The 115,343-nt window shown below is 65.4% G+C and carries 110 protein-coding genes (1 of these 110 running past the window's edge); 42 read left to right on the top strand and 68 right to left on the bottom strand.

Annotated elements, in window-relative coordinates; translation table 11 throughout:
- Positions 1–33: 33 nt before the first annotated feature.
- From ABW18_RS15160 to ABW18_RS15210, 12 genes are all read right to left on the bottom strand, one after another.
- A complete protein-coding gene (locus ABW18_RS15160; protein WP_049699838.1) occupies positions 34–1,197 on the bottom strand; it encodes a zinc-binding dehydrogenase in 1,164 nt (387 codons plus the stop codon).
- Between the two features lie 147 nt (positions 1,198–1,344).
- Complete coding sequence (locus tag ABW18_RS15165) at positions 1,345–1,647, bottom strand: hypothetical protein (protein ID WP_049699839.1); 303 nt, start codon at positions 1,645–1,647, stop codon at positions 1,345–1,347.
- A 2-nt stretch (positions 1,648–1,649) separates the two neighbouring features.
- A complete protein-coding gene (locus ABW18_RS15170; RefSeq protein ID WP_049700076.1) occupies positions 1,650–2,078 on the bottom strand; it encodes a DUF6325 family protein in 429 nt (142 codons plus the stop codon).
- Positions 2,079–2,111: 33 nt separating this feature from the next.
- Positions 2,112–3,284: a lysophospholipid acyltransferase family protein gene (locus ABW18_RS15175; RefSeq protein WP_049699840.1), complete on the bottom strand. Its 1,173-nt coding sequence runs from the start codon at positions 3,282–3,284 to the stop codon at positions 2,112–2,114.
- Between the two features lie 214 nt (positions 3,285–3,498).
- On the bottom strand, positions 3,499–4,563 hold the full coding sequence (locus tag ABW18_RS15180) for an NAD-dependent epimerase/dehydratase family protein (protein ID WP_049699841.1): 1,065 nt from the start codon (positions 4,561–4,563) through the stop codon (positions 3,499–3,501).
- Between the two features lie 122 nt (positions 4,564–4,685).
- Positions 4,686–4,787 (bottom strand): 30S ribosomal protein bS22, encoded by a 102-nt coding sequence (locus ABW18_RS22495; protein ID WP_003402602.1) that lies wholly within the window; start codon positions 4,785–4,787, stop codon positions 4,686–4,688.
- A 241-nt stretch (positions 4,788–5,028) separates the two neighbouring features.
- A complete protein-coding gene (locus ABW18_RS15185; protein ID WP_005204681.1) occupies positions 5,029–5,259 on the bottom strand; it encodes a helix-turn-helix domain-containing protein in 231 nt (76 codons plus the stop codon).
- 221 nt (positions 5,260–5,480) lie between these two features.
- Positions 5,481–6,317, bottom strand: a complete 837-nt coding sequence (gene proC / locus ABW18_RS15190; RefSeq protein WP_049699842.1) for a pyrroline-5-carboxylate reductase — start codon at positions 6,315–6,317, stop codon at positions 5,481–5,483.
- 67 nt (positions 6,318–6,384) lie between these two features.
- A complete protein-coding gene (locus tag ABW18_RS15195) occupies positions 6,385–7,236 on the bottom strand; it encodes a thioesterase family protein (RefSeq protein WP_049699843.1) in 852 nt (283 codons plus the stop codon).
- Entirely contained in the window at positions 7,233–8,129 is an 897-nt protein-coding gene (locus ABW18_RS15200) for a sugar phosphate isomerase/epimerase family protein (RefSeq protein ID WP_049699844.1), read from the bottom strand. Before ABW18_RS15200 ends, ABW18_RS15195 begins: the two co-directional genes overlap by 4 nt.
- A 7-nt stretch (positions 8,130–8,136) precedes the next feature.
- Complete coding sequence (locus ABW18_RS15205; RefSeq protein WP_049699845.1) at positions 8,137–9,864, bottom strand: hypothetical protein; 1,728 nt, start codon at positions 9,862–9,864, stop codon at positions 8,137–8,139.
- A 27-nt stretch (positions 9,865–9,891) separates the two neighbouring features.
- Positions 9,892–10,908, bottom strand: a complete 1,017-nt coding sequence (locus ABW18_RS15210; RefSeq protein ID WP_049699846.1) for a Ppx/GppA family phosphatase — start codon at positions 10,906–10,908, stop codon at positions 9,892–9,894.
- A gap of 127 nt (positions 10,909–11,035) precedes the next feature.
- On the opposite strand from ABW18_RS15210, the gene ABW18_RS15215 reads away from it, so the two are divergent.
- Positions 11,036–11,860 carry a DUF3109 family protein gene (locus ABW18_RS15215; protein ID WP_416259124.1) on the top strand — a complete coding sequence of 275 codons (825 nt, stop codon included), beginning with the start codon at positions 11,036–11,038 and terminating at the stop codon, positions 11,858–11,860.
- A 39-nt stretch (positions 11,861–11,899) separates the two neighbouring features.
- A complete protein-coding gene (locus ABW18_RS15220; RefSeq protein WP_049699847.1) occupies positions 11,900–13,060 on the top strand; it encodes a GGDEF domain-containing protein in 1,161 nt (386 codons plus the stop codon).
- On the opposite strand, the gene ABW18_RS15225 is transcribed toward ABW18_RS15220, so the two are convergent.
- The 7 genes from ABW18_RS15225 to mshA form a co-directional block, all read right to left on the bottom strand.
- The gene (locus tag ABW18_RS15225; protein WP_049699848.1) at positions 13,042–13,728 is read right to left on the bottom strand and encodes a response regulator transcription factor; all 687 of its coding nucleotides are present in this window, start codon (positions 13,726–13,728) and stop codon (positions 13,042–13,044) included. The genes ABW18_RS15220 and ABW18_RS15225 overlap by 19 nt on opposite strands.
- On the bottom strand, positions 13,725–15,212 hold the full coding sequence (locus ABW18_RS15230; RefSeq protein WP_049699849.1) for a sensor histidine kinase: 1,488 nt from the start codon (positions 15,210–15,212) through the stop codon (positions 13,725–13,727). Before ABW18_RS15230 ends, ABW18_RS15225 begins: the two co-directional genes overlap by 4 nt.
- Before the next feature lie 109 nt (positions 15,213–15,321).
- Positions 15,322–15,660, bottom strand: coding sequence for a GNAT family N-acetyltransferase (locus ABW18_RS15235; RefSeq protein ID WP_049699850.1), 339 nt, complete (start codon positions 15,658–15,660; stop codon positions 15,322–15,324).
- 54 nt (positions 15,661–15,714) lie between these two features.
- On the bottom strand, positions 15,715–16,461 hold the full coding sequence (locus tag ABW18_RS15240) for a phosphoglyceromutase (protein ID WP_049699851.1): 747 nt from the start codon (positions 16,459–16,461) through the stop codon (positions 15,715–15,717).
- Between the two features lie 136 nt (positions 16,462–16,597).
- Positions 16,598–18,205, bottom strand: a complete 1,608-nt coding sequence (locus ABW18_RS15245; RefSeq protein ID WP_049699852.1) for an AMP-binding protein — start codon at positions 18,203–18,205, stop codon at positions 16,598–16,600.
- Between the two features lie 95 nt (positions 18,206–18,300).
- On the bottom strand, positions 18,301–18,909 hold the full coding sequence (locus tag ABW18_RS15250; RefSeq protein WP_049699853.1) for a type III secretion system chaperone family protein: 609 nt from the start codon (positions 18,907–18,909) through the stop codon (positions 18,301–18,303).
- Between the two features lie 42 nt (positions 18,910–18,951).
- Entirely contained in the window at positions 18,952–20,289 is a 1,338-nt protein-coding gene (mshA, locus tag ABW18_RS15255; protein WP_049699854.1) for a D-inositol-3-phosphate glycosyltransferase, read from the bottom strand.
- Positions 20,290–20,437: 148 nt separating this feature from the next.
- Between mshA and ABW18_RS15260 the strand changes: the two genes are divergently transcribed.
- The 5 genes from ABW18_RS15260 to ABW18_RS15280 all read left to right on the top strand — a co-directional run bounded on the left by ABW18_RS15260 (position 20,438) and on the right by ABW18_RS15280 (position 25,118).
- Positions 20,438–21,766 carry a cytochrome P450 gene (locus ABW18_RS15260; RefSeq protein ID WP_049699855.1) on the top strand — a complete coding sequence of 443 codons (1,329 nt, stop codon included), beginning with the start codon at positions 20,438–20,440 and terminating at the stop codon, positions 21,764–21,766.
- Positions 21,763–22,392: a TetR/AcrR family transcriptional regulator gene (locus ABW18_RS15265; protein WP_235434407.1), complete on the top strand. Its 630-nt coding sequence runs from the start codon at positions 21,763–21,765 to the stop codon at positions 22,390–22,392. The genes ABW18_RS15260 and ABW18_RS15265 overlap by 4 nt, the downstream gene beginning before the upstream one ends.
- A gap of 79 nt (positions 22,393–22,471) precedes the next feature.
- Positions 22,472–23,389, top strand: coding sequence for a metal ABC transporter solute-binding protein, Zn/Mn family (locus tag ABW18_RS15270; RefSeq protein WP_049699856.1), 918 nt, complete (start codon positions 22,472–22,474; stop codon positions 23,387–23,389).
- Positions 23,386–24,198 (top strand): metal ABC transporter ATP-binding protein, encoded by an 813-nt coding sequence (locus ABW18_RS15275; RefSeq protein ID WP_049699857.1) that lies wholly within the window; start codon positions 23,386–23,388, stop codon positions 24,196–24,198. The genes ABW18_RS15270 and ABW18_RS15275 overlap by 4 nt, the downstream gene beginning before the upstream one ends.
- A complete protein-coding gene (locus ABW18_RS15280) occupies positions 24,195–25,118 on the top strand; it encodes a metal ABC transporter permease (protein ID WP_049699858.1) in 924 nt (307 codons plus the stop codon). Before ABW18_RS15275 ends, ABW18_RS15280 begins: the two co-directional genes overlap by 4 nt.
- Positions 25,119–25,377: 259 nt before the next feature.
- On the opposite strand, the gene ABW18_RS15285 is transcribed toward ABW18_RS15280, so the two are convergent.
- Positions 25,378–25,926: a DUF2599 domain-containing protein gene (locus tag ABW18_RS15285; RefSeq protein ID WP_420841305.1), complete on the bottom strand. Its 549-nt coding sequence runs from the start codon at positions 25,924–25,926 to the stop codon at positions 25,378–25,380.
- 36 nt (positions 25,927–25,962) lie between these two features.
- Between ABW18_RS15285 and ABW18_RS15290 the strand changes: the two genes are divergently transcribed.
- Entirely contained in the window at positions 25,963–27,093 is a 1,131-nt protein-coding gene (locus tag ABW18_RS15290) for a beta-mannosidase (protein ID WP_053117493.1), read from the top strand.
- Between the two features lie 8 nt (positions 27,094–27,101).
- Here ABW18_RS15290 and ABW18_RS15295 read toward each other — a convergent pair whose 3' ends face one another.
- From ABW18_RS15295 to ABW18_RS15310, 4 genes are read right to left on the bottom strand one after another with little or no spacing between them, the layout of a single operon-like run.
- Positions 27,102–28,778 (bottom strand): ArnT family glycosyltransferase, encoded by a 1,677-nt coding sequence (locus tag ABW18_RS15295; RefSeq protein WP_049699860.1) that lies wholly within the window; start codon positions 28,776–28,778, stop codon positions 27,102–27,104.
- Positions 28,775–30,370 carry a glycosyltransferase gene (locus tag ABW18_RS15300; RefSeq protein WP_049699861.1) on the bottom strand — a complete coding sequence of 532 codons (1,596 nt, stop codon included), beginning with the start codon at positions 30,368–30,370 and terminating at the stop codon, positions 28,775–28,777. The genes ABW18_RS15295 and ABW18_RS15300 overlap by 4 nt, the downstream gene beginning before the upstream one ends.
- Complete coding sequence (locus tag ABW18_RS15305; protein ID WP_049699862.1) at positions 30,367–31,905, bottom strand: hypothetical protein; 1,539 nt, start codon at positions 31,903–31,905, stop codon at positions 30,367–30,369. Before ABW18_RS15305 ends, ABW18_RS15300 begins: the two co-directional genes overlap by 4 nt.
- A complete protein-coding gene (locus ABW18_RS15310) occupies positions 31,902–33,827 on the bottom strand; it encodes a hypothetical protein (protein ID WP_049699863.1) in 1,926 nt (641 codons plus the stop codon). Before ABW18_RS15310 ends, ABW18_RS15305 begins: the two co-directional genes overlap by 4 nt.
- A gap of 283 nt (positions 33,828–34,110) precedes the next feature.
- Between ABW18_RS15310 and ABW18_RS15315 the strand changes: the two genes are divergently transcribed.
- On the top strand, positions 34,111–34,935 hold the full coding sequence (locus ABW18_RS15315; protein ID WP_049699864.1) for an alpha/beta fold hydrolase: 825 nt from the start codon (positions 34,111–34,113) through the stop codon (positions 34,933–34,935).
- Here the strand turns inward: ABW18_RS15315 and ABW18_RS15320 are convergent.
- From ABW18_RS15320 to ABW18_RS15345, 6 genes are all read right to left on the bottom strand, one after another.
- Complete coding sequence (locus ABW18_RS15320) at positions 34,906–36,501, bottom strand: carboxylesterase/lipase family protein (protein WP_049699865.1); 1,596 nt, start codon at positions 36,499–36,501, stop codon at positions 34,906–34,908. The genes ABW18_RS15315 and ABW18_RS15320 overlap by 30 nt on opposite strands.
- A gap of 67 nt (positions 36,502–36,568) precedes the next feature.
- The gene (rlmB, locus tag ABW18_RS15325; RefSeq protein WP_049699866.1) at positions 36,569–37,522 is read right to left on the bottom strand and encodes a 23S rRNA (guanosine(2251)-2'-O)-methyltransferase RlmB; all 954 of its coding nucleotides are present in this window, start codon (positions 37,520–37,522) and stop codon (positions 36,569–36,571) included.
- 27 nt (positions 37,523–37,549) lie between these two features.
- Positions 37,550–38,938, bottom strand: coding sequence for a cysteine--tRNA ligase (gene cysS / locus ABW18_RS15330; RefSeq protein WP_049699867.1), 1,389 nt, complete (start codon positions 38,936–38,938; stop codon positions 37,550–37,552).
- Positions 38,939–38,949: 11 nt separating this feature from the next.
- Positions 38,950–39,435, bottom strand: coding sequence for a 2-C-methyl-D-erythritol 2,4-cyclodiphosphate synthase (gene ispF, locus ABW18_RS15335; protein ID WP_049699868.1), 486 nt, complete (start codon positions 39,433–39,435; stop codon positions 38,950–38,952).
- 64 nt (positions 39,436–39,499) lie between these two features.
- Positions 39,500–40,195 (bottom strand): 2-C-methyl-D-erythritol 4-phosphate cytidylyltransferase, encoded by a 696-nt coding sequence (ispD, locus tag ABW18_RS15340; protein WP_049699869.1) that lies wholly within the window; start codon positions 40,193–40,195, stop codon positions 39,500–39,502.
- 22 nt (positions 40,196–40,217) lie between these two features.
- A complete protein-coding gene (locus ABW18_RS15345) occupies positions 40,218–40,706 on the bottom strand; it encodes a CarD family transcriptional regulator (protein ID WP_049699870.1) in 489 nt (162 codons plus the stop codon).
- Between the two features lie 428 nt (positions 40,707–41,134).
- On the opposite strand from ABW18_RS15345, the gene ABW18_RS15350 reads away from it, so the two are divergent.
- The gene (locus ABW18_RS15350) at positions 41,135–41,767 is read left to right on the top strand and encodes a copper chaperone PCu(A)C domain-containing protein (protein ID WP_049699871.1); all 633 of its coding nucleotides are present in this window, start codon (positions 41,135–41,137) and stop codon (positions 41,765–41,767) included.
- 168 nt (positions 41,768–41,935) lie between these two features.
- Positions 41,936–43,315 (top strand): DNA repair protein RadA, encoded by a 1,380-nt coding sequence (gene radA, locus ABW18_RS15355; RefSeq protein WP_049699872.1) that lies wholly within the window; start codon positions 41,936–41,938, stop codon positions 43,313–43,315.
- A gap of 3 nt (positions 43,316–43,318) precedes the next feature.
- On the opposite strand, the gene ABW18_RS15360 is transcribed toward radA, so the two are convergent.
- Positions 43,319–43,867: a PaaI family thioesterase gene (locus ABW18_RS15360; protein WP_049699873.1), complete on the bottom strand. Its 549-nt coding sequence runs from the start codon at positions 43,865–43,867 to the stop codon at positions 43,319–43,321.
- A gap of 65 nt (positions 43,868–43,932) precedes the next feature.
- Here ABW18_RS15360 and disA point away from each other — a divergent pair, with 65 nt between their 5' ends.
- Positions 43,933–45,033, top strand: a complete 1,101-nt coding sequence (disA, locus tag ABW18_RS15365; RefSeq protein WP_049699874.1) for a DNA integrity scanning diadenylate cyclase DisA — start codon at positions 43,933–43,935, stop codon at positions 45,031–45,033.
- Positions 45,034–45,097: 64 nt separating this feature from the next.
- Positions 45,098–46,171, top strand: a complete 1,074-nt coding sequence (locus tag ABW18_RS15370; protein ID WP_235434408.1) for a DNA polymerase III subunit beta family protein — start codon at positions 45,098–45,100, stop codon at positions 46,169–46,171.
- A 37-nt stretch (positions 46,172–46,208) separates the two neighbouring features.
- Here the strand turns inward: ABW18_RS15370 and ABW18_RS15375 are convergent, their stop codons facing one another.
- A complete protein-coding gene (locus ABW18_RS15375; protein WP_049699875.1) occupies positions 46,209–46,958 on the bottom strand; it encodes a hypothetical protein in 750 nt (249 codons plus the stop codon).
- A 130-nt stretch (positions 46,959–47,088) separates the two neighbouring features.
- The gene (locus ABW18_RS15380; RefSeq protein ID WP_049699876.1) at positions 47,089–47,790 is read right to left on the bottom strand and encodes a carbonic anhydrase; all 702 of its coding nucleotides are present in this window, start codon (positions 47,788–47,790) and stop codon (positions 47,089–47,091) included.
- Between ABW18_RS15380 and ABW18_RS15385 the strand changes: the two genes are divergently transcribed.
- On the top strand, positions 47,789–48,682 hold the full coding sequence (locus ABW18_RS15385) for an HhH-GPD family protein (protein WP_049699877.1): 894 nt from the start codon (positions 47,789–47,791) through the stop codon (positions 48,680–48,682). The genes ABW18_RS15380 and ABW18_RS15385 overlap by 2 nt on opposite strands.
- A 102-nt stretch (positions 48,683–48,784) precedes the next feature.
- On the top strand, positions 48,785–49,912 hold the full coding sequence (locus ABW18_RS15390; protein ID WP_049699878.1) for a DUF2189 domain-containing protein: 1,128 nt from the start codon (positions 48,785–48,787) through the stop codon (positions 49,910–49,912).
- 4 nt (positions 49,913–49,916) lie between these two features.
- Here the strand turns inward: ABW18_RS15390 and ABW18_RS15395 are convergent, their stop codons facing one another.
- Positions 49,917–50,747, bottom strand: coding sequence for an alpha/beta fold hydrolase (locus tag ABW18_RS15395; protein ID WP_049700081.1), 831 nt, complete (start codon positions 50,745–50,747; stop codon positions 49,917–49,919).
- Between the two features lie 65 nt (positions 50,748–50,812).
- On the opposite strand from ABW18_RS15395, the gene ABW18_RS15400 reads away from it, so the two are divergent.
- The 3 genes from ABW18_RS15400 (at position 50,813) to ABW18_RS15410 (ending at position 53,433) form a co-directional block, all read left to right on the top strand.
- Positions 50,813–51,121 (top strand): antibiotic biosynthesis monooxygenase family protein, encoded by a 309-nt coding sequence (locus ABW18_RS15400; protein WP_049699879.1) that lies wholly within the window; start codon positions 50,813–50,815, stop codon positions 51,119–51,121.
- Positions 51,122–51,182: 61 nt separating this feature from the next.
- Positions 51,183–51,788: an LON peptidase substrate-binding domain-containing protein gene (locus ABW18_RS15405; protein ID WP_049700082.1), complete on the top strand. Its 606-nt coding sequence runs from the start codon at positions 51,183–51,185 to the stop codon at positions 51,786–51,788.
- Between the two features lie 151 nt (positions 51,789–51,939).
- Entirely contained in the window at positions 51,940–53,433 is a 1,494-nt protein-coding gene (locus ABW18_RS15410) for an aldehyde dehydrogenase (RefSeq protein WP_049699880.1), read from the top strand.
- Between the two features lie 20 nt (positions 53,434–53,453).
- Here the strand turns inward: ABW18_RS15410 and ABW18_RS15415 are convergent, their stop codons facing one another.
- The 14 genes from ABW18_RS15415 to ABW18_RS15480 form a co-directional block, all read right to left on the bottom strand.
- The gene (locus tag ABW18_RS15415) at positions 53,454–54,224 is read right to left on the bottom strand and encodes a glucose 1-dehydrogenase (RefSeq protein ID WP_049699881.1); all 771 of its coding nucleotides are present in this window, start codon (positions 54,222–54,224) and stop codon (positions 53,454–53,456) included.
- Positions 54,225–54,274: 50 nt separating this feature from the next.
- Positions 54,275–55,045, bottom strand: coding sequence for an SDR family NAD(P)-dependent oxidoreductase (locus ABW18_RS15420; RefSeq protein ID WP_049699882.1), 771 nt, complete (start codon positions 55,043–55,045; stop codon positions 54,275–54,277).
- A 266-nt stretch (positions 55,046–55,311) separates the two neighbouring features.
- Positions 55,312–56,001 (bottom strand): hypothetical protein, encoded by a 690-nt coding sequence (locus ABW18_RS15425; RefSeq protein WP_152930105.1) that lies wholly within the window; start codon positions 55,999–56,001, stop codon positions 55,312–55,314.
- The gene (locus ABW18_RS15430; RefSeq protein WP_200903274.1) at positions 56,001–56,801 is read right to left on the bottom strand and encodes a hypothetical protein; all 801 of its coding nucleotides are present in this window, start codon (positions 56,799–56,801) and stop codon (positions 56,001–56,003) included. Before ABW18_RS15430 ends, ABW18_RS15425 begins: the two co-directional genes overlap by 1 nt.
- Before the next feature lie 8 nt (positions 56,802–56,809).
- Positions 56,810–58,246, bottom strand: coding sequence for an MCE family protein (locus tag ABW18_RS15435; protein ID WP_049699885.1), 1,437 nt, complete (start codon positions 58,244–58,246; stop codon positions 56,810–56,812).
- A complete protein-coding gene (locus tag ABW18_RS15440) occupies positions 58,243–59,556 on the bottom strand; it encodes an MlaD family protein (protein WP_049699886.1) in 1,314 nt (437 codons plus the stop codon). Before ABW18_RS15440 ends, ABW18_RS15435 begins: the two co-directional genes overlap by 4 nt.
- A complete protein-coding gene (locus tag ABW18_RS15445) occupies positions 59,556–60,830 on the bottom strand; it encodes an MCE family protein (RefSeq protein WP_049699887.1) in 1,275 nt (424 codons plus the stop codon). Before ABW18_RS15445 ends, ABW18_RS15440 begins: the two co-directional genes overlap by 1 nt.
- A 1-nt stretch (position 60,831) precedes the next feature.
- A complete protein-coding gene (locus ABW18_RS15450; RefSeq protein WP_049700083.1) occupies positions 60,832–61,983 on the bottom strand; it encodes an MCE family protein in 1,152 nt (383 codons plus the stop codon).
- A complete protein-coding gene (locus ABW18_RS15455) occupies positions 61,980–63,047 on the bottom strand; it encodes an MCE family protein (protein ID WP_049699888.1) in 1,068 nt (355 codons plus the stop codon). The genes ABW18_RS15450 and ABW18_RS15455 overlap by 4 nt, the downstream gene beginning before the upstream one ends.
- A complete protein-coding gene (locus ABW18_RS15460) occupies positions 63,040–64,218 on the bottom strand; it encodes an MCE family protein (RefSeq protein WP_049699889.1) in 1,179 nt (392 codons plus the stop codon). The genes ABW18_RS15455 and ABW18_RS15460 overlap by 8 nt, the downstream gene beginning before the upstream one ends.
- 4 nt (positions 64,219–64,222) lie before the next feature.
- Positions 64,223–65,074: an MlaE family ABC transporter permease gene (locus tag ABW18_RS15465; protein ID WP_005204760.1), complete on the bottom strand. Its 852-nt coding sequence runs from the start codon at positions 65,072–65,074 to the stop codon at positions 64,223–64,225.
- Positions 65,075–65,077: 3 nt separating this feature from the next.
- Entirely contained in the window at positions 65,078–65,842 is a 765-nt protein-coding gene (locus ABW18_RS15470) for an MlaE family ABC transporter permease (RefSeq protein WP_005204758.1), read from the bottom strand.
- A 60-nt stretch (positions 65,843–65,902) separates the two neighbouring features.
- Positions 65,903–66,793 carry a 3-oxoacyl-ACP reductase gene (locus tag ABW18_RS15475; protein WP_049699890.1) on the bottom strand — a complete coding sequence of 297 codons (891 nt, stop codon included), beginning with the start codon at positions 66,791–66,793 and terminating at the stop codon, positions 65,903–65,905.
- An 85-nt stretch (positions 66,794–66,878) separates the two neighbouring features.
- Positions 66,879–67,067: a ferredoxin gene (locus ABW18_RS15480; RefSeq protein WP_005204755.1), complete on the bottom strand. Its 189-nt coding sequence runs from the start codon at positions 67,065–67,067 to the stop codon at positions 66,879–66,881.
- A 107-nt stretch (positions 67,068–67,174) separates the two neighbouring features.
- Between ABW18_RS15480 and ABW18_RS15485 the strand changes: the two genes are divergently transcribed.
- From ABW18_RS15485 to ABW18_RS15500, 4 genes are all read left to right on the top strand, one after another.
- Positions 67,175–68,377 carry an acyl-CoA dehydrogenase family protein gene (locus ABW18_RS15485; RefSeq protein ID WP_049699891.1) on the top strand — a complete coding sequence of 401 codons (1,203 nt, stop codon included), beginning with the start codon at positions 67,175–67,177 and terminating at the stop codon, positions 68,375–68,377.
- Positions 68,378–68,671: 294 nt separating this feature from the next.
- Positions 68,672–69,829 carry an acyl-CoA dehydrogenase family protein gene (locus ABW18_RS15490; RefSeq protein ID WP_049699892.1) on the top strand — a complete coding sequence of 386 codons (1,158 nt, stop codon included), beginning with the start codon at positions 68,672–68,674 and terminating at the stop codon, positions 69,827–69,829.
- A 13-nt stretch (positions 69,830–69,842) separates the two neighbouring features.
- Positions 69,843–71,339: a long-chain-fatty-acid--CoA ligase gene (locus ABW18_RS15495; RefSeq protein ID WP_049699893.1), complete on the top strand. Its 1,497-nt coding sequence runs from the start codon at positions 69,843–69,845 to the stop codon at positions 71,337–71,339.
- A 365-nt stretch (positions 71,340–71,704) separates the two neighbouring features.
- Positions 71,705–72,697, top strand: coding sequence for a hypothetical protein (locus ABW18_RS15500; RefSeq protein ID WP_049699894.1), 993 nt, complete (start codon positions 71,705–71,707; stop codon positions 72,695–72,697).
- A 222-nt stretch (positions 72,698–72,919) separates the two neighbouring features.
- Here the strand turns inward: ABW18_RS15500 and ABW18_RS15505 are convergent, their stop codons facing one another.
- Together ABW18_RS15505 and ABW18_RS15510 are read right to left on the bottom strand one after the other, a co-directional pair.
- Positions 72,920–74,050, bottom strand: coding sequence for an NAD(P)H-dependent flavin oxidoreductase (locus tag ABW18_RS15505; RefSeq protein ID WP_049700084.1), 1,131 nt, complete (start codon positions 74,048–74,050; stop codon positions 72,920–72,922).
- Between the two features lie 19 nt (positions 74,051–74,069).
- Positions 74,070–75,716 (bottom strand): acyl-CoA synthetase, encoded by a 1,647-nt coding sequence (locus tag ABW18_RS15510; protein ID WP_049699895.1) that lies wholly within the window; start codon positions 75,714–75,716, stop codon positions 74,070–74,072.
- Between the two features lie 77 nt (positions 75,717–75,793).
- On the opposite strand from ABW18_RS15510, the gene ABW18_RS15515 reads away from it, so the two are divergent.
- Together ABW18_RS15515 and ABW18_RS15520 are read left to right on the top strand one after the other, a co-directional pair.
- Positions 75,794–76,576, top strand: a complete 783-nt coding sequence (locus ABW18_RS15515; protein ID WP_005204741.1) for a crotonase/enoyl-CoA hydratase family protein — start codon at positions 75,794–75,796, stop codon at positions 76,574–76,576.
- 66 nt (positions 76,577–76,642) lie between these two features.
- A complete protein-coding gene (locus ABW18_RS15520) occupies positions 76,643–78,094 on the top strand; it encodes a cytochrome P450 (RefSeq protein ID WP_049699896.1) in 1,452 nt (483 codons plus the stop codon).
- A 7-nt stretch (positions 78,095–78,101) separates the two neighbouring features.
- On the opposite strand, the gene ABW18_RS15525 is transcribed toward ABW18_RS15520, so the two are convergent.
- Positions 78,102–79,139: an LLM class F420-dependent oxidoreductase gene (locus tag ABW18_RS15525; protein WP_049699897.1), complete on the bottom strand. Its 1,038-nt coding sequence runs from the start codon at positions 79,137–79,139 to the stop codon at positions 78,102–78,104.
- Between the two features lie 140 nt (positions 79,140–79,279).
- Here ABW18_RS15525 and ABW18_RS15530 point away from each other — a divergent pair, with 140 nt between their 5' ends.
- From ABW18_RS15530 to ABW18_RS15540, 3 genes are read left to right on the top strand one after another with little or no spacing between them, the layout of a single operon-like run.
- Positions 79,280–80,260 (top strand): Zn-ribbon domain-containing OB-fold protein, encoded by a 981-nt coding sequence (locus tag ABW18_RS15530; RefSeq protein ID WP_049700085.1) that lies wholly within the window; start codon positions 79,280–79,282, stop codon positions 80,258–80,260.
- A gap of 29 nt (positions 80,261–80,289) precedes the next feature.
- Entirely contained in the window at positions 80,290–81,369 is a 1,080-nt protein-coding gene (locus tag ABW18_RS15535) for a thiolase domain-containing protein (protein ID WP_049699898.1), read from the top strand.
- Complete coding sequence (locus tag ABW18_RS15540) at positions 81,369–82,547, top strand: thiolase domain-containing protein (protein WP_049699899.1); 1,179 nt, start codon at positions 81,369–81,371, stop codon at positions 82,545–82,547. Before ABW18_RS15535 ends, ABW18_RS15540 begins: the two co-directional genes overlap by 1 nt.
- Positions 82,548–82,667: 120 nt before the next feature.
- Here the strand turns inward: ABW18_RS15540 and ABW18_RS15545 are convergent, their stop codons facing one another.
- The 3 genes from ABW18_RS15545 to ABW18_RS15555 form a co-directional block, all read right to left on the bottom strand.
- Complete coding sequence (locus ABW18_RS15545) at positions 82,668–83,618, bottom strand: hypothetical protein (protein WP_049699900.1); 951 nt, start codon at positions 83,616–83,618, stop codon at positions 82,668–82,670.
- Between the two features lie 133 nt (positions 83,619–83,751).
- Positions 83,752–84,213, bottom strand: coding sequence for a nuclear transport factor 2 family protein (locus ABW18_RS15550; RefSeq protein WP_049699901.1), 462 nt, complete (start codon positions 84,211–84,213; stop codon positions 83,752–83,754).
- 3 nt (positions 84,214–84,216) lie between these two features.
- Positions 84,217–85,509, bottom strand: coding sequence for a cytochrome P450 (locus ABW18_RS15555; RefSeq protein WP_049699902.1), 1,293 nt, complete (start codon positions 85,507–85,509; stop codon positions 84,217–84,219).
- A gap of 250 nt (positions 85,510–85,759) precedes the next feature.
- Between ABW18_RS15555 and ABW18_RS15560 the strand changes: the two genes are divergently transcribed.
- Together ABW18_RS15560 and ABW18_RS15565 are read left to right on the top strand one after the other, a co-directional pair.
- Entirely contained in the window at positions 85,760–86,923 is a 1,164-nt protein-coding gene (locus tag ABW18_RS15560; RefSeq protein WP_049699903.1) for a steroid 3-ketoacyl-CoA thiolase, read from the top strand.
- Between the two features lie 17 nt (positions 86,924–86,940).
- Complete coding sequence (locus ABW18_RS15565; protein WP_049699904.1) at positions 86,941–87,420, top strand: nitroreductase family deazaflavin-dependent oxidoreductase; 480 nt, start codon at positions 86,941–86,943, stop codon at positions 87,418–87,420.
- Position 87,421: 1 nt separating this feature from the next.
- On the opposite strand, the gene ABW18_RS15570 is transcribed toward ABW18_RS15565, so the two are convergent.
- Positions 87,422–88,051: a TetR/AcrR family transcriptional regulator gene (locus ABW18_RS15570; protein ID WP_049699905.1), complete on the bottom strand. Its 630-nt coding sequence runs from the start codon at positions 88,049–88,051 to the stop codon at positions 87,422–87,424.
- Between the two features lie 137 nt (positions 88,052–88,188).
- On the opposite strand from ABW18_RS15570, the gene ABW18_RS15575 reads away from it, so the two are divergent.
- A complete protein-coding gene (locus ABW18_RS15575; protein WP_049699906.1) occupies positions 88,189–89,460 on the top strand; it encodes a cytochrome P450 in 1,272 nt (423 codons plus the stop codon).
- A 97-nt stretch (positions 89,461–89,557) separates the two neighbouring features.
- Positions 89,558–90,370, top strand: a complete 813-nt coding sequence (locus ABW18_RS15580) for a glycosyltransferase family 2 protein (protein WP_049699907.1) — start codon at positions 89,558–89,560, stop codon at positions 90,368–90,370.
- Here ABW18_RS15580 and ABW18_RS15585 read toward each other — a convergent pair.
- From ABW18_RS15585 to ABW18_RS15600, 4 genes are all read right to left on the bottom strand, one after another.
- Positions 90,322–91,686, bottom strand: a complete 1,365-nt coding sequence (locus tag ABW18_RS15585; protein WP_049699908.1) for a condensation protein — start codon at positions 91,684–91,686, stop codon at positions 90,322–90,324. The genes ABW18_RS15580 and ABW18_RS15585 overlap by 49 nt on opposite strands.
- Positions 91,683–93,140, bottom strand: coding sequence for a condensation domain-containing protein (locus ABW18_RS15590; RefSeq protein ID WP_049699909.1), 1,458 nt, complete (start codon positions 93,138–93,140; stop codon positions 91,683–91,685). Before ABW18_RS15590 ends, ABW18_RS15585 begins: the two co-directional genes overlap by 4 nt.
- Positions 93,137–94,612, bottom strand: coding sequence for a condensation domain-containing protein (locus ABW18_RS15595; RefSeq protein ID WP_049699910.1), 1,476 nt, complete (start codon positions 94,610–94,612; stop codon positions 93,137–93,139). The genes ABW18_RS15590 and ABW18_RS15595 overlap by 4 nt, the downstream gene beginning before the upstream one ends.
- 89 nt (positions 94,613–94,701) lie before the next feature.
- Positions 94,702–95,526 carry an alpha/beta hydrolase gene (locus ABW18_RS15600; protein WP_414652019.1) on the bottom strand — a complete coding sequence of 275 codons (825 nt, stop codon included), beginning with the start codon at positions 95,524–95,526 and terminating at the stop codon, positions 94,702–94,704.
- Positions 95,527–95,947: 421 nt separating this feature from the next.
- Between ABW18_RS15600 and ABW18_RS15605 the strand changes: the two genes are divergently transcribed.
- The 4 genes from ABW18_RS15605 (at position 95,948) to ABW18_RS15620 (ending at position 100,474) form a co-directional block, all read left to right on the top strand.
- On the top strand, positions 95,948–96,904 hold the full coding sequence (locus ABW18_RS15605; protein WP_082937838.1) for an ATP-binding cassette domain-containing protein: 957 nt from the start codon (positions 95,948–95,950) through the stop codon (positions 96,902–96,904).
- On the top strand, positions 96,901–97,773 hold the full coding sequence (locus tag ABW18_RS15610; protein WP_082937839.1) for an ABC transporter permease: 873 nt from the start codon (positions 96,901–96,903) through the stop codon (positions 97,771–97,773). Before ABW18_RS15605 ends, ABW18_RS15610 begins: the two co-directional genes overlap by 4 nt.
- 290 nt (positions 97,774–98,063) lie before the next feature.
- Positions 98,064–99,173 (top strand): hypothetical protein, encoded by a 1,110-nt coding sequence (locus tag ABW18_RS15615; protein ID WP_152930106.1) that lies wholly within the window; start codon positions 98,064–98,066, stop codon positions 99,171–99,173.
- Positions 99,164–100,474: a glycosyltransferase gene (locus ABW18_RS15620; protein ID WP_083444423.1), complete on the top strand. Its 1,311-nt coding sequence runs from the start codon at positions 99,164–99,166 to the stop codon at positions 100,472–100,474. The genes ABW18_RS15615 and ABW18_RS15620 overlap by 10 nt, the downstream gene beginning before the upstream one ends.
- On the opposite strand, the gene fadD8 is transcribed toward ABW18_RS15620, so the two are convergent.
- The gene (gene fadD8 / locus ABW18_RS15625; protein WP_049699912.1) at positions 100,437–102,074 is read right to left on the bottom strand and encodes a fatty-acid--CoA ligase FadD8; all 1,638 of its coding nucleotides are present in this window, start codon (positions 102,072–102,074) and stop codon (positions 100,437–100,439) included. The two genes, ABW18_RS15620 and fadD8, sit on opposite strands and share 38 nt — an antisense overlap.
- Before the next feature lie 150 nt (positions 102,075–102,224).
- Here fadD8 and ABW18_RS15630 point away from each other — a divergent pair, with 150 nt between their 5' ends.
- Complete coding sequence (locus ABW18_RS15630) at positions 102,225–102,881, top strand: GNAT family N-acetyltransferase (protein WP_049699913.1); 657 nt, start codon at positions 102,225–102,227, stop codon at positions 102,879–102,881.
- Between the two features lie 75 nt (positions 102,882–102,956).
- On the opposite strand, the gene ABW18_RS15635 is transcribed toward ABW18_RS15630, so the two are convergent.
- From ABW18_RS15635 to ABW18_RS15645, 3 genes are read right to left on the bottom strand one after another with little or no spacing between them, the layout of a single operon-like run.
- A complete protein-coding gene (locus tag ABW18_RS15635) occupies positions 102,957–103,352 on the bottom strand; it encodes a DUF8021 domain-containing protein (protein WP_049699914.1) in 396 nt (131 codons plus the stop codon).
- Complete coding sequence (locus tag ABW18_RS15640) at positions 103,349–104,257, bottom strand: SDR family oxidoreductase (protein WP_200903275.1); 909 nt, start codon at positions 104,255–104,257, stop codon at positions 103,349–103,351. The genes ABW18_RS15635 and ABW18_RS15640 overlap by 4 nt, the downstream gene beginning before the upstream one ends.
- 49 nt (positions 104,258–104,306) lie before the next feature.
- Positions 104,307–105,116 carry an SDR family oxidoreductase gene (locus ABW18_RS15645; protein ID WP_049699915.1) on the bottom strand — a complete coding sequence of 270 codons (810 nt, stop codon included), beginning with the start codon at positions 105,114–105,116 and terminating at the stop codon, positions 104,307–104,309.
- 127 nt (positions 105,117–105,243) lie between these two features.
- Here ABW18_RS15645 and ABW18_RS15650 point away from each other — a divergent pair, with 127 nt between their 5' ends.
- From ABW18_RS15650 to ABW18_RS15665, 4 genes are read left to right on the top strand one after another with little or no spacing between them, the layout of a single operon-like run.
- The gene (locus ABW18_RS15650; protein WP_049699916.1) at positions 105,244–106,014 is read left to right on the top strand and encodes an enoyl-CoA hydratase family protein; all 771 of its coding nucleotides are present in this window, start codon (positions 105,244–105,246) and stop codon (positions 106,012–106,014) included.
- A 1-nt stretch (position 106,015) separates the two neighbouring features.
- Complete coding sequence (locus ABW18_RS15655) at positions 106,016–106,966, top strand: CoA transferase subunit A (RefSeq protein ID WP_083444424.1); 951 nt, start codon at positions 106,016–106,018, stop codon at positions 106,964–106,966.
- Positions 106,963–107,742: a CoA-transferase subunit beta gene (locus tag ABW18_RS15660; RefSeq protein ID WP_049699917.1), complete on the top strand. Its 780-nt coding sequence runs from the start codon at positions 106,963–106,965 to the stop codon at positions 107,740–107,742. Before ABW18_RS15655 ends, ABW18_RS15660 begins: the two co-directional genes overlap by 4 nt.
- Positions 107,739–108,830, top strand: a complete 1,092-nt coding sequence (locus ABW18_RS15665) for an NAD(P)H-dependent flavin oxidoreductase (RefSeq protein WP_049699918.1) — start codon at positions 107,739–107,741, stop codon at positions 108,828–108,830. The genes ABW18_RS15660 and ABW18_RS15665 overlap by 4 nt, the downstream gene beginning before the upstream one ends.
- A gap of 25 nt (positions 108,831–108,855) precedes the next feature.
- On the opposite strand, the gene ABW18_RS15670 is transcribed toward ABW18_RS15665, so the two are convergent.
- The 5 genes from ABW18_RS15670 to ABW18_RS15690 all read right to left on the bottom strand — a co-directional run bounded on the left by ABW18_RS15670 (position 108,856) and on the right by ABW18_RS15690 (position 114,532).
- On the bottom strand, positions 108,856–109,773 hold the full coding sequence (locus ABW18_RS15670; protein ID WP_049699919.1) for a TAXI family TRAP transporter solute-binding subunit: 918 nt from the start codon (positions 109,771–109,773) through the stop codon (positions 108,856–108,858).
- Positions 109,770–111,242 (bottom strand): sensor histidine kinase, encoded by a 1,473-nt coding sequence (locus ABW18_RS15675; RefSeq protein ID WP_083444425.1) that lies wholly within the window; start codon positions 111,240–111,242, stop codon positions 109,770–109,772. Before ABW18_RS15675 ends, ABW18_RS15670 begins: the two co-directional genes overlap by 4 nt.
- On the bottom strand, positions 111,235–111,912 hold the full coding sequence (locus tag ABW18_RS15680; protein WP_049700093.1) for a response regulator transcription factor: 678 nt from the start codon (positions 111,910–111,912) through the stop codon (positions 111,235–111,237). Before ABW18_RS15680 ends, ABW18_RS15675 begins: the two co-directional genes overlap by 8 nt.
- 61 nt (positions 111,913–111,973) lie before the next feature.
- The gene (locus ABW18_RS15685) at positions 111,974–113,446 is read right to left on the bottom strand and encodes an MFS transporter (RefSeq protein WP_235434409.1); all 1,473 of its coding nucleotides are present in this window, start codon (positions 113,444–113,446) and stop codon (positions 111,974–111,976) included.
- Between the two features lie 168 nt (positions 113,447–113,614).
- Entirely contained in the window at positions 113,615–114,532 is a 918-nt protein-coding gene (locus ABW18_RS15690; protein WP_049699920.1) for a LysR substrate-binding domain-containing protein, read from the bottom strand.
- Between the two features lie 164 nt (positions 114,533–114,696).
- Between ABW18_RS15690 and ABW18_RS15695 the strand changes: the two genes are divergently transcribed.
- Positions 114,697–115,305, top strand: a complete 609-nt coding sequence (locus ABW18_RS15695) for a phosphonopyruvate decarboxylase (protein ID WP_235434410.1) — start codon at positions 114,697–114,699, stop codon at positions 115,303–115,305.
- 1 nt (position 115,306) lies between these two features.
- Positions 115,307–115,343: the beginning of a thiamine pyrophosphate-dependent enzyme gene (locus ABW18_RS15700; protein WP_049699921.1), read on the top strand. It continues 575 nt past the right edge of the window; only the first 37 of its 612 coding nucleotides appear in the window; it begins with the start codon at positions 115,307–115,309; its stop codon lies beyond the right edge, outside the window.

A 115,343-nucleotide genomic window follows, 5' to 3' on the forward strand; every position in this document is an offset into this window, starting at 1 on the left:
AAACCTCCCGCCGGCCTGCCGGCCCCGCCGGCCTCAGAGCCCCGCGACGGGGCTCGACGGGTCGATGAGCACCTTCGCGTGGTGCTCCGCGCCGCCGAGGATCTCGAAAACGTCTGCGACTGCGTCGAATCCGATGATGCCGGTGACCAGTGGCGTCACGTCGACCTTGCCGTCGGCGATGAGGTGCAGCGCGGTGCGGAACTCGGCGGGGTCGTAGTAGATCACAAAGCGCAGGTCGAGTTCTTTGTTGATCGCCATCGCGGGTCGGAAGCGGTCGGACTCCATGCACACGCCGACCACGACGATGCGCGTCCGCAGCGGCACGCCCGACACGATGTTCTCGATCATTCCCGGCACGCCGACGCACTCGAACACGACCGGCCCCTTCGGGGTGGCGCCGACCTTGTCGCCGAGTTCGATTGCCTTCCACCACGGCAGGCCGTAGATGCGGCGCAGGATGTGCATGGCGTCGAACGCGGTGCCGAGCAATTGCCCTGTGCGCGTGAGGTATTCGCCCTTCTTGGCGGCGATGTCCCACGGGGAGTCGACAGTCGGGTCGACGACGATGTCGGCGCCGCAGCGTCGGGCAAGATCTCGACGACCCGCCGACAGGTCGGAGGCGATGACGGTCTTGACGCCCTTGGCCTTGAGAACCAGGATCACCGACAGCCCAATAGGTCCGCAGCCCACCACGACCGCGACGTCGCGCTTGCTCACGTCACCGCGGTTGACCGCGTGCACGGCAACCGACAGCGGTTCGGTCAGGGCGGCGTGGTCGAGTGGCACGCCGTCGGGCACGGGCATCGTCATGTCCTCGGAGACGACGACGTACTCGGCGTAGGCACCGGGGGCGTCGGCGCTGAGTCCGACGAGGTGCTCGGTCTCGCCGTGCTTGATGATCGGTAGTGCGGCGACCAGGGTTCCCGGCGCCCACTTCTTGCGGCACTTGGGGCCGTACTCGGCGATCTCGCCGATGAATTCGTGGCCCATCACGACGTGATCTGTCGAGCGCATGAAGCGGTCGTAGCCGACCTCGGCGGTGACATCGGCGGTGTCGTCACCGTGCGTGCGCGCGTGCAGATCAGAGCCGCAGATCCCGGTGCGCCGCACCTTCAACAACACCTGACCTGGACCTGGCTGCGGCTTCTCGATCTCCTCGACACTCAGCTTGCCCTCGTGACACACCACTGCCCGCATCGGCTTCCTCTCGTGCGATGTTCCAACACTCGTTGTAACGTTCTACCGCACAATACGCCGACGCTGTGACGCGGCTCCCTGCCCTGGGTCCGGCCAAGCGAGAACAAGTCCGGACGGGACAAGCCCGTCGCAGCCGCCAGAGCCTCGTCAGGAGAAGATGCGCGACGAGATCTCGGCGAACTCGGTATCGGTGACGACGCCCGCCGACCGCAGCGACGTGAGCGCATTCATGAGTTGCGACTTCGGATCTGCGGCAACCGGCTGAGCGGCCGGCGCAGCAACAGGCTGGGCAACCGGCTGTGGGGCAACAGGCTGCGCAACCGGCTGCTGCGCGGCGTGCGCCTGCTGCGATGCTGCCTGCGCGGCCCACCTGTCCTGTTGCCGACGCTGCACCCGGCCGTGCACCGAGCTGGCGACGGCCGCGCGGCCCGCTGTGCGAATCAGGCTCATGATCAGTTCCCTTCGAGAGCGTCAGTGGCGTCGAGAGCGTCGATCAGGTCGTCGACGAGGACCGGCCCCTCGGTGAGCACGGTTCCGCCGTCGGCACCCCACGCGCCGATGACGGGGAGGAACGATAGCTCCTCGTAGACCACGATGGCGGCGACCTCGCCTGCGGCGAGCGATTCCGCGGCAGCAGCGACGTCGTCGTCATCGATCAGGTGCGAGTCGGCACCCGAGAATTCGTCGAGGCCGACGCTCGCGGCGTCGAGTCGCTGCACCTTGCCGTCGGCGTCGCGGCTGACGAACTCCGTGTCGAGAACGTTGACCCGACCCGCAGCAACCAGGTCGGTCAGCACCGCGAAGCCGGCCGACGGCACGGGCGCCGACGGAAAACTCACGACAATGAAATTGATGGGGCCCAAGTCGGCGTCGAAACTCACGCCCTGAGAGTATCGCCCACCGCTCGCTGCCACTCAGCCGAAGTACACGCTCCCCCGACGGCTGAGCATGCGGAACAGTGTCTGCTGAATCTCTTCGCGGACATGGTCGGTGAGGTCGAAGACAACCATGGGGTCGTCGGCGGACGACTCGTCGTAGCCGCCCGTCTCGATGGGACGGCCGAAGTGGATATGCCACTTCGACGGCAGCGGCACCAGACCCAGCGGTCCGAGCAGTGGGAACGTCGGCGTGATGGGCAGGTACGGCAGCCCGAGGATGCGGGCGATCGGCTTGAGGTCGGCGAGCATCGGGTAGATCTCCTCCGACCCGACGATCGACACCGGGATGATCGGGCTGGCGTTGCGCAGCGCCGTCGTCACGAAGCCTCCGCGACCGAATCGCGCGAGCTTGTACCGATCCTTGTAGAGCTTTCCGATCCCCTTGTAGCCCTCGGGCCACACCGCGGTGAGTTCGCCCGCTCGCAACAGGCGGTCGGCGTCGTTGGTGCATGCGAGGGTCGCGCCGATACGGCGGGCCACCTCGCTGACCGCTGGTGTGTCAAAAGCCATGTCGGCGGCGAGGATTCGCAGATGCCGACCGGTTGGGTGATTGTCGTGCAAGGCGAGGCTGGTCATCAGCGCGTCGATGGGCAACGCACCGGCATGGTTGGCGACGAGCAGAGCGCCACCTGTGAGCGGCAGGTTCTCCACACCGGTCACCTCGACACGGAACCACTTCTCGTACACCTGGCGGATCGCGGGGAACCAGACCGACTCGGTGAAGTGCGGGTCGAAGCCGAAGTCGTCGATCTCGTAGTCGCCGGTCATCCGCTCACGAATGAAACCCGCTGTGGCAGTAAGTGAATCAGCAACTGCACCACGGATACCACCGAGACTGAACAACGGGCTGCGCGCAGGTCCACGCTGCTCGACGCCGAGGGCGTCGGTCTCGAGCGCGACGTCGTCGTTGATGGGGGTGACCGCAGCGGGCGGCCGGCCGAAGCCGTCGGTATTGGGGTGGCCGATACTCGACGGCGCCGTTGCCTGCTGGCTCGGGTGGCGACCGCGGCCGCCATCGCGCGTGACTCCCGGCTGATCGCGACGAGACGCTTCGAGGCCCGCCCTGGAGTTGCCCACACCGGAGCTTGCGTACAACTGGATCACCTTTGCCGTCCGTGCATCACCAGAAGACGTCACGTGATTCGACAAGGCGTTCCACCCCCAACGGGTATGACGCAGAAGAACGGGAGGGGGGTGCCTGGTGTCGCTGCGTCGACGCACCGGGCCTGACGCCCGAGTTTACGGGTTCGTCCCTGATAGTGCACGTTCCGCCGCCGTATTTGCATTGTCATTGAATGCGTCAAATTGGGGATTCAAATTGACGCCAAAAACAGACAGTCTGTGCGATTTGTGCGCGAATTGTTCAGGCAAGCCGATGCGCCGCCGATACGACTTGTCGTTCCGCTTTTCGCCACGTATCCGGCGCGATCACAGGAGTCACACCACTGCGGTCGACGAAGTCGTCGAGCGTCTCCGACGTTGAGTACCGGGGCGCGAATCCGAGCTCGGTGCGCATCCTCGTTGTGTCGAGAACCCTTCCGTACGTAAGGAATTCGGTCTGCGACGACCGCAGACGAGCTGAGCGAAGATTCTGCATCACCCCGGTGATCGGCGCGAGCAGACCGCTCACCACGGGCAGTTCCACGTGTCCGACGCGTCGAATGGCCTGCGTCAACGTCACCACTCCGTCGCCTGCGATGTTGAAAGTTCCCGGCCGCCCACGCAGCGTCACGTGTTCCATTGCTGCGAGTGCGTCCTCTTCATGCAGAAATTGCAGACGTGGTTGATAGCCGATGACAGTCGGAACCACCGGGAGCGAAAGATAGGAACTCATCCTGGTGTTGATTCGAGGACCGAGCATGGCCTGCAGTCGCATCGTCGTCACGTCGATGTCCTGGCGTCGTCGCGCGAGTCCGCGCACGTACCCCTCGACGTCGAGCATGTCGCGTCCGTAGCCGCGACGGGGTTCACGCTTAGCGGGCGTCTCCTCGGTGAAGTAGGCGGGGTCGCGGGGGCTCGCACCGTAGACCATCGCCGTCGAACGCAGGATGAGCCGTTTGACCGAGGGGCTTCGCTGACACGCACCGCACACCTGCATCGCGCCGAGGAGATTGAACTCCTTGATGGCCGCGGAGTGCGGAGCGGTCTCCATGATCGACGTCGCGGCGTGCACAACGGTGTCGACCTCGTAGTGCGAGATCGCCTTCGCTATCGCGGGCCTGCGGATGTCGAGGCGCAGGAACTCTGCGCGCCCCATTCGCCGCATCAGGTCCTTGCGCGGCACCCGTGAGTCGACTGCGAGGACCCGCTCGACGTCGGGATTGGCCGCCAGTGCGGCGACGAGGTATCCACCGAGAAAGGTCGACGCCCCGGTGACCAGCACCGTGCGCGGAACCTGTTGGACGTCGGATTGAGAACCATCGGGCATGAACGCAAGGCTAGCCCGACGAAAAAGAACCCGCACTCAGGCGGGTTCTTTTGGCGCGCGGTCGAGATGACCGCGAACGTATCGGTGGAGCGAATCCGCGCCGACTTACTCGGCGCGAGCGCTCACTTACCGAGTTTGCGACGCTGCACGCGGGTACGACGCAGAAGCTTGCGGTGCTTCTTCTTCGACATGCGCTTGCGGCGCTTCTTGATCACTGAACCCATCGGGGCACTTCCTTACTCACACGGTCTCACGCGGTTTCACGGCACGCTGTCGTCGACACTCACACTTGGGTGGTGAGGCCTGCCCGCCGGAACCTTGCGGCGAGATCAGCTACGCGATCATCAACACTACCGGTCGAGGTCGCAAAGAGAAAAATCAGGGGACCTCTGGTGAACACCACAACTCCTGCCGACGGCGCGCTGCGCGCGTTCGGCAGGAGTTGCCTCGTAGTTCGCGGTCGGACTAACCGGCGTCGAAGTAGGACGTCTCCAGGTAGTCATGCACAGCCTTGGCGTGCACACGGAAGGAACGACCCACGCGCACGGCGGGGAGTTCCCCACTGTGGACGAGGCGATAAACGGTCATCTTCGAGACGCGCATCAACGATGCGACCTCGGCCACGGTCAAGAACTGCGACCCTGAAGCCGCGTTGCTGACCGCACCTGACCTGTCACCAGGAGTCTCTGCTGCCATGAGTTACTCATACCTCCGGAGCACGCGTCGCGGCCGCCGGCTTCCCCTCCGGCGGACACCAGACACGCACGTGCTTAAAGCAGCTTAGCGTGGCAGATGTGAAAAAAGCGACGTAAGTGGCCTGGATCGGCGGCATTTCTGGCCCTCGACCACAACATGCTGGGGTTTTGGCCGGTAGAAGCCCCAAATATTGGGAGCCGACACCCGACGTGGTCGGCTGTTCAGCCTCCCAAACCCTCAACGTCGGGTCGACGTCCCGCGCGCGCACTGGCTTGCGCACACGCCTCCGTGGCCCGATACATCGCTGCTCGCGCACCGTTTTCCTCGAGCACGCGGATCGCGGCCGCGGTGGTTCCACCGGGCGATGTCACGGCTGCGCGCAGGTCGACCGGAGAGACCCCGGAGTCGCTCATCAGGATCCCCGACCCGCGGATCGTCTGCACTGCCAATTCGCTCGCCTGCGCGCGGGTGAGGCCGAGCGCAACGCCTGCGTCGATCATCGATTCGGCGAGGAGGAACACGTAGGCGGGTCCGGAGCCCGAGATCGCGGTGACCGCATCCATCTGCTTCTCCGGGACGACGATGACCTTGCCGACGCTCTCGAGCAGCCCGACGACCGCGGTGAGCTGCTCTGGGTCGACGTGGCGCCCCGGCGCGACCGCCGACATCGCTTCGTTCACGAGCATCGGCGTATTCGGCATGACCCGCACGACCGGCACGCCTGCGGGCAGCGCGTTCTCGTAGCGGGCGATCGGCACTCCCGCCGCGAGGCTGATGGTGACGCGCTCGGATTCGCCGTCGTCGTCGACCCGCGCGAGTTGGCGCAGCACGGCGTCGACGATGTCGGGTTTCACCGCGATGAAGACGTATTGGGAGCCCTCGACCGCGGTGGGGATATCGGTGACCAGTACGCCGTACTCCTCGGAGAGCTCGCGGGCGCGTCCCTCGTTGGGCTCGGCCACGGCCAGGTTCTTGGGCTGGTGACCCGCTGCGATGAGTCCGGCAAGGAGCGCCTCGCCGATCTTGCCGCCGCCGATGACGGCGATCCGTTCACTCACGTCGTGGTGCCTTTCTTCTCAGCCGTGACATCTGTGGTCAGCGGAATTCGGGTCAGCCGGGTTCGTATCAGCTCTGCCGCTGCGGGATCAGCGCGAGCTGACGCGACTGCGCGACCACGGTGCCCGTCGAGTCCACCACGAGGTGGTCCTCCTCGAACATTCCGGGTCCTACCTCGGTACTCGACGCCGCGAACCGCAGCCAACCCGGCGCGGGATGTCGTCGGACATAGGTGGTGAGCTGGACGGTCGGCGCCCACCCGAAGAGCGCGAGGTTCATCACCACCGGCGGCGAGATGTCGCAGACCAGCACGGCGAAATCGACGTCGGGCTCGGCGTTCTTCGGACGCGTCCACCCGCGCACGACCGGCTCACCGGTCTCACCGCGCGCGACGGGGAAGCTCGTCGGATCGAGCACCAGGTCGAGTGCTGCCCCGAGGTGCATGACCTCACCGACCGGCGAGCCGTCGATGGAGATGCCGCCGGGCTGCGGATCGACGGGCAGGTCGTCGAGCACCGACGGTGCCGAGTGATGGGGCGTGCCGCTGTCGGGTCGCGCGAGGGTGACCGACGACGACACCATCAGTCGTCCGTTCTGCGCGAGGTCGACGGTCAGCAGGGTGACGGTGCGACCGCGTTTGCGCAGCGTGACCGCGAGATCGACGTCGGCGGGATCGGGCGCGGCGAGGTAGTCGCTGGCGATGGCGACGGGCACGAGGTCGGCTGCCGACGGCATCGACTCGTCTGAGCCGACGAGCTCGTCGTATGCGTGCCGCGCCGCTCGGGCGACCAGCATCTGCATCGTGCCGCCGTGCACCTTGGGTCCGATCGTGAACGTCGGGTCGATACTCGCGCGGTAATTCACATCGCCGGGGCCCTCGGTGGGACGCAGGGTCAACAGCCCAGCGATCTTGTCGCTCATTCGGTTTCGGTCTCCTGGATCGGTGCAGTGCGGACGGGATCGCGTCGAAGGTTGGTTCGCGCGAAGTCGAGGGCGCGCCCGAGGAGGGCTGCGCGTTCGGGTTTGGTGCGTGCCGATCCCGTGCTGACCTCGAGCACAACAGCCCCGGCGAAGTCGCTCGCGGCAAGGCGTCGGCACACCTCGACGCAGGGTTGCGATCCGTCGCCCGGGATCAGATGCTCGTCGGTTGCCGCACCGCTGCCGTCGGCGAGGTGGAGATGGCTCAGCGCCGGCCCCATACGCTCGAACAGATCGACCGCGTCAACCCCGGCCGTCGCGGTATGCGAGAGGTCGAGGGTGTAGTGCGCGTACCCGTCGTCGGTGGGGTCGGTGGACTTCCCGAACGCCGATGCCGCGCGACCCGGCCCTCCCCCACGTGCGTTCAACCGCTGCGCCGAGCGCTTACCCGCGCCGAAGAGCCGGTCGGCGCGCATCGGGAACATGTTCTCCACCGCGACGTCGACGCCGCTGTTCTCCTCGAGTTCCGTCACGAGGTCGTCGAATGCTGCGGTGTACGCCCGCTGCCAGCGGAAAGGCGGATGTACGACGACGGTCGGCGCTCCGAGATCCTCCGCCGCCGACACCGCACGCGCCAGCTTGGCCTGCGGATCGCGACCCCATACGCGCTGCGAGATGAGCAGGCACGGCGCGTGGATCGACAGCACCGGAACCTGATATCGCTCGGACAGGTACTCGACGTGAGAGATGTCCTGGCTGACAGCCTCACCCCACACCATGAGTTCGACGCCGTCGAAACCCAGCTCAGCCGCGTACGCGAAGGCCGCCTCGGTGTTCTGCGGATAGACCGACGCCGTCGACAGCCCGATGGGGATGTCGGCTACAGGAGTGACCATCAGATCCTCACGTCGCGAGCAACACCAACGGACCGATGGTCACGATCAGTCCGACACCCAGGGCCAGCAACGTGGTGAACAGGTCGCGGGAGTGCCGCACGGCGTGGGTGAACGAGACGATGCCGAAGATCACCAGCACCGCCAACACCAGCGCGAAGTAGACGTTCCAGCGCCAGAGCTCGGTGAATCCCCAGAACAATCCGACACCGACCGCCAGCCCGAGGATCGCCTCGCCGATGACCAACAGCCACGCCTTCGCCGGCGAACGGCCGTCCCCGTCGTCGGAGTCGCCGGGCCGCGCGTCCTTGGACGTTGCCGCTTTCGACGTGGGGGTTTTGGATTTGGGGGCTTCGGACGTCGGGGTTAGGGGCGCCGCCGCGCTGTCCGTTTCCTTCTCGTCTACCGCGCTCTTGTCCGCTGCGCTCGCGTCCGCTGGGTTCTTGTCCGCAGGACTCCTGTCCGCAGGGCTCTTGTCCGCTGGGCTCGTGCCGACTGCGGCCGCGACCGCGGCGGCGCCGACTCCGGTCAAGCCTGTCGTCGCAGCCTCGGGTGAGTCTGATTCGAGCGCCTCGGCCGCATCGCGATCGGCGTGCTCACGGGCGTCACGCTCGTCGTCATCCTCGCGGACGCTGTCGAACGACGAGTAGCCGTACGCGCGGTCGCCGTCGAACTTGCCTGCGTCGAACTTGCCTGAGTCGTCGTAAGCATTTGCGTCACTGGGTCGTTCGACGTCACTCAATGTCTCGGCGTCACCGGATCGCTCGGCGTCGGGGGTCACGCCGCGTGGCTCCCCGACGATCCCGATGGCCGTGGTCTCCTCCACGAACGCGGCGCCGGAGGTGTGGCGATCGTCGTCGACGAGTGAGTCGGACTCGACGTCGGTGCGGTCGTCCCGCGCGGCGGCCTTGCGCCCGAACCACCCGCGCTTGCGCTTGGGTTTGTCGCCGGAGCGTCGGGCCGCGCGCTTCTTCGACGACGCACTCTTCTCGTCGTCATCGTCGTATTCGGCGAACGACCGGTATGCGTCGAAGTCGTCGTCGATGACGTCTGCGAACCTGCCGGTTCGCGCGGGCGGCGGCGCATCGAGTTCTACGACGTCGACGTCGTCGGCCTCGACGAGCCGCACGCCGTCGGCGGTGTCGTCGTCGCCGACGATCGGGATGATTCCGGTGACAGCGTTCGCGTGCTCGTCGCTGACAGGTTCAGCGTCGGACGTGCTGCGCGATGCCCGCTCGGCGATGGCGGCGGAACTGAAGTCGCGCGTCTGCGGCGGAGCGTCGTAGACGCCGCGGTCGAATCCGGTCGACGCGCCGGCGGGGTCGGCGGAATCCTGGAGCGGTCGGCGGTCGGTCGCACGTCGCGGGACCGGGCTGCTCGACCGCGGGAAATGCGGCGCGGAGTCAGGCGACTCCCAGGCATTCGGGGCGCCGGCCGCCGGGGTGTCGGTCTTCGGTGCCTGAGTCTTTGGAGCCTGGGTCTTCGGTGCGCTGGTCTTCGGGGCTTCGCTCCTGGGCGCGTCGGTGATTCGCGGGATCTCGCCGGTGAGCTCAGACACCGAGACGGCTCCGTCGCGCCCGGCACGGCGCCTGCCACGGGTTTCGGTGAGGCGCTTCGTGCGTTCCTCGTCGGCGATGGCGGCGTCGCGACGTGCGAGCAGTTCCGACACGGAGATGGGCCTCGACTCCGACGCCGAGTCGTCCGATCCGCCCGTGGGTGACCCCGGTTGCTTGGCCATCGAAACTCGCTCTCCTCCTCAGGCCGCCTAGCGCAGGCCCTGGGTTGCCGGTGTCGAACCCGCCGACCCTGTGCGGGTCGCTTCAGTGGGGGTCGTCCCGATCTGTTCTTGGTTGTCCGCCAGCTCGGTGTCGAGACGACGCAGGATCACGCCCTCGCGCAAGGCCCACGGACAGATCTCCAGTGTATCGACCGACAGCGCCCGCATCGCCGCCTCCGCGACGAGCGCGCCCGCAACGAGTTGACCAGCACGATCGGCGCTGACGCCCTCGAGTTCTGCGCGGTCGTCGCGGGTCATCCGCGAGATGAAGGCGATCAACTGGCGCAGCCCGCTCGCGGTGAGTTGACGCTTGACCCGCAACCCGGCTCCCGACGGCGCCGCGCCGGTCAGACGCGCGAGCGAGCGGAACGTCTTCGACGTCGCAACCGCGATGTCGGGTTTGCCCGCGGCACGCAGTTCGCGCGCGGGATCTCTGAGCTCGGCATCGAGCCAGTCGCGCAGCACGCCGATACGTCGACGGTCCGGCGGATCGTCGGGCAGCCACTCGCGGGTCAACCTGCCGGCGCCAAGCGGCAGGCTCAACGCGACGTCGGGCTCCTCGTCGACGCCGTTGGAGATCTCGAGCGATCCACCTCCGATGTCGAGCGCGAGGATGCGACCGGCGCTCCAGCCGTACCAGCGTCGCACGGCCAGCGAGGTCAGTCGCGCCTCGTCGCGACCGCTCAACACGGTCACTCGGACACCGGTCTTGGCTTCGACGCGGTCGAGCACTTCTTCGGAATTGGTCGCATCGCGCACCGCAGACGTCGCGAACGCCATCGTCTGCTCGCACCCCGACGTGGCGGCGATGTGGGTGAACTCGTCGACCGAGTCGATCAGCGATCGGGCACCGCGCTCGGTGAGCCTGCCCTTCTCGTCGATCTGTTCGGCGAGCCGCAGAACCGACTTGGTTGAGCTCATCGGTGTCGGATGGCCGCCGCGATGGGCATCGACGACGAGCAGGTGGACAGTATTGCTGCCCACGTCGAGCACTCCTAAACGCACGCATACACGGTAGTGCTTCGACGATTCGCCATGTTGCGTGGGTGGCGAAACACACGGGCGCGATCAGACGCCACGCTGCCGATACGACTACCGTGAACGCGTGCCAAGCCCCACCCCGTCCGCACAGATCTCACCGGCTCCCGAGGTACCACTCGACTTCGCGCGCGAATGGTATGAGTTCTTCGATCCCGCGGACCCAGAACACCTCATCAACGCCGACCTGACCTGGCTGTTGTCGCACTGGACATGTGTCTTCGGAACACCGGCGTGCCAGGGGATCATCGACGGCCGACCCGACGACGGCTGCTGCAGCCACGGCGCCTACCTGACCGACAAGGACGACCGAAAACATCTCGCGAAGAGCGTCGCCATGCTCACCCCTGACGACTGGCAGTTCTACGAGAAGGGATCTGGCAAGGATCCCCTCGGCAAGAAGGGGTATCTCGAAGAGGGAGACCTCGACGACGAGCCCGCACTCAAGACGCGAACTCACAAGGGCGCGTGCATCTTTCTCAATCGTCCCGGTTTCGACCGCGGACCCGGATGTGCACTACACGCCATGGCGCTGCGCAAGGGCATCGAGCCGTGGAGCGTGAAACCCGATGTGTGCTGGCAACTTCCGATCCGGCGCGAGCAGGACTGGGTGGAGCGCCCCGACGGGACGCAGGTCCTCAAGACCACGATCACCGAGTTCGACCGTCGCGGCTGGGGCGAGGGCGGACACGACCTCAAGTGGTATTGCTCGGGTTCGCCCGACGCCCACGTCGGCGCGACGCAGGTCTTCGAGTCCTACGCCCCGGAACTGACCGAACTCCTCGGCAAGCCCGCATACGACGAGTTGGCTCGGGCGTGCCGACGCCGCAACGGCCTCGGGATCGTCGCGGTCCATCCGGCGACAGCCGCGGCGACCACGCGCCGGACGACCGACATCAAGTACGAGGAACTGGGTTAACCGCCGCGGAGGCGCCGCGCATCGGGCACACTACCGAGCATGCGATTTGGGATACCAAATACAGCTCGGCAGTTACTGAAGGCCGACGAGTACGAGTGGCTGGTGTCCTATCTCGTCGCGCGCGGCCTGCTCCGCTGGAGCAGGTGGCTGGTAGCGATCGACGGCGCCACCATCGGGGTGACTGCGATGCTCGCCGCCCTCGCTCCCCCAGGCGTGCTGTGGCCGTATGGCAACCTCGTGATGGCGGGTCTGGCCGTCGCCGGCATCTGCTGGGCGGCACGGTGGCTTTTCGGGCGCTGGCCGTCGCATCTCGAATCGTTGGTTTTGATCGCCGCAGCCGACATCGGTGTCGCGACAGCATGTTTCGCTCATCACAACCTCGTGCTCGGCGTTGCCGCGACACCGCTGTTCGCGGCAACAGGGGCCTACATCGCCTTCTTCCACAGCACCGCAGCCAATATCTGCCATATCGTCTTCGCGGTCACCGTGGTGGTCACTGCCGTCGTCGCAAGCGGTTTTGTTCAAGGCCTGCAATGGCTTCCGGTCGCGATGAGCAAAGGCTTGATCGCCCTGTTGCTGACAGCGCTTGTCCTGCCGTTCCTGCGCATCGCCTACAGCATGTTCCGGTCCAGTGCTGACGCGTCGGCGGTCGACTCGCTGACCGGATTGCTGAACAGGCGCGGCCTTCGACAGGAGGTCGCGAAGGCCGAGATCGAATCACCCGACTCGACCCCGTGGACGGTCGTCGCGGTCGATCTCGACAACTTCAAGGCCGTCAACGACATCTACGGGCACCAGCGAGGCGACGACGTCCTCGTCGCAGTAGCGGATGTACTCCGACGTTGCCAGGTCCCGGGTACGCAGACACTGATCGTCAGACTGGGCGGCGACGAATTCGCGATGGTGTTGCGTGCAACGAAGACCGATGCGGAGCGCCTCGCCGCCCGCGTCCTGCAGACAATCAGCCAGGAAACCGATCTCGGCGTGTCGGCGAGTCTCGGCGTCGCCACCGGCACCCCGACCAGCGACGTGTTCGAGCTGGTCGCGTCGGCGGACACGGCGATGTACAAGGCAAAACGATCAGGCGGCGACCAGGTGGCTCAGGCCACGCTCTGGCCGGGTCAGAACTCCAACAGTCCGAACTCCAACAGTCACGACCCGGACAGCCGGGAGTCGAACAGTCAGGGCTCGAGTTTGTAGCCGAGTCCGCGGACCGTCACGAGGTGCTTCGGGCTGGCCGGGTCGGGCTCGATCTTCGAGCGAAGCCGCTTCACGTGGACATCGAGAGTCTTGGTGTCGCCGACGTAGTCCGCACCCCACACACGGTCGATGAGCTGACCGCGGGTCAGCACTCGGCCGGAGTTGCGCAGGAGGTACTCGAGGAGGTCGAACTCCTTGAGCGGCAACGTGATCTGCTGTCCGTTGACGGCGACAATGTGGCGCTCGACGTCCATCCGGACAGGACCTGCCTCCAGAATGCCGATGGCCAGGTCGTCGTCGATTCCGTCGCCACCGCGACGCAGCACGGCACGGATACGGGCGATGAGCTCGCGCGCCGAGTACGGCTTGGTGACGTAGTCGTCGGCACCGAGTTCGAGTCCGACGACCTTGTCGATCTCGCTGTCGCGCGCGGTCACCATGATCACCGGCACGCTCGACCGCGTGCGCAACGACTTGCAGATCTCCGTGCCGGACATGCCGGGCAGCATCAGATCGAGCAGAACGATGTCGGGGCTGACGCGATCGAAGGTGCCGAGTGCCGCAGCGCCGTCGTTGACGACGGTGGCCTCGAATCCCTCCTTGCGCAACAGGAATGCCAGCGGATCGGCCAGCGATTCCTCGTCCTCGACGATCAGAACGTGAGTCACCTGTCGGTTTCCTTCGGTCGTGCGAGTGGCGCAGACGGAACCGTCTCGCCCTGGACCACGGCTACAGCTGCCGTAGGTTCGATTATTTCGGTACCGGCTATTCCGGTGCCGGCCACATCGGTGTCGTCGTCGCCCCAACCGATCTCGGTGCTCATGTCCTGCGGAATGCACAGCGTGAACGTCGAGCCGGTGCCTGGCTTACTCCAGAGCGAGATGACTCCACCATGATTGGCGGCGACGTGTTTGACGATTGCGAGCCCCAAGCCGGTGCCGCCGGTACTGCGTGACCGCGCCTTGTCGACGCGGAAGAAGCGCTCGAAGACTCGTTGCTGATCGGCCGGCGCGATCCCGATGCCCCGATCGGTCACGGCGATCGCCACCATCGGCCGTCCGTCGTGGCGGGTCACCCGCCTGCTCACCGAGACGGTTGTGTGCGGCGGTGAGTAGGAGATGGCATTGACGATCAGATTGTTCAGTGCCGTCAACAACAGCATTCGGTCGCCGCGCACCGTCAGGCCTGCCGGGGCGTCGGCGCGCAGTGAGATCGACGCCGCTTCGGCAGCCACACCGGCTGATTCGATCGCGTCGTCGATCAGCGTGTCGATGTCGACGAGTGAGAAGTCGGCGGTCTCGCCCTCTTGCAGTCGCGATAGTGCGAGCAGTTCGGTGACCATGTTGCCCATGCGCGTGGCCTCGGCGACCACACGATTACCGAAGTGCTGCACCGAATCCGAGTCGTCTGACGACTCCAGCAGCGCCTCCGCGAGCAGGCTGATGGCACCGACGGGCGTCTTCAGTTCGTGCGACACATTGGCGACGAAGTCGCGGCGGGTCGCCTCGACGCGCAGGTGCTCGGTGTCGTCGGCGCCGTAGACAACGGCGTAGCGCTCCTCGCCCTCACGGACCAGCCGCGCGATACAGCTCACGGACTCGACGGTCTTGCCGCGTGCACGTCCCGTCGAGAGAAATCCCAACGCCGACGCGGGGGGTTCGAAATCGAAACGACGCTCGGCCTCGGTGTCGAGGACTTCTTTCGCCGCCTCCCAGACCGAATCGTCGAGCAGCCTGTCGCGCACGAGAGCCAATTCGACGGCGCGATGGTTGTAGAGGACGACGTCGCGGAACTGGTCGACGACCGCGACCGCGGTGTCGGAGTTTCGCACGATCAGTCCGAGCAGTCCCGCGGTGGTCATCCGACCGTCCTCGGTGACACCGTGTACGTCGGTCTCGCGCAGCTCCGCGCTCTCGGGCACCACCCGCGGGCGCTCGGCGAGAGTCAACGCGTAGCTGGGCTGATCGTCGGCGATCTCGGGAACGACGGGGGCGGCAACGTTGGTCGCGTGGTTCGCATCGTCGCGGGTGCTGTCGAGCCCGCTGCGTGACATCGCGTCACGACGCCAGAAACGACCGAGCGCGAATCCGACGAGGACGGCTGCCACGAGGACGACGGCAACTGTCACGCCGCCCACGAATACACCGGTCACAACGTCAGCTTACGGCCCACCAAACTGCAGGAACACTCAGTGCAGGACAGTTCGACCGCTGTTCACGCACCGTTCCACCCGCATTACGTGACACCGCCGTCGCTTGCATTCAAGAGGTGACCGACGCCACCAGGTCGGCGTACTCGGGGTGCTGGTCGATGTAGTGACGAACGTACGAGCAGACCGGCACAACCTGCTTGCCCTGCGACCGGATGTCGTCGAGGACGGTCCGAACGAGCTGGCCTGCGTACCCGCGTCCCGAGTAGGCGTCGAGGATCACCGTGTGAGTCAGAATCACCTGGTAGGGCTCCGACACGTAGTCCAGGTACCCGACCAGCCGATCGGTGGGTTCGACGTCGCGCGGATCGGACTCGGGATCGGTGAGGATCGCCTCGTACCTCTCCTGCGGTGCCGAGTGGACTATGCGCAGGGTTCCAGAATCGGCCATGCAACCAATGTAACCGCGGTCACAGCAACCCGCCCGTGACAATTGGGTTACGGACTACTTCTTACCCTGCGCCGCGACGGCCGCAGCACCTGCGGCAGCAGCCTCGGGATCGAGGTACGTGCCACCGGGGTTGAGCGGTTTGAGGTTGTCGTCGAGGTCGTAGCGCAGCGGGTTACCCGTAGGGATGTTGAGCGCGGCGATGTCGGCGTCGGAGATACCGTCGAGGTACTTGACCAGCGCGCGAAGCGAGTTGCCGTGCGCGGCGATGAGCACCGTCTTACCCGCCTTGAGATCGGCGGCGATGTCGGATTCGAAGTACGGGATGAGTCGCTCGACGACATCCTTGAGGCACTCGGTCAGCGGAACCTCGGGGAGGTCGGCGTACCGGGGATCATTCGTCTGGCTGTACTCCGAGTCGGGTTCGATCGGCGGCGGCGGGGTGTCGTAGGAGCGGCGCCACAGCATGAACTGCTCCTCGCCGAACTTCGCGAGGGTGTCGGCCTTGTTGAGACCCTGCAGGGCGCCGTAGTGACGCTCATTGAGACGCCAGTCGCGGACGACCGGAATCCAGATCCGGTCGGCGGCGTCGAGCGCGATGTTCGCGGTGGTGATCGCGCGTCGCAGGAGCGAGGTGTAGAGGACGTCCGGCAACAGATCGTGCTCGACGAGCAGCTCGCCCGCGCGCGTCGCCTCCGCTCGACCCTTGTCGGTCAGCGCGACGTCGACCCAACCGGTGAACTGGTTGGACGCGTTCCATTCGCTCTCGCCGTGCCGCATGAGAATCAGGGTGCCGTTGCTCATAGGGGTCAGTTTTCCATACCGAGGCTTTGCACGGGGGCTTCACCCGAGCCTCCACACGGGGTCGACGGGTCACCGACAAGAGCGGGCCGCCCTCGGAAGTATCCGAAAGCGGCCCGCTGCCTTGCGATCTGGGTGGCTACTTGCGCAGATCCTTGCGCAGGATCTTGCCGGAAGCCGACTTCGGGATGACCTCGATGAACTCGACGGCGCGCACCTTCTTGTGCGGCGCGACCTTCGCGGCGACGAAGTCGATCACCTCGGCTTCGGTCAGCTCCACATCGGACTGCTTGACGACGAAAGCCTTCGGGATCTCCTCGCCGGACTCCTCCTCGATGACACCGATGACTGCCGTGTCGGCGATCTTCGGGTGCGTGAGCAGCAGCGCCTCGAGCTCGGCCGGCGGCACCTGGTAGCCCTTGTACTTGATGAGCTCCTTGAGGCGGTCGACGATGTAGACCGATCCGTCGGCGTCGAGCTGGGCCATGTCGCCGGTGTGGAGGAAGCCGTCGGCGTCGATGGTGTCGTTGGTGGCCTGCTCGTTGTCGAGGTATCCGAGCATCACGTTGGGTCCGCGGACCCACAGTTCGCCGGGCTCGGACAAGCCCTCGCTCGGCACCGTGAACTCTTCACCCGTTGCCGGGTCGACGATCTTGTTCTCCGAGTTCGGAATTGGCCAGCCGACGGACGAGAGCGGCGGCTCGTCGAGCCCCAGCACGGCCTGCGAGTCGACTGGGATGAGGTGGCTGACGGGCGAAAGCTCACTCATGCCGTAGCCCTGCAGCATGTGCAGATTCAGTCGCTTGGCGACTGCCTTGCCGAGCTCGTCGTCGAGCGGCGCCGCACCGGAGAGCATCGTGTGCAGCGACGAGAGGTCGTAGTTGTCGATGATCGGATGCTTCGCGAGAGCCACCGCGACCGGCGGCGCGATGAACGCGTAGGTGACCTTGTAATTCTGGATGTTCTCCAAGAATTCGACGAGATCGAACTTGGCCATCACGACGAGGCTCGCGCGGGCGCGCAGTGCGGCGTTGAGCAGAACGGTCATGCCGTAGATGTGGAAGAACGGAAGCACCGCGACGATCACGTCGTCGCGCGCCATCCCCTGCAGTGGGGCGATCTGCGCGACGTTGGCGACGAGGTTGGTGTGAGAAAGCTTGACGCCCTTGGGGTTTCCGGTGGTACCCGAGCTGTAGGGCAGGACGGCGACGTGCGTCGCCGGGTCGAATGAGACATCCGGTGCCGGCAGATTAGGGCCGAGCAGGTCGGCGGCGTTGGGATGTCCCGACGCCTCGACACCCTCACCGTCGAGGATGACGACGGCGTCGTCGGCGATCCCGACCTCTTTGGCGGCCTCGAGAGCCTGCGCGGCCATCGGCGAGATGGTGACGAGCATCTTGGCACCGGAGTCGGTGAGCTGCTTGGCGATCTCACGTGCTGTGAACAGCGCGTTGATCGTCGTGGCCGTCGCACCCGCGCGCAGCACTCCGTGGAAGACGGTGGCGAACGCGGGAATGTTCGGCGACAGAATTCCGACGACATCGCCGACGCCGATGCCGCGCGCCGCGAGAGCGCCTGCGGCGGCGTTGATCTGGCCGATCAGTTGGCGGTACGTGGTCTTCGTGTCGGTCTTGGGGTCGACGAGCGCGACGCGGTCTAGATCGTCGTCGGCGATACTGCCGAACAGGTAGTCGTAGACGCTGACATTCGGGATCTCGACGTCGGGGTAGGGACTCTTGACGCTCATGGCACCTCCGTTGGTAAATCAGTCAAATAGGATCTTACCAACGGCTGTTGCCACGATGTGACGGCCCTCTCTGCATCCCGCCTGCTCGCGCACCGTCACTCGTCGAGCTGCGCGCCTCCCGCGGGACCGTCCTGCGCGGCGTCGACCACCGAGGAGGGCTCGTAGCGACCTTCGAGCGGCTCCCCCGGCTCGGGTAGCGATTCCTTGTCGATGAGGTGCTCGAAGGCGAGCAGATTGCGGAGCGACTCTCCACGCGAGACACGCCATGCCCATTCGCGGCGGATCGACGTCGCGAACCCGAGCTCGAGGAGCGTGTTGAAGTCGCCGTCCGCGGCTTCGAGAACCTGTCCGAGCACGCGGTCGATCTCGTCAGATGTCAACGCGTCCACCGAGATCCGACCCACCAGATAGATGTCGCCGATGTTGTCGATGGTGTAGGCGACACCGTAGAGCCGACGATTGCGCTTGAGCAGATAGCGGTAGACCGCCTCGTGATTCTCGTCGGCGTGACGACAGACGAACGCCTCGACGCGCACCCCGTATGGACCCGCGGTCAGCAGGACCGTCGTCTTGAGCTTCTTCTCTCCGGGCAGATCGAGGATGACGTGTTCGGACTGTGCTCCGCCGGAGCTCTTTCGGCTGTAGGGGATGTCGCGCTCGGTCAGCGACTTCTCCAACAGTTCGAGATTCTCGATGTGGCTCATCGCTATCACTCCTGACGACGCTGGGTCGGTTGGATGTTCGGATCAGACATTCGCACGATGACGACGCCGCCACCGTCTCGACGCGCGCCGCGCGGCGCCGGTCGGGCTCACCCGTGCGCCAGGCGCCGCGGCAAACGAGGCCATCGCGCGGGAGTAGCTCTCCTGCAACGCATCTGCGGTGTGTTCCCAGGAGAAGTTCTCGGCGTGCGCACGTGCGTGTCGACGCATCGCGGCCAGTTCGTCCGGAGAACCGATCATCTTCTCCAGCGCGTTGGTCCAGTCGCCGATGGCGTGGCCGTTGACCAGGACGCCGCTGCGTCCCGATGAGACCGCGACCGACAGCCCACCGACATCCGCCGCGATCACGGGTGTACCGCAGGCCTGCGCTTCGATCGCGACGAGGCCGAACGACTCCGAATAGCTGGGCACCGCAACCACATCCGACGCCCGATACACCTGCGCGAGCTTCGCGGACGGCTGCGGCGACAGGAAGATCACCTCGTCGGAGATACCCAGTTGCGTGGCGAGATCAACCAGCGCAGAAGGTGTTTCGAGACCAGAACCCGACGGACCGCCGACGATGAGCACCCGCACGGGCCGATCCCCACCCCGCGACCGTTCGATCAGCGGAGCCGCGGCGCGCAGCAAGACGTCGGGAGCCTTCAGCGGCTGGATACGCCCGACGAACGTCAACAGCGTTGCCTCAGAGGGTAATCCGAGTTCGGCGCGCGCCTGCTCCATCGAGCCAGGGGTGTAGCAATCGAGATCGGCTCCCGGCGTGACGATGTCGATTCGCGCCGGATCGGCGTGATACATCGAGACCAGTTCATGCGCCTCGGTCGCGGTGTTCGCGACGAGACGATCAGCCTCGTCGACAACCTGCTGTTCACCGATCACGCGCAGCATCGGTTCCGCGGTGTCGCCCGCGGCAAGTGACGCATTCTTGACAGCGGCAAGGGTGTGCGCGGTGTGCACCAGCGGAACCCCCCAGCGGTCCCGCGCGAGCCAGCCGACCTGCCCCGACAACCAGTAGTGCGAGTGGATCAGGTCGTAGTAGCCGGGGCGCTGCTGCGCCTCGGCCCGCAGCACGCTGGCGGTGAACGCGCACAACTGCGTCGGCAGATCGCGTTTGTCGAGTCCTTCAAACGGTCCGGCGACCACGTTGCGCACCGTGACGCCGGGCGCGGCCTCAACGATGGGCGCATCCGACGACGACGTCGCTCTGGTGAAGATCTCCACCTCGACGCCGCGTCGGGCGAGGCGCTGCGCGGTCTGCCACACGTACACATTCATGCCGCCGGCGTCGCCCGTACCGGGTTGCGCCAGCGGAGAGGTGTGTACCGAGACGAGCGCGACTCGCCGCGGCCCCCTGAAACTCATTACTCCACTGTAGAGAAGGTCCGACGGTCGACGATCCTCAGCACACCCGAACAACGCAGGTAGACGGCTGCGGCCGCGCGTCTCATGACGTGCGTTGCCCCGCGAACACGCCATTGACAGTTGCGACCAAATGCCTCACTGTCGAGACATGTCAGTGCAAGTGTCTCGCAGCAATGTGTCGTTCGAACTGCGCTCCGCCGATACGTGGCGCGACCCGTTCGGCATGTACGCGCGTCTTCGACATGAGTCGCCCGTTCACCACGTGAGCGGCGACGCCCAGAGCCCGCACGACTCAGGAGACGTGCGGAACCCCGACGACTACTGGGTACTCACGCGGCACGCGGACGTCTTCGCCGCGGCGTCGGACCCACCCGCCTTCTCCTCGGCGGCGGGATTGACCGTGGTCTACGGCGAACTGGAGGCGATCGGCCTCGCCGACAACCCTCCCCTGGTCATGCAGGACCCGCCGCAGCACACAGCCTTCCGCTCGCTCGTCGCGCGCGGGTTCACGCCCCGGCAGGTGACGTCGATCGAACCGCGCGTCCGCGAGTTCGTCGTCGAACGACTCGAGCGCCTCGACCGCGACGGCCCCACCGACATCGTCGGCGAGCTGTTCAAACCACTGCCGAGCATGGTCGTCGCCCACTACCTCGGAGTTCCCGACGAGGACTGGACTCGCTTCGACGACTGGACCGCAGCAATCGTCGGCGCCCTTGCCGGTTCGGAACCCGCGGCGTCGAATGGCAGCGGAGCTGCGGCGTCGAATGGCAGCGAAACTGCGGCGTCGAACGGCAGCGGAGCTGCGGCGGCCACGAGTGAACTGCTCACGTACTTCGGTGAACTGGTCGAGCATCGCCGCGCGCACCCCGGCGACGACACGGTCTCGGCGCTCGTCGACGCGGGCGTCGCCGACGATCCGGCGGGCCTGGTGTCGATTCTCGCCTTCGTGTTCACCATGATCACCGGCGGCAACGACACGACGACCGGCCTGCTCGGCGGCAGCGTCGACCTTCTCGCCGCATACCCCGAGCAGCGCCGACGCCTCGTGGACGACCAAGCCCTGATCGCCGACGCCGTCGACGAACTGCTGCGGCTGACCTCGCCCGTGCAGGGACTCGCGCGTACCACCACGCGCTCTGTCACCTACACCGACACTCCCGACGGACCGGTCACCGTGCCGCAGGGCCGCAAGGTATTGCTCTGCTACGCCGCGGCCAACCGCGACGAGTCGGTGTTCGGTCCCGACGCCGAGCACCTCGACGTCGAACGCAGACCTCGCCGCATCCTGTCATTCAGCCACGGTCACCACCACTGTCTCGGCGCGGCGGCAGCGCGGATGCAGGCCAGGGTCGCGTTGACCGAACTGCTCGCCCGCCACCCCGACTTCGACGTCGACCCCGACGGCATCACCTACGCGCCTGGCAACTACGTTCGACGCCCCACGTACGTGCCGTTCTACGCGGACGGCTCCCGATGACCGAGATGCCGATGACCGAGATGCCGATGACCGGGACACGAGCGACTGAGACTCGAACCGACTGGCTCGCGGACGACCGCGCGCAGATCGCGGCGACCCGCATCCTCGACACCGCCGCCGAACTGTTCGCCGCGCGCGGTGTCGGCGAGGTGACCATGCGCGACATCGCCGATGCGGCGGGATGTTCGCGCGCCACGCTGTATCGGCACTTCCCCGGCAAGCAGGAGTTGATGGCCGCCTACGTCGAGCGGGCAGCGCGCACAGTGGCGCGCGACGTCGACTCTGCCATCCCCGACGGCGCCGCGCCCGATGAGCAGCTCCTGACCGCCACACAGGCGGCGATCGCCGGAGTGCGCGCCAATCCAGCTCTGTCCCAATGGTTTACCGCCGACATGGCCGCGACGTCTGGACACCTCGCGCAGCTGTCCCCCGCCATCGACGCGGTGGCGGCAGGTTTCCTGCGCCGCATCGTTCCCGATACCACCAACGCCGACCTCGCGGTTCGCGCCGGCTGGCTCGTCCGCGTGATCGTGTCGCTGCTGAGCACACCGGAGGTCGACGCCGCCGCCGAACGCGAACTGCTGCGCCGATTCGTCATGCCGACGCTGGTCACGCGGGCGAACTGACCCCGCAGCGCGGCGTCGTCGATCATCACCTACACTTCTTTCGGTAACGATTGTCATTAGCGAAACGGGTAGGCGAACGATGAAACGCGCAGTCCTGGCACTGACCACGGCCCTTGCTGTCGGCGGGGCACTGACACTTGCCGGTTGTTCTGGCGGCGACTCCGGCAGCTCCGACGGCAAACCGACCGTCGTGACCTCGACCAACGTGTGGGGTGCCGTCGCGTCGGCGGTTGCGGGCGACAAAGCGTCGGTGACGGTGTTGTTCAACGATCCGACCGGCGATCCGCACGAGTTCGAGCCGTCCGCGGCCGATTCCGCCAAGGTCGTCGACGCCGATGTGGTGCTGATGAACGGCGGACACTACGACGAGTACATGGAGAAGGCGTCGCAGAACACCAAGGGCTCCGTGATCAACGCCTTCGACACGATGACCGGCCACCACGAGGACACCGACCACTCCGCGCACGGTGAGACCAACGAGCACGTCTTCTACAACCTGCCCGTCGTCGGCCAGGTGGCCACCGAACTCGCCGACGACCTCGCCGAGAAGGACGATGCCAACGCCACCACGTACCGCGACAACGCCAAGGCGTTCAACGAGAAGATCGACGGTCTGCGCGGATCGCTCGCCGATATCAAGAAGGCCCACGACGGCACGAAGGTCGCGCAGACCGAGCCGCTCGCGGCGTACCTGCTCACCGAGGCGGGCCTGCGCGATGTTGCCCCGGAAGGCTTCACCGCGGCCGTCGAAGAGGGACAGTCGCCGTCGGCCGCCGACCGCGCCGCGATGGAGGATCTGCTCCGCAAGCGTGAGGTGCAGGTGTTCATCTACAACACCCAGGCCGTCGACGCGGTCACCGAAGCGTTGCTGTCGATCGCGAAGTCTGCCAACGTTCCTGTTGTGGAGTTCACCGAGACACTGCCCGCGGGCCAGACCAGCTACATCGACTGGCAGCAGAAGCAGATCGCTGCGCTCGCCTCGGCACTGCCGGCGTGAGCGGGTCTGATCCCGACGGTCGCGAACCCGTCGCATCGTTCCGGCACGCCCGACTCGCCTTCGGTGAGCGGGTGCTCTGGGATGATCTCGATCTCGACATCATGCCCGGCGAGTTCGTCGCGGTGCTCGGCCCCAACGGCTCGGGCAAGACGTCGTTTCTACGCACACTGCTGCATCAGTACCCGTTGTCGGCGGGTGAGCTGACGGTCACCGACCAGGTCGGATACATCCCGCAGCAACACGCGGACGACGCCGACTCGATGGCGATCCGCGGTCGCGACCTCGTCGGATTCGGAGTCGACGGCGCGCGCTGGGGTCTCGGCATCCGCGGGCGTCGCGCGCGTAGAGCGAAGGTCGACGCCGCGCTCGCCGAGGTCGACGCGACCGAGTACGCCGACGCCCCCGTCGGCCTGCTGTCCGGCGGCGAGCAGCAACGGCTGCGCGTCGCCCAAGCCCTGACCACCAATCCCGAACTGCTGCTCTGCGACGAACCTCTGGCCAGCCTCGATCCGGCCAACCAGGAGCGGGTCGTCGAACTCATCGACAAACGACGCCGCGACGCGGGCACAGCCGTCGTGTTCGTCACGCACGAGATCAACCCCGTGCTGCCCTACGTCGATCGCGTGCTGTACCTCGTCGGCGGCCGATTCCGCATCGGCACCACCGAAGAAGTGATGAACACCGCGACGCTGTCGGAGCTGTACGGCAGCGACGTCGAGGTGTTGCGGGTCAACGGTCGGCTGCTCGTCGTCGGCGGTGAAGAGGACGCACACCACTGCACCGCTCCCGAGGGGCTTCCGGCGACATGACGATCAGCTCGACCCCAACCGACCTCGCCGCCGGGCAGACGGTGCTTGCCGCCGACGTGCACTGGAGCGACTTCTGGGACTTCTCGGTGACAGCGGATCTGCTGCACTACGACTTCGTGCTGCAGGCCATGCTCGCGCTGGCACTGCTCGGACTACTCGGCGGCGTACTGGCGCCGCTGATCGTCGTGCGACAGATGTCGTTCGCGGTGCACGGCGCAAGCGAACTGTCGGTGACCGGCGCCGCCGCCGCACTGCTTGCCGGCATCAGCGTGAACATCGGCGGGATCATCGGCGCCGTCGTGGCCGCCGGAGTGTTCGGCTATCTGGGAAACAAAGCGCGAGAACGTGATTCGGTCATCGGCGTGGTGATGGCGTTCGGGCTTGGCCTCGGCGTGCTGTTCCTCGCCCTCTACGGTCGGATCGGCACGGGCTTCGCGCTGCTGACCGGCCAGGTGGTCAGCGTCGGCGTGCAAGGCCTGACCGCGATCGCGGTCACCACCGTCGTCGTGCTCGCAGTGCTCGCGGTGATCTACCGGCCGCTGCTCTTCGCGTCGATGGACCCGCGCGTCGCCGAGGCGAACGGCGTTCCGATGCGCACGCTTTCGGTGATCTTCGCGATCCTGATGGGACTCGCCTGCGCGCAGGGCGTGCAGATCATCGGCGCGCTGCTGGTGATGTCGCTGATGATCACCCCCGGCGCCGCCGCGGCCCGCCTCACCGCCAACCCCACGCTGATGATGGTGCTGTCGGTGATCTTCGCCGAGGTCGCCGCCGTCGGCGGGCTGATCCTCTCGCTGGCCCCCAAGCTCCCGGTCTCGGTGTTCGTCACGACGATCTCGTTCGTGATCTACGTGATCTGCCGCCAGATCGGCGCGCGCCGCGAACACACGACCCGCCGCGCCATCGCCGCCGCGGGGTAGGGGTCGGGGCGGGGCTGTGGTCGGCGGGTCTTGCGGCCCGCGGCGCTGGCAGAAAGTAGGGGAAGGGTTCTTTCCGCGGGATGTTCACCCTTCCCCTAGCAGCAACACGAGGAAACGTACACAACCCAAGGAAGGATTCCTTCCCCTACTTTCTGCGCCGCTCGACGACCCTTCCCCCACTTCCTGCGCCGCTCGACGACTCTTCCCCCACTTCCCGCGCACCGCCGAGACGCCCACCCGAGCCAGAACGCGCCGCGCCTCACTCCTCCGGAGCGCCGGGGTTGCAGCGGGTGGCGATCATCGTCGAGTCGTCGACGACGGGTCGCTGCGGTTCGATGTTCCAGCTCGGTTTGTTCGGGTCGACGGCGCGGGCGAAGTTCCAGTGGCATACGAACTGCGCGTTCATGCCGGGGGTGTCGGCGTCGGGGGCCAGCGCGAGCACCTCGCGCCAGGCGACCTGCGCGCCGTCGTCGGCGATGCTCGCGCGGCCGTTGGGCGTTGGATAGATCTGCAGGCTCGGCCCGACGGCCGTGCTGACCCACGTGACGTGGTCGACGTATGGTGGCGGGTGCGCCGGATCGAAGACTGGAGCCGCCGACGGTGCCCCAGACGCAGCACCCGACGGCGCCCCGGAGCCAGACGCAGCACCCGACACACTCGACTCGGCCCCAGGCCCCGACACACTCGATGCCGACGCGGACGTCGGCGCGCTCGACGTCGAGTCCGCGCCGCAGCCAGTCAGTGCAAAAGCGAGCGCCACCATCAACGAGAGCACCGCGGCGGCGCGCATCGTCCGGAATGTTCTCACCGCTTCGACGGTAGTCGGCGGAGTAGGGTTCGAGGCGTGACCTTCCGGCACGCGCTCCGATTCTGCGTGATCGCTGCGCTGGTCATGGTCATCGCCGCCGCGTGCGGCCAACCTGCTCCCAGAACGCTCGACGACGAGTCGGCGGCACCTTCGGCGCACCACGACTTCGCGGGCAGGGTGGCGACGACAGAAACCGGGCTCACACTCGACGGACGCACCTGGTTTCCCGCAGGTTTCAACAGCTACCAGCTCGGCACCGATTGGGCGATCAATGTGGGATGCGGCGCCCAGGTCGATCTCGACGAGTACTTCGGCAAGCTCCCTCCGCGTGCGCTAACGCGATTCAACCTCTACTCGGCGTTCATCGTCGACAAGAAGACCGGCAGAAACAACTTTTCACGGCTCGACGCCGTCTTCGCCGCAGCCAAGCGGCACAACCAGATGATCCTGCCGGTGCTGACCGGGAGCTCCGGCGCGTGCGAGAACGAGAAGTTCAAAGAGCGTTCCTGGTACCAGAGCGGTTGGCGCACAACTGAAATCGCTGCGGCAATGACCTTCGACGACTGGCTGTCCACTGCGATCAAACGCTGGCACGACGAACCGACGCTCGCGGGCTGGGAGCCGGTCGGAGAGCCCGAGGCGAGCAACTGCGGAGCCACGGGATGCGCCTGGCAGACACGTACCTGTCCAGCGAACGGCGCGGCGGTTCTGCGTACGTTCTTCGACGAAATCGGCCAACGCATCAGGGCCATCGACTCCAAGCACCCGATCTTCGCAGGCTTCGTCGGGGGCGACCAATGTGGGCTCACGGGAGGCGATTACGCGCGCGTCGCCGCATCCCACGGCCTCGACGTTCTCGACTACCACGACTACAGCGCTGGCGGCGCGATCGCACCAGGTGGCAGCAATCTCCCTGCGCGCCTTACCCAGGCAAGGAGTCTCGGTAAACCGTTGATGGTCAACGAGATCGGGATCGAGGCCGGGTCGTGTCTGCCGCTCGACACTCGCGCACGCCAGTTCACCAGCAAGTACGAGTCGCTACGCTCGGTCGGGGTAGCGGGTGCCCTGCTGTGGGCATTCGTCCCCGACCCGCGGCTCGACGACTGCACGTTCGACATCGGCTACGACGACCCCGCCTGGCAGGTCGTTGCACACGAGATCTCCTGACACGGGCCTCACGACGTCCGCGGATTCACCTCGTACACACGCCAATTCGGCATGTTGGCACCCTGGTTGCGGGCCTCGAGGACGAGTGTTGAGATCTGATCGCCGTTGTCGTACAGCGTGGGGTATCGAATGTTCAATGCGTCCGACGACCCGCGGCCGGCTCGCGGCACCGCGAGCAGGAACCGCACTCCGAACCGAGCGGGTTCGTTCAAGATCTGGTCGAAGTCCTGATCCGACGGAATCACGAACTGCTTCGGATGTCGGGACTGCACGACGACGGCGAATCCGTAGACGGTGTCGGTGAGCACGCTGCCGTCCGGCAGATGCAGCGAGTCGAGGTACTCTGCGAGCGCCCGCTCCGTGGAGAACGACCGCAGCACTCGCGCTTCGTCGAGGTAGCGCTTTTCCGTCGAATCGGGTTTGGGCGCAACGACAGAGCGGTATGCGAACTCCTGTGGCGCATACGTCGGCGACGTCATGCCGGCGGCGGTGACGGGGAGTCCCACCACGAATGCGAGGACCGCGACGGTGCCGATCACACCGTAGCGCCACCCTCGTCCCGCGCGTGGATTCGCTTGCGGCAGTGACGCTCGCGGTCCGAGTCGACGATACGGTTCGACGCGACGCGCCGGGGTGGCGAGCAGCGCGGTCACCGCGGCCAACAAGATGATCGTCATGTAGAAGCGCAAGAACCCGAAAGTGGTTCCGCGGACGTAGCTCAGTACCTGAAACGCAACAACGGCACCGATGATCAGGACCGGTACCGCGAGCGGGTACAGCCGGTGTCGGCGAATACGCACCCACGCGACGAGAACGAACAGCACGATGTACAGCGGCGCGAGGATGAGTAGTTCGGTAATCGAGAAACGCAGTGCCTCAATGCCGGTCGCGCTGCCCGTGCCACCCGACTGATCGATGATCGCGGTGTTTCCGTACTGCGAGGTGAACTGCGCGAACGCCTGGCCTGTGATCAGCCAACTCGTGATTGCCCAGACGATGAACGCCAGCAGGCTCGGCGACGCGACGAGCACGACGTCGAGCAGCGCCCGCTGCGCGCGCAGCCTGCGCCCGACTGCTTTGTCGGAACGTCGATACGTCACGAATGCCACAAAACACCCTGCGACGAATGCTGCGACCGCGCCGTCGTATCTCGTGAGGTAGGCGAGGCCGAGAGCGATTCCGGCGACAATCAATTCGTGTACGTCGTCGGTGTCGACCCACCGGATCAACCGTCGGACTGCCCACGCGAGAAAGAAGATGTACGGCGCTTCGCTCATTCCGTTGGCCCCGTACAGGACGATCATGGGGTTGAGCGCGAACACGAGCGTCACGATGACGGTCATCGCCGGGGGCAGTGCGCGATCGCGCGCCACCCCCGACACCTGCACCACGGCGCCTGCCATGAACGCCGACGACATGATCGCGGCCGACAACGCGTCGGTCGTCATCTGCGGCCACCACACCGACAGCGCGGTCAGCGGTAGCTGCACCAGCGCGGTCAGCGGCGTGAAGATGAATCCTATTGCGGCCAAGTGCGGATCCCGACTGAACAGCACGCTCTGCGCTGCTTGCACGCGCGCCAACGAGTCGCCGAAGTAGGCGTGCACGCCGACGGCCAGGTATACGCCGAAAGACAGGTAGGCCAGCCACACGACGAGCCACAGCGCGACGGATCGACGGGTCATTGAGCCGCCTGCGTCGACGGAGCCGTACCCGACGAACCCGTACCCGACGAAGCCGACGTGTCAGAAGCACCGGAAGCGTCGGTCGTGTCAGACGGACTGGCGTCGGACGTGAGTCCGTGGGCGGTCTTCTCCCAGTACGACGGCCGAAACAGCAACTGCCACATGCCCTTGATCGCCGCGATGCTCATCATCACCCAGTAGAACGGGACGATGAGCCCCGACCAGAGCAGTTCGCCGCGGTCGTCCTCCCGATTCGCGACGAGCGTCATATAGATCGCCGCGCTGTTACCGATGACGAACGAGATCAGCGACAGGTAGTAGATCGGCCCGGGGAAGAGCTGCGCGACGAACGCCGGCTGCCCGGCGATCCACACGATCAGGATGAGCCAGAAGATCATGTTCATACACGCGATGAAGGGAGTGCCTGCGATCAGCAGGGTGAACCGAATCATCCCGAGCAGACCCATGAAGTGGAAGAGGCGCCGCGGCCTGCGCATGTGCACGAGCCACGTCTGCATGTAGCCCTTGTACCAACGCGACCGCTGACGAATCCAGTTGATGCCGTCCACATTTGCTTCTTCGAGCGTGACCGAGTCGAGCACAGCGGTGCGGTAACCCTCGCCTGCGATGCGGACCCCGAGATCGGCGTCCTCGGTGACGTTGAACGGATCCCACGCACCGAGCTCGATGAGCATGTCCTTGCGGAAGTGATTCGACGTCCCGCCCAACGGAATCGTCGCCTTGCTGACCATCAGTCCCGGCAACAGGTAGCCGAACCAGATGCCGTAGTCGGCGGTGAACCATTGCGTGAGAACGTTGTCGGTGACGTTGTAGAAGCTCAGCTTGCCCTGCACGCAGATGACGGAATCGTCGTCGAGTTCACGAAACGTCGCGACCACCCTGCGCAACTGGAGCGGGTCGGGATGATCCTCTGCGTCGAAGATTGTGACGATATCGCCTGTGGCGAAATGCAATCCGTAGTTGCAGGCTTTCGGTTTGGTCCGCGGATCGCCGGGCGGTGTGAGCACCGAGGTGATGATGGGCGACGAGTCGACCGCGTGAGCGGCCTCGATCGTCGGGGCGTCGTCCTCCTCGAGCAGCAGCAATACCTGCAGCTTCTCCTGCGGGTATTCGAACGACTCCATCGCCTCGATCAACTGTCCGACGACCTCCGGCTCACCGTATGCGGGAACCAGCACGGTGTACTTCGGCAGGTCGTCGTCGGCGATCGCACGCGCCGCCTCGTCGGAGATCCGAATCGCACCGTTGACCAGGCCCAGCCGAAATGTGTTGAGCCGCTCGATGAGCGAGACGATGTAGATCACCGTCGCGATCGACACCAGCGTCGCCGCGGTACCGACCGGCCAGAACACGAATCCGACGACGATGACGGCGACCACGACGGCACCGATGATCTTCTGCGTCCGACTGAACGCGACAGACGCGGTCATCATCGGGTCTTCGCGACGCAGCCGGTTGATCGCGTCGTCGAGAGCTGCAGTGCGGTACTTCTCGTCCGAAAGCAGTTCGTCGACTTCTTCTTTGGTGGTAGGCGAGGCGAATGTCGGTTGCTCCGACGCGGATTCGGTCATGGCTGATCCTCCCGCCGTACGCCGGACAGTTGTTCGTTGACGATGTCGCGCCCGGCGTCGAGTACCAGCTGCCGGTCCTTGAAATCAGGGCGGTCGTCGCGGGTCACCGCATTGCCCCGCAGCGTGATGTCGACCAGCGCACGCAGATTAGACGCGATCGTCAGGTCGGGTTGGGGAAAGTAGGCGTTCGGCTCGTGGTTGTCGACCGACCACACCGACACCTGCTGCGCGTGCGTACCGTTGCCCCATAGCCAGGTGAGCAGGGTGTAGGTGAGGTACCTCTTGTCGTCGAGGATCACCTCGAGAACTGCTGGGATACCGTGCGGCAGAATCACATTGACAGAGTCCGAGAAGCGGTCACCGAACAGGTCGTAGGTGAAGATCTGCGGATAGAGGTCGAACTGCAGCGGGTAAAGCGTTTCGATCGTATCGACGACCACCTTGCGCGGGCGGGCCTCCTTGTCGAATGCGATATCCCCGGATCGCTGGATCAGGTTCTGTCGCGCCAACTGCGCACCGCGCCCGTAGAGGTTGTGGGCGAAGTCGTAGCGCAGCGTCGGCCCATCCTGGCGCCACTCGGGTGGCACCGCCAACGGTGCCTGGGTCGACAATCCCGCGATCGTCGTCACCGGCGAAGCAACCACTCGCTGAAACGGCAGCAGCAGCGTGATCACAGCACTGACCACGAGCACGGCGATCGCGCCGGCCTTGACCGTCTCGACGCCCGGCTCGTACAGCGGGCGGTCGAACGGACGCGACGTCGTGTGCCGCCGGCGATGCAGGTACGCGATCAACCCGACGACGAAGACGCTGCCAACCGCGGGGAGTGCCTGAAACGCGAACAGCGGGGCGTCGGGATGCAGTACGTAGACAACCGCGACGATCACGACCCCGAGCACGACCGCCGCGACGAAGCCGATCAGGGCCGACCGTCGATCACGACCGATCGCGATCGCCGCGGCCATCGCCCCGAACACCGTCATCACCAGACCCGCGGACACCTCGTTGCCACCGATACTCAGCAACGCGACCCGGTACACAATCGGAAACGTCACCAGCCCGAACAACCACACCCAGTGGTAGCGCATCGTCGGCCGCAGCCCGAACATCAGGATCGAACCGCCGAAGAAGAACGTCAGCAGGCCGAGGATGTCGAGGTGCGTCAGCAGATACAGCGAACCGGTGAACCGGTTGGTCAGCGCGCCGTCGAAGCAGAACGACAGCAACATCACGATGACACCGACGATGATGTCGGTCTGACGATCGCGGATCGCCCGCTCCTCGTGGCGGCGCAACGTGACCCCGTACGCGGCCATGGCGACAAGGACCAGCACCACCAGGATGTAACTGAGATCCGACTCGTATACGAAGATCTCGCGGTACCACTGCCCGATGTTGTGCCAGTAGGCGACAACCGTCGCCGCGACCAGCAGCAGCCATCTGAGGAGCAGCCGCGAGACGATCGACCTACCCGCACTCCGCGATTCCTCCGACGACGCGCCGGAGGAGTCAGCGGGTGCCTCGGTGACGGTCATCGCGCGCTGTCGTCACCGGTGTGTCGTCGCCGCAGCAGCTTGAGTCCTGCGGCGACGATCAGGAACAGGATCACCGCTCCCAGGATCACCGCCACGACGACGAGCCACCCCAGCGGATGACTGTTCGACGTCTCGTCGTGGGCGCCGGCGTCGGCGTCGACCGTGATCGGATCGCGGCCCGAGATCTTCAGCGCGGCGTCGCCAGTCGCGTTCGAGGCGTTGTCGGAGAACCAGCGCAGTAGATCGTCGAGGTCACCGGCGTCGTTGGTCGAGGTCGCGACCAGCATGCTGCGGTCGTCGGACCGCGTCACCTGCAGCGACCCGAACTGCACCTGCGGATTCAGCGTCACCTTCGATTCGGCGCCGGAGGACGAGCGCACGGTGACCGTCCCCGACTTCTGCGTCACCGGCAGCGCGACGCCGTCGGGTAGTCCCTCTCCGTCAGCGGCGATCAGCACCGCAGGCTGTGTCGACGACGCGGCGTCGGACATCGAGACCACGTCGACGCCGAGCGGCACCGCGGACAACCGCTGCATCGTCGTCATGATCGAGACCGCACGCGCGACGTCGGGGACGTCGCCCTTGGTCCATGCCAGTTGCGTGCGCGGCATCAGTGACTGTGGCATCGATCCGAGCCCCGCGGGGATCGGCGGATCTGCGGGCGAGCTACGTATCTCGCCTGCCGCAGAGACGCTCAGCGACCCACGGGCCCCGTTGCCGCAGCCCTCTTTGACGTCGCCACGTTCGAGCGTGACGACCAGCCCGTTGTACCTGCTCAACGCATCGTTTGGCAGGTCGACCCACTGGTTGAACGCACCCGAGTCATCGGTCTTGATCGTCGCGATGACGCGATCGCCCAGCCGTACCGATACCACCGGCGACGACCCGTTCGCCGCCGGTGTCGCCGATCCGATGAGTTGCACACGGATGTCCTGCGACGGCCTGCCAAGGCGCGTCTGGTCGATCCCGAGCGTGATCGACGGCCATGCCGACGACGTGACGATCTGATCGTTGATGCCCAGATCGGCCAGCGTCTGCACCTCGGGAGTCAGCTGCGGCGCGTCGTGCAGCGGACCGGCGACCGCGGAGGAACTCTGCGCGATCGGCGACAGACTCGACGTCAGAGCCCGCGCCTGGTTGGTCAGCTCGTTGGCCTGACCGCCGATCACCAGATAGGCCGCGCCATTCTGATTCTCGACGCTCAGCCCGGCGGGCGCCGCGCTGCTGATCACGATCTGACGTTCGAGCGAATCCGGTTGACCGCTCGGCACGAGCGAGCCCGCACCCAGTGATGCGACGTCGATGTCGAAGTCGGCGGTGCCGTAGTTCGACGCGACGGACGTCGCCAGACCGACGGCCGCCGACGCCTCTGCACTCGTCGGGTTCTGCGGGACGAAGATCGTGAGCTTGCGCAGGATCGGGGGAAGGAATTCGGCGACGTTACGCGGGATCGCCTCGCGCCCGGTGAAGGAGAGCGTCGTGTCGCGGATGTGGAACGCGTTGTCCGGGTCGAACTGGCAGATTCCGCTCACGGTCAGGTAGGCCCGCAACGTGATATCGGCGGCGTTGCGGGTCACACGAACACCCGCCAGCGGCAACTCGATCGGCGAGTTCGGCGCCGGATTGATCGGCGTCCGCGAGATCACCCGGTCACCTTGCAGAACGTCGACCGTCCCGCCGGTGACGAACGGCGGGACGTCGGTGAACCCGCGCAGTTTGTCCGGCGTCAGGTTCTGTGGCACTGGAATCGAGACGCTGACCTGGGCCTGCTGGCCCGCAAAGGTGATGTCGGGAGCCGCCCCGATCGATCGCAGTCCCAGCGGAGGTGGTGTGTCGCCCTGCGCTGCCAACGCGTCGCCGACTCCGGATAACGCCAGCACGGCACACAGTGCCGCGGCGATCACAACAATCCGACGGCACATGCCCACTCTGCACACCCAATCCCCCGTGACGGGAACTCCACCGATCGCCTCAATGCATCTGGCCGGAAGCACTTGCACGTTTGAGGTTAATGCTGTGCAGATGCGACTGTCAGCGAACACACATCAGCGTGTCAGCGTTGGGACGGTGACCTGCCGCATGTGTGCTGCCGTTGCAGTTTCGAGTCCATTCCGTGTCCACAGGCTCCACGGCTTCTGGAAGCATGGGCCGCATGTCCAACGGCAGTTGTCGCCGCCTGGGAGGGTTGGCCGGAGAATCGAGCGGATGATCGACGCGTATATCCGCAGTGCATCACCGAGTGTCGGCGACCGCGCCGACGGTGGAAGCTACATCGACATCAACGGGGATCTGCTGTGGCATTTTCAAGGTGGCGACCCGATGGGTCCGCCCACCGTGCTCCTGCACGGCTCGTTTTCGTCGGCGTCGAGTTGGGGTGCGCAGTTCGGCGACTTCACCGACGCGGGCCTTCGCCTGTTCGTACCCGAGCGCAGCGGTCACGGCCACAGCCCCGACTGCCCCGGTCCCTACAGTTTCGCGTCGATGGCCGACCAGGTCATCGCCTATCTCGAAAATGTCGTGCGCGGCCCCGCGAACATCGTCGGCTGGAGCGACGGTGGCGTCATCGCCCTGATGATCGCGCAACGCCGTCCCGAACTCGTGGCCCGGATCGTGACAACGGGTAGCTATGTCAACCGGCACGGACTCACGGTCTCCGCACTGACCGACCGCCTCGACGAGAGCGACGAGAAGGTCGTCGCGTGCCTTCGGGACTGCTTTCTGCACGACGACGGAGAACACGACGGCGGGGAATCCGACGTCGTCTTCGACAAGACGGTCACCATGCTGCGCTTCGAGCCGGAATTCGAGAGCACCGACTTCGCGGCGGTGGCTGCCCCGACCCTCGTCATCGCGGCCGACTGCGGCATCGTTCGTATCGAGCACTCCGTCGACCTCGCGGCGACCCTGCCCAACGGTCGGCTCGCCGTTCTCCCCGGCACCCATATCCTCCCGTTGGAGTCACCGCACCTGTTCAACCCACTGGTGCTGACCTACCTGGCGTCAGATCCCCCGAGCAGCGTCGAACTCTGACTCGATCGGGCCATCGTCGACGATCAGGCCGGTCCCCCGATGCCATGCGAGTCTGCGTTCGCCGTCGGGATCGGCTTCGACGCGATCGGTCCGGTCGATGACCAGGATCTCGCGGTCGTCCTCGAAGTAGCGCGGCCAGTCGTCGCCGGGGACGCCGGTGCGCGCGAAGGTTCCCCACCTCGACTGCACGTCGGCGGTCACACGCGCCACGGCACGCCAATCCCCGACGCTCAGCGGCGCTCCGAGAGCCGAGCGGTAGGCACCGAACACCGCGAACAGTTCGGTCGCGTGCGTCGCTCCGACGCCGAGCTTGCCGAGCACCTTGGTGAAGAAGTCGTAGCGATAGGTATAGGTAGGCGCGACGCGACTGTGCCCGTCGGCAAAGGCCACCGCTGGCGCCCAGAAGGTCGCGTCGGCCGACAGTCGCAGCCGTTCGCCCGGACCCGCGTAGAGCGCGGAGATCTGCTCGCGGGCACCCTCGTCCTCGACGCGCAGGAGCATGCGCTCGGCGTCGGGAAGCATGTTCCACAGCTTCTCGAAGAGTTTGCCCTCGTCCCGGTTACCGCCGACGATCAGCGGAACCGGGTGTGTTTCGCCTGCTCGCGCCGCGTCGACCGGTAGTTTCGGCAGCAGCGCGCTGCCCGCGACGGGCGCGAACGGTACCGGTTCCGGGGTCTGCGCCCTGGCGGCGAAGCGCATCAGCCGATTGCTCGCCCGGAAGATCTGCTCGGGGCTCGCTCCGTCGAGGAGTTCACGCGCGGTGACGGGGTCGATCGGCTCTTCGCGATCGTCGGGGTCTCCGGTGCGACGCTCCGGGTCACGCAGCAGGCGCAGGAACTCGTCGGCGAACGTTGTCGCGCTCGGCTTGCTCACGACGAGTTCGGGCGCGGGACTCTCGGCGATCGCGCGCGCGAACAAACCCTTGGCTTCCGGCGTCGCGAGCAGCGTCAAGACCGCCGATCCGCCCGCACTCTCGCCGAACACCGTCGTGTTGTCCGGGTCGCCGCCGAATGCCGCGATGTTGCGCTGTACCCAGCGAAGCGCGGCGAGCATGTCCGACAGTCCCGGGTTCTCGTCGAAGGTGCGTTCCGGCGTCGAATAGTCACTGAAATCGAGCATTCCGAATGCCCCGAAGCGGTACTGCACAGTCACGACGACGACGTCCTGCGCGCGTGCGAGCGCCGCGCCGTCGTACAGCGGCGTCGCCGCGGTACCGAGGATGTATGCGCCGCCGTGGATGAAGACCATCACCGGGCGCGGCGTCGACGACTGCTCCTCGGGAGAGAAGACGTTGAGCGTCAGGCAGTCTTCGCTGGTCGGTACGTAGCGCCCCGGACCCGTCGCCGTGAATCGACGCTCCTGGATGGCGGCGTTGCCGAATGCCGTGCAGTCGCGAACACCCGGCCACGGCGCCACCGGCTGTGCGTCGCGAAAACGGCCCTCACCGACGGGCGGAGCCGCGAACGGAATGCCCTTCCAACTTATGGTGCCGCGTCGGGCGCGTCTTCCCCTGAGACCCCCGACAAGCCCGTCGGTCGTGGTCACGATGGTGTCGATCAGCGTCATTGCCTCAACCTAACGAACGTCGGGCGACCACGGTCACACAGGTCCGATGGGACGCCTGTCGGCAGAGCTACTGCTGACGACGCTGGCGCGCGAACTCGGCGAGCACCACGCCCGCGGCGACCGACGCGTTGAGGCTTTCGACGTCACCTGCCATCGGGATCGAGAGGATCGAATCGCACGTCTCGCGCACGAGCCGCGACAACCCTTTGCCCTCCGATCCGACGACGATCACGGTCGGCCCGGTGCCGTCGTAGTCGTCGAGCGTCACGTCGCCCTCGGTGTCGAGGCCGACGATCTGCGCGCCGGTCTCCGCCCACTCCTTGAGCGTGCGGGTCAGGTTCGGTGCCTGCGCGACCGGTAGGCGCGCGGCTGCGCCGGCACTGGTCCGCCACGCCACCGCGGTGACACTCGCGCTGCGGCGCGCCGGGATCACCACGCCGTGCCCACCGAAGGCGGCGACCGAGCGGATCACCGCGCCGAGATTGCGCGGGTCGGTGATGTTGTCGAGCGCCACCAGCAGCGGCGGGGTGCCCGACTCCATGGCGTCGCGCATCAGGTCGTCTGGATGTGCGTACTGGTACTCGGGCACCTGCAGTGCGACACCCTGATGCAGTCCGTTCGCCGACATGCGGTCGAGTTCCGGCTTGCCGACCTCGAGGATCGCGATGCCCTTGTCCGCCGCGAGTTTCACCGATTCGGCGACGCGGTCGTCCGGTTCGCTGTTGACCGCGATGTAGAGGGCCGTCGCGGGAACGCCCGCGCGCAGACACTCCAGCACCGGGTTGCGGCCGAGCACGTACTCCGGACCGTCGTCTTTGCGACGCGGATTCGGCCGTCCCGCAACGCTTTTCCCGGTAGCCTTCGCCTTCTTGTGCGCGGCATGGTAGGGACGGTCGACGGCCTTGGGTGTCGCGCCACGGCCTTCGAGTCCGCGTCGACGCTGCCCACCGGAGCCGACGGTCTGCCCCTTCTTACTGCCCGATTTGCGCACTGCGCCACGGCGTTTGGAGTTTCCGGCCATCGTTGTCGTCCCGTCCGCTTGAATTGCTTACTTGCCCTTGAGCGCCCAGGTGGGGCCGTCGGGAGTGTCGGTGACCTCGATACCGGCCTCCGACATGCGATCTCGCACAGCGTCGGCCGTCGCCCAGTCCTTGTCGGCACGCGCCTGTGCGCGCCGACCGAGTTCCGCATGCACCAGTACATCGAGCGCCGACATCGCATCGGTCTCGTCGGAACCTTCCAACCAATGCTCGTCGAGAGGGTCGACGCCGAGCACATCCATCATCGCGCGGACGGATTCGGCGGCGGCAACAGCCGCGGCACCGTCGCCCGCCTCGAGAGCGGTGTTGCCCTCGCGCACGACGTTGTGGATCGTCGCCAACGCGGCGGGCACGCCGAGATCGTCGTCGAGCGCCGCGGCGAAGTCGGGATGCACCTGCCCCACGGCGACCTGGCCCACGCGCGAAACAACCCGTCCCACAAAGGATTCGATACGCCGATATCCCGCAGCAGCCTCGGTGAGCGCGCCGTCGGAGTACTCGAGCATCGACCGGTAGTGCGCACTACCGAGGTAATAGCGCAGTTCGACGGCCCGCACCCGCTGCAGCATCGCCGGGATCGCCACGACGTTGCCGAGCGACTTGCTCATCTTCTCGCCACCCATGGTGACCCAGCCGTTGTGCAGCCAGTACCGAGCGAACGGGTCGCCTGCGCCATGCGCCTGCGCGATCTCGTTCTCGTGGTGAGGGAAGATCAAATCCATTCCACCGCAATGGATGTCGAACTCAGGTCCGAGCAACGACGTCGCCATCGCCGAGCATTCGAGATGCCAGCCGGGCCGGCCAGGACCCCACGGCGTCGGCCACGACGGCTCGCCCGGTTTCGCGGCCTTCCATAGGGTGAAGTCCTGCGGGTTGCGTTTGCCGGTGCCCGCACTCTCGCCCTGATGCATGTCGTCGAGCTTCTGCCCCGACAGCGCACCGTAATCGGGGAGGCTGCGGACGTCGAAGTAGACGTTGCCGTCCGAGGCGTAGGCATGTCCGCGCGCGATGAGTCGCTCCATGTACTCGACCATCTGCGTCACGAAACCGGTCGCACGCGGTTCGGCCGACGGCGGTTGCACGCCGAGCGCGTCATACGCCTTCGAGAACTCGCGCTCGTGCGTCGCGGCCCACTCCCACCAGGGCCGCTCCGCTTCGGCGGCCTTGCGCAGGATCTTGTCGTCGATGTCGGTGACGTTGCGGACGAACAGGACGTCGTCGCCCTTGTACTCCAGCCAGCGGCGCAGTACGTCGAACGCGATGCCGCTGCGCACATGACCGATGTGGGGAACGCCCTGCACGGTTGCGCCACACAGATAGATCGTCACTCGGCCGGGGTGCAGCGGCACGAAGTCGCGCACCTCTCGAGCAGCGGTGTCATGTAGGCGCAAGGTCACGACGTGCGATTCTACCGGTCGCCCGGCGTCGGACCCGCCTCGGTCACCAGCGCCGTCGCCACTGCGGCCACACCCTCGCCGCGGCCGGTCATACCGAGGCCGTCGGTTGTCGTCGCCGAGACCGAGACCGGAGCACCGAGCGCGTCACCGAGAACCTGCTGCGCCTCCACACGGCGCGGACCGATCTTGGGTGTGTTCCCGATCACCTGAACCGCGGCGTTGACCACGACCAACCCGTCGTCGGCAAGGAGTTGCGACACGTGCGCGAGCATCGTCACGCCCGATACCCCGTCCCATTCGGGCCTTCCGGTCCCGAACACCGAGCCGAGGTCGCCGAGACCTGCAGCCGACAGCACGGCGTCGCACAGTGCGTGCGCGCCGACGTCGCCGTCGGAATGCCCCGCACATCCGGGCGTGTCGGGAAAGAAGAGCCCGACCATCCAACACGGAGCGGCCGGGTCGAGTGCATGTGCGTCGGTACCGATGCCGACTCTCATCGAGTTGCTCCTGAAGTCATCGGGCGTCGTTTCATCAGGCACCGTCTTGTCACCGTGCGCTGCGTCATCGTGCGACCTCTTGCACCAGATCACGGGCGATGCGGAGGTCCCACGGCGTGGTGATCTTGAAGGCCAGCGGGTCGCCCGCGACGACGTGGACGTCGATACCGATGCGCTCGGCGAGTCCGGCGTCGTCTGTGGCAAGGCCGGAGTCGTCTGCATGCGCCGCGATCAGCGCGTCGCGGGTGAAACCCTGCGGCGTCTGGATGGCGCGGAGTGGTTCGCGATCGACGGTGTCGAGCACCCGGCCAGAACCGTCGACGCGTTTGAGTGTGTCGGCCACCGGCAGGCCGGGCACCACAGCGCGATGTCCGGCAAGCACGGCGTCGACGACTGCGCGGAAGACGCGGGGAGGTGTGAACGGGCGCGCGGCGTCGTGCACGAGCACGATGTCGGCGTTGCCACTCACCGCGATACCGGCACGCACCGATTCGGAACGGTGAGCACCACCGGCCACAACGACGGCCGACGGAACGAGTGCAGCAGCGTGCTCGACGAGATCAGCGGGAACGACGACGACGACCTCGGCGTTGATGTCAGCGTCGAGGACACCATGGACACAACGCTCGAGAATCGTCGATCCGCCGAGGTCGACGAATGCCTTGGGCTGGTCGAGTCCGAGTCGGGTACCCGATCCAGCTGCAGGGATGATGACGCTGGTCAACGGTCCGCCGGGTGTCGGCTTGGTCCCTTGGGCCACGTCTATCAGTAGCCGGTCAGCGTCAAGACGCCGCGGCCAGCACCTCGTCGAGGATGCTGGTGGCCCTCTCGTCGTTGGTGTTCTGTGCGAGCGAGAGCTCGTCGACCAGTACGCGACGAGCGCGGGTCAGCATGCGCTTCTCGCCTGCGGACAAGCCACGATCCTGCTCGCGGCGCCACAGGTCGCGCACAATCTCGGCGACCTTGATGATGTCGCCGGAGATCAGCTTCTCCTGGTTGGCCTTGAAACGTCGGGCCCAGTTGGTGGGCTCCTCGGTGTGGGGTGCCCGCAGCACCTGGAACACCTGGTCGAGTCCCTCTTGACCGACGACGTCTCGGACGCCGACATACTCGAGCTTTGTCGAGGGAATCTGGACTGTCATATCACCATCGGCAACCTTCAGAACGAGGTATTCGATCTGCTCACCTTTGATGGTCCGGGTAACGATGTCTTCGACCCGGGCAGCACCGTGATGGGGGTAGACAACGGTGTCGCCAACTTTGAAATTCAATGTTCCGTGCCCCTTTCGAGTAGGCCCAGTCTAGCACGGGGGTCATTTGGGTCACATCCAACGGTGCAGGTCAAGGCACTACTGCGTGGTCGCAGACCCTCGAGTTTCACCGTTGCAGCAGGTGAGCGGGTAAGGCCGTAACAGCCTCGGCGACAACGCGCAAGAGCTCGCTCCACAGGCCTCTGCGAGACCGATTTCGACGGCCCGCCCACCCGCGTTCGAGAAGCGCGAGATCCGGCTCGCAGATACCAATCCGGTACCCCGTCGGGCTTTTGGCACGCCCGCCCACTACGCTGCGTAGTGCAGGGTTCGCGCCAAGCGATTTCGGCCTTTCGATTACCTGGGAGGAACGGGTGTCTGTGTCATCGCAGAATGAGGCAACTCGGAGTGGGACAACTCGGAGTGGGTCGAGCCATCCGACTCGTCGTGTGCGTCGGTTCGCCGAAGCCACAGCCATCGCAGCAGTCGGAATCGCGATCGCGTTCGGGACGACCGGCTGCGGTGCCGGACAGATCTCGCAGACCGCGAACCAGCTGCCCGCCGTCAACGGCAACAATGCCAACCTCGGCAGCATCGAGCTGCGCGACGTGCAGATCATCTACCCCACGCAGAACGCGGCGTCGGTCTTCGACAACGGCGGCCCGTTCCAGCTGTCCTGGGTGATCGCCAACCAGAGCGAGATCGACACCTACCGCCTCACGGGCGTGACAGCCGAGAAGGGCACGGTCACCCTCAAGGACCGTTACGACCTCGAACCCGGCAAGGCCCTGCGCGCAGGCGAGCCCGCGGCCCTCATCAAGGATTCGAGCATCACCGACGAGAAGCGCATGTCGGCGACCCTCGACGGCACTGGGAAGTCCGTCGCTGTCGGGCTGACCACCAAGCTGACCTTCACCTTCGAGAAGGTCGGCCCCAACGGCGCCACCTCTCCGGTCGGCTCGGTCACCGTCGACACCCCCGTCGACTCCGGCACGCTGCTCACCCGCCAGGACAAGGTCCGCGAGGGCGAGGCACCTGCCGACGAGCACGGCGAAGAAGCGCCGAACGTCCTGCCCAACTGACTTCTCGCGCAGCCTCTCGCGGTGTGACCCCGGTTTACGCTCACCCGCTTCCTTCCGGCTTATTGAATTCAATGAGCCGGAAGGAAATGGGTGAGCCTCATGGCCCCTCCCGACACGTCCCGGTAGCCATGCCGAGAAGTGTCGGTGGCCTGACCTAGGCTCGGATTCGTGGCAAAACCCAAGTCGACGTTCCGCTGTTCCGCGTGCGGCCATACCGTCGCGAAGTGGGTGGGGCGCTGTCCCGAGTGCGGCGAGTGGGGCACCGTCGACGAGGTGGCCTCGCTCCCCGCAGCGACCGCCGCACACAGCGCGGTCGCGCCGTCGAGTCCAGCCGTTCCGATCACCCAGGTCGACGCCGCGTCGTCGAACGCAATCCCAACGGGCATAGCCGAATTCGACCGTGTCCTCGGACGCGGCGTCGTACCGGGATCGGTCATCCTGCTGGCTGGCGAGCCGGGCGTCGGAAAGTCGACGCTGCTCCTCGAGACGGTCAAACATTGGGCACGCGGCGGGCGCATCGCGCTGTACCTCACCGGCGAGGAGTCGGCAGGGCAGGTCCGGTTGCGCGCCGAACGTACCGACGCCGTCCACGAAAACGTCTATCTCGCAGCCGAAACCGACCTCGCCACGGTCCTCGGCCACGTCGACGCCGTGCGCCCGACACTCCTCGTGATCGACTCGGTGCAGACCATGGTCGCCACCGGAACCGACGGCGTGACGGGTGGCGTCACCCAGATCAGGGCTGTCACCACAGCGCTCGTCTCGCTCGCCAAGAACCGCGGGATCGCGGTCATTCTCGTCGGGCACGTCACCAAGGACGGCAACGTCGCCGGACCGCGCTCACTCGAGCATCTCGTCGACGTCGTGCTGTCGTTCGAGGGCGACCGCCACACGTCGTTGCGCATGGTGCGCGGCATCAAGAACCGGTTCGGCTCCGCAGACGAGGTCGGCTGCTTCGAGCAGCGCTCCGACGGCATCCATCAGGTCACCGACCCGTCGGGAATCTTTGTGCACCAACACGATTCGGACGTGAGCGGATCGTCGTCGATCGTCGCGATGGACGGCAAGCGCGCGCTTGTCGGCGAGATCCAGGCTCTGCTCGCCGAGTCCAAGATGGCCAATCCGCGTCGTGCGGTGTCCGGCCTGGACTCGGCACGCTCCGCGATGGTCCTCGCCGTGCTGCAGGGTCGGGCAGGGTTGCCGCTCGGCGAGAAGGAGATCTATCTGTCGACGGTCGGCGGGATGAAGGTCACCGAGCCAGCCGCCGATCTCGGCATCGCGCTCGCGGTGAACTCCTTCGTCACGAACAAGCCGACGCCGCGCACCACCGTCGCGATCGGCGAGGTCGGCCTGGCCGGAGAGGTGCGTCGGGTCTCGGCTGTCGGACGTCGGGTCGCCGAAGCCAAGCGGTTGGGCTTCACGCACGCGATCATCCCCGCGGGCTCCGACGATCCGCTACCCAAAGGCATCCGGGTCACTCGTGTGTCGGGGATTTCCGACGCCATCCGCGCGGTCACGATCAGAGACGTGTCGCGCGCACCGTTCTGACGCTCACGGACGCGACATGCGCTGCTTGTACTCGTCGGCCATCGCGCTGTTCTCGACGTGCTCGGCGAAGTGCTGCCGCGCATCGATGGTGACAAAGATGCTGTGGCCGACGACGACCGGCTGCGAGGGGTCGCCGAGATGGCCGACGGCCTCGACATAGACCTTGCGCCGCTGCCTGCCGAGGATGTCGGCCCGCAGGTGCAGCGTCGAGCCGATCGGCACCGGGGCGACGAAGTCGACCTCGAGGTGCACCGTGACGGCCGACGGTCCGACCAGCAGCGGAACGGTCCCCATCACCTCGTCCATCGCGGTCGACAGGATGCCTCCGTGAATGACGCCGGGGCCGCCCTCGAATCGGGACTCCACCAGCATCGACGTCTCGACGGCGAACCCGTCTGCCGCGCGTACCTCCAGGTGCAGTCCCTGTGCCGACTCGGCGCCACAGCCGAAGCACAGCGGATTATGCATGCGGATCGCCTCCCCCGGCGCAGCCGCTTTGGGGTGGCGTTGCAGCGGGTCGAGGTCGGTGGGCACCACGAAGTCACGTTTCACGTGCCGTTACCCTAGTCTGCGACGGACCGTGAGCTTCTCGCGGCCGCGAGAAGGGAACGCAAGCCATGAGCGACATCGCGCGAACCGAGCCTGGAACACGCTCGGAACTGATGCGCGAGACGCTTGCACGCGTCGCGCCGGGAACAGGACTTCGCGACGGGCTCGAGCGCATCCTGCGCGGCGGCACCGGCGCGCTGATCGTCATCGGACACGACTCCGACGTCGAGAAGATCTGCGACGGCGGCTTCCACCTCGACGTCGAATTCGCGCCGACGCGTCTACGCGAACTGGCCAAGATGGATGGCGCCGTGGTGCTGTCCACCGACGGCAAGCGCATCGTGCGCGCCAACGTCCAACTCGTGCCCGACCCGTCGATCCCGACCGAGGAGTCGGGCACGCGGCACCGGTCGGCCGAGCGCACAGCGATCCAGACCGGGCATCCGGTGATCTCGGTGAGTGCGTCGATGTCGATCGTCAGCGTCTACGTCGACGGACTCCGCAAGGTGGTCGAGAGTCCCGACCCGATCCTCTCGCGAGCGAACGTGGCGCTCTCGACGCTCGAACGCTACAAGGCGCGTCTCGACGACGTCAGCGCCGCGCTGTCGCGCGCGGAGATCGAAGACTACGTACTACTCCGCGACGCGATGTCGACAGCCCAACGCATGGAGATGGTGCGTCGGGTCTCGGCCGAAATCGACGACTACGTATTGGAACTCGGCGTCAACGGCCGACAGGTCAGCCTGCAGCTCGAAGAGCTCATCGCCGAGAACGACACCATGCGTGAACTGCTGGTCCGCGACTACTACGCCAGCCCGGAGCCCGCGACCACCGAGGAGGTGCGGGGATCGCTCGAGGCGATCGAAGCGCTCTCCGACGCCGACCTCCTCGACCTCTCTCTCCTCGCGGGCGCATTCGGTTACCCGACGACGATCGAGGCCCAGGACACCGCGATGAGTCCGCGGGGATACCGCCTTCTCGCGGGCATCTCGCGGCTGCAGTTCGCGCACATCGACCGCCTCGTGCGCAGCTTCGGCACGCTACAAGCGCTTCTCGCGTCGTCGGCCGCCGACCTGCAAGCCATCGAGGGCATCGGCGGCATCTGGGCCCGCCATATCCGTGAGGGTCTCTCGCGGCTCGCCGAGACCAGCATCGAACGGTTCGACTAGCCCACCTGCCTCCACCCTCGAACCACCTTGACCTTCGAGTGGGTCGAGACCCGATGATGTTCGAGTGACTGACACCGAACTTGTGACCGACTCGGAACTGATGTCGATCAGTGCGTTCGCCGAGCTCGCCGGACTCACGGCAAGCGCGCTGCGGTTCTACGACGACGCCGGCGTGCTTCGTCCCCACCACGTCGACCCGGCGTCGGGGTACCGGTTCTACAGCAGGTCACAGTTGACGCGCGCCACGCAGTTGCGCCGGCTCCGCGCTATCGGGATGCCCCTGCCGACAATCAATCGGTTCTTCGACGCGAACGCCGACGAGGCTGCGGCGCTCATCGACGAGCAGGTTGCCAAGGTTAGCGCCGAGGCCGACGAGATCGCCCGTGCCGCAGCGACTCTCAAAGCATCACTCGACGATGCGTCCTGCCGCCCACTCTGCGCCGTCGCAGGTCCGGTCCTCGCCGCGGCAGTCCATCAGGTCCTGGCTTCCACCGCTGACGACCCCGACTTCCCGGTGCTGGGTGGCGTACGCGTCGAGGTCGACGGCGACGGCATCACCCTGACCGCAACCGATCGCTATCGCCTGGCCACCAGGACGTTGGTCGCGAGCCGACTGCCGGAAGCGAACCAACCCTGGGCGGCGACTGTCTCCGGAAGAGACCTCGCGGCGTCGACCTCGCTGCTGCGCCGCAGTCCGTCGGTGGGGCTGGAGGCGTCCTCCACGACCCTCGACCTACGCACGGCCGACGGCGCCGTGACGCATTGCCGTCTGCTCACTGCGGATTACCCCGACCGATCGCTTCTGCTCGACTCTCTCGCCGCGCCGACGCATCGCGTCACCGTCGGGACCCGACACTTCCTGAAAGCCCTGGAGCAAGCACCGGCAAAGGTCGGTCTGCATGTCGCCGAAGGCGGGGTGAGTCTCCTCCTACCCGAGGAATCCGTGGAACTCGACGGCACGTCGACGGGCGGTGACATGACGGTCTGGTTCGAGCTGACCACTCTGTACCCGGCACTGAGCAACGCACTCGGCAGCGACGTGATCCTCGACCTTCGCTCCACCGATCAGCCGGCCACCGTGCGCTCAGCTGACGACGGCGACCTCACGACTCTTGTCATGCCATGTCGGCCCAGCTGACCCCGAACCGAAGGAGGGCATGGACAGGGTGGACGGGCTACTGCTGTGCGGGCGCCACGACGTTGAATGTGATTGGCGCCGACTCTTTCTCGCCCATCTTGCCGATGGCCTGATATGAACCGACGGGCACCTGGACGCGCGGCTTGTCGCAGCCGGGGTTGCTGGTCGTACCCGACCAGGTGATGGTGTCGGTGGCCTGCTGCTTCGGCTGCAGTACGACGTTGTTCACGTCCTTCAGCGGCGAGCAATCCTGCGCCGACCACAGCGTGCGCGTGCCGTCGAGTGTCCGCACGACGACGTTCTGCGCGGCCTTCCCGACGTCGCGGGTGCACGCGGTCAAACCGGCGTTGGTGGTGACGATCGTGAACACCGGCTGATCCCCGACCGTGTAGGTCGGCTTGTCGGTGTAGAGCACCACGGCGATGTTCTGGTCGGGGCACAGCGGGGTCCCGTTCACTCCGGCCGCGGGAGCGGGGGCGTCCCCGGAAGCCTGCGACGCGCCCGGCTGACCGGACACACCGGCGGGGTTGTTTCCGCCATTGCCGCCGCCACCGGTACCGGCTTGACCGGACGGGGCCTCCGACGATGCCGACGATCCGTACGCGGGCGAGGTCGTGGTCGAGATCGACGACGACGATGCGGCGTTCGACGGCGACTTGTCGCCTCCGGAAGTCGTCCACACGATCAAACCGATGACCAGAGCAAGCACAGCCACCCCGACGCCACCGGCGACAATACGACGACGCCAATAGATCTCGGATGGCAACGGGCCCTGCGGTTCGATCACGCATCCACGCTAACGGCCACCTTCTATGCGACGGCTGACCCGCAACGGCGTGTCGCTGAGAAAACCGCGCCTGACCGGCGCAAAGTCTAAAGGTTGACTTAAGCTGCGCAATCCCTCAGCCGCGTGAGCCTCACGCCGACTGGGCTTCGTCGACCGCGGCGGACGCTTCGTGTGCGCCCTTGTGGCCATTTCCAGCGGTATCGATCTCGACGTAACTCTGGCCGATATCTCCGTAGGCACCCTGCAACTGGACGGCACCCTCGTTGAGCGCATACGTCAGTCCGACGATGGCCAGCTTTCCGTTGGCCACCCGATCGGCGATGATCCGACTGCGCTGCATCAGCAAGCGGCCGGTTTCGACGACGTGCCGCGCCTCGAACTCGTCGACCCTGGTCAGCCCCTCGCTGCGGCCGGCGAGGATGCTCGGCGTGACACGTTCGACGACGTCGCGGATGTAGCCACCGGGGATCTGCAGGTCGTCGAGTGCGTCGAGGGTCGCCTTGACCGCTCCACAGCTGTCGTGGCCGAGGATGACGACGAGCGGCACCTCGAGCACCTCCGCCGCGTACTCGAGCGAGCCCATCACCGCCGAGTCGACGACGTGGCCCGCGGTGCGGACCACGAACATGTCGCCGAGACCCTGGTCGAAGATGATCTCTGCCGCCAGTCGCGAGTCGGCGCAGCCGAACAGCACCACGTGGGGGTGCTGGCCTGCGACGAGACGTGCACGGTCCTCGATACCCTGGCTGGGATGCTCAGACTCTCCGTTGATGAAGCGCTTGTTACCTTCGCGCAGAACGTCCCATGCCTGTTTCGGGGTCAATCCGATCATGTCGTTTAGTCTGCCACCTCAGGTGCTATTGGGCTGGTTCGACGCCAACGAGCGCGACCTGCCATGGCGCGAGCCAGGGCTTTCGGGCTGGCAGATCCTCATCAGCGAGATCATGCTCCAGCAGACACCCGTCGCCCGGGTCGTCGAACCGTGGCGGGAATGGGTCCGACGCTGGCCGGTGCCATCCGCGATGGCCGCCGCGTCGCCCGGCGACGTCCTGCGGGCCTGGGGGAAACTCGGCTATCCGCGTCGTGCGCTGCGCCTCCACGAATGCGCACGGGTGCTCGCCGCCGATCACGACGACAAGGTCCCGGACGACGTCGCGACGATGCTCACTCTGCCGGGCATCGGCGACTACACAGCGCGAGCGGTCGCCTGCTTCGCCTACGGCCAGTCGGTTCCCGTCGTCGACACCAACGTCCGACGCGTTCTCGCGCGTGCCGTCCACGGTCGTGCCGAGCCCGGCAATCCGTCGAAGAAAGATCTCGCCGACGCCGAGGTCGTGCTGCCCCGTGACCCAGACGGCACCTACGCGTCGTCGACTCCTCGTTTCAGCGCAGCACTGATGGAGCTCGGCGCCCTGGTGTGCACGGCACGAAACCCCGACTGTGCGCGATGCCCGCTCTCATGCGCGTGGGTCAACGCGGGCAAACCCGCCCACACGGGCCCGCCCAAGCGGGTGCAGAAGTTCGCGGGCACCGATCGCCAGGTTCGTGGACTGTTACTCGACGTTCTGCGCGGCACCGAGGGGCCGGTCGTCCGCGACCGACTCGACATCGTTTGGCCGACCGACACGGCCCAACGTGACCGTGCGCTCGACTCACTACTTGTCGACGGCCTCGTCGAGATCACCTCCGACGGCCGCTTCTGCCTGGCAGGTGAGGCGGGTTGACGGCCCGCGCGACCCTCGTCAGGTGAGCCGACTTCGCGACACGTTGAACGGTATGTCGTTCGAACTCTTCATCTGAGCCGCGCGGGTTGCTAGCTTTGCCTGATGACCGAGCCGCCGAACGAATCGACGCCTTCTTCCGGACCCAACCCGAACGAGCCGCATGGGACGAATCCCACCCCGGGCCAACCCCAGTACGGCCAACCATCTCCCGGCCAACCCCAGTACGGCCAACCATCTCCCGGCCAACCGCAATACGGGCAGCCCGCTCCTGGTCAGCCCCAGTACGGCCAACCATCTCCTGGTGAGCCCCAGTACGGGCAACCTGCTCCCGGCCAGCCCCAGTACGGGCAACCCGAGTACGGCCAGCCCCAGTACGGGCAACCCGAGTACGGGCAACCCCAATACGGCACGCCCCAGTACGGGCAACCACAGCCGGGTTCGGTTCCCCCCGGCGGCACGCCGCCTCCCGGCCAGTTCGGTGCCGCACCCGGTTATCCCGCCGCACCGGCCCCCGGCGCTCCGGGCACCCCGTTCAGTGTCGGCGAGAGCTTCAGTTGGGCGTGGAGCCAGTTCAAGGCCAACCCCGGCCCGATGGTCCTGCCCGGCGTGATCATGGCCGCCGTTGGACTGCTGTTCTGGGCGCTCATCTTCTGGGGATCGTCGTGGGTCGAGACCACCACTACCAATACCGTCGGCAGTTACGGCGACACGACCTACAGCTACGAGACGACGACGGTTAACGGCGGAGCTCTCGCAGGTCTGATCGCCGTCTACATCGTCGGGCTTCTGCTCCTGCTGTATTTCCAGGTCTCCATCCTGTCCGGCGCGGTCCGCGTCGCGAACGGCGAACCGATCGACGCGAAGTCGTTCCTGGTCCCGCTCCGCTTCTGGCCGGTCGTCGGCACGGCAATCCTCGTTGCGCTGATCGCCTTCGTGCTCAGCTTCTGTGTCATCGGCGGAATCATCGCGGCGTTCTTCCTACAGTTCGCCGTGCTCTCGACGATCAGCGAATCCCGTTCACCCGGCGATGCCATCGGTCGATCGTTCCGCGTCACCAGCGACAACATCGGCGACTCGATCCTCACACTGATCATCGTGTGGTTCACCAACGTCGTCGGCGCACTGCTGTGCGGCATCGGACTGATCATTTCGGCACCGCTCGCGGCGCTGTTCCAGGTGCACGCGTTCCGCCGCATCGTCGGCGAGCCGGTGGCACCGCCCGCCGCCTGAGTACTCAGCGGTACGGCAAACCAGAGAGAAACGCTTCGACGGCGCCCCGGAAGACCTCCGGGGCGTCGTCGTGTATCAGGTGGCCTGCTCCGCTGACCTTCAGGTGTGCGGCGTGGTCGTTGACAGACGCCATCTTCCGCATCTGCCCCTCGGGCGTCACGGTGTGTCCGGCCTCGATCAGCAGACTCGGCACCGGCACTCTGCGCCACTGATCCCAGAAGTCGCGCTCGCCCCACTCCTGTGCGATCGCCGCCCAGGTCGCGAGTCGACCGTGCAATGCGCCGTCGTCGAATGCCTCGTAGAAGTACCGTCCCGCGACGTCGCCGAACATCTGCCTGGCATGTCCGAGTGAGCTGAACCGGTCCGGCCACGAGTCGAACCAGGGCGTCCACTCGGCGGTGGTGCGGCCACGGAAGTCGGGCGCCATGTCTTCGACGACGAGCGCACTGACGAGTTCCGGATACTCCGCGGCGGCGCACCACGCATGCAGCGCGCCCATCGAATGTCCAACCAGCACAGCGGGTCCGAGGTCGATCCAGGTGAGGATCTCGGCGAGGTCGGCGACGAACCGCTCGGTCGAGACCTCCGCGGGGTCGGAGATGAGCGCGGCGTCGGCTCCGGTGTGGAACGCGGCGTCGAACGTGAAGACCCGGCCATACCTCCGCAGCCAGGGGATCTGTCGCCGCCAGGTGCGGCCACGCCCCATGAGCCCGTGGAGTAGCACGATCGGCCCCACGCCGAGCGCCTCCGTCGACTGCTGCGCGTCGGGGCCCCGGTCTGGACCACCGTGGTCGAGCAGGCCCGTCTCGGCCGTCACATACCCCGCCTCAGACATCGCGTACGCACTCACAGTGAATGAGATTAATCCGACGCACAGACATTCCGAACTAGGCTGAGGACATGACTGTTGTGAAGATCAACGCGATCCATGTCCCCGAGGGCGCTGGGCCCGAACTCGAGAAGCGCTTCGCACACCGCGCACACTCGGTCGACGGCTCGAAGGGTTTCCTCGGATTCCAGTTGCTGCGTCCGGTCAAGGGCGACGACCGGTACTTCGTCGTCACGCAGTGGGAGACCGAAGAGGATTTCCAGGCATGGGCTGCCGGCCCCGCACGCGAGGCTCATTCGGGTGAGCGCGCAAAACCTGTCGCCAGCGGCGCGGACCTTCTCGAGTTCGAGGTCGTGCTCGACGCCAAACCGTCTGCCTGACAACCCAATTCAACGTGGGCCGACCAGCCCACCGGAGTGTGTGAACATGAGCGCACAACCCATGTTCCCGCTCGGCACAGCACTGCTGCCGGGTGAGGTGCTTCCGCTGCGGATCTTCGAACCGCGCTATCGAACGATGCTCGACGACTGTCTCGCCGCCGCCGACGGACCGCCCGGCTTCGGCGTCGTCCTCATCGCGCGCGGTTCGGAGGTCGGCGGCGGCGATGTTCGCCACGACGTCGGGACCTTCGCGGCAATCGACCGCGTGAGCCGCGACCCCAGCGGACTTTCGTTTGTCCATTGCGTCGGCACCAGACGCTTCCGGGTAACCGAATGGCTGCCCGACGATCCGTACCCGCGCGCCGAGGTGACCGTCCTCAACGAACCGAAGACCAGCGCGGCGGCCCGTGCCGACTCGATCGCGCTCGGAACCCGCATCCGCGAGATCGTCGTCGACGCCTACGCCCGCAGAGGCACACCCCTGCCCGACGACCTGCCTTCGTTCGACGACGCCGACTTCGACGACGCCGGGCTCTTCGGCTGGGCAGCCCGCCTACCGATCGGCGCCGCCGACCGACAGTCGCTCCTCGAAGCACAGGACATGCCCGCGCGGGTCGCGATACTCGACGACGCCGTCGAGGGATTCGCCGCCCGCATCGCCTTTTGACTCCTGATCTCGACACCCAGAGTTAGAACGTGTTCTAGTATTGGATGTGCGGTGGTTCACACCTGTCCGCGCCCCTCCCCGAGAAGTGTTCAGCAGTCTTCAGAGCACAACGGGTCGAGGGAAACATCGAGTACCAACTTCAGGAGCACGCATGACCCAGACCGTCGAACCTCGTTCCTCGAACGAGGCAGGCACATCCGATGACCGGACCGAGCTCTACATCGGCGGCGCGTGGGTGAAGCCCCATTCGACCGAGACTCTCGAGGTGTTCTCGCCCGCGACCGGCGAGCGAGTCGCGTCCGTTCCGCTCGCCGACGAGGTCGACGTCGACACGGCAGTCCGTACCGCCCGCGCCGCCTTCGATTCGGGCGTGTGGTCGCAGAAGTCGCCGGAAGAACGTGCAGCCGTGCTCGACCGCGTCGCTGACATCATCGATGAACGCGCAGAAGCGATCTCGGCTCTGGTGTCGTCGGAGATGGGCGCCCCGCCGAGTGCCGTCGACATGCTGCAGAAGCTGCCCGGTACCGGCGTGCTGCGCTCGTACGCCGAGGCCGCACGCAACTACGACTGGATCGAGTACCGCAACGGCCTGTTCGGCACCACGCGCATCACGCGCGAACCGGTCGGGGTCGTCGGCGCGATCACCGCATGGAACGTCCCGCTGTTCCTGGTCTGCAACAAGCTCGGCGCTGCACTCGCCGCCGGCTGCTCGGTGGTGCTCAAACCTGCACCGGAGACACCGCGCACGGCCAACGCCGTCGCCGAGATCTTCACCGAGGCAGGCGTTCCCGAGGGCGTCATCTCGATACTCCCCGGCGGGCCGGACACCGGCAAAGCACTCGTCGCACACCCCGACGTCGACAAGATCACGTTCACCGGATCGACGGCCGCCGGTCGGCAGATCGGTGCCGCGTGCGCCGAAACGCTCAAGCGCTGCTCGCTGGAGCTCGGTGGCAAGTCCGCCGCGATCGTCCTCGACGATGTCGACATCAACAACATCGGCATGATGGTCTTCCTCGGCCTGTTCAACACCGGCCAGGCGTGCGTCGCCCAGACCAGGGTGTTGGTACCCGCGAGCCGCAAGGACGAGATCGTCGCGGCAATGGTCGAGGCGGCCAACGCCATGAAGGTGGGCCTGCCGAGCGAACCCGACAGCCAGCTCGGACCCGTCATCAACAAGCGGCAGCTGGAGAAGATCGAGGGCTACATCGCCAAGGGCAAGCAAGAGGGAGCCACCGCGACCCTCGAAGGCGGCCGCCCCGAAGGCCTCGACGCCGGCTTCTTCCTCACCCCGACGATCTTCACCGACGTCACCAACGACATGACGATCGCCCAGGAAGAGATCTTCGGCCCGGTGCTGTCGGTCATCACCTACGACGACATCGACGACGCGATCGCCATTGCCAACGACTCCGACTACGGACTCGCGGGCACCGTGTGGACCGCCGACGTCGAGCGCGGCATCGAGATCTCCGAGAAGATCCGCACCGGCACCTTCGGGATCAACTTCTACGCCATCGACCCCGGCTCACCGTTCGGCGGTTTCAAGAGCTCGGGCATCGGCCGCGAATGCGGCCCCGAGGGACTCGAGTCGTTCGTCGAACACAAGTCGACGATGATGCCGATGGGCTATCAGGTCTCCTGACTCGAGTCCCCTGACCGGCCTCAGAGCAGCGAACTCACGAATCCGCCGTCGAGCACCAGGCTGCTGCCGTTGCACCACGACGACTCATCCGAGGCGAAGAAGGTCACCGCTGCAGCAACTTCTTCCGGCGTTCCGTAGCGTCCCTGCTTCTGCGCCATGACGGCGTCGAAGCCGCCTTCCGGCAGTCCGAGGGCGGCTTCGAACAGCGGCGCCGCGGTGGTGACCAGTTCCGTATCGATGAAGCCCGGCAGCACGGCGTTGACGCGGATGCCGTGCGCGCGGAACTCCGCGGCGGCGGTCTCCGTGAGGTTGCGTACGGCGGCCTTGGCCGCGGCATACGGAGCGATCAGCGCGGAGCCGGCGGTCGCGGTGATCGAGCTGATCGTCACGATCGACCCTCCACCGGAGGCGATGATCGCCGGTGCGGCGTAGCGGATCGAGAGGAACACGCCGTCGAGGTTGACCGAGGTGGTCTTGCGCCAGTCCGCGTAGGACATCTCCGCGATGGGCTGCACGGAGCCGACTCCCGCGTTGGGAACCATGATGTGCAGCGCGCCGAAGTGCTCCTGCGTGTCGGCGATCAGTTGCTGCACATGCTCTTCGTCGGTGACATCCGTTGTGCACGCGATAGCGCCGTCGATCGAGTACGCGACCGACTTGGCGGCGTCGGCGTTGATGTCGGAGACCACGACGCGCGCACCCTCCTGTCCGAGCCGCCTTGCGATCGCGGCGCCCAGTCCTGCGCCCGCACCGGTGACGACGGCAACGCGACCGTCGAGTTTCTGTGCCATGAGTTGGTCCTCTTCTCTACAAGTGGATTGGAGTGGATCGAAATACGAAGTCAGACAAGGGATGCGGTCAGTCCGCCGTCGAGCACGTAGTGGCTTCCGGTTACCCAACTGGCGCGGTCGGATGCGAGGAAGCACGCGACCTCCGCGATGTCTTCCACGGTTCCGAGCCGTCCCTGCTTTGCCGCGACAAGGTCACCGAAGGGGGCGTCGGTCGCCGCTTCGAACTCGGGGGCGAGCCGGTCGACCATGGAGGTATCCGCAAATCCGGGGCAGACCGCGTTCACGCGGATTCCGGTCTGGCGAAGTTCGATCGCGAACACCCGGGTGAGCTGGATGAGCGCCGCCTTGGTGGCGCAGTACGAGCCGAGCAACGGACTTCCGCCGACTCCGGCGACCGATGCGATGTTGACGACGTTGCCCTTGCTTTCGGCGAGCGCGGGCACGGCGGCCTTGGTGACGACGAACGGTCCACGGACATTCACCGCGAAGATCTTGTCGAAGCTGTCCGTCGACTGCATTGCGAGCGGGGCCGCGATCTCGATGCCTGCGTTGTTGACCAGCACATCCAGCCCACCGAGCAGTTCCTGCACCCGCGCGATCGCGTCGACGACGCTCGCCTCGTCGGTCACATCGCAATTGGCCACGCCCGCGGCGCCGAGGTCCGCTGCCGTCTTGTGCGCAGCATCCTCGTCGAAGTCACTGATCACCACCTGAGCGCCGCGGCTGATTGCCAGCTCGGCGATTCCCCGCCCGACACCGCGCGCAGAACCGGTGATGAAGACGCGCTTACCCTGCAATTCCGAATTGGATACTTCCGACATTTACACGGACCTCTCTCGAATCTGTTGGCACTGCACAACAGACGAGACGACCGTCATCGATCGGACCGGAAGACACCGAACCCGAAGACCACGGCGTGAACCATCACGAAAGTCATTGCGGCGGAGACTAACTCGCGCAAAGTACCGAGACGTCGCCTGCGCTGTGTGCCACACGACACTATCCAGCAATAGTGACCTAGGCCATGTCCTCCGGACATGAAGTCCGTCGGCGGATTTGGTTCGTGCGCACAAACGCGCCGGCGCCGCTAACCGGCAGGAGGAGCCGAGGACTCGGTGGGGACGGCCGACGGACTCACCGGCGACGGACTTGCAGGTGACGGGCTTGCAGGTGACGGGCTTTCCGATGACGGGCCGGGGAGCGGGACCGCACCTGCCGGCGGAGTCGATGTCTGCTCGATACGGCTCCGGAAGGAGTCGTCGGTGATGATCTCGATCTTTTCGATCATCCAGGTGTCGTCGTGGCGGACCATCGAGAACGTCAGTCGGCTCGGGTCCACCCGCACGAGGTCCTTGCCATTGCGGCTGACCGACTGATTCATGAAGAGCAGCACCGTCGAGGTGTCGCGCGTGTTGGTCACGACACCCGCATCCTGGATGACCGCCTGAGACACGACGCGCTGCTTGCGCACTCCCTCGACAAAGTCGTCCTTGTCGTCGGGCAGCGGCTGCGCGATCAGCCTGTCGTACTCGGTCTTCGCCGATCCGATGACAACATTCTTGGACCGCTGCACGTGGTCGGCGACGTTCACCGGGTCGTAGCCGAACATCGTCGTCGCGTAATCCCTTGCCGCAGAAAGCGATGACTCACGCGAGTCCTCCGTCGCACGAGCGTCGAAGTATCGGAACCCGAGAAATCCGGTCGCCACGGCACACGCCACAGCGATGACGGCGAGACCCACTACCACGAGCCGTCGTGTGGTGATTGCAGTCGACATCAGACCACCCACTCGAAGTTGGTCATCTTGAGATCACCGTTGATCCGTGTGATGTCCACCCGCCAGCGGAACGTCTGAATAACGGTCTCCTGCTTGGGATCCTGCGACTTCATCTCCCAGCCGTACACGACGATCACCGACCCCTCGTCGTCTGTCGCCTTGGTGACCGCGTCGGTGATCACCGATGACGTGACGGTCTGATTCTGGGTACGGATCAGGTCGGTCACCTGCGCCATCGACTGCTTGATCCGTTGCTGCGCAGGGCCACTCGTCTTGTCCTGCACGGTCTGCAATGCCTTGTCGACGTTGCCCGGGTTGAGCGATGTCAGGTCGATGGTCATCTGTCGCGCAAAGGTCGAATACGACGCCCGGAGTTCGTTTCGGTGATCGAGCCGACTGGTGCCGACGGCGAAGAATGTCGACGCGACCACGCACGCGACGATGAAAAGAGCGCACACCGCACCGGCGACGACCCACTTGCCACCTCTTCCGCGACCGACCCTTGCTCGACGCTCCACCGGCCGGCTCGGCGTCGAACCCTGCCTTTTGGCGCGGCGTTCGCGGTAGCTGACCGCGGATTCCCCGGCGGGTTCGGCGGTGCCCCCGGCGGGTTCGGCGGTGCTCTCGGCAATTTCCTCGGCGGCCTCAGGGGGCTCCACAGCGCTCTCAACGGCTTCGGCTTCGGCGGTGTTCTCGTCGAGTTGCTCCGGTGCCGGCGCGCTCTCGGAGGGCTTGATCGGTTCGCGTTTGTCCTTGCGGCCCCGCCGCAACGGCGCCGAGCGGACCGGTTGAGCGCCCACCTGCCGATTCACCCTGCCATCCCGCTGGTGATCAATCCCTGCCACGTGCTGCTTTGTCCTTGACTGTCGCTGCTTGCAGGAGCGTCCCTGCCGGTTCCGGCGTTGTACGTCTTGCCGTCCGGGCCGATGAAGTCACCCGTATCCGGATCGTACGTGGTGCCGTAAACGGCCGGACCAGCCTCATACGACCCGGGGGTACCAGGCGTCGTATAGCCGGCGGGGGCGGGCACGAGGCCCGGGATCCCGTTGGGCAGAGCGACGTTCTTCTCCGTGCTCGCCTTGAAGCCCGTCCGGCATTCCTCAGGCGTCGGGGCGCGTCGGCCGGGGAACTCGGCGCACGGGAAGTTCCTGGCACCGCGAACCGCGATCTGCGCATCCTGCGGTAACCGGCACAGCAGACCGGGAGGCAGGTCGCGGGCGGTTTGCACCGCGGGACTGCGCCACTCGTTGGACGGCATGAATCCGACGGTGCACGGCGCGGGATCCTGGAAGCCCAGCGAGAACAGGACGCTCGGCCCGTACTCAGCCGAGCCCTGATGAACCGCGGTCAGCAGCGAGCTGATCAACCGCGGATAGATCACCACCGCCTGCTGGAGATTCGGCAGGTAGAGCGCCAGTGTCTTCGACGCGACGCCGAGGTTGTTGATCAGCATCGGCAGCGTCTGATCCATGTCCGCGAACAACTGCTGCGACTTCGACGCCGTCGACGGCCCCTTGGTCAGGATGTCGGTGATCTCCGGCTTGTTGGCACGCAACTGATCGGTCACCTTGACGGCGTTCGCCGTCCACGCACGGACCGAGTCCGCTGTCCTGTTCTGCGTCTCCAGCAGCGGGCCGGTCTGCTTGATCAGATCGATCGTCACGTCGACGTTCTTGTCGGCGTCGGCGACGAGGAGCGTCATCGAGTCGAGCAGGCGCCGAAGATCCTCACCGGTTCCGTTGAATGCGGTGAACGCCTCGTCCATCACGTTGCGCAATCGGGTGTCGCCCACCTTGGTGAGCAGGGCATTGGCCTGCTCGAGCACCGACGAGATCTCGACCGGCAAGTCGGTGCTGTGCACGACCGCACCGTCGCCGAGGTAGTCGCCACCCGATCCGGACTTGGGTGTGAACTCGACGAACTGCTCGCCGACCGCCGACACGCTGCGGATCGACGCAGTGGAGTCAGCGGGGATCTTCGCCGAGCTGTCGATCGACAGCGTCGCCGCGACACCGTTCGACGTGAGGCGGACCTCCTTGACCTTGCCGACGTTCACTCCGCGGTAGCTGACGTTCGCATTGGTATAGATGCCGCCCGTGCTCGGCAGTTCGAGTGTCACGTCGTAGCGACCGACACCAGCCATCGCGGGCAAGCGCACGTAGTACACGGCCATCGCAACAAGTGCGACGACGGTGACGATCGCGAAGATCGTGAGCTGCATCCGGACGAACCTGGTGATCTTCATCGGCCACCACCGTTCGCGGGAACGGGTGTCCGGGGAGCGGTGGACGTTCCCGTCGCGGTCGACTCCTGCGTTCCGGCGGGGACAGGGTCCGCACTGTCGGGCCGCTTCTCACCGCCGGGTACAAGCGGCGACGTGAACGGATCCAGCCCGCGCTTGGCCGCTCCGGCAGGTTGGCCGGTCACCCCTTCCGGTCCGACGAGACCCGAGGTCATCAGAATCGTCTGCTTGAGCCTGTCGACCGTCAGGTCGAGCACGAGGTCGGAGTTCACGTAGTCGCCCTTGACGATCTGCGGAATCGTCTCCTCCAAGAAGGGGAACGTGAACAGGATTCTGGTCGCCCCCGGCAGCGCCGGACCCGCCGCAGCGAGTGCGCCGAGCGTCGGATTCAGGTTCGCGACGATGGTCTTGATGTCGTCGGTGTTGGCGCGCAGCACATCGTTGACGGTCTTCGAGAGGCCACTGAGCGCCGACAATGCGCCGGTGAACTTGTCGCGTTCGTCGTTGAGCATCGCCAAGATGGCCGGCCCGTCGGCGAGAGCCTTTTCGACGGTCGGCTTCTGCTGGTTGATCGTCGTACTCAACCGGTCGAGGCCCTCCATCGCGTCGATGATGTCGCCCGACTGGCTCGAGAGGTCGGAGATGAGCGTGTTCAGGCGCGGCACGAGCGCGCGGATCGATTCGGCGTTGCCGCCGAGGACCTGGCTGAGCTCGTGGGTGATGTCGCCGAGCTGCGAGAGTCCACCGCCGTTGAGCACCACCGATAGTGCACTGAGCACCTGTTCGGTGGTCGGGAATGCGCACTGGGGCACTTGCTGCGCGGAATTGATGTCTGCGACCCGCTGACCCGATGGCTGCGCGATGTTCTTCTGCTCGGGACACGCGGGCAGCGGAATCTCATCGCCTGCGTGCAGATAGCCGGCCGTCGTCTTCTCCGGCGGCACGATCGCCAGATGTGTCGACCCGAGCACGCTGGTCATCCCGACCTTCACATACGAACCGCGTGGAACCTGCACTCCCGGATTGAGTTTGATCGGAACCGCCGCATGCCAATTCGCGTCGACATCGATATCCCCGACGCTTCCGACCGTCACGTCGTTCAACATCACCGGGGAGTTGTTGGTGAGGCCCGCCGCGGTCGGGATCACCGCCGAGATCTCGTACGATCCGTTGCCGGTGCCCTGCGCGCCCGGCACGGGCAGGCTGTCGGCGCCGTCGAATCCACAGGCCGTCGCGATGGCCGTGACCACCGCGATCATGAGTGCGGCGCGCAGGCTCCTGCGCGGCCCGCGAGTTCGGTTGGGGCGCAGCATCAGCCCTCACCTCCCCACGGCACCAGCAGGTCGCCGAGCCCGCCGCCGTTGCCGCGACGCGTCGCAGCGTCCTGATCGCGAATGCCCTGCTGGGCGCGGGCTTTGACGTCGGCGTTCTGGTAGGTGACCTGGCTGGGGAGCGCACTCTTGCCGACGACGGGGTCGGACATGAACGGCGGATATGCCACAGAGAGCGAACCGAGAACGGGCGCAAGCACATCGACACACTTTTCGACGTCTGCCTTGCTCTGACCCGGCCTGTTGTTGGCCTCCATCGTTCCGCAGAGCAGCGTGATGAGGTTGTTGCCCATGCCGAGGCCGAAAACTCCGGACAGCGAACCGGTCAGCGGGTTGTAGATGTTGTAGAAGTTGGCGAGCTGATTGGGCGCAGAGTGCAGCAACCCGCGGATCTGGCTGTCCTTCTCCGCGAGGATGCGTGTCGTGTCCGACAGCTTCGCCACCGAGGTGGTCAACGATTGCTTGTTCTGGTCGATGAACGTGTTGATATCGCTCATCGCCGAATCCAGATTGTGCATCGCGCCGTCGAGTTGCGTCGTGTTGTCGGCGAGAACATCCGTCACAGAGGCGATCCGGCCGTTGAACTGCACCAGCTCCTCGTGACTCGTTGAGAGCGCGTCGGTCAGCTTCTGCAGGTTGCGGATCGTCGAGAACAGGTCGTCTCGACCCGACGACAGCGTCGACATCACGTCGGAGAGGTTCGTGATGGACGAATTGATCGCCTCACCGTTGCCCTGCAGGTTCTTGTCGGCGACGTCCATCAGCTTGGCGGCCGATCCCTTGTCGGCACCATCGGGTCCGATCGCCTTGGTCAGGCTCGAGAGTTGCTTCTTGACGTCGTCCCACTCCATCGGAACGGCGGTGCGCTCCATGGGAATCGCGCTGCCGTCGTCGAGCTGCTTTCCGCCCGCGTAGACCGGGGTCAGTTGCACGAACCGGCCGGAAACCAGGCTCTGAGCCACCACGACCGCCCGCGCGTCGGCCGGGATCGGCGTCGAACGGTCGACGTCGAGCGTCACCTTCACATCGCCCGCGCGAGGCGTGATGGAGCTGACCTTTCCGACGCGGACACCGAGCACACGCACGGTGTCGCCGGTGTAGAGACCGTTGACCGACGGGAAATAGGCGGTGATCGTCTTGGTGGTCGCCCTGTCGTAGACGGCGTATCCGATGATGCCCGCGAGAACCAGCAGCGCCACCAGACCCGCTGCGCCCCATGCCTTTCGGCTCCCCGGGAGGGAACGACGGAATGCCATGTCAGCCACCTGCCGTCGGGGTCGGGTAAGTCGGCGGCGGAGCCGGTGCGGTGTCCTTCTGCGGGAAGGGCGGCGCTTGGCTCCATGCCTGCGGCAGCAGCGGGAACCCGCTGTAGCCGAACGCCTTCCATGCCTCGGGATACTTCTGCTGAAGGATCTTCATGAACGTCGCGGTGTAATCGCCGAAAGTACTGACACCGACCAGCGATTCGAACCGTGGCCCGGACGCGACGGCCTCGCCGAGCGCGTTGGCGTACGGCCCCAGCCGGTCGAGGGTCTGTTTGAGGTTCTCCTCGTTGTCGTTGAGGATGTCGAGTACACCGTCGAGTTTCGTCAGTGCCGGCCGCAGTTGTTCGTTGTTCTCCTTGATGAATCCGGATATCTGGTCGGCGACATCACGGGTACCACTGATGAGCTGCGCGATGGCGGTGCGTCGGAACTGCAGTTCGCCGACGAGCGAATTGGCATCCACGAGAAGCTGATTGATCTGCTTGCTCCGGTCGCCGATGACGTCGGTGACACCGTTGGCCTTGGCCAGCAGTGCACGAAGGTTGTTGTCGCGGTCGGCAATCGCCTTGGACAGCCGTGACACGCCGTCGACCGCGCCCTGTACTTCGTCGGGGGTCGACGAGAACGTCACCGACAGGGTGTCGAGGGCCTTGTTGAGCTGATCGGTGTCGGTCTGTGCGAGCGAATTGGTCGACTCGTCGAGAGCGTCGGAGAGTGAATACGGTGCGATGGTGTTCCGGTTGGCGATCGACTCGCCCGGCCGGATACGTCCACCACCGTGTGGCAGGATCGTCAGATTCCTTCTGCCGAGCACTGTTTCGGTCTTGATCGCTGCCTGCGTATCCGTACCCATCACCACGGTGTCGTTCATGCGGAAGGTGACCGCGGCCTTCGTGCCCTGGTCGGTCGGTGCGAGCGCGATGTTCTCGACCGTACCGACCTTCACGCCGGAGACCGTCACGATGTCGCCGTTCACCAGCCCGCCAGCGTCGTCGAAATACGCGGTGTATCTGCTGATCGGCGACAGATACGGCAGCTTGTCCATCTGCATCGCGACGATCACGACCATCGCGGTGACGACGACGCCGATGAGGCCGATCTGAACTCGGCTGCGCCCGTTGAGGAGCGCCCGCTTCTCGCTCATGTCGCCGCGCACCTCCCGCCGGCCTTCGTGGTATCGCCCATCACGTCGTTGGAGGTGAAGAAGTACTGCTTGCCGTCAGGTCCGCTGAGCAGCAAACGGATTCGACAGAAGTAGATCTGCAGCCATGCGCCGTAGCTGCCGAGATTGGAGAGCTTCTTGAAGTCGTTCGGCAGTCGTCCCGCGAGTTGTCGCAGGTATGGTTCCGACTTCAGCAGGTTGCCCGACACCGTGCCCGTCTCGGCGACGATCTGCTTGAGGTCGGGGCGGGTCGCTCCGAGCAACCCCGACAGTCCGTTGGTCACCGCGGCCGTCTGCGTCAGCGCATTGCCGATGGTTCCGCGCTGCGCCGACAGTCCGGTGATCAACTGCTGCATCTGATCGAGGCTCGTGTCGAGACCCTTCTTGTCCCCGTCGAGAATGCCGAGCGTCTGGTTGAGGTTGTCGATGACGTCGCCGATCAACTGGTCTCGATCGGCGAGCGCGCCGGTGAACGACGACGTCTGCGCGAGCAGGTTGGTGAGCGCCTCCCGCTGGGCTCGGCCCTGGAAGACCTCGATCAACGACGCCGACAGCTGGTTCACCTCGTCGGGATTGAGCGTGCGGAACAGCGGCTTGAACCCGCCGAGCAACTTGTCGAGGTCCATCGCGGGCTCGGTCTGCCCGATCGGGATCGTCGCACCCGAGGGCAGTGTGTCGTCGGGATCGCCACCGCCCTGCTCGATGTCGAGATAGCGGTCGCCGGTCAGGTTCTCGTAGCGGATCAACGCGCGCACCGACTTCGGCAGCCGGTACTTCTCATCGACGCTGAACGACACCTCGGCGTCGTTGTTCCGCGTCAACGCGACCTTGTCCACGGTCCCGACCTGCACACCGGCGATCTTCACCTTCGACCCCGACTTCATCTCCGACGCACTCACGAAGATGGCGGAGTAGTCCGACGACGACCCCGGTCGATAGTTGCTGAACACCGCGACGAGGCCGACGAAAACCAAGATCATGACCGTCGCGAAGGCGCCCAGCTTGATGACGGTGGCGCGGAATGCGCGGGTGCGATTGTCAACCACGGGCGGGCTCCCCGAAGAGCACCTGGAAGAGCTTCTCGCGTGAGGCCTTGGCAGTGGTGCGTGGCTGGTAGGGCACCGGAGCGTTATCGGTCACGTAGAAACCCGAGTTGACGTCGGTTGTGGGATCACTCAGGGCTCCATCGCAGGTCGGCGGGCCGTCGGCGCCGACAATCGGGAGGCTCTGTGGATACGTGTACGGGTCGGTGCCCGGCTGCAATCCCGCGTATAGGAGCAGATTGTTGTTCTTTCCGCCGAGCATCGGCTTGGCGAGATCAGCTGCCTGCGCGCTCGCCGTCAAGAAGCACGTCAGTCCCGGCGACTGGTAGCCGAGAAGCCGCGCGACGGGGTTCAGGTTCGACAGTGTGTTGATCAGTGTCTGCTTGGGCGGCGAGAGCACGCCGTTGATCGTATTGGCCATCCCGGTCGCGTTGATCAGCAGCGCGTCGAGGTTGGCCGAGTTGTCGAGCAACGTGTTGCCGAGGAACGTCGCGTTGTCGATGGTCCGCATCAGATCCGGCATGGCGTCGGCGTACACATTGGTCGCTCCCGCGGCCTGTTCGATCGCCTCGTTGAGCTCCGGCAGATGAGGGTTGGTCTTCGCGAGCAACCCCGACAATTGGTCGAGCGACGCACCGATCTGCTTGCCCTGTCCCGACAGTGCGGTGTCGACGGCGCCCATCACGGCGTTGAGCTTGTCGGGCTGGAGGTCGGCGAGCACGTTGACCAACTGTTGGAAAACGGTGTTGAGTTCGACGACGACGCGGTCGGCCGCGATGACCTGCCCGGCGTAGAGGTGGCCCTGCGGTCCGGTCTCCGGGATCACCAGGTTGACGGCTTTGGCCCCGAAAACCGTGTTGGATTTGATGTCTGCGGTCACGTTCGCGGGGATCTGCGACATTTTGTCGCTGTCGATGTCGAGGTCGAGCACCGCGTGACCGTCGGCCTGCCTGATCGTCGCGACCCTGCCGACCTGCACACCGCGCAGTTTCACCTTGGCGTCGGGACTCATCACCAGACCGGCTCGCGGCGTGTTGAGCGTGACCGGCTGGGTGTCGGCGAACCAGCCGAGGAATTGTGCGCCGGCACCGACGACAACCGCGACGAGACCACCCACCATGATCACCGCTGCCGTTTTGCGGACCAGCGGGCTCCGCTCTTGTCTGCGCGCCATCTGATCAGCCCGCCAGGTTGAACTTGCCGTCGGCGCCGTAGATGGCGAGCGAGGTGAGCAGAGTGATGACGACGACAACCACCAGCGACGCGCGCACCGCGTTGCCGACCGCGACGCCCACGCCGACCGGACCGCCGTCGGCGTTGTAGCCGTAGTAGGTGTGGATCAGCATCACCGCGATGGCCATACAGATGGCTTGCACGAACGACCAGAGGATGTCCGACGGGATCAGGAACGTATTGAAGTAGTGGTCGTACACACCCGACGACTGCCCGTAGAGCACGACCGTTGCGAATCGGCTGGCGACGAAGGCGGCGAGGGAGGCCAGCGAGTAGAGCGGGATGATCGCGATCATGCCCGCCACGATGCGCGTGCTGACCAGGTACGGAATCGACGAGATCGCCATGGTCTCCAGTGCGTCGATCTCCTCGCTGACGCGCATGGCACCCAACTGTGCTGTCGCTCCCGCGCCGATCGTCGCGGCAAGCGCGATACCCGCGATCACCGGAACCGCGATGCGGACGTTGATGAACGCCGAGAAGAATCCCGTCAGTGCCTCGACACCGATGTTGGCCAGCGAGCTATAGCCCTGAACCGCGATGGTGCCGCCCGTGAACAACGTCAGGAATCCGACCACGACGACGGTCCCGCCGATCATCGCCAGCGCACCAGAACCCATGGAGATCTCCGCGATCAGCCGGAGCGTCTCCTTCTTGTACTGGCGTACCGCTCGCGGGATCGCAATCAGGCTGTCCCAATAGAAGAGCGCCTGATCGCCGATCTGGTTCCAGTCGTCGCCCGCGCGTTTGATCGCGACTCTGGCGGTCTGGAGCCGCGTCGTGAAAGGAAGGACCATTTCTCAGCCCGCCGTCGCCTTCACGCCGACCGCGGTCACCACGACGTTGACGACGAACAGCGCCATGAAGGAGTAGACGACGGTCTCGTTCACCGCGTCGCCGACGCCCTTGGCCCCACCCTTGACGTTGAGTCCCTGATAGCAGCCGACCAATCCCGCGAACAGCCCGAACAGCGCCGCTTTGACCATTGAGATCATCAGCTCACCGAAGCCGGTGAGCAGCGTGAGGCTGGCGAGGAACGCACCCGGATTGACGTCCTGCAGATAGACCGAGAACAAGAATCCGCCGCCGATACCGATCGTGCACACAAGGCTGTTGAGCAACAGCGCCACGCCGGTCGAGGCGATCACGCGGGGAACCACCAGTCGGTGCACCGGGTTGATCCCGAGCACCTCCATCGCGTCGATTTCCTCACGGATCGTCCGTGCGCCGAGGTCGGCGCAGATTGCCGTGGCGCCCGCTCCGGCGACGATGAGCACCGTGACGATGGGACCGATCTGCGTGATCGTGCCGAGCGCTGCGCCTGCTCCCGACAGGTCTTGCGCACCGATCTCGCGCAGCAGGATGTTGAGCGTGAAGCTGACGAGCACGGTGAAGGGGATCGCCACGAGCAGCGTCGGCATCATCGAAACACGCGCGATAGCCCACGATTGCTCGACCGTCTCCCGCCACTGAAAAGGACGATGAAACAGCTCGCGGAATGAATCGACACCTAGGGCAACGAAGTCGCCGACCTGTTCCAGCGGCGCGTCAAGCCTGCGCGACAAACGTCTGCTCCTCTTCCCCGGTTTCCAAGCAACCTAGCACGCAAAACACACAGAAGTGGGTCAGTTGACCAGCCCACGCGCCGTGAAGGTTTTCGACGGATCGCGCTCGGCAAAATACGACGTGAGCGTCTTCGCGAGATCGTCGGAATCCCAGGTGCCACTCTCTGCCTCGAAGACCTCGTCGACGGTCGGCGCGGCCATCAGGGTAACGCGCGGACCATAGACGACGAAGACCTGTCCGGTCACGTCGTCGGAGTCGGGCGACGCCAGAAAATTCACGAGCCGCACGACGTGCTCGGGCGACAGCGGGTCGACGCCATCGGCGGGTGCATCACCGAATACCGCGGCGGTCATCGCAGTCCGCGCGCGTGGGCAGATCGCGTTCGCACGCACGCCGTAGCGCTTGAGCGCGCGCGACGAGGAGAGGGTGAGCGCGGTGATCCCGGCCTTGGCCGCGGCGTAGTTCGCCTGCCCCTCGGGGCCCAGCAGACCGGCTTCCGACGAGGTGTTGATCAGGCGCCCGTAGACGGGTCCGCCCGCCTTCTTCGACTCGTTGCGCCAGTAGGCGCCCGCATTGCGGTTGAGCAGGAAGTGTCCCCGGAGATGGACCCGGATCACCAGATCCCACTCGTCGTCGGTCATGTTGAACAGCATCTTGTCGCGGACGACGCCCGCGTTGCTGACCACGACGTCGAGTCGGCCGAGGTCTTCGGTGGCAACGCGCATGATCTCGGCCGCGACGCCGGAGTCGGAGATGTCGCCTGCGACGGGCACCGCTCGGCCGCCCGCGCCGGTGATGGTCTCGATCGTGTCGCTGGCGTCGAGCGCGTTCGCGAGGTCGTTGACGATCACCGTCGCACCCGCCGTGGCGAGCCCGATCGCCTCGGCCCTGCCGAGACCCGCACCGGCGCCGGTGACCACGGCGACCCGATCGTCAAGTGACTGCACCATCACGAACCCCTTTCGATTACTAGAACCTGTTCTAACATGCGCTCCCTGCGCGCCGGAACAGAACCCCCGAAACCACTCGTCGAATTCACTCGAGCCGCAGTGCCGACTTCGGACATCCGGCCACTGCCCGACGCACCTCGTCGACCTTCTCGTCGGGCACCTCGTCGGACAGAATCACCAGGTAGTCGTCGTCATCGAGGTCGAAGAACTCGGGTGCGAATCCGACGCACACACCGTTGGCCTCACATAGGTCGAAATCCGCCTTGATTCGCATCAGTACCCCTCTTCGTTGTCAGGTCCGCTGGTTGACGGCTGGGTGGATACAGGTTAGAACGTGTTTCAGAAGTTGGCGAGTACCCACCGAAAGCACAGGGGTCGAACATGCGCATCGCGTACACAGAGCAACAGGCCGATCTTCGTCGCGAGCTGCGGTCGTATTTCGCAGGACTGATGACAGACGAACGACGCGCCGCACTCACGGGCGGTGACGGCGAACTCGGCGAGGGCGACGCGTACCGCGACGTCGTGGCGCAGATGGGCTCTGACGGCTGGCTCGCGCTCGGCTGGCCGACCGAGTTCGGCGGCCAGAACCGTTCGATGATGGACCAGTTGATCTTCACCGACGAGGCCGCGATCGCGGGCGCGCCCGTCCCGTTCCTGACCATCAACTCCGTTGCGCCGACGATCATGAACTACGGCACCGACGAGCAGAAGGCCTTCTTCCTGCCCAAGATCGCGGCGGGCGAACTGCACTTCTCGATCGGATACTCCGAGCCTGAGGCAGGCACCGATCTCGCGGCTCTACGCACGACCGCCGTGCGCGACGGCGACGAGTACGTGATCAACGGGCAGAAGATGTGGACGTCGCTGGTCGCATACGCCGACTACATCTGGCTCGCGTGCCGCACCGACCCGTCGACCCTCGAGCCCGGCGGGAAGAAACACAAGGGCATCTCGATGCTCATCGTCCCGACCGACAGCGCCGGCTTCGACTACACCCCGGTCCACACGATGTCCGGCGTCGACACATCGGCCACCTACTACTCCGACGTCCGGGTGCCGGTGAGCGCGCGAGTCGGCGAAGAGGGTGGCGGCTGGCCGCTGGTGACCAATCAGCTCAACCACGAGCGGGTCGCGCTGTGCAGCGCCGCCCCCGTACAGACCGCGCTTCGCGAAACCGTCGCCTGGGCACAGCAACACAAGACCGGCGACGGCCAGCGGGTCATCGACGCACCGTGGGTGCGCACCAACCTCGCGCGGGTACACGCGAAGGTCGAGTACCTGAAGCTGATCAACTGGAAGATCGCCTCCGCGGCGGCCTCCGGCGGATCACCGAGTCCTGCCGACGCCTCTGCCACCAAGGTCTTCGGCACCGAATTCGCCACTGAGGCTTACCGTTTGCTGATGGAGGTCGTCGGCCCTGCCGCGACGCTGAGGCAGGACTCACCCGGCGCCCTACTCCACGGCCGCCTCGAGCGCTACCAGCGGACGTCGCTGATCCTCACCTTCGGCGGCGGCACCAACGAAATCCAGCGCGACATCATCGGCATGCTGGCCCTCGGCCTGCCGCCCGCCCGCCGCTAATCGACCCGCCGACCGAGCTTCCGTCCGATGATCGAGCCCGCACCCGATGATCGAGCTTCAATCCCGCTGATCGAGCCCCACCCGCTGATCGAGCTTGTCGAGATCACCCGCTGACCGAGCCCACCACCCGCCGACCGAGCCCCAACCCCGCTGATCGAGCCTGTCGAGATCACCACCCCGCTGATCGAACTTCAACCCCGCTGATCGAGCTTGTCGAGATCACCGCCCGCTGATCGAGCCCAACCCCGCTGATCGAGCTTGTCGAGATCACCTACCCACCGAGGAGCACCCGCCATGGACTTCACTCTCCCCGAGACCGCAACGGCGGTGCGCGATCTCGCCGCCGACATCGCGACCAAGCTCAGCACCGACGAACGCGTCGCTGCGCTCGAAACCTCCTCGGCGCCGCTCGACGACCAGCTTTGGCGTGAGCTCGCGGCCGCAGGCCTGCTCGCCCTCGAACTCCCCGAAACCCTCGCGGGCGACGCCGCAGGCGAACTCTCGACCGTCGAGAACACCGCCGTCGCAGAGCAACTCGGCACGCACCTTGCCCGTGTCCCCTTCGGGCAGCACGCCATCGCGGCCGGACCGATCCTCGCCCGACACGCCACCACGACCCTCGCAAAAGACCTACTGCCCCGCCTCGCCGACGGCACACTCATCGCGACCGCCGCCGTCGAAGAGGATCTCGGCGACGACACACTCTCGCCCACAACCACTCTGACCAAAACCGACAACGGATATGTGTTGCGCGGCAGCAAGGTCAACGTCGGCTACGCCGCTGCGGCAGGGCTGCTGCTCGTCACGGCCAGCGATGCCGACTCGCTCGCCGTCGCGGTCGTCGACGCCTCCGCCACCGGCATCACGATCACCGAAACCCGCACAACCGGACTCACCCCGACCTATCACGTCGACTTCTCCGACGTCGCACTCGACGACGCCCATGTCCTGCACGGCGTCGAGGTCGTATCCGACCTCGTCGATCGCCTCACCCTTGCGGTCTGTGCCGAGCAGTCCGGTGTGCTCGCCGCCGCGCTGGACGCCACCGCACGCTACGCCCGCGAGCGTGAGCAATTCGGGCGGCCGATCGGCTCCTTCCAGGCCGTCGCGCAGCGCCTCGCAGATGGCTACATCGACGTCTCGGCGCTGTCGCTGACGACCACTCAGGCCTCGTGGCTCCTCGCGCAGTCCGACGCCGGTTCGTCCAGCGACCCCGACACCACCGGCAGCGCAGACGTTTCCGCTGCCATCGCCACCGCAAAGTTCTGGGCGGCGGAGTCGGGGCATCGAGTCGCGCACACGGCCGTCCACGTCCACGGCGGCGTCGGCTTGGACACGAGCCATCCCACGCATCGATACTTCCTACGCGCCAAGCAGAACGAGTTCACCCTCGGATCTGCCAACACGGCGCTCCGACGGCTCGGCGACGCGCTCGCGGCCGAGCCTGCATGACGATCACACCGTCGTGACCGTCACCGACCTCCTGTCGAAACTGGCAGACGTCACCGACCGCGGACTCTGCGTCGACGACGAATTCGTCACGTGGAGTGAGCATCTGCGACGCTCCGCGCAGCGCGCAGCCGCTGTCACCGACCTGTTGACCGACGGCCGACCGCCCCACGTCGGCGTGCTGATGAGCAACGTCGCGGAGTTCAGCTACCTGATCGCTGCGGCGGCGCTCGGCGAGTTCGTCGTCGTCGGACTCAACACCACTCGACGCGGCGCCGCCCTCGCCGCCGACATCGCCACCGCCGACTGCGATCTGGTACTCACCAACTCCGACACCCGCCACCTCCTCGCCGACGTCGAAGTCGGCGCGCGAACAATCGACGTCGACTCAGACGAGTGGCCCAAACTACTTACACCCCATGTCGATACACTCGTCGAGTTCCCCGATTGCGCCGACGACGATCTACTGATGCTCATCTTCACCTCCGGTACCACCGGCGAGCCGAAGGCGGTTCGCTGCACCCATCGAACCTTCGCTGCAAGCGGCACGATGCTCGCCGAACGTTTCGACATCGGCCCAACCGACAACGTCTACCTCTCGATGCCGATGTTCCACTCCAACGCCACCATCGCCGGCTGGTCGGTCGCGGTGGGGGGCGCAGCGTCGATCACGTTGCGGCGCAGGTTCTCTGCGAGCGCCTTCCTGCCCGACGTTCGTCGCTGCGGCATCACCTACGCCAACTACGTCGGCAAGCCACTCAACTACATTCTGGCGACGCCCCAGGACCCCGACGACGCCGACAACCCACTGCGGATCGTCTACGGCAACGAGGCGTCGGCACGCGATCGACGACGCTTCGCCACCCGATTCGGCTGCAGCGTCGTCGACGGTTTCGGTTCCACAGAGGGAGGTGTCGCCATCACCCGAACACCCGATACTCCCGACGACGCACTCGGACCTCTGCGCTCACCGACAGCCATAGTCGATCCGGAAACCGGGGAGCCAGCACCGCCCGGTGAAATCGGCGAGATCGTGAACACCTCTGGCCCAGGACTTTTCAGCGGCTACTACGGCGACCCCGCAGCGACTGCGGAGCGCATGCGTGGCGGGATCTATCACACCGGCGACCTCGGCTGGGTCGACGATGCGGGCTACATACACTTCGCCGGTCGCCTCGGCGAGTGGATGCGCGTCGACGGCGAGAACCTCGGCACCGGCCCGATCGAGCGAATCCTACTGCGCCACCGCCGAATCGAACAGGCCGCCGTGTACGGAGTGCCCGTCGAGATCGGCGACGAGATCGAAGCAGTCCTGGTTGCTCCGACCCTCGAACCATCAGAGTTCAGCGACTTCCTCGCCGCCCAGAGCGACCTCGGCCCCAAACAGTGGCCCCACCGCGTGCGCATCGTCGACGAACTACCTGAGACGGCCACATTCAAGACGCTCAAACGCACTCTCCGCGAATCCGACTCACCTGCAACCTGGACCCGCCACGGCCGCACGTACGCCTGACCACCCACCCCGCTGCCGACCAAGCCCGATCGCCGCCCGCCCCACCGCGCAGAAACTAGGGGAAGGATTCCTTCCCCTAGTCTCCGACCCCTCCCCGCCAAACTTCGCGCGGAAACCCCAGAACCCCGAGGAAAGATCGCGCCCCGTGCCCGCGCGGCCAACACGCCCCGCCCCTGACCGCCCGCCCCACCGCGCAGTAGCCCGGGGAAAGATCGCGCCCAAACCCCCATCGAGTGGCCCCCGGGCCGCCAGCCCAAGCCATCGCCGACGCGACGACTTATCCACACCGCTGCGAATCTGCCCAGTTATCCACAGCCCGCCGTCGACGACCACTCCCTTCCGCGACTTTCAGCCACGATCAGTCCGTGACCACGTTCCCCGTATCCGACCCCGAAGGGTCAACCTCAGACAGCCGAATCATTTACCGACGCAGCGTAATCGGCGGGGGCGGCACCGACCGCGACATCCGACGCGCCCTCAAGGATCGACAGATCGACCGATTACGCCACGGCTCGTACGTGTCGTCTTCCGCGTACGCCGACCTCGAAGACCACGAACGCACCGAGACCAGATACCGCGACACCGTCGTGGCCGCGGCACGCAGCGGCACCTCCCGCCGATTCCTCAGCCATCAGTCCGCGGCGGTCATGCTCGACGTGCCGCTGCTTGACCCCGACCGCTCAGCCGTGCACTTCGTGTCCCAGCGTTCCGGGCGCACGTCGCCAGGACTCGTCATCCACCAGACACCGATCCCCGACCACCATCTGGTGACCGTCGACGGATTCCAGGTCACATCGATCGGGCGAACCGTCTGCGACGTCGCGCGTCTCGGCACTTTCCGACAAGCTGTCTGCGCCCTCGACAGCGGGCTCCACCAGGGGCGCATACGCGAGCAACCCGTCGACCTTCAGCCCATCGTCGACGCGCTCGGCCCCTGCCACGGAATCAACGTCCTGCGAACCGCACTCCCCCTCGCGACCGACCAGTCAGAATCGATCGGCGAGACGATCAGCCGCTGCGTTTTCTGCGACGCCGAACATCTCCCGGACCCCGAACTGCAGGTCGTCATCACACTTCCCGACGGCACCACGTTCCGATGCGACTTCGGCTGGCGCGATTCGACCGGCCGGCTGCGCGTCGTCGGCGAGTTCGACGGACGGATCAAGTACCACCGCCAGTCCGCAGCCAGCGGCGGTGCACTTCCCGAAGAAGTGATCTACAACGAGAAGCTGCGCGAGGACGCCATCCGCGCCCGCGACGTCGCTGTCGTGCGGTGGAACTGGAACGATCTCGCCGCACCTCGACGCCTCGTCGGCCGAATCTACGAGGCGCTGCAACGCAGCGGCATCGTCGAGTGAGACCGTCGTCAGCTGAGCGGCATCATCGAGTGCGTTGCTCATCGGGCGCGCAGAGAGTAGGGGAAAGGTCCTTACCCCACTCTCCGACCCCTCCTCGCCAAACATCGCGGGGAAACCTCAAAAGCCCACGGAAAGAATCCTTCCCCTACTTTCTGCCCGGCCGCCAGCCCGCACCCAGGGCCGCCCCGCACCCCCGACGGCCCGCGCCCAACCCCGACCCAACTAGTCCAGCGTCTTCCCGAGCCGAGCGGCGGACTCCTGGTACTCGCTGACCAGGTCGGCGATCAGTTCCGCGACGGGCGTGATCGAGTTCAGCCGGCCGACGATCTGGCCCGCGGGCATGGCGACGACGCCGGCGTCGTCCGCCTGCGAAATCCGCGCATGGGCTTCTCCCACAAGCAGATTCTGCAGCGGCATCGGTAGCGGCTCCGGAGCGCCGGGCGCATCCCAGGCGTCGGTCCACTTCGTCTTCAACAGCCGGGCCGGCTTGCCCGAGTAGATCCGACGACGCACCGTGTCTCTCGACGACGCCGCGAGCAGCGCCTTCTGCACCGTCGACGGCCCGTCGCCGGTGGCGCCGAGTCGGTACTCGGCAGCGGTCAGCCAATACGTGCCCATCCACACACCCTGTGCGCCAAGGGCTATCGCCGCCGCCATCTGCCGACCACTGCCGACGCCGCCCGCTGCCAACACAGGTGCGCGATCGCCGACGGCGTCGACGAGTTCGGGCCAGAGCACCATCGACGTCACCTCGCCGGTGTGCCCGCCACCCTCATAGCCCTGCGCGATCACGATGTCGACGCGCGCCTCAACATGATGCAGCGCATGGTCTTTCGCGCCCGCAAGCGCTGCGACCTGCACACCATTATCGTGCGCAACGCCGATCACATCCGGCGGCGGTGAACCCAGCGCGTTCGCGATCAGCTTGATCTGTCCGTACTTTCGAGCGTGCGCCATCGCGACGTCGACGTGCGAACGCGCCACTGAGTGCAGCCAGCCGAGCACCCCGGCATCCACCCGGTTGCCGTCCGGCAGCGGCGGCACACCGAGGTCGTCGAGGGTACGTTCCACGAATGCCCGATGCTCGGGCGGAATCATCGACTCCAGGTCGACCTTGCTTCCCTCCGTGGGGATCTTGGCAGGCATCACGACGTCGACGCCGAACGGCTTGCCGTCGGTGTTCTCGTGCATCCACTCCAACACCTCGTCGAGCTCCGACGCCTCGTTGAAGCGAACGCATCCGAGAACACCCATTCCGCCGGCGCGACTGATCGCGGCCGCGACCTCCTGACTCGGCGTGAAGCCGAAGATCGGATAGTCGATACCAAACCTCTCGGTCAGTTCCGTGCGAATCACTCTCTCGCCCATATCTTTATGCCCTTCCACTGACGGCCTGCACCGACGCGTCGGCCGGTCGTGTCTCGGTGATTTCCCTGCCCCATCGGTAATTCGGCTTACCCGCAGGCGACCGCTTGATCTCGTCGACATACCACACACTGCGAGGACACTTGTATCCCGCAACCTGTTCGCGCACAACGGTGTTCAGGTCGTCCAGCGTCGGCCTCGCACCGTCACGTGTAGCGATGACTGCCGCGACGCGCTCGCCGTACCGTTGGTCGGGAACGCCGACGACGACGGTGTCGAACACATCCGGATGCGCCTTGAGCGCCGCTTCGACCTCTTCGGGAAAGACCTTCTCGCCACCGGTGTTGATCGACTGCGATCCACGACCCATCATCGTGATCGATCCGTCGGCTTCGACGGTAGCCAGATCACCAGGAATCGAGTAGCGAATCCCGTTGAGCTCCTTGAAGGTTCGTTCGGTCTTGGCCGGGTCGTTGTAGTAGCGCAGCGGAATATTGCCGGACCGAGCCAGGATTCCCACCTCGCCCGAGCCGGGCTCGACGGGCGTTCCGTCCTCACGCAGCACCACGGCGGCCTTGTCCGCGGTCACCCGCGGAGCACCGGTGTGCGACTGCCCCTTCTGCGCCGCCGACATTCCGCTGAAGCCCGTTTCCGACGACCCGATCGCGTCGATCACGAGCAGGTTCGGCAACAGCTCGAGGTACTCATCTTTGACACTCGCGGAGAAGAGCGCCGCCGACGAAGCAAGTGACACAACCGAACTGGTGTCGTACACACGCCCATCTGGATGTCCCGCCCGCAACGCGTCGACCATCGGACGCGCCATCGCATCTCCGGTGATCATCACGACGTTGACCCTGTGCCGCTCGATGATCTGCCAAGTGCGGTGCGCGCCGAACTCCGGGTAGATCACGGCCTTGCCGCCGACGAAGAGCTCCTGGAACACAGCCCACTGCGACCCGCCGTGGATGAACGGCGGGATCGGAAAGCGCACCAGTTGACCGCCCGCTGCACCGTCGCGAGCCTGCTGCCACTCGTCGGACACCCGCTCACCGGTGTAGAAGCTGATTCCCCCGCCGAGAACACGCCAGATATCCTCCTGGCGCCAGACGACGCCCTTCGGGAACCCCGTCGTGCCGCCGGTGTAGAGCATGTACAGGTCGTCGTCGCTCCGCGGCTCGAAGTCACGGTCGACGCTCCCCCTCGCGATGGCATCCTTGTAAGGAATCGCGCCGTCGGGCGCAGGCTCGTCGCTGCCGTCTTCGACGACGATCACGTGCGCCAGTTCAGGCGCTTTCGGTAACACGTTCCGCACGCGGTCACCGTATTGCCGCTCGTAGATCAACACCTTCATGTCGGAGTCGGTGACGATGTGCTCGAGCTCTGCCGCGACGTACCGGTAGTTGACGTTGATCATCACCGCGCGGACCTTGAAGATCGCCAGCATCGCGACGACGCACTCGAGTGTGTTCCTGCTGTATAGACCGACCGAATCGGTCGGCCGGACGCCGAGCGCGATCAGTTCGTGCGCGAGCGCGTTTGCCTCTCGCTCCAGCTCGGCATACGTCATCGACCGGTCGTCTGTTTCCAGCGCGGTCCGGTCGGGCATCAGGTCCACGGCGTGCTCGATCAGGTCAGCGATATGGAAGGCCATGACGACAAAATTAGAACGTGTTACTGTTTTCGGCAAGGCCTGTTCGGCTACCGATCACCAGCCACCAAGGAGTACCGATGCCGGAGTGCCTCGTCGAGAAGCGCGGACACGTTCTCATCGTCACCATGAACCGACCGGAAGCGCGCAACGCGTTGTCGACGGAGATGATGGCGATCATGGAGGAGGCCTGGGATCAGGTCGACGCCGATCCCGACATTCGTGTCGCCATCCTGACCGGTGCAGGCGGATACTTCTGCGCCGGCGCCGACCTCAAGTCGATGAACGCCAAGCCCGCGGGCGACAAATTCGCCGACGGCGGGTGGGACCTCACCCGGATGCCCGCACTCCTCAAGGGTCGTCGACTCACCAAACCGCTCATCGCAGCCGTAGAGGGACCCGCGATCGCCGGGGGCACCGAGATCCTGCAGGGCACCGACATCCGCGTCGCGGGCGAGAGCGCAAAGTTCGGTGTGTCCGAAGCCAAATGGGGCCTGTTCCCCCTCGGCGGCAGCGCCGTCCGGCTCGTTCGTCAGATCCCCTACACGATCGCCGCCGACATCCTGCTCACCGGACGCCACATCACCGCAACCGAAGCCAAGGAGTACGGCCTGATCGGCCACGTCGTGCCCGACGGCTCGGCACTCGACAAAGCCCTCGACATCGCCGACGTCATCGCCGCCAACGGCCCGCTCGCCGTCCAGGCGATCCTCAAGACCATCCGCGACACCGAGGGAATGCACGAGGAGGACGCGTTCAAGATCGACGCCGACCTCGGGGTGCGCGTCTTCATGAGCAAAGACGCCAAAGTCGGCCCACGGGCATTCGCCAATAAGGAAAAGCCCGTCTTCACCGGCGAGTGACCACTCGCTAACTCCGCGGAGTGACCACTCGTTGACAGGCCAACCGGAAGGCGGCAGGGTCGGAGCATGGCGCGGCTGCACATCAACAACGACTGGTCAGGTCAACGATTTCCGAGTCCCGGGCGTCGAAAGCCACTGATCGGCGATCTCGGCGTTGCCGATCCCCGCCATCCGTTGCTGAGCATGCTGACCCTCGGCGCCAACCTCGGCCCGATCTACGAGATGCAGGTCTTCCGCCAGAAGTTCGTCTTCATCGCCTCGGCCGAACTCACCGCGGAACTCTGCGACGAATCGCAGTTCTGCAAGGCGCTTCCGCCCGCGATCGAGGCGCTACGCGACTACGCGGGCGACGGCTTGTTCACCGCCCGCAACGACGAGTCCAATTGGCAACTCGCACATGACCTTCTGATGCCCGCGTTCACCAAGTCGGCCATGCGGTCCTATCACCCGATCATGCTGCAAACGGCCAACGAATTGTTCGACTACTGGGACGCACTACCGACCGACCCCGCCGGCACCACCACCGTCGACGTCACGCGTGACATGACGAAGCTGACCATGGAAACGTTGAGCCGCACCGCATTCAGCCACGACTTCGGGTCCTTCACCTCCGCAGAGCAGCACCCGTTCGTCAGTGCCATGATCCGCGCGCTCGAGACCGGTCGACGCAAGGGAGCGCTGCGCACCGCGCCCGGCGGACGCTACCTCACCGCCCTGCTCGACCGCCGCAACGCGCAGGCACAGAACTACGTCGACGACCTGCTCGACGATCTCATCGCCGAACGCGAACACACCACCGACCAGCACGACCTGCTCGGGATCATGCTCAACGTCGCACATCCCGAGACCGGAGAACGCCTGTCACCGTTGAACATCCGACACCAGATCCTCACTTTCCTCGTCGCGGGACACGAAACAACTTCGGGCGCTTTGTCGTTCGCGCTGTACTACCTGTCGCAGCACCCAGAATGTCTGGAACAGGCGCAACGCGAGGCCGACGACGCGCTCGGCGACGATCCGACGGCGATGCCGACCTTCGAGCAGGTGCCACGCCTGCGCTACATCAGGCGCGCACTCGACGAGGCATTACGTATCTGGCCGACGGTGCCCGCATTCGCACGCAGCCCACGATCGACGACGATGCTCGGCGGGCGGTACCGCATGGCACCGGAAGACTGGGCGGTCATCATCCTCGCCCAGGTCCACCGCGATCCCGCGGTCTGGGACGATCCCGATTCCTATGACCCGGACCGCTTCCTCCCCGAGAACATCAAGAAGCGTCCGGCGCACACCTACAAACCGTTCGGCAACGGCGTACGCGCTTGCATCGGAAGACAATTCGCGCTCCACGAGTCGGTACTCGTCCTCGCGAGCCTGCTCCATCGATACGACGTCGCACCCGATCCCGACTATGAACTTCGCGTCGACGAGCGACTCACCATGGTGCCCAAAGACTTCTACGTCTCGCTGACACCACGCAGAGTGCCCGCCCGGTTGTCGGAACAGCCGGTCGGCTGACGGCCGCTCACACCAGCGTCGCGAGCTCGCGGATCGTGGCGGCGTCGCGCGTGGTCACCATCAGCATCGAGACACCCGCCGACTCCCACTGCTTGATCTGCTCGCGCACCTCGTCGGCGGTACCGACGATCATCGTCTCGCGCACCATCTCGTCGGGCACCGCTGCGAGTGCCTCCTCCTTACGACCCGCGAGGAACAACCTGCCGATCTCATCGACCACCTCGCCATAGCCCATCCTGCGGTACAGCTCGGCGTGAAAGTTCTTCTCCTTGGCGCCCATCCCGCCCACGTACAGCGCGGTGGCGGGTCGATACGCGTCGACAGCGGCGGCGACGTCGTCGGTGATCACCACCTGCACGGTTGCCGCGACCTCGAAGTCGTCGCGCGTCCGACGCGCACCCGGACGCGCGAATCCCTCCGCGAGCCACGACTCGTACTGATCGGCGAGCGAGAGGCTGTAGAAGATCGCGAGCCAGCCGTCGGCGATCTCCGCGGTCTGGGCGACGTTCTTCGGCCCCTCCGCGCCCAACCAGATCGGTATGTCGGCGCGTAGCGGATGCGTGATCGGCTTGAGCGATTTCCCCAGTCCGGTCGCGCCTGGCGCGTCGGCCGGATACGGCAGCGGGTAATGCGGTCCCGCGCTGCGGACTCGGTCGGCGCGCGACAGAACGTCACGCACGATCTGCACGTATTCCCTTGTGCGAGCGAGTGGTTTGCCGAACGGCTGCCCGTACCACCCTTCGACGACCTGAGGTCCCGATACCCCCAGCCCGATGATGTGTCTGCCGCCCGAGAGGTGGTCGAGGGTCAGCGCATGCATCGCGAGCGATGTGGGCGGTCGCGCCGACAACTGCGCAACTGCGGTGCCGAGCCGTATCCGCGACGTAGCCGCGCCCCACCAGGCCAGCGGGGTGTAGGCGTCCGACCCCCACGACTCCGCGGTGAACACGGCGTCGAATCCCGACCCCTCGGCCGCGGCGATGAGCTCCGGGGCGTCGACGATGGGATCCGCTCCCCAATATCCCAGTTGCAGCGCAAGTTTCACGACCTCGACCTCTCCACGTCGGCACCACGAAGACAACCGTCATCACGGCCTTGTGCCCCAATACTAGAACGTGTTCTACTCGAAGTGTGAGCAGCATCGACACATCTCCCGCCGTGACGACCGCCAGCCCCGTCGCCGTGGTGCCCGATCCCGAGACCGCCATCCTGACCGCTGAGCTGAGCAACACGTTCAGCTACACGCGTTCGCTCGGACCGGTGTTGAGCCGGTTCGCATTCGGGCTACGCGACGGCCACATCGTCGGATCGCGGTCGGCCGACGGAACCGTGTCGGTACCGCCGATCGAATACGACGCCGCGTCGGGCGCACCGATTACCGACATCGTCGACGTCGCCTCCGTCGGCACGGTCGTCACGTGGTCGTGGAATCCCGACCACATCGACGGCCAGCCGTTCGACGCACCGTTCGCATGGGCGCTGATCCGACTCGACGGCGCCGATACCGCGTTGCTGCACGCGGTCAAGGTCGGCGGGCCGGCAGACATCGAAACAGGAATGCGGGTACACGCGGTCTGGCGTGCGGCGCGAAGCGGCCGCATCGACGACATCGCCTACTTCGCACCCGGCGACTCCGCTGAGCAGGCCGAGCCGAACACCGCCGAGAACCCCGACGACGAAAACGTCATCATCACCACACCGATCACGACAAGCATCATTCACTCCGCGACCGAAGAGGAATCGCGCTATCTCGAAGGCCTCAAGGCGGGCAAGCTGATCGGGACGCGTATCGGCTCAGGAGTCGACGCCGGACGCGTCTACTTCCCGCCACGCTCGGTGAGTCCCGCCGACGGTGCGCCGGCCGTCGAACACGTCGAACTCCCCGACACCGGAACCGTCACGACGTTCTGCATCGTCAACGTGCCCTTCCAGGGGCAGCGGATCAAGCCCCCCTACGTCGCGGCGTACGTGCTGCTCGACGGCTCCGACATCCCGTTCCTGCACCTCATCCTCGACGCTCCCGCCGACGAGGTTCGCATGGGCATGCGGGTGCAGGCGGTCTGGGTTCCCGACGACGAGCGCGAGCTGTCGATGGGATCGATCAGCCATTTCCGCCCCACCGGCGAACCCGACGCCGAGTACGACACCTACCGCGAGTTCCTCTGACCCGCGATCCCCATCTCTAGGAGAAGCACGTGACACTCCCCCGCATCGCGATCGTCGGGTTCGCCCACAGTCCCAACGTCATCGGCACACACGGCACCACCAACGGTGTCGAAATGCTGATCCCCTGCTTTGACAAGCTCTACGCCGAACTCGGCATCTCCCGCACCGACATCGAGTTCTGGTGCAGCGGATCGTCGGATTATCTTGCCGGACGGGCCTTCTCGTTCATCTCGGCGATCGACTCGATCGGCGCGATGCCGCCGATCAACGAATCCCATGTCGAGATGGACGGCGCGTGGGCGCTGTACGAGGCGTGGGTGAAGATCGCGAGCGGCGAGGTCGACCTCGCCCTTGCCTACGGCTTCGGCAAAGCGTCTGCGGGAGATAGCAATCGCACGCTGTCGATGCAGACCGACCCCTACACCGTCGCTCCACTCTGGCCGGGCGACCGCGCTCTCGCCGGATTGCAGGCCCGCGCAGGCCTCGACGCCGGTACGTGGACCGAAACCGACATGGCCGCAGTGGCAGCACGCACGACCGGGGCGTCGACCGACGACCTGCTCGCGACCGATTACGTCGCCAATCCCCTCCGTGCACATGACATCGCACCGTTCACCGATGCCGCCGCGGCCGTGATCATCGCCAGTGAGCGCCGCGCCCGCGAGCTCGTCGCCAATCCAGCATTCGTCACCGGCTGGGACCACCGGATCGACAGCGCCAACTTCGGAGCACGAGATCTCACGGTCTCGCCGTCGACGACACTGGCCGCCGACACCGCGTTCGGCGATCGCACCCGCGCCGTCGACGTCGCCGAGATCGCCGCCCCGTACACACACCAGGAGATCATCGTCCGCAACGCGCTCGGACTGCCCGCCTCGGTGCGGATCAATCCGTCCGGCGGCCTGCTCACGGGCAATTCGTTGTTCAGCGGCGGCCTGCAGCGTATCGGCTACGCGGCGCACTCCATCCTCACCGGCGATGCGCAGACCGCGGTGGCGCACGCGACGAGCGGCCCTCTGCTGCAACAGAACATGGTGGTCACGCTGCAGGGTGACTCGAACAGCGGTGATTCGAAGAGCGGCGACTCGATTGTGGGAGACGACAACTGATGGCACACAACAACCGTGCGGCGGTCCTGGGCACCGGACAGACCAAGTACGTCGCCAAGCGGCACGACGTCACGATGGCAGGTATGTGCCGTGAGGCAATGGACGCGGCCCTCGCCGACGCCGGGGTGAGCATCGACGAGATCGACGCGATCGTCATCGGTAAGGCACCGGATCTCTTCGAGGGTTCGATGATGCCCGAGCTGGCCATGGCCGATGCCCTTGGAGCCGTTGGCAAACGACTGATCCGCGTGCACACCGCAGGCTCCGTCGGCGGCTCGACGGCCAACGTCGCGGCCTCGTTGGTGTTCGCGGGCGTCCACAAACGTGTGCTCGCGATCGCGTGGGAGAAGCAGTCGGAGTCAAATGCCATGTGGGCGTTGTCGCTTCCGGTTCCGTTCACCAAGCCGGTCGGCGCGGGAGCGGGCGGATTCTTCGCCCCGCACGTGCGCTCGTACATCCGGCAGTCGGGCGCGCCCGAGCACATCGGCGCGATGGTCGCCACCAAGGATCGACGCAACGGCGCGCGAAATCCGTTGGCCCATCTACATCAACCCGACATCACCGTCGAAAGCGTGATGGCGTCGCAGATGCTCTGGGACCCGATCCGCTACGACGAGACATGCCCGTCCTCCGACGGCGCGTGCGCGGTCGTCATCGGCGACGAGCAGGTCTCCGACACCGCGGTCGCCGACGGCCGCCCCGTCGCCTGGGTCCACGCCACCGCGATGCGCACCGAACCGCTGTTCTTCGCGCACCGCAACACCGTCAACCCGCAGGCCAGCCGCGACGCCGCAGCAGCACTGTGGAAGTCCGCGGGCATAGACAATCCGATCGACGAGGTCGACGTCGCCGAGGTCTACGTCCCGTTCTCGTGGTTCGAGCCCATGTGGCTCGAGAGCCTCGGCTTCGCCCCCGAGGGCGAGGGCTGGAAGCTCACCGAGGCCGGCGAGACCGAGATCGGCGGCCGCATCCCGTTCAACCCGTCGGGCGGCGTGCTGTCGTCGAACCCGATCGGAGCGTCGGGCATGATCCGCTTCGCCGAGGCCGCGATCCAGGTGATGGGCAAGGCAGGCGACCACCAGGTGGCCGACGCCCGCAAAGCCCTCGGGCACGCCTACGGCGGCGGGGCGCAGTACTACTCGATGTGGCTCGTCGGCGCCGACAAGCCGTCGAACTAGCTGGGCCGCACACCAACGGGCGTGCAGCTACCTCATCTGTGCACAGCTACCTTCTGCACCGCCCAAGGTGGCTGCACACAGATCAGGTAGCTGTGCCGAGAGCTGCATCGAGAGTCACCCTTACGCCGCGCGCCGCCCGAGCATGCCCAGCACCCGGCGCGCCAGGACAGCAGGCTCGTCGATGTCGCGCCAGCCCCACCGCAACAAGGCGTGTCCGGTCTCGACGATCCCGTCACCGCGCGACTTCTCGGCGAGTAGTGCACGTCGGGTCTCGTCGGCATCGTCGCCGTACTTCTTGTTGCCGTCGGCCTCGCCGCACAGCCGCGCATCCCGCCAGTACAGATCGACGCGCGCGAGGAAGTTCCCGTGCGCGTCATAGATGTTCACCTGCAGCTCCGGCTCCGGGACGCCCGCGTCGACCAGTTCGACGCGGCTGCGCGTCTCGAGCACCGACTCCGTCCTACCGTCGCACCGGCCGACCGCGCGGATCGCCGCGGCACGCCCCCGCATCCCGGCGAGCAGGTCCAGCTCATTCTGCAGATCGTCGACGGTGCAGAGTCCGGCGTGCAGCGCGGCGTCGCCCACCGCGATGGCGGGTATCCGCGCTCCGGTGCGCGCGATGTCGACGACGGTGCGAGCAGGCGACACCACCAGCACACCGTCGACCTCGACGAGGGCTGGTGGTCGGGTGTCGGTGATCAACCTCGTACGCGATGTGGTGCGCGTGCCCGGCGTGCGTCCACTGTCTGCGATCGACACCCGCGAGGTATCCAACCCCCAGACCGGTAGGCCAAGCACCGCAGCGGCCGACGAAAGTGCCAGCGCGCGAGTGTGTTTGGCAGCCCGCACCTCCGGCGTGCGGGCGTCGCGTCGTATCACGGCAAGCGCTCGCTGGCGGTGCCGCTCCTCGGGAGTGTCTTCTGCCAGCAGATCGCGCGGAATCACCACTCCCGGCGCCAGCGACACGAGGGTTCCGACGTCGAGCGCCAGCCGTATCTCACGGTCGACGTAACCCGCCGCGAGGAGCTCGGCGCGATTGACCGCGCCCGTGACGCCATGGAAGTGGACCATGCAAGTTGTGACGCACGCAGCGTCGAATCGGTTCCATGAAAAATCCGCACCTCATCTGTCACGCTTCACCTTCGGCAGTGCCGAAGGTGAAGTGCCACAGACGAGGTGCGGATTTCGACCCAAGTCCCAGACGTCAGGCCGGCCGGACCGAGTTGATCGTCTTCTCGACCTCCCAGAACGCGCGCAGCGCCGACAGCTTGCCCTCGTCGTCGGCCCGATAGGTGAACACGCCGTGCGCCTCCGACACGTGGCCCGCGATGTGGGTCACGATCTTCCCGACGTACGCGACCTCGTTGCCGCAGATGATCTCGTCGTCGAAGACGAAGTCGATACTCTCGGTTGTCGCGATCGACAGATCCCAGAACTGCGAGATACGCTCTCGCCCTTGGAATCCGACCCCTCGTTCATCGAACATCGACGGCCCGACCGGGTCCTCGACCTTCGCGTCGGCCGCGAAATTGTCGAGCCAGGCCTCCTTGTCACGAGCCGCGACCGCCTCCCGCGATCGACGGCCCGCCACCACTGCGGGATTGTTCTCCCTATCGATGCCCAGATATGCGGGTTGACTCGAATCCTGTTGGGCTGCACTGGTCATCGGTCACCGAGTCCCGTAGTCGACCTGGAGTTCCTTCACGCCGTTGATCCAGCCGTGCCGGAGTCGACGCGGCTCGTCCAGCCGCGAGATGTCGGGCACGAGGTCGGCGATCGCGTTGAACATCAGGTTGATCTCCATGCGTGCGAGATTCGCGCCCACACAGAAGTGCGCTCCATTGCCGCCGAATCCGACGTGCGGGTTGGGGTCGCGCAGGATGTTGAAGGAGAACGGATCGTCGAACACGTCTTCGTCGTAATTGGCTGAGCCGTAGAACAATCCGACGCGCTGCCCCTGCTTGATGTCGACGCCGCCGACCTGCGTGTCGCGTTTGGCGGTGCGCTGGAAGCAGTTGACCGGCGTCGCCCAACGCACGATCTCGTCGACCGCCGTTGCGGGGCGTTCCTTCTTGAACAACTCCCACTGGTCAGGGTGCTCCAGAAAGGCATTCATGCCGTGGCTGATCGCGTTGCGCGTGGTCTCGTTGCCCGCGACGGTGAGCAGGATGAAGAAGAATCCGAACTCGGCCTCATCGAGGTGCTGTCCGTCGATATCGGCGTTGACCAGCGTGCTGACGATGTCGTCGACGGGACACTTTCGACGCTCCTCCGCCATGTTGTAGCCATAGCCGAGGATCTCTGCCGACGCCATCTGCGGATCGACGCCTGCGAACTCGGGATCGTCGTAGTTCATCATGCCGTTCGACCAGTCGAACAGCTTCTTGCGATCCGACTCCGGGACACCGAGCAGATCGGCGATCGCCAGCAGCGGGAGGTCGACGGCCACGTCGTGGACGAAGTCGCCGGTTCCCCGGTCGGCCGCCTGGCGCACGATGGTGCGCGCCGCGTCGTCGAGCTTCTCCTCGAGCGCCTGCACGGCCCGCGGCGTAAACGCCTTCGAGATCACCTTGCGCAGGCGGGTGTGCTCGGGCGGGTCGTGATTGATCAGCAGCGCCTTGGTGACGTCGAGCTGATCTTGAGGCATCTCGTCGTCGAACCGCATGATGACGCCGTTGGTCGACGTTGCCCAATCCTCGTTGTTCTTCGAGATCTCGCGAACGTGTGCGTGCTTGGAGACGACCCAGTAGCCGCCGTCGTGGAAACCGCCACCCTTACCCGGGAGCTGGGCATTCCACCAGACGGGAGCGGTCTTGCGCAGGGCCGCGAACTCGGCGACCGGGATGCCCTTCTCGAGCAGGTCCGGACTGGTGAAATCCCACCCCTCCTGATGCATGAACGGGCATGATGCTGCTGGTGAGGATGACGTCTGGTCGGCCCCCACGCCGTCGGTCTGGATCACGTGAAATACCACCCTGTTCTCAATGTTTGCAACCGAGACGCGAACGTGTTCACGTCTCACTGACGCTCACTGTACACACAGTATCGCACCAAAACAGGAACTCGTTCTACTTTTCTGCCGGCGCAATGGACAGGAACAGGAACATGTTCTACTTTCGTGCCAGAGCAGTAGATCTGTACCAGTGCAGTCCGCGCGCAACAGGGCTGCGCCGAGAAGTAGCAGAAAAGTAGAAGCCCGAAAGGTGACGGACATGGGTGTGCCGGTAATCGTCGAAGCAGTGCGAACCCCCATCGGCAAGCGGGCGGGCTGGCTCTCCGGTCTACACGCTGAGGAGCTACTCGGCCTCACTCAGCGCGGCTTGATCGAGAAGGCGGGTATCGACGCATCGCTGGTCGAGCAGGCCATCGGCGGATGTGTCACCCAGGCAGGGGCGCAGGCCGGCAACATCACGCGCAAGGCGTGGCTGTCGGCCGGGCTTCCCGAGCAGACCGGTGCGACGACCATCGACTGCCAGTGCGGCTCGGCGCAGCAGGCAAACAACCTGATCGCCGGGCTGATCGCCTCGGACGTGATCGACGTCGGCATCGCGTGCGGCGTCGAGCTGATGACGCACACCCCGCTGGGAGCCAACGTTGGCGTCGACGCCGGCCCGTACCACGCGGACTCCTGGAACGTCGAGATGCCCAATCAATTCGAAGCCGCAGAGCGAATCGCAGCACGCCGCGGGATCACCCGCGCCGACGTCGACGAACTCGGGGTGCGCAGCCAGCAACGCGCACATCAGGCGTGGGACGAGCACCGGTTCGACCGTGAAGTGTTGAGCCTCAAGGCCCCTGAGCGCACCAAAGAGGGCGTGGTGACCGGCAACATCATCGACGTCACACGCGATCAGGGCCTTCGCGACACCACACCCGAATCGCTCGCGGCACTCAAGCCGGTCATCGACGGCGGCATCCACACCGCGGGCACGTCGTCGCAGATCTCCGACGGCGCTGCGGCCGTCCTGCTGATGGACGAGACCAGAGCGCGCGAGCTCGGACTCCGCCCACGAGCACGACTGCGGGCCGCCGCCCTCGTCGGGTCCGAACCGTACTACCACCTCGACGGCCCGGTCCAAGCCACCGAACGGGTGTTGGCCAAGGCGGGAATGTCGTTGTCCGACATCGACATCGTCGAGATCAACGAGGCATTCGCGTCGGTGGTACTCAGTTGGGCTCGCGTGCACGGCGCCGACATGGACAAGGTGAACGTCAACGGCGGCGCTATCGCCCTCGGACATCCGGTCGGCAGCACGGGTTCGCGGTTGCTCACCACCGCACTCCACGAACTCGAACGGCGTGACGCACAGACTGCTCTGGTCACCATGTGCGCGGGCGGCGCACTGGCAACCGGCACCATCCTCGAGCGCATCTGAGAGTCACGGGAGAGCGCATGAAGGCCGAAAACCGTCCCACACAACTCGATTCACCGATCGTGTCGAAAGCGATCAAGCTCGGCTCACGCCTCAACACCGCACTGTACAAACGCAGCGGAGGTCGGCTCGGCCGCACATGGCGGGTCGGCGCGGCGATGCGCAACCCCGTCGACGTATGTCTGCTGACCACGATCGGCCGCAAGTCCGGCCAACCGCGCACCGTGCCGCTCCTCTATCTGAGCGACGGCGACACGATCGTCGTCGTCGCCTCGCAGGGCGGATTACCGTCGAACCCGGCATGGTACCTCAACCTGCGCAGCAACCCCGACGTGTCGATCCAGATCGGTTCGCAGACAGGCGAATACACGGCACATACGGCGAACGAACGGGAGCGCGAACGACTCTGGCCTCGCCTGGTGGAGCTGTACGCCGACTTCGACACCTATAAGGCGTGGACCGAGCGCACCATCCCGGCGGTGATCTGCACACCACGCTGAGTCAGATGCGATCACCCGGCACGGCTGCGCCCGTCGGCAACGCGCGGATCGCCGCACCCGCCCACGCATCGAGGAATGCACGACGCTGCGCACCCGAACGTGCCGTACTGTGGTCGATCATCATGGACTGCAGTGTGCGCAAGACGATTTCGACGATGATATCCATCTCGGCCGGCCCGTATCCGCGTGCAGCCCAGTCGACATCCATGCGCTCGACCATCGAACGTGCGAATGTCTGACCGGCCTCCGACGTCACCCCCTCCACCGCGAACAGACTCACATTGTCTGCCGCGAACAGAAGGCCGACGTAGCGGTCGTCGGGCAGCTCTTGAAGTACGACGTCGATCCCCTCGACGACCGCGGCGTCGGGCTCACGAATACCGCTGATTCGTAGCGCGATTCGCTCGAGAAATGCACCGACGGCGTCGAGAGCGGTTGCCCGGAGCAGCGCCTCAGCGCTGGGGAAGTATCGATACACCGTCTGGCGAGTGACCCCGAGAGTGCGCGCGACGTCGCTGATTGTCGTCGCAACACCGTGTTCGTCGATCGCCGACCGCGCGGCCGCAAGAATGCGCGCCGTGGCCTCCGCGTCGTCGACCGGGACACTTCCGGCCCAGCCGTGCGTACGCATCCTTCGCGACCACCTCCCGGCACCGATTTCCCAGTACCTATGTCCCGGCACCCACTTCCCAGTACCGACCTCTACCAGCGCAGACCGTATCACGGGAAAACGACCATACACATGGAATCAAACTGTATGGTGAAGCCATGACAGCCATCACCACCGATGCGGCTTGCCCATTCGGCAAGGGTTTCGACTTCACCGATCCCGATGTGCTCGAATCCGGGCTACCGAAAACCGAATTCGCTCACCTGCGCCAGACCGCGCCCGTCTGGTGGAACGAACAGCCACTCGGCACCTCGGGTTTCACGGACGGCGGCTACTGGGTGATCTCACGACACAGAGACGTGCGCGAGATCTCGAAGAACAACCAGGTGTGGTCGACGAATGCCAACGGCGCCATCATCCGACTCCCCGACTACGTCACCCCCGACCAGATCGAGTTCACCAAGGCGCTCCTCGTCAACCACGATCCACCGGAGCACACTCGTCTGCGCAAGATCGTGTCGCGACTGTTCACACCGAAGGCTGTTGGGTCACTGGAGGAGAATCTCGCAACGTCGGCGCGCCAGATCGTCGAATCGGCCGCAGCCAAGGAGTCGGGAAACTTCGTCGACGACGTGGCCATCCACCTTCCCCTGCAGGCGATTCTGGATCTCATCGGTGTCCCGACAGCCGACCGTCCGCGTATTCACGAGCTCGTCGACGCGATCATCAACAGCGACGATCCCGACCACACGATCGACCCTGCGATGGCCAATGCCGAGCTCCTCGGCTACGCCTATTCGATGGCCGAGGAGCGTCGGCGTAACCCCACCGACGACATCGTCACCACTCTGATAGAGGCCGACATCGACGGAGAGTCGTTGTCCGACATCGAGTTCGGGTTCTTCGTCATCCTGCTGATCACCGCAGGAAATGAGACGACCCGCAATGCGACCAGCCACGGTATGAACGCCTTCATGTCTCACCCCGAGCAGTGGGAGCTGTTCAAGTCGCAGCGCCCGAAGACCGCGATCGACGAGGTGCTGCGCTGGTCGACCCCGGTCAACGCCTTCCAGCGGACGGCCAAGGTGGACACCAGCATCGAGGGCGTCGACATCGCCGCGGGACAACGGGTCGGAATCTTCTACGGTTCGGCAAACTACGATGAGGACGTCTTCGACGACCCGTTCACGTTCAACATCCTCCGAGATCCCAACCCACATCTCGCTTTCGGCGGTAGCGGCGCCCACTTCTGCATCGGCGCCAACCTCGCGCGCCTCGAACTCTCCCTGATCCTCAACGCTGTCGCCGACGTACTCCCCGACATCGAGCGGATCGGAGAGCTGCGTCGTGTGCGATCAGGCTGGCTCAACGGCGTCAAAGACCTGCCCGTTCGCTACGGCGCAACCGGGGGCTGCCCGGTCGCGCACTGAGCAGTCTCCGCGTCTCTGGATTGCCCACTACCCCGACGTCGCTTTACTCACATCACATTCACGTGCAAGACAGTCACCATCCCGGTTGAATGGCAGCATGGCGAACGAAAGCACTGAGTTGGCGGCCCCGCGAGTCGCTGTCGTGGTCCCCGCCTACAACGAGGTCGACTACATCGGAGACACGATCCGCGCGCTGCAACAGCAAACTTTTCGCGATACTGCCGCCCACGATGCGCGCGCGCCATTCCGCATCATCGTGGTGGACAACAACAGTACCGACGGGACCGGTGATCTCGTTCGCGAGCTCGCGTCCCACTCGGCTGTCCCCATCGATGTGCTCACCGAAGTCGAGAAGGGCACGGGTAGTGCCGCAGACTCGGGCTTTCGTTACGCAATCGACGCCGGAGCCGAGTTCATCGCTCGCACCGACGCCGACACGCTCCCCGCGCCGGACTGGCTGACACAGATCGTCGCCCCACTGCTCGATGGCAAGAGCCTCGCGGGAGGTCGAGTGCGGGCCCGCAGTTCCGACGGAGCGCGTGCGATCGCGTTCAACCTGATCGGCACGACGTGGCGCCTCGGACACCTCATCACCTGGTTGCGCACACGATCTCAGCCGGCGCACCTACGAAAGAGTTTCCTGGTTGTCGGAAACAATCTGGCGGTCACCGCTAATACCTACTGTGCGGCAGGTGGATTCCCGCGAACGAAGATCGACGATGTCGATGAGGACGCGGTCCTACAGCAGCGCGTCACCGCACAGGCGGGAGCCGATTCCGTAGCGCTCGCACCGCATGCCGTTGTCTACACATCTCTTCGCCGACTGCAGGCCTACGGCACTCGGGGTTACCTCGATTGGTATCAATCCAAGAACGCCGGCGACGGCGACGTGCCCACAGATGTTCGCTGATCAACAAGGCGCTCGCTGATCTCCCTGACCGCAGCACCGGTGAGCTCCAGTACATCGCCGACCACGGACTCCGCCGCCGCTGTAGCGGGGTACCGAACCCTGACATGGATGCCATCGTCGTCGCGCCACAGCCACCACTGCACGTTGTCGGTCGCGTGGTCGCCCGATAACTGCTGCACTGCAACATCTTTCGACGGTCGACGTTGACGGGTGTAATCGACGTACGAAACCATGAAGACATCGCCGCGTGTGCTGCGCAGTCTGCTGCCGAATGTCTGATAGACCGCCGTCAGTCCGACGCTCGCGAGAGGTAGAGCTTCGGCGAGTCGATCTGCGTTGAGCGGCAACAGTTCGACGAGGTCCCCCTCGCCGCGGACACGCAGCGGGATGTTGGCAACCACCCAGGCAACGATCGACTCGGATGTCTGGAGCCCCGACGGGACGATCAGCGCGGTATCGGCCGGACCACCAGCCAGACGGATTGCGCGCCCGATGCACGTCAACAGCGCCGAGAACGTTCTCGCGCCACGCGTGTGTACAGCCGAGCTGAAGTGCTGCGCCTCAGACCTACCGAGGAGGGTGCTCACCCGTGTTCTCATCGGCGCTCGCCGTCCGGGTTCCAGCCCCAGGTCGAGGGGAAAAGCTGGTATCTCCCAGTCCGATTCGTCGAGGAATCGGAACCAACCGGCGAGTCGTGGATCGTCGGGGGCCACGTCGCCGCTGAACGTATGCGCGCGCACGGCGGCCAACCCCGAGCCGGCACTCGACAATGCACGGCCGGCAACCACGTCAGAGATGTCGGCTGCGAGCACCGTCAATGATCGCGCGTCGACGTAGAAGTGATCGAACGCGCAGATCACAGTGGTGGTATCAGGACGGAGCACCGCCCCGAAAAAGTGCGAAAGCGGCTCGGTTGGGTTGCATGCCAGAGCGATTCGCTCGAGCACCAGCTTCGTCATGCCCGCGTCTGAGGCGTCGGTCGGAGCCTGGGAGTCAACACTGACGCCGATCGACGACAAGGGGACTTCGCGCCGACTGAGGTCATGGCCATCCGCTACAACATAGGTTCGCAGGACATCATGCCGCGACAGCAACACCTCGGGAAGCCGTGCCAGCAGCCCGCGCTCAACCGGATAGGGAAAGTCGAGAACCAGTGTCAGCGAACCCGGATGCCCCGCTCGATGAGAATCAACGTGAAATCGTTCGTTCTCCGACAGTCCGGTATCAGAAGGCAGATCGTCTCCGATGAGATCGGCATGAAAGACGGAGAGTTGACCCGAGCTCAGTGAATAATCCTGTGTACCAGTTAGTTTCATTGCCTCACCCGGGTACCCGCGATCGCGGTGACCGCGGAGTCTGCAGATTCCAGGAGCGCTCTGAGCTGTGCCGCAACTGTGTCGAGATAGCGATTGATGTTCGCGCGAGCGACATCGTTGTCGGGAATTTGAGATTCGACGACCAATCCGTCAACCATCCGACTCAGCCACAAGTTGGAGTTCTTGGTTTTGCCGATACCAGGGAACCCCACAGTGGTTCCGACAGTGGGGTCGTCGATTCCCGGCAGCCGACGGTGATCGATGTAGGTCACCATCTGAGGAGAACCGGCCATCTGTGGAAGCTCGCCGGACCGCGCAAGGACCTGCAGAACCGCTCCGATGGGGGCGGCCGCAGCGTTCTTGGCCCGCTTCACCGCGACGGATGCCGTGCGCGCCAACTCAATCGGGTCAGCTCCGGGTTCAACGTCGAAGTACACCGGTGCGAAGTTGCATGCCCAGCCCTGAGTGAACTCGAACTCAGGCCCGCGAGTTGCCAGCGCAGTCGTCGTGAAGAAGCGCTTCTCCCCTGTGCACAGGTACTGCGCAGATGCCAACGCGGAGAACAGGCATCCAGCAATGGTGACCCAGCTCGACGAAGCACTGACGATGTCGAGCGCATCGGCTTCGTCTGCTGTGAGCAGATCCCGACGGCAGCGCACAGCAGGCGCGGGAGCGTCGTCGTCGAGTCCGAGTGGAACCGGCGAATCGGGAAGAGATCCCTTGATGGCCAGCGCTTCTCGCCACGCCTTGACGCCGATGTCATCGGCACGCACACGCGCAGCGCGACGATGCTCATCGGCGACGTAGCTGTCGAATGATGCCACATCGGTCAGCTTGACCGACGTTCCCGAGGTCTCCGCCCGATACAGTGCGTTGATCTCGTCCATCGCCAGCCATAACGAATAGCCGTCCCCGTGCACGTGATCGGCGCCGAGGTAGAACGTGAATCCACCATCGCCGTCGAACGCTCCGAAGTGCATCGACTGCGGGGAATCGAACGCGGTCGCAACGGAGATGCGATTCGCGAGGTAGTCACCCGCATCCGCCGCGTCGACTCTCCGACTCCGGCCCAGCGGCCACTGCGCCACCATCTCGATGTGGGTCTGCGGTATGACGTACCGTTCGACGCCCACCTCGCCCAGCGTGTAGTAGCTCCGCAGTTCGTCGTGCCGTCGTACGAAGGCCGTCAGCGCTGCGGCCATCGCAGCCGGGTCCAGCGGGGTATCGAATCTGGCAACAGCGCCCACGACGGAACGGTGCTCGTCGCCGCGGGCTCGCGCCGCGGTCGAAGTGACCACGTGCTCGGTCTGCAGAAACGTTGCACCACCGGTCACACGTGCGGCCTGCAACGCCGCATCAGGTGAACACAGCGACCACTCGATGGGCGTGCCACCAGGAAACTGCCTACGCAGCAGCGGTTCTGGCGTCGCAGCCGCGCCGAATACCACCGTCATGCCGTGATGTCCGCCGACGCTTGCGACGTCATCTCGCGCGCAAACATGTAGTCATGGTCACCAGCGTCGACGATCGTGCGCAGAACCTCCGCGAACACCGAGAGGAAAGCTTCGACCTCGCGCCTACGCTCCCCCGACGGATAGCGCGTCGAGATGTTGATCCCGTCGGGAATCCGGTTGATCCACAGGTACACCTCGTCGACTTCCCGGGTGGCACTGCGCAACACTCGCGCGTTTCGACGATCCCATTCCGCAGCTCCCTGCGCCCGCCGCAGATCGATATAGGACACGACGAATCCCGGAGGCGTCACGTCGCCTCCGATCAGATCAGCGATCGGGGCGAACGGTGCGGTACCCACGTTCTTGTACCGCGACACCGACTCGGCGACACGCGGCAGAGCCTGAGAGAAGGTCTGCGCATCAGATGGATCGAGGTGCACGGGAACGAGACCGACGAACCACCCGACTGCCTCGCCCCACTCGGGTCCCGTGCGCGTGTGTACAGGGCTGACAAATCGCATTTCGCCAGTTCCGGCGAGCGCCGCACTCGCGATCGACATCGCAGTGTAGATACCCGTGGTCACCGAGCCACCTGCTGCCTTGCAGATGTCGTTGAATCGAGCGGCCTCCGCGCTGTCGAGAAGGTCCTGCGAAAGACTCACTTGCATACCGGAATCCGGCTCGCGGGGAGGCACTACCGCGTCGACGCCACCGGCGACACAACGAGGGAAGCGGGGCATCGCATGTGGCTGGACGGACGTGGGTGACTCGTTGAAGAACTGCCGCCAGGCGACGACGGCAGAGTTGTTCGCATCGATCTGTTCACCCAGATGCCGCTCCGCATCGCTGAAGTCCAGGTAGCTGCCGTACTCGGCGAGCCCATGGTGCTCATCGTTGATCTCCGCGCGATAGAGGGCGCTGAGCTCATTGATCGCGAAAACCTGTGTGTAGGCGTCCATCACGGTGTGGTCAGCACCGAAGACGACGAGGAATCTGTCGTCACGGTCATCGGGTTCCAGAGTCACGACGACGCAGTGCGGCCAGGTCAACGGGTTGACCGTGGTATCGAAGAAGTCCTGAATCCTCTGGCGGGCCGCGTCGGGCGACGCCGCCACACCCATCGAAAGCCCGGAAACTCCGACGGCCTCCGGCTCGATGGTCATCCGCACCAGATCGTCCTCAGGAGTCCCGCCGAGCTGGACTGCGGAACGGAGCGCCTCGTGGCGGGCGAACCACTGCCTGATAGTCGCGGCGAACGCATCGCGGTCGAACCGCTCCTCGATGGTGAAGGCCGTTCCGATCCAGTGTCCGTGCCATTCGTCACCGAGTTCGGCAGCGCGTCGAGCGTGCTCGAGGTGCATGTATGAGAGCCGACGAGAATCGGCACACCATGAATCCGGGTCGGCAGTAGCTTCCCACGCGGTGATCGCGCCAGTGGGAACCTGATAGTCAGCGAGCTCTGTGTATTCCATCGGCATCCTTTTCAGTCACCCGTGCACGGGTACACGTGAATACCCCGGGTATCGAGGAGGGTTTGCAGCCATTGTTAACAGAATGGAATTCAGCTGTTCATCCCATGCTCAAGAATGGGCCAGCTCTCACGCTGCTGGTCTCGCCAGTAAGGCCATGCGTGAGTTCCAGGATCAACGTAACGAATTGTCGCCCCAATATGCTGCGCCGTCAATCGGGACTCCAATTGTTGGGTGCACCAGAGGGAACCCGTTTCGATTGCTCCGCCAATGACCTGCCGATCAATGGGGTCGGAATTGTCCGGATATCCGGGTTGGTCATACGTGCCCGCCCGCCCTGTTCCAGTGGATATATAGAGCGTGGTGCCACGGAGGTTGTGCGAGAGCGACAGTACGTCGTGGGCCGCCCAGCCCGGACTACCGGGAGGCCCCCACATGTTATTTGCGTCACCCCCGAAGGCTGCGACGATCGCCCGTGGATAAGCCTCGCCTGCGACGCCTGTGGTGCTGTAGCAACCGCTGTAGGCACCAACCGCCCTGTAGAAACCCGGGTTCCTCGCCGCGAGCACCAACCCCGCTCCCGCGCCCATCGAGATCCCCGCGATCCCTCGTCGTCCGTTGCCGTCGAACGCGGCGTCGATAAGGGGCGGCAGCTCCTTCACAAGGAAGGTTTCCCACTGGTAGCGGCCTAGTTTCGGGTCGTCGCGCTGCCAATCGGTGTAGAAGCTTCCGTTGCCCGCCAACGGCATGACAACGTTCACATTCTTGTTCGCGTAGAAGTTTCGGGCGTCGGTCTTGCGTAGCCACATGCTGTTGGTCGGGTCCTCTTCACCGAGACCACTCAGCAGGTACAGCGATGGCCTGGTTCCCGAAGGGTTACGGGGCGTGATCACCTGCACCTTGATCGTCTTGCGCATGGCAACCGAGTAGACGTAGACCGCCGTTACACCCTGCCCCTCTGCGACTGTTCGCTGTATCGTCGGACGTAGGGGTTCTGCTCGTGCAACCCCAACTCCCAGCGACGCCGCTGCAATCACAGTGATCAGAACTGATACGGCACATTGCCACGCAAAGCGCGGTCTGCGGTTTTGAGCTATGACGATTACCTCCAGATCGCGACGGGGAGTCGCCAAAGAATAGCGACTAAGCGATACCCTCGCACACGGACCGTGTGACCGTAGCGTGCGCTGATCGGCAATTTAAGGGGATAGAGACATATACCACTCGATGCGGATTGTCAGGAATCTCGCAGGGTTCAACTCGCCTCGACACTTTCTCGACGAGCAAATAGCCTGTTGAAGATCTGACGGATGATCCGACGAGGACGGAGGGCACTCGATGGTGATGTTGCCGACGATTGCAATCGAGGCCGACTCGCTCGGTAAGAAATTCGGAAATGTCAATGCAGTTTCAGACATTTCCTTATCGATACCGACGGGATCGGTGTGTGGGTTGTTGGGCGCGAACGGCGCAGGCAAGACCACGACGGTACGTATGCTCGCGACGCTCATCCGGCCGGACTCCGGCTCGGCACGGATCTTCGGCCGTGACGTCGTGAGACAGGCGACCGCCGTGCGTTCGATGATCGCGGTGACCGGTCAGTACGCCTCACTCGACGAGGATCTGACGGCAGAACAAAACCTCGAGCTGTTCGCCACCCTGCGCGGATTCGGCCGACGTGCGGCTCGTTCTCGTGCGCACGAGTTGATCGAACAGTTCGGACTCAGTCACGCCGCCTCGCGCCCCGTGTCGGGTTTCTCCGGCGGCATGCGACGACGACTCGACATCGCCACCTCACTGATCTCCGCTCCGCCGCTGCTCTTCCTCGACGAACCGACGACAGGTCTCGATCCCACCACACGGACTCAGATGTGGGCCGTCGTCCGCGACCTCGTCGATAACGGTACGACGGTGCTACTCACCACCCAATACCTCGACGAGGCAGACAAACTCTCCGACTCAATCGTCTTGATCGACGGCGGGCGGGTGGTGGCCGAAGGTACGGCCAGGTCGCTCAAGGAGCGCATCGGAACGCGCACACTGCACGTTCAACTCGAAGACAGATCCAGAATGCGGGAGGCCGCAGAGATCATGGGGGCAACGTTGTCCGCGGATGTCGTTCAGATTCCTGCCGAGGGCGCGCTCTCGGCGATCACCTCGGAGCCGGGGCGGGCCGCATACGCGGTGTCCCAACTGGAGTCCGCGGGCATCGAGGTCGCCGACTTCTCGTTCCAGCGCCCCACGCTGGACGATGTCTTCTTCGCCATGACAACCCGAGAGTCGGCCCGGACATGAGCAGCACCATCGATCAGACGAAGTCCGGCGTCGCCGATTCGGGAGCAGCGGCGACGGCCGACGCCACCAGTAGCGGAATCGAATGGCCGATCACTCCTGTCGACAGGATTCCCTTCAGCCAGGGGCTGCGCCAGACGTTCGCACTAGCTCGTCGCGGGCTTCTCCGGATGAAGCACTCCCCACAGCAACTGTTCGACGTGATCATCGTGCCCATCGTCTTCACAGTGATGTTTGCCAACATCTTCGGCGGAGCCGTCGCGGGAGGCGTCGACAACTACCTCGTCCTGCTTGTCCCCGGCGTCCTGGTCTCGGTGGCGGTGACCACGTCGGTGGTCACCGGAACGCAGTTACGTGAAGACATCGACAGCGGTGTGTTCGACCGGCTGATCTCCATGCCCATAGCGCGCATCGCGCCACTCGCAGGCTTGCTGACTGCGGATACCCTGCGATACGTCATCGCGAGCGTGATGTCTCTCGTCGTCGGCCTCTGCATGGGCTACCGGCCGGCAAGCGTGATCGGGGTCATCGCAGGCGTCACACTTGTCGTCTACGCAGCGTTCTCGCTGAGCTGGATCTTCGCGTTGCTGGGTGTCCTGCTCCGCAAAGTATCAGCGATACAAGGCATCTCGATGCTCGTGCTGATGCCGATGACGTTCACGTCCAATGCGTTTGTGCCGACCACGACAATGCCCGGTTGGATGCAGGCGATCGCTGACGTCAATCCGGTCTCACACCTCATCTCCGCGTTTCGCGGGCTGGCAAACGAGGGACAGATCACAAGCGACGTCGGATGGACGCTGGTGGGAACCACCGCGATCTTGATTGTCTTTGTCCCACTTACGTTGCGCGCCTACCTCTCGCGGTCATGACGACCACTTCGACGCGCACGACCGGGTCGATACACTCGGCCCTGCCGGTTGAGCGTCTGACCACCGACGACGATCTGTTCGTACGGATGGAACACGCGCTGGGGCTCGGGGTTGTGAATCAATGCGTATGGCAGCTACCCACTCGCCTCGACGAGGACGCATTCTCCCGACTCGGAGAGCGACTCTGCGCGGGTCGCGCATCGAGACTCGTCGCGCGACGGCCACCACCGGCTCGCGATGCGTGGCGGTACACGCCGACCGCCGGGTCGGTCGAATTCTTCACTGAGACGGTGCGTGCCGAGAATATTGCCGCATGGGTCGACGCCCAGGCACAGTTCGCTCTGAACAGCGTGTCGGGCCCCTCCTGGCGACTGAGCGCCGCCCACTCCGACGGCATTGGTACGTACGTCTCATTCACGGCGGCCCACGCGATCGGCGACGGCGCCACGCTGATAACGGCGATCGTCGAAGCATTGTCGGGGACCGCCTACAACACAGACGTAGCCATGCCCGACCTCGTATCCGACCTTTCCGATGGAGCAGGCACTGCGGCGCGGGCAGCTCGCGCGGCGGCTTCCAGTGTCGTCGCGACACTTCGTGACGCATCACCACGAGGATCTGCGCGCCCCCAACCGTCACGCGCACCTTCCCCGAGCCCGGCGCCTACTGGTGCGATAGCGACGACAAGCGCAGGGCGGGCTGCCGGAACCGAAGCAGGCATACCCCCCTCGGTGATCGTGACCGTTGATCGCGAGGAAGCACTTCGGGTTGCCGCAGAACGCAACGGCACGCTGAACTCACTGTTCGTCGGGCTGATGGTCGGAATCGTCGACAAAGCCGGACTGGCATCGTCCGGAGACGTCGTCCCGGTGTCGATTCCGGTGTCACAGCATCGTGAGGACGATCGGCGCGCCAACGCCACGACAGGCGTCACCGCCCACATACGTCTCGACTCCAACCGCTACACCGACCTCAGCGAGATTCGCGACGCGTGCAAGGCGGCATACCGCACGCTCGATGCGCGGCCCGGCTCGATGGCCGCGATGTCCACTGTTGCACAGGCTTTGGGCGACAGGGCCGTGCGTCGACTCGCTGGTGGGATGTCGACGCCCTTATGTGTGGCGTCGAACGTCGGGCGGGTGAACCCTTTGTTTGCGTCATTCGGTACCGACCGCCCCGGAGTCACCGCGATGCGTGCCGTCACCACGGATACCGCCGGATTGGCCGGACACGCCGGCGGTATCAGCGGCTGGTTGTGTACCGGAGATGAGGTGCTGACGCTGGCGGTGAGCTCGCTGAACCCGTCCCGGATCAACGATCGGGATTCGCTCCGCGCACTGATCGCCGCCGAGTTCGCCTCGTGGAAATTGACCGAAACAGATTGGGGCATATGCGAATAGCATTCGTCATGCACGGCAGTCGAGGTGACGTTCAACCTGCGGTCGCGCTCGGAGCCGAACTCAGCCGACGCGGACACAGCGTCGAGTTGGCTGTTCCCGACGACCTGGTCGCTGCGGTGTCACGTTCTGGATTGCCGACGCGCAGCCTGTGTCCGTCGACTTCGGAATTGCTCTCGAGTCCGCTCGTGAAGCGAGACCTCAAGTCGTGGAATCCGTATAAGCGGTTGACCGCGCTCCGCAAGGTCGGATCGCACGGATCGGCGATGTCGGAGAGAGTCATGGGCGAACTCGCCGATACAGCGGATGTCCTCGTCGGCGGACCACTGGCGCAAGAGCGGGCTGCGACAGTCGCAGAGAGCCGAGGCATCGCTTTCGTGCCACTGCATTACTGCCCGATACGTCCCAACCACCAGCTGTCGCCGCTGTACCGGCCATTGCCCACTGCAATCAGCGCCGCCGTATGGCGCACAGCCGACTTCCTCTTCTCACTCACCCAGCGCCCAGGCGACCGCGCCCTGCGCCGTCGTCTGGGTCTCCCGTCGGTATCGGGAACCATAGGCGCGAGGCTTCGGCGGCGGGGGTCACCGGAGATCCAGGCGTACGACGCCGAGCTGTTCCCACTCCTCGAGGACGAGTGGGGAAAACAGCGCCCGTTCACGGGCTTCCTGCTCCCTGACAGTCAGACCCGAGCAAAACTCAACGGACACAACGACGATAGCCAGACCACCAGCATTCTCGACTGGATTCGATCCGGGCCATCCCCCGTCTACGTCGGCTTCGGGAGTATGCACATCCCACCCGAGCGCATCTCGTCGATCGTCGATGCGATCCTGTCGCTACGCCTTCGTGTGATCGCCCATACGCCTCACGCACTGCCAGAACGCGATGGCCTGCTGCACATCACCGACCCTGTCGACCACGAGGTCCTCTTCCCTGCTTGCCGAGCAGCCGTCCACCACGGTGGAGCCGGCACCACTGCCGCCGCTCTGCGAGCTGGAATCCCATCAGTGATCGGTTGGCTCAGCGCAGACCAACCACTCTGGGCGGCCGCTCTTCGCGATCGAGGAGCCGGGATCGGCGCGCCGCTGTCGCGGCTCTCGGACACCGACCTCGAATTGCTTACTGCCAGCGAGCCCTATCGCGCGGCGCAGGCGTTGGCGAGTCGCATCGTCGATCCGGGACAGGCAGTCGACGCCGCATGTGACGTAATCCTGCAGGCAGCGGCAGGCCCGACTCTATACGCAGGCGTGCCGCCTGACGGCTCTAGCCGACGCCACGCTCCGACGACGCCCAGAACTTAGCGCGCAACGCCTTCTTGTCGGGCTTACCGAGACCGGTGAGTGGCAGCGACTCGACGAAGATCACGTCCTTCGGTGATTGCACGGCCCCCTTCCGCTGCTTCACCGCGTCCTGGATCTCTGCCGTGATCCGCTGCCGGTCATCGTCATCGGCCTCGACGTCGCCACGTAATACGACGACGGCGGTCACCGCCTCACCCCACTTCTCGTGCGGCACACCGATCACACCCACCTGACCGACCGACGGATGTTCTGCGACAACGTCTTCCACCTCTCGCGGAAACACATTGAAGCCACCGGTGACGATCATGTCCTTTGTGCGATCGACGATGTACCAGTATCCGTCGGTGTCTTCACGCGCGACGTCGCCGGTGCGCAGCCATCCGTCGCGGAACGTCTCCGCTGTCTGCTCCGGCAACCCCCAGTACCCAGCGGCGAGAAGTGGTCCGGCAACACAGATTTCGCCCGGCTCGCCCGGCGCCACTGGCTTGTCGTCCGGCCCGAGGAGCGCGGTACGCAGAAACGACGACGGTCGCCCACAACTCGACAGCCTGCGCGTGTCTTCGCCCGGCTCGGGGTGCTCATCCTTGGCGAGGTAGCTGATGACCATCGGCGCCTCCGACTGCCCGTAGTACTGCGCGAAGATCGGCCCGAATCGCTCGATGGCCTCGGCCAGCCGCACCGGATTGATCGGCGAGGCACCGTAATACACGGTTTCCAGTGACGAGAGATCGCGGGTGTGTGAGTCCGGATGATCCATCAGGGCGTAGAGCATCGACGGCACGAGCATGGTCGCGCTGATTTTCTCCTCCTCGATGGTCCGCAGCACCTCCGCGGGATCGAACTTGCTCAGCACCACCATCGACCCGTTCTTCATCAGCGTCGGGAGGAAGAACGCCGCGCCTGCGTGCGACAGCGGCGTGCACATCAGAAAGCGCGGCCGCGTTGGCCATTCCCACTCCGACAACTGGATCTGCGTCATCGTCGTCATCGCGCGAACCGTGCCGATGACGCCCTTGGGTTTGCCCGTGGTGCCACCGGTGTAGGTGATCGACATGATGTGGTCCGGCGAGAGCTCTGCCGCGGTGAGCGTCGTAGCGTCGTAACCCGCCGCCTCGGCGACGACGTCGCGACCCACCTCCGACAACTCCTCGGGCACGGGGCCGAGCGTGAAGATCTGCTTGAGTCCGTCGACTCGTTCCATGAGTGCGACTGCGCGCTCGACGAACATCGGCACCGGATCGATGACGAGCGTCGTCACTCCGGCGTCGGACAACACGTACGCGTGATCGTCGAGCGAGCCCAACGGATGCAGTGCGGTGCGTCGCCAACCCTGCGTCTGTCCTGCGCCGATGACGAACAGCACCTCGGGGCGATTGAGTGCGAGCAGACCTACCGACGATCCCGTGCCCGAACCAAGCCCCTCAAAAGCCTGCACGTAGCGGCTGATCTCGTCGGCCATCTGCGCGCCCGTGAGCGTGGTGTCGCCGAGTTCCAGCACGTTGCCCGACGCGTTCTTGGCCAGTGCCGCGACAAGGAGGTCGCCCATATGGGTCGATCCGCGCAAGTGGTCGATTTCGGACTCAGAGATCTCAGATGCCATGCATCTCAGAGTAGGACGTGTTCTAGATTCACGAAAGGTCAACCAGCCGATTGCTGCCTCTAGGTGCGACAATCAAGATTCCGCGGCCGCGATGGAGAACTAGAACCTGTTCCATGTCGTACCGGCCAGTAGCTCACTAGGATCGACAGCATGACTGATGTGGATCTGGCAACCGAACGTCGCGACATCGCCGACGCTCTCCTCACCGCTCTCGACCGACGACATGAGGTGCTCGACGCCATCGTCGACGCCGACGATCACACCCAAGCCGTCTCCGCGATCGCAGAACTCCTCGGCAAATCACAGCTCGGCGCATCGGCAATCCTCGACATGAAGCTCGACCAGTTGACCAAGGACGAACGCCGACGAAATCAGAGCGAACTCGACGACCTGAACCACCAACTGACCTTCACACTCGCCGAGCGTCCCGCGAGCAGTGGAGACACCGTCGTGCTGCGCGCCTTCTCCCCCAGTGACGACGCCGAACTGTTCGCCGAACGCACCCGCGAACTCGGGGTCGCCGGCGACGGCTCGGGACAGCCCGCGCGCGAAATCGACCAGGAGATCGCACAGGCTGCCGGGCGCGTCGACGAAGAAGAGGCGGCCTGGCTGGTCGTCACCGACGGCGCCGACAAGGTGGGTTTCGTATTCGGCGAACTCACCGATGGCGAGGTCGACGTCCGCGTGTGGGTCCACCCCGACTTCCGCAAGCAGGGTTACGCCACCGCCGCGATGCGTAAGGCACGGTCGGAGATGGCCGGCTACTTCCCCGGGGTTCCCATGGTGGTGCGCGCACCGGGCGTCTGACGGACAGCTCGTCTGACATCACCGGGTCTGGCGTCCCCGGATCTGATATCACCGCGTCGGCGCTGAGTGGCCCACTCAGCGTCGACGCGGAAACCCGAAACGCGCGACGATGGTGCGAATCCGGACCTCGTCGTCGATCAGAAACGATTCGCTCACCGGCGCCCACAGGCCGAATGCCTTGGGGGCCACGTGAACTCGATACTTGGTCGACACCGTGTGGCCTTCGACCACCGCCTCGAACCCGCTGACCCGATGAATCAGACGGAATTGCGGGCCGCGTGCCAAGCTGCGGGCGATGTGGTCGCCGCTTCGTCCGGTCTTGATCCCCATCTCCACCCTCGTGCAATCCGGATGAAGGCGAACGCCAGAGGGATCGTGACTCACCAGCGCGTCGACATATGCCCGCGCGGCAGCGATCCGTTGTCCGCCAACGGAATCGCCGTCGTCGTCGGCAGGAGCAATGTCGGTCATCGTGCTCCGTACACGGGCACCGGGGCGGGCGTCTTGGCCAACAGATCGTCGACGACGGGCGTGAGTTCACCCGGTTCCCAGCGGGCGCCCTTGTCGATCGACGCTGTGCGCTGCCAGCCGTCGACGACGGTGATCTTGCCGCCCTCGACCTCGAAGACCCTCCCGGTGACGTTTGCCGACTCGACCGATCCGAGCCACACGACCAGCGCGGAGATGTTCGCGGGGTCCATCGCGTCGAACGAACCGTCATCGGGAGCAGCCATCTGCGCCGCCATCGCCTCACCGGCGCCAAGCGTCATCTGCGTGCGTGCCGACGGTGCGATCGCGTTGACCGTCACGCCGTAGGCACCCAGCTCGGCCGCCGCCTGGATAGTGAGTTCGGCTATGCCTGCTTTCGCCGCCGAATAGTTGCCCTGGCCAACCGATCCGAACAACCCTGCGCCCGACGAGGTGTTGATCACCCGGGCCTGCCGCGTCGACCCCGCTTTGGATTCCGCCCGCCAATACGCTGCAGCGTGGCGTAGCCCGACGAAGTGCCCCTTCAAGTGGACGCGGACGACGGCATCCCACTCGTCCTCCGACATCGCGACGAGCATCCTGTCGCGCACGAATCCCGCGTTGTTGACCAAGATGTCGAGGCCCCCGAACTCCTCGAGTGCGGTCGCCACCATCGCAGCGCCGGCGTCCCAGTCGGCGACGTCGCCGACCGAAGCGACGGCCCGACCGCCGCTCGCGGTGATCTCCTCGACGACCGCTACTGCGGCATCTTCGGCGTAGTCGTTCACCACGACGGACGCACCGTCTGCCGCGAACGCCAGCGCGTGGGCACGTCCGATCCCCTGACCCGCGCCCGTTACGATGGCCACGCGATCCGCGTTCGACCCATGTCCGTTGTCGCTCAACACAATCCCTTCACTAGCATCGACCCATGCAATGTCCTTGATTCCGAGTCACTCACACGGCGTTGCCCGCGTTGGCGGCGTCGAGGAATGCAGGCTTCTCGCCACCGCCGTGGACGGTGAGTGTCGAGCCGGTGATGTAGCCGGCCAGCGGTGAGAGCAGGAAGGCGACGGCATTGCCGACGTCGCGCGGCGTTGCCATCCGCCCCATCGGGATGGTGCGCCCCACCGCCGCGATGCCGTCTGCGTCACCGTAATGCATCTGTGCCAGTTCGGTTTCCACCGGACCGGCCACCACCGAGTTGACCCGAACGCGCGGCGCCCACTCGACGGCCAGCGACGTCGCCGCATTGTCGAGACCGGCTTTTGCCGCGCCATACGCGGACGTGCCCGGCGACGGTCGGTGACCGCTGACACTCGACACGTTGACGATCGCTCCACCCGATTCCTGTTGCTGCATCACCGCATTCGCGGCGCGAGCGACCAGTAGCGGTGCGAGAAGATTCAACTCGACGATCTTGCCCGCAAACGACGACGACGCGTCGGCCGCAAGCGCGAACGGCGATCCGCCGGCATTGTTCACCACGCCATCGAGCGAGCCGTAGGTCTCGACGATCTGCGCAACCATCCCGGCCACCGCAGCTTCGTCGCGCACGTCGCACGCGATGAACTCACCGAGCGCCAACGCGTCGTCGGTCGGGTTGCGCGCGCAGATCACCGGAACCGCACCGAGATCGGCCAACACGTTGGCGATACCCAGGCCGACGCCGCGCGCACCACCGGTGACGAGGACGACCTTCTTCTCCACACCGAGATTCGTCTCCCGTGGCGGGTCGAGACGTGTGACCTGTGACCGCGGACCCATGGGTGCTACCCTACCAAACAACCAAGCATTTGCTTGGTATGTGTTTTCCAGAGTCAGTGGTCATCCGAGTTCACTGCCTTGGTCACGGGGTTCACACACGGGATGCGTCCCGGGAGGAGGGCATGGCGTGCCGATCACCAGTACGCGCTCGGCGAGTGGTGTCACGACCATCACCGTCGACTATCCGCCGGTCAACGCGCTGCCGTCCGCAGCGTGGTTCGAGTTGGCCGACGCGATTCTCGCGGCGGGCGACGATCTCGACACCCACGCGGTGGTGTTGCGGGCGGAAGGTCGGGGATTCAACGCGGGCGTCGACATCAAGGAGATGCAGGCAACCGAGGGGTTCGACGCACTGATCGCCGCCAACCACGGCTGTGCCGCCGCGTTTTCCGCGGTCTACGACTGCAAGGTGCCGGTCATCGTCGCGGTCAACGGGTTCTGCGTCGGGGGCGGAATCGGTCTTGTCGGCAACGCCGACGTGATCGTCGCGTCGGAGGGCGCGGTCTTCGGGTTGCCGGAGGTCGATCGCGGCGCGCTCGGCGCGGCAACGCACCTCGCCCGGCTCGTCCCGCAGCACATGATGCGCACGCTGTACTACACGGCGAGCAACGTCACCGCAGAACAGCTCCTGCACTTCGGGTCCGTCTACAAGGTGGTGCCGGCCGACGAGCTCGACGCGACGGCACTCGACGTCGCCGAGCAGATCGCCGCCAAGGACACGCGGGTCATCCGCGCGGCGAAGTCGGCCATCAACCACATCGACCCCGTCGACGTGAAGGCCAGCTATCGCCTGGAGCAGGGGTACACGTTCGAACTCAATCTGGCAGGCGTTGCCGACGAGCACCGCGACGCATTCGTCGCGACCGGAAAGCCGAAGACCACACAGGGGAGCCGCTGACATGGCCGACACCTCAACAACGCAGACCGCGACGCTGCAGGCCTCGACACCCCAGACCTCGACACCGGCCGACAAGACCAGCACGCTCGACGACGTCATCGGAGAACTCCGCGACGGCATGACCATCGGAATCGGTGGGTGGGGTTCGCGCCGCAAGCCGATGGCACTGGTCCGGGCTCTCGCCCGCTCCGACGTCAAGGATCTGACCGTCGTCACCTACGGTGGACCCGACCTCGGATTGCTCTGCGCCGCAGGCAAAGTCCGCCGAGCGTACTACGGTTTCGTCTCGCTCGACTCGGCACCCTTCTACGATCCGTGGTTCTCGGCGGCGCGCACGAGTGGCACCATCGAATCCCGCGAGATGGACGAGGGCATGGTCAAGAGCGGGCTGCAGGCCGCTGCCGCTCGCCTGCCGTTCCTGCCGACACGCGCCGGTCTCGGATCGTCGGTGCCCGATTTCTGGGAGGGCGAACTGAAGACCGTCGCGTCGCCGTATCCCGATCCCGACGGCAGAACCCAGACCCTGATCGCCATGCCTGCACTGCAACTCGACGCCGCATTCGTCCACCTCGACATCGCCGACTCCCGCGGCAACGCCGCCTACACCGGCGTCGACCCGTACATGGACGATCTGTTCTGCGCCGCGGCACAGCGTCGCTACCTCGAGACCGACCAACTCGTCTCGACCGAGGTACTCGCCAAGTCCGTTCCGACGCAACGGCTTCTACTCAACCGGATGCACGTCGACAAGGTTGTCCACGCACCCAACGGCGCCCACTTCACGTTTGCGGGCGAGTACGGCCGCGACGAGGCGTTTCAACGGTTCTACGTCGAATCCGCCAAGGAACCGGATAAATGGTCGACGTTCCGTCGTCGCTTTCTCGACGTCGACGAGGCGACATATCAGCGCGAGGTCGACGCCTGGCGCCGTGAGCAGGAGGAGTCGAAGTGACAACTGCGGAAACAGAAGCTGCAGCAACAGAAACCGATGTCACTCGTGCAGAGGTGTGCGTCGTCGCGTGCGCCGAGATCTTCCGCGATGCCGGCGAGATCATGGCGTCGCCCATGGCGCCGGTGCCGCTGCTCGGTGCCCGGTTGGCGCGCCTGACCTTCTCACCCGACCTGCTCATCACCGACGGCGAGGCGTTGATCCTCGCCGACACACCGCCGATCGGGAAGTCGGGTCCCATCGAAGGATGGATGCCGTTCTCAAAAGTCTTCGACGTCGTGGCGTCCGGTAGGCGACACGTGGTCATGGGCGCCAACCAGATCGACCGACACGGTAACCAGAACCTGTCGGCGTTCGGCCCACTCCAACACCCCACGCGTCAGATGTTCGGTGTGCGCGGAGCGCCGGGCAACACCATCAACCATCCGACGAGCTACTGGGTCCCCCGACATTCCGCGCGTGTCTTCGGCGATAAGGTCGACGTAGTCAGCGGAATCGGTTACGACAAGGTCGATCCCGACAATCCCGCATTCGACGACCTCGACATTCATCGGGTCGTCACCAATCTCGGCGTCTTCGACTTCAGCGGACCCGGGCACACGATGCGGGCGCTGTCGCTACACCCCGGCGTCGAGGCGGGCGAGGTCGTCGAGAACACCTCGTTCGAGATCGCGGGTCTCGAGGAGGCTCCGGCAACCAGGTTGCCATCGGAGAACGAGCTCGCCATCATCCGAGACATTCTGGACCCCAGGGGTGTTCGCGACCGGGAGGTGAAATGAGTTCGACGGCACGCGCGGCCGCGCTACCGACCCGGTTCACCGAGTTGGTCGGCGTCGAATATCCGATCGTGCAGACCGGGATGGGGTGGGTGTCAGGCCCGTCGTTGACCTCTGCGACATCGAATGCGGGCGGTCTCGGCATCCTGGCGTCGGCGACGATGACCTATGCCGAGCTGGAATCGGCAATTGCGAAGACGAAGTCGTTGACCGACAAGCCCTTTGGGGTCAATATCCGCGCCGACGCCACCGATGCCACCGAACGGATCGACCTGCTGATTCGCGAGGGGGTGCGCGTCGCGTCGTTCGCGCTGGCACCCAAGAAGGACCTGATCGCGAAGCTCAAGGGCAGCGGCGTCGTGGTGATCCCGTCGATCGGTGCGGCCAAACACGCGGTGAAGGTCGCGTCGTGGGGCGCGGATGCGGTGATCGTGCAGGGCGGTGAGGGCGGCGGCCACACCGGACCGGTCGCGACGACGCTACTGCTTCCCTCCGTGCTGGATGCATTGCGCGACAGCGGTTCCGACATGCCAGTGGTCGCGGCGGGAGGCTTCTTCGACGGTCGGGGGCTCGCTGCGGCGCTGGCATACGGGGCAGAGGGTGTCGCGATGGGTACCAGGTTCCTGCTCACCGCCGACTCCGCAGTTCCCGACGCGGTGAAGCAGGAGTATCTGACGCGCACTCTCAACGACACCGTCGTCTCGGTGAAGGTCGACGGTATGCCGCATCGGGTGCTGCGCACCCCACTCGTCGATGCGCTCGAAAGTGGCAGCCCGATCCGCGCGTTGTTCGCGGCGGCACGAAATGCCAACGAGTTCAAGCAGTTGACCGGCATGAAGTGGACGACGATGCTGCGCGACGGGCGTGCGATGCGCAAGTCGGGCGAGCGCAGTTGGCAGCAGGTCATCATGGCGGGCAACACCCCGATGCTGTTGCGCGCGGGTCTCGTCGAAGGTGATACGCGCGCAGGAGTTCTCGCGTCCGGCCAGGTGGTCGGGATGATCGCCGACCTTCCCAGCTGCGATGCACTCATCCAATCGATCATGGATCAGGCACACGAGCGGCTGAAAGCACTGAGCGCGCTGGGGTGACGCTGCGGCCGGTGCGGCGAGACCGTCACCCGTGGTGGCGACGGTACGCCGCGATCGCGGCCGGATGAAGTTGCAGTCCGTAGACCTGAATGAGGGTCTGAGTATCCAAGAACTGCACTCCGACAGTACCTTTGGGAATCAGCTCCGACGCCTTGTCGACCAACGCGTCGACAACCGCTGTGACCACCGAGTCCGGTGTGCTCGCAGTGGTGAGCAGCACGCTTGGCACGCCGATCGTCGCCGTCTCGGTGCGCGTGCCGTACATCCCCGCGGGCACCGCAACCGGCTCGTAGAGCGGTCCGTACCTCTCGCGCAGTACGGCGAGTTCGGCTGACAGGTCGAGCAACCTGATCCCGCCCGCCGGACCGTAGCCCGGTCGGGGGATGGCCGACGGGGTGGGTACGCCACCCGCCCACATCGCCGCGGCAACCGTGCCCGAAGCCAGTGATTCGAGCACGTTGGTCAGCGATACCGGTGTGATCTCGACATCGTCGGGCGTCATCGAGGCCGCGGCGAGGACGCGACGTCCCGTCCATTCGGTACCCGAGCCACGCGCACCGAGACTGATGCGCTTCCCGCGCAGATCGGCAAAGGTCTGGACGTCGCTCGTCGCGGGTACCGCGAATTGGACGTAGTTCTCATAGACACGTCCCACGGCGCGCAGCGGCCCGCCCCGCGCCGCGGCAACATCGCCGAGTGAGAGGCCGAAGTCGACGCGCCCCTGTTCGAGAAGTTCGATATTGCGCACCGAGCCGGTGGTGTTCATCGGTACGAGGCGGGTGGAACCGTCGGCCATCGCCGACGACAGCAGCTTGGCGAACTCTGACTGGAACCCTCCCGGCTCACCGGTAGCGATCCGATACCCGCGCACGTCACCACTCGCGCAGCCGGCGGCAAGCAGCGGAATCACCGCCAGTCCCTTGAGCAGTGTCCGGCGCCTCATACGGCATCTCCCCCGGCGCTGGCATCTGCTGCGGTGTCGAAGCCTGTCTTAGTGTCTGTGCGTCTCACCAACAGCACACGAACGCTCAGTCCACCTTCCGTCGATCTGCCGAAGTGCACGTCTCCCCCGACGGCGCGGACGAGGATGTCGACGATCGCGAGTCCGAGCCCCGTTCCGTGCGCCTTGTCGCGCGTGAAGAATCGCTCCGTCAGCCTCGGCACGTCCTCGTCTGCCACGCCGGGCCCATCGTCGGCGACCTCGATCACCACCGAGTCGGGCGAGTCCTCGGGTATCCCGATCGACAGCGCGATCTTCGGATGTGGCCCGGCGTGCCGTGACGCGTTGTCGACGAGGACGTCGATCACCTGCGCGAGCGCATCCTCGCTGATCCGTGCCTGCGTCGCCGGGTCGTCGAGTTCGTCGCGGAAGGTCAGCCGCGCGCCTCGTTCACGCACCGGCACCGACCAGAACTCGACACGGTCGGCGAGGACCGTTGCGGCCGTGCTCCATTCGTCACGTCGCCCACTCTCGAGCCTCGGCGTCTCCGCGCTGGCGAGGGTCAGGAGCTTGTCCAGGATCAGCTGCAGGCGTTGCGCCTCGGCACCGATCATCGCGAAGTCTTCTGACAACGCATCGGGAACCTCCGTCTCCACGATGTCGATCCGGAACTGCAGCGCCGCCAACGGGTTACGCAGTTGGTGTGAGGCATCTGCCACCAGGCGGCGCTGCATTTCGACCGACCTCAACACGGTCGTCACCAGGCCGTCGAAAGTGTCGGTGAGTTGACGCACCTCAGGCGGCCCACCGGTTTTGGCGTCCGACGACGCGTGTATCGGATCGTCGGCCGCCGATGTCGGAATGGACGGCAGTTCTGCTGCGAGATCGGTCATCGCGTCGGACAGGTCCGCGAGCGGACGTAGCACCCAGCGGCTCAACACCACTGCGAGCGCGGCGAATGCGAGGATCACCGCAGCGGCGCCACCGACAATGAGCAGCCACCAGCGGGTGACGTCGGACCTCGTCGCCGCTGTCGAGGATCGCATGACCACAGTGCCGTTCACCTGGGCGCCGCTGCCGACCGGGGCGACGAACACCGCCGAGTCGGGACCCCACGGCGCCACATGTCGAAGCTCCGACGACTTCTCATTGCGTAGCCCGCGTGTCACAGCGACCCGCATCTCCTGATCCGTCGGTCCCACCGACAGATCAGGGACGCCACGGGTGGAGACGATCAGCACCGAGTCGCCGTACACGTCGTGGTAGGCGCGGATCTCATCGGCGATACGGGCCGAGTTACCCGTCGTCACATACTCATTCGACATCGCAGCGAATCGATTCACGTCGCTCTCGCGCTGCTGCACGAACTGCCGCGTGCGCGCCTGCGACGACACCTCGATCAGTGGCACTGCAAAGCCGGCAATACTGACAGCCCCGATGATCGCGAGCACAATCAGCAGTCGCCTACGCATCGTCGACGGCCCCGTCCCAGCGGTAGCCGAATCCGCGGATCGTTGCGATGAGCCCCCGACGACCGAGCTTGGCGCGCAATCCGGTCATATGGACATCGAGCGAGCGCGATACGGCCACAAAGGCATCGCCCCACACCTGATCCATCAGCGCAGCACGACTGACCGCCAACCCCGCGTTCCTGACCAGAACCGCCAAGATGTCGAATTCCTTTGCGGTGAGCTCGATATCGCGTCCGTCGACGGTAGCTGTACGGGCGTCGAGGTCGATGGCCAGGTCGCCGGAGACCACGAGGTGTTGCGCCCCAGCGGGTTCCGGGCGGGCGGCTCGTCGACTCACGCTGTCGATGCGCGCAACCAACTCGACGAATCGGGCCGGCTTCACCAGGTAGTCGTCGGCTCCGAGGCGCAGGCCGCGTACGACCGACCGCTCGTCACCTCGCGCGGTGAGCACAATGACCGGTACCGAACTCACCTGTCTCAGTTGCCGAAGTACCTCGAGGCCATCCTGATCGGGCAGGCCGAGATCGAGCAGCACGAAATCGAACCCTGCGTGATGGAGCAACAGATCGGCCCCGACGGCGTATCTGGTCGGTTCGTGCCCGAAGCGTCGCAGGCCCGAGACGATCGCGCCTGCGACGCCGTCGTCATCCTCCACTACCGCAATACGCACGACGCCCATTATCCGCATCCCGCGGTCGCGGAATGCGGATAATGATGGCATTCAGTCCAATTCATCGAGATGAAGAGGGACCCTCATCGATGAGCGACTTCGTTCCCGTTTCGGCGTACTGCACTGTCGCCGAGGGAAAGTCGACGGTCGATGGGTTCGACGAATCGACCAGCGAGTCCTGCGAGACAGCCTGCGCGGAAGTCGACTCCTTCGCGCCGGCGTCGGCGGGGTCGAGCATCGAGTCGCCCCGCGTTTCCTTCATGAAGTACGCGGCGATCCAGGTCAGCAGGGCGCAGGCGGAGACGTAGTAGAAGAAGGCTCCCTCGTGACCGGCCTGCTTGAGTCCCAACGCGATCGGCTCAGCCGTGCCACCGAACACGGCGGTGACCAGGGCGTGAGGCAGTCCGACACCGAGCGCGCGCACCTTGGTCGGGAAGAGCTCCGCTTTCACGATGGGGCTCAATGCCGAGTATGCGGTGACGATCGTCAGCCCCGCCATCATCAGGCAGAAGGCGACGAACGCGTTGGACACGTGACCGAGGGTTGTCATGATCGGGACCGTGAGCAGCGTGGCGCCCGCACCGAAGAAGAGCATCACCTTGCGGCGTCCGATCTTGTCCGACAAAGCGCCGGCCAACGGCTGCATGCACATGTAGACGAACAGCGCGCAGAAGCTGATCCAGGCGACGGTCTCCTTATCCATTCCCGCGGTGTTGATCATGTATTTCTGCAGGTAGGTGGTGTACGTGTAGTAGCAAACGGTTCCACCGATGGCCAGTGCGAAGACCAGCGCGAACGACTTGCGGTACTGCATGAGGGTGCGGAGTGTTCCCTCCTGCTTGGCGGCACCCGCACCCAGTGCGGCGACCCGCTGCTTCTCCGCGAGGTACTGCGGCGACTCATCCATTCCGCGTCGGATGATCATCACTGTCACCGCTGCGACCGCACCGATCACGAACGGCACACGCCAGCCCCACGAATCCATCTGGGCCGGTGTGAGGATCTGCAGCAGGATGATCTGGATGCCGAGTGCGCAGAGTTGGCCGAGCACGATCGAGACATACTGGAAGCTCGAGAAGAAGCCACGTCGACCCGGCGTCGCGACCTCCGAGAGATAGGTTGCGCTCGAACCGAATTCACCTCCAACCGAAAGCCCCTGCAGGAGCCGGGCGAGCACCAGGATCACCGGAGCGAGAATGCCGATGGTGGCGAAACCCGGTGTGACCGCGATGAGTAGCGATCCGGCCGCCATCAGCAACACCGATAGGGTCAGTGCGTTACGCCGTCCATATCGGTCGGCGAATCGACCGAGGACGTAGCCGCCGAGCGGTCGCATCAGGAAGCCGACGGCGAACACCACTGCCGCGGAGAGCAATTGGGCCGTTTGGCTTTCGCTGGGGAAGAACACCGGGGCGAAGAACACGCTGAACGCTGCGTAGACGAACCAGTCGTACCACTCGATCAGGTTGCCGATGCACCCTCGGAAGACGTTGGCGACGACGCGCCGGTTGGATGTGGAGGACTGTTGAGTCATCACACGCTCCTTTGTGAAATGGGACTTTTGTGAGGTGGGACTTGCTTTCCCCATCACTGTGGCAGCGGTCACAAGCGCAGCCAATGCCTAGCGGCGTTTCCTAACAGTCCCTTTGGAAAGCTCGTGCCGTTTGCCGATGCCCCCTACGAAAGCGCGGTCAGACCATCCTCAGACCAGCCGGGCCGACGGCCACCGTCCACTCGCGACAGAGGTGGCGACGACCTCTTCGAGCAACTCGACGACGAGGTCACAAGCCGTCGATTGCGCCCGGTTGCGCGCTACGGCGGTGCCGATCGTCCGTGACAGAGCCGCGCCGACGATCGGCGCACAGCTCACCGCTTCCGCCGCGTCGATCGCCATCGCGGCCGGAAGCACCGTCCACCCGTGACCATCGGCGACGAGCCGACGTTGTACGCCAGCATCGTTGGTCTCCACCGCGACGGAGATGTCGACGCCCGCGGACGCGGCGTCGACGATGCTGCGCAACCCGTGCGGAGGGGCAGGCAGCACGAGGGGATGCTGCAGCAACTCCTCAAGCGCGACAGGTTCGTCGGCGTGTAGACCAGCCGAACTCGGCGCCACCGCCCACAGGTCTTCGCGCAGCAGCGGACGGATGCGAAACGCCGAGGTACTCGGCTGCTCGAAGAGCAATGCGACGTCTACGTCGCCGAGTTCGAGCCACTGTGCCAGGTGCCCCGCGTATCCGACGTCGACGCGCAACGCGATGCCTGGATAGCGTTGCGACACAACCGAGATGAGTCCGGCAGCGAGCAGCCCGACGGTCGAGGGCAACAACCCGATGCTGACCCGCCCGCGGACATCCTCACCGGTACCCGAGAGCACTTCCGCCCGTGCCCGGTCGAGTTCCTCGAGCGCCCGTCGAGCACGTTCGAGCACCAGTTTGCCGCTGGCGCTCAACGACATCCCCGACCGGCTTCGTTCGAACAACTCGACGCCCAGTTCCGATTCCAATGCGTGGATCTGCTTCGTGACAGCCGGCTGCACCACGTGCAGTGTCTTCGCGGCCGCGGTCACGCTTCCGGTATCGGCCACTGCCAGCAACGCCCGTAGCTGTCTGATCTCCACGTCATCTCCACTCGCCCCGCCGTCGCACGAGGTCGTCGGTTGTCGGTCAGCGCTGTCCGCCAGCATTCCGGCACGGAATGCGGAGCCATGCCGAAATTCTATTACCCACTCATTCCCATAACGATAGAGAATCGTTGGCAGCTCAACAACGAAAGGTTCTGCCCATGACCAGCGCGCTTACCGACGGTGAATTAACCAACGACGGTGAATTAACCAACCACGGGGCAACAACCGACGGGTCACCGGTCGAGATTGTCGGCCCCGGCTGGCAACGCGATGTCTTCGAGGTGCTCAAGCAAGGCGGGGTGTCGCAGATCGCCTACGTCCCCGACGCCGGTCACTCCTACGCGATCCGTGCAGCGATCGCCGACCCCGACATCACCGACGTCGTGCTGACGACGGAGGAGGAGGGCGTCGGAGTCACGGCCGGAGCCTGGCTCGGTGGTGTGCGCTCAGCGTTGCTGATGCAGAGCAGCGGCGTCGGCAACTGCCTGAACATGTTTTCGTTGCTCGAGATGTGCCGATTTCCGTTCCTGACCCTCGTGACAATGCGCGGCGAGTACGCGGAATTCAATCCATGGCAGATCCCGATGGGTTCGACCACCCAGCGCGCACTCGAACTCGGCGGCATCACCGTGCTGCGTGCCGACAAACCCGATGAGGTTCGTGAGGTCGCGCAGGCAGCCCTGGAATCGACCTTCCTCGCGGGCGAGCGCACCGCGGTACTGCTCGGACAAAGCCTGATCGGCCGTAAGAAGTGGGAGCGAAACTGACATGACCGCAACTGATTTCACCGCCGTACGAGAGAACA

The sequence above is a fragment of the Gordonia jacobaea genome (genome assembly GCF_001186365.1).
GTDB classification, from domain to species: Bacteria; Actinomycetota; Actinomycetes; order Mycobacteriales; family Mycobacteriaceae; genus Gordonia; species Gordonia jacobaea.

Excerpts from the sequence above, each read along its gene's own strand:
- ABW18_RS15160 (WP_049699838.1), bottom strand. The coding sequence starts at position 1,197 with ATGCGGGCAGTGGTGTGTCACGAGGGCAAGCTGAGTGTCGAGGAGATC.
- ABW18_RS15665 (WP_049699918.1), top strand. The coding sequence starts at position 107,739 with ATGAGTTCGACGGCACGCGCGGCCGCGCTACCGACCCGGTTCACCGAG.
- ABW18_RS15450 (WP_049700083.1), bottom strand. The coding sequence starts at position 61,983 with ATGAGCGAGAAGCGGGCGCTCCTCAACGGGCGCAGCCGAGTTCAGATC.
- ABW18_RS15685 (WP_235434409.1), bottom strand. The coding sequence starts at position 113,446 with ATGACTCAACAGTCCTCCACATCCAACCGGCGCGTCGTCGCCAACGTC.
- ABW18_RS15655 (WP_083444424.1), top strand. The coding sequence starts at position 106,016 with ATGGCCGACACCTCAACAACGCAGACCGCGACGCTGCAGGCCTCGACA.
- ABW18_RS15405 (WP_049700082.1), top strand. The coding sequence starts at position 51,183 with ATGTTCCCGCTCGGCACAGCACTGCTGCCGGGTGAGGTGCTTCCGCTG.
- ABW18_RS15520 (WP_049699896.1), top strand. The coding sequence starts at position 76,643 with ATGGCGCGGCTGCACATCAACAACGACTGGTCAGGTCAACGATTTCCG.
- ABW18_RS15585 (WP_049699908.1), bottom strand. The coding sequence starts at position 91,686 with ATGAAACTAACTGGTACACAGGATTATTCACTGAGCTCGGGTCAACTC.
- ABW18_RS15385 (WP_049699877.1), top strand. The coding sequence starts at position 47,789 with ATGTCGTTTAGTCTGCCACCTCAGGTGCTATTGGGCTGGTTCGACGCC.
- ispF (WP_049699868.1), bottom strand. The coding sequence starts at position 39,435 with ATGAGAGTCGGCATCGGTACCGACGCACATGCACTCGACCCGGCCGCT.
- ABW18_RS15305 (WP_049699862.1), bottom strand. The coding sequence starts at position 31,905 with ATGACCGTCACCGAGGCACCCGCTGACTCCTCCGGCGCGTCGTCGGAG.
- ABW18_RS15300 (WP_049699861.1), bottom strand. The coding sequence starts at position 30,370 with ATGACCGAATCCGCGTCGGAGCAACCGACATTCGCCTCGCCTACCACC.
- ABW18_RS15460 (WP_049699889.1), bottom strand. The coding sequence starts at position 64,218 with ATGGCGCGCAGACAAGAGCGGAGCCCGCTGGTCCGCAAAACGGCAGCG.
- ABW18_RS15245 (WP_049699852.1), bottom strand. The coding sequence starts at position 18,205 with ATGAGCGTCAAGAGTCCCTACCCCGACGTCGAGATCCCGAATGTCAGC.
- ABW18_RS15610 (WP_082937839.1), top strand. The coding sequence starts at position 96,901 with ATGAGCAGCACCATCGATCAGACGAAGTCCGGCGTCGCCGATTCGGGA.
- ABW18_RS15490 (WP_049699892.1), top strand. The coding sequence starts at position 68,672 with ATGGACTTCACTCTCCCCGAGACCGCAACGGCGGTGCGCGATCTCGCC.
- ABW18_RS15205 (WP_049699845.1), bottom strand. The coding sequence starts at position 9,864 with ATGGCCAAGCAACCGGGGTCACCCACGGGCGGATCGGACGACTCGGCG.
- ABW18_RS15425 (WP_152930105.1), bottom strand. The coding sequence starts at position 56,001 with ATGTCGACTGCAATCACCACACGACGGCTCGTGGTAGTGGGTCTCGCC.
- ABW18_RS15565 (WP_049699904.1), top strand. The coding sequence starts at position 86,941 with ATGAAGGCCGAAAACCGTCCCACACAACTCGATTCACCGATCGTGTCG.
- rlmB (WP_049699866.1), bottom strand. The coding sequence starts at position 37,522 with ATGGCCGGAAACTCCAAACGCCGTGGCGCAGTGCGCAAATCGGGCAGT.
- ABW18_RS15575 (WP_049699906.1), top strand. The coding sequence starts at position 88,189 with ATGACAGCCATCACCACCGATGCGGCTTGCCCATTCGGCAAGGGTTTC.
- ABW18_RS15480 (WP_005204755.1), bottom strand. The coding sequence starts at position 67,067 with ATGCGAATCAAGGCGGATTTCGACCTATGTGAGGCCAACGGTGTGTGC.
- ABW18_RS15380 (WP_049699876.1), bottom strand. The coding sequence starts at position 47,790 with ATGATCGGATTGACCCCGAAACAGGCATGGGACGTTCTGCGCGAAGGT.
- ABW18_RS15435 (WP_049699885.1), bottom strand. The coding sequence starts at position 58,246 with ATGAAGATCACCAGGTTCGTCCGGATGCAGCTCACGATCTTCGCGATC.
- ABW18_RS22495 (WP_003402602.1), bottom strand. The coding sequence starts at position 4,787 with ATGGGTTCAGTGATCAAGAAGCGCCGCAAGCGCATGTCGAAGAAGAAG.
- ABW18_RS15265 (WP_235434407.1), top strand. The coding sequence starts at position 21,763 with ATGACCGAGATGCCGATGACCGAGATGCCGATGACCGGGACACGAGCG.
- ABW18_RS15545 (WP_049699900.1), bottom strand. The coding sequence starts at position 83,618 with ATGGTCCACTTCCATGGCGTCACGGGCGCGGTCAATCGCGCCGAGCTC.
- ABW18_RS15580 (WP_049699907.1), top strand. The coding sequence starts at position 89,558 with ATGGCGAACGAAAGCACTGAGTTGGCGGCCCCGCGAGTCGCTGTCGTG.
- ABW18_RS15485 (WP_049699891.1), top strand. The coding sequence starts at position 67,175 with ATGCGCATCGCGTACACAGAGCAACAGGCCGATCTTCGTCGCGAGCTG.
- ABW18_RS15675 (WP_083444425.1), bottom strand. The coding sequence starts at position 111,242 with ATGCGTAGGCGACTGCTGATTGTGCTCGCGATCATCGGGGCTGTCAGT.
- disA (WP_049699874.1), top strand. The coding sequence starts at position 43,933 with ATGAGCGACATCGCGCGAACCGAGCCTGGAACACGCTCGGAACTGATG.
- ABW18_RS15440 (WP_049699886.1), bottom strand. The coding sequence starts at position 59,556 with ATGCTGCGCCCCAACCGAACTCGCGGGCCGCGCAGGAGCCTGCGCGCC.
- ABW18_RS15475 (WP_049699890.1), bottom strand. The coding sequence starts at position 66,793 with ATGGTGCAGTCACTTGACGATCGGGTCGCCGTGGTCACCGGCGCCGGT.
- ABW18_RS15590 (WP_049699909.1), bottom strand. The coding sequence starts at position 93,140 with ATGACGGTGGTATTCGGCGCGGCTGCGACGCCAGAACCGCTGCTGCGT.
- ABW18_RS15550 (WP_049699901.1), bottom strand. The coding sequence starts at position 84,213 with ATGACCAGTGCAGCCCAACAGGATTCGAGTCAACCCGCATATCTGGGC.
- ABW18_RS15560 (WP_049699903.1), top strand. The coding sequence starts at position 85,760 with ATGGGTGTGCCGGTAATCGTCGAAGCAGTGCGAACCCCCATCGGCAAG.
- ABW18_RS15600 (WP_414652019.1), bottom strand. The coding sequence starts at position 95,526 with ATGCGCAAGACGATCAAGGTGCAGGTGATCACGCCCCGTAACCCTTCG.
- fadD8 (WP_049699912.1), bottom strand. The coding sequence starts at position 102,074 with ATGGCATCTGAGATCTCTGAGTCCGAAATCGACCACTTGCGCGGATCG.
- ABW18_RS15400 (WP_049699879.1), top strand. The coding sequence starts at position 50,813 with ATGACTGTTGTGAAGATCAACGCGATCCATGTCCCCGAGGGCGCTGGG.
- mshA (WP_049699854.1), bottom strand. The coding sequence starts at position 20,289 with ATGAGTTTCAGGGGGCCGCGGCGAGTCGCGCTCGTCTCGGTACACACC.
- ABW18_RS15595 (WP_049699910.1), bottom strand. The coding sequence starts at position 94,612 with ATGGAATACACAGAGCTCGCTGACTATCAGGTTCCCACTGGCGCGATC.
- ABW18_RS15315 (WP_049699864.1), top strand. The coding sequence starts at position 34,111 with ATGATCGACGCGTATATCCGCAGTGCATCACCGAGTGTCGGCGACCGC.
- ABW18_RS15295 (WP_049699860.1), bottom strand. The coding sequence starts at position 28,778 with ATGACCCGTCGATCCGTCGCGCTGTGGCTCGTCGTGTGGCTGGCCTAC.
- ABW18_RS15165 (WP_049699839.1), bottom strand. The coding sequence starts at position 1,647 with ATGAGCCTGATTCGCACAGCGGGCCGCGCGGCCGTCGCCAGCTCGGTG.
- ABW18_RS15235 (WP_049699850.1), bottom strand. The coding sequence starts at position 15,660 with ATGGCCGATTCTGGAACCCTGCGCATAGTCCACTCGGCACCGCAGGAG.
- ABW18_RS15320 (WP_049699865.1), bottom strand. The coding sequence starts at position 36,501 with ATGACGCTGATCGACACCATCGTGACCACGACCGACGGGCTTGTCGGG.
- ABW18_RS15635 (WP_049699914.1), bottom strand. The coding sequence starts at position 103,352 with ATGACCGACATTGCTCCTGCCGACGACGACGGCGATTCCGTTGGCGGA.
- ABW18_RS15445 (WP_049699887.1), bottom strand. The coding sequence starts at position 60,830 with ATGGCATTCCGTCGTTCCCTCCCGGGGAGCCGAAAGGCATGGGGCGCA.
- ABW18_RS15410 (WP_049699880.1), top strand. The coding sequence starts at position 51,940 with ATGACCCAGACCGTCGAACCTCGTTCCTCGAACGAGGCAGGCACATCC.
- ABW18_RS15695 (WP_235434410.1), top strand. The coding sequence starts at position 114,697 with ATGACCAGCGCGCTTACCGACGGTGAATTAACCAACGACGGTGAATTA.
- ABW18_RS15200 (WP_049699844.1), bottom strand. The coding sequence starts at position 8,129 with ATGGTCACTCCTGTAGCCGACATCCCCATCGGGCTGTCGACGGCGTCG.
- ABW18_RS15645 (WP_049699915.1), bottom strand. The coding sequence starts at position 105,116 with ATGGGTCCGCGGTCACAGGTCACACGTCTCGACCCGCCACGGGAGACG.
- ABW18_RS15270 (WP_049699856.1), top strand. The coding sequence starts at position 22,472 with ATGAAACGCGCAGTCCTGGCACTGACCACGGCCCTTGCTGTCGGCGGG.
- ABW18_RS15280 (WP_049699858.1), top strand. The coding sequence starts at position 24,195 with ATGACGATCAGCTCGACCCCAACCGACCTCGCCGCCGGGCAGACGGTG.
- ABW18_RS15630 (WP_049699913.1), top strand. The coding sequence starts at position 102,225 with ATGACTGATGTGGATCTGGCAACCGAACGTCGCGACATCGCCGACGCT.
- ABW18_RS15465 (WP_005204760.1), bottom strand. The coding sequence starts at position 65,074 with ATGGTCCTTCCTTTCACGACGCGGCTCCAGACCGCCAGAGTCGCGATC.
- ABW18_RS15515 (WP_005204741.1), top strand. The coding sequence starts at position 75,794 with ATGCCGGAGTGCCTCGTCGAGAAGCGCGGACACGTTCTCATCGTCACC.
- ABW18_RS15195 (WP_049699843.1), bottom strand. The coding sequence starts at position 7,236 with ATGAGCGACAAGATCGCTGGGCTGTTGACCCTGCGTCCCACCGAGGGC.
- ABW18_RS15250 (WP_049699853.1), bottom strand. The coding sequence starts at position 18,909 with ATGAGCCACATCGAGAATCTCGAACTGTTGGAGAAGTCGCTGACCGAG.
- ABW18_RS15390 (WP_049699878.1), top strand. The coding sequence starts at position 48,785 with ATGACCGAGCCGCCGAACGAATCGACGCCTTCTTCCGGACCCAACCCG.
- ABW18_RS15310 (WP_049699863.1), bottom strand. The coding sequence starts at position 33,827 with ATGTGCCGTCGGATTGTTGTGATCGCCGCGGCACTGTGTGCCGTGCTG.
- ABW18_RS15180 (WP_049699841.1), bottom strand. The coding sequence starts at position 4,563 with ATGCCCGATGGTTCTCAATCCGACGTCCAACAGGTTCCGCGCACGGTG.
- ABW18_RS15185 (WP_005204681.1), bottom strand. The coding sequence starts at position 5,259 with ATGGCAGCAGAGACTCCTGGTGACAGGTCAGGTGCGGTCAGCAACGCG.
- ABW18_RS15260 (WP_049699855.1), top strand. The coding sequence starts at position 20,438 with ATGTCAGTGCAAGTGTCTCGCAGCAATGTGTCGTTCGAACTGCGCTCC.
- ABW18_RS15510 (WP_049699895.1), bottom strand. The coding sequence starts at position 75,716 with ATGGCCTTCCATATCGCTGACCTGATCGAGCACGCCGTGGACCTGATG.
- ABW18_RS15420 (WP_049699882.1), bottom strand. The coding sequence starts at position 55,045 with ATGTCGGAAGTATCCAATTCGGAATTGCAGGGTAAGCGCGTCTTCATC.
- ABW18_RS15670 (WP_049699919.1), bottom strand. The coding sequence starts at position 109,773 with ATGAGGCGCCGGACACTGCTCAAGGGACTGGCGGTGATTCCGCTGCTT.
- ABW18_RS15415 (WP_049699881.1), bottom strand. The coding sequence starts at position 54,224 with ATGGCACAGAAACTCGACGGTCGCGTTGCCGTCGTCACCGGTGCGGGC.
- ABW18_RS15395 (WP_049700081.1), bottom strand. The coding sequence starts at position 50,747 with ATGTCTGAGGCGGGGTATGTGACGGCCGAGACGGGCCTGCTCGACCAC.
- ABW18_RS15570 (WP_049699905.1), bottom strand. The coding sequence starts at position 88,051 with ATGCGTACGCACGGCTGGGCCGGAAGTGTCCCGGTCGACGACGCGGAG.
- ABW18_RS15620 (WP_083444423.1), top strand. The coding sequence starts at position 99,164 with ATGCGAATAGCATTCGTCATGCACGGCAGTCGAGGTGACGTTCAACCT.
- ABW18_RS15540 (WP_049699899.1), top strand. The coding sequence starts at position 81,369 with ATGGCACACAACAACCGTGCGGCGGTCCTGGGCACCGGACAGACCAAG.
- ABW18_RS15605 (WP_082937838.1), top strand. The coding sequence starts at position 95,948 with ATGGTGATGTTGCCGACGATTGCAATCGAGGCCGACTCGCTCGGTAAG.
- ABW18_RS15240 (WP_049699851.1), bottom strand. The coding sequence starts at position 16,461 with ATGAGCAACGGCACCCTGATTCTCATGCGGCACGGCGAGAGCGAATGG.
- ABW18_RS15220 (WP_049699847.1), top strand. The coding sequence starts at position 11,900 with ATGCGATTTGGGATACCAAATACAGCTCGGCAGTTACTGAAGGCCGAC.